The organism is Siphonobacter sp. SORGH_AS_1065, assembly GCF_030818595.1.
Lineage (GTDB): Bacteria > Bacteroidota > Bacteroidia > Cytophagales > Spirosomataceae > Siphonobacter.
Genome location: NZ_JAUTAM010000004.1, coordinates 3,758,845 through 3,874,187 on the forward strand (window position 1 = coordinate 3,758,845; position 115,343 = coordinate 3,874,187).

89 protein-coding genes and 1 tRNA gene (2 of these 90 only partly in view) are annotated in these 115,343 nt (G+C 45.3%); 41 read left to right on the plus strand and 49 right to left on the minus strand.

Translation table 11 applies throughout. The features are described from left to right. From QE390_RS16275 to QE390_RS16300, 6 genes are all read left to right on the plus strand, one after another. Positions 1-1,787, plus strand: the 3' portion of a protein-coding gene (locus QE390_RS16275; RefSeq protein ID WP_106634909.1) for a DNA gyrase/topoisomerase IV subunit A. Its footprint begins 823 nt before the window's first position; only the last 1,787 of its 2,610 coding nucleotides appear in the window; the start codon falls outside the window, past its left edge; the stop codon is at positions 1,785-1,787. A gap of 60 nt (positions 1,788-1,847) precedes the next feature. Then, entirely contained in the window at positions 1,848-2,573 is a 726-nt protein-coding gene (locus tag QE390_RS16280) for a vancomycin high temperature exclusion protein (protein ID WP_307142921.1), read from the plus strand. Between the two features lie 72 nt (positions 2,574-2,645). Beyond that, entirely contained in the window at positions 2,646-3,413 is a 768-nt protein-coding gene (locus QE390_RS16285; RefSeq protein ID WP_307142922.1) for a TatD family hydrolase, read from the plus strand. Between the two features lie 29 nt (positions 3,414-3,442). Further along, positions 3,443-4,510, plus strand: coding sequence for an asparaginase (locus QE390_RS16290; protein ID WP_307142923.1), 1,068 nt, complete (start codon positions 3,443-3,445; stop codon positions 4,508-4,510). 49 nt (positions 4,511-4,559) lie between these two features. Next, positions 4,560-4,647, plus strand: a tRNA-Ser gene (locus QE390_RS16295). Between the two features lie 83 nt (positions 4,648-4,730). Beyond that, entirely contained in the window at positions 4,731-5,276 is a 546-nt protein-coding gene (locus QE390_RS16300) for an alkylphosphonate utilization protein (protein WP_307142924.1), read from the plus strand. A 45-nt stretch (positions 5,277-5,321) separates the two neighbouring features. Here the strand turns inward: QE390_RS16300 and QE390_RS16305 are convergent, their stop codons facing one another. Further along, positions 5,322-5,903 (minus strand): outer membrane beta-barrel protein, encoded by a 582-nt coding sequence (locus QE390_RS16305; protein WP_307142925.1) that lies wholly within the window; start codon positions 5,901-5,903, stop codon positions 5,322-5,324. A 371-nt stretch (positions 5,904-6,274) separates the two neighbouring features. Between QE390_RS16305 and QE390_RS16310 the strand changes: the two genes are divergently transcribed. Together QE390_RS16310 and QE390_RS16315 are read left to right on the plus strand one after the other, a co-directional pair. Then, positions 6,275-7,480, plus strand: a complete 1,206-nt coding sequence (locus QE390_RS16310) for an anhydro-N-acetylmuramic acid kinase (RefSeq protein WP_307142926.1) — start codon at positions 6,275-6,277, stop codon at positions 7,478-7,480. A 249-nt stretch (positions 7,481-7,729) separates the two neighbouring features. Continuing rightward, positions 7,730-8,620: an SMP-30/gluconolactonase/LRE family protein gene (locus tag QE390_RS16315; RefSeq protein WP_307142927.1), complete on the plus strand. Its 891-nt coding sequence runs from the start codon at positions 7,730-7,732 to the stop codon at positions 8,618-8,620. A 58-nt stretch (positions 8,621-8,678) separates the two neighbouring features. Here the strand turns inward: QE390_RS16315 and QE390_RS16320 are convergent, their stop codons facing one another. The 12 genes from QE390_RS16320 to QE390_RS16375 form a co-directional block, all read right to left on the minus strand. Beyond that, on the minus strand, positions 8,679-9,719 hold the full coding sequence (locus tag QE390_RS16320; protein WP_307142928.1) for a hypothetical protein: 1,041 nt from the start codon (positions 9,717-9,719) through the stop codon (positions 8,679-8,681). Further along, positions 9,719-10,843 carry a hypothetical protein gene (locus QE390_RS16325; RefSeq protein WP_307142929.1) on the minus strand — a complete coding sequence of 375 codons (1,125 nt, stop codon included), beginning with the start codon at positions 10,841-10,843 and terminating at the stop codon, positions 9,719-9,721. The genes QE390_RS16320 and QE390_RS16325 overlap by 1 nt, the downstream gene beginning before the upstream one ends. Beyond that, on the minus strand, positions 10,789-12,219 hold the full coding sequence (locus QE390_RS16330) for an MBOAT family protein (RefSeq protein WP_307142930.1): 1,431 nt from the start codon (positions 12,217-12,219) through the stop codon (positions 10,789-10,791). Before QE390_RS16330 ends, QE390_RS16325 begins: the two co-directional genes overlap by 55 nt. 71 nt (positions 12,220-12,290) lie before the next feature. Next, entirely contained in the window at positions 12,291-15,008 is a 2,718-nt protein-coding gene (locus QE390_RS16335) for a hypothetical protein (protein ID WP_307142931.1), read from the minus strand. Between the two features lie 153 nt (positions 15,009-15,161). After that, a complete protein-coding gene (locus QE390_RS16340) occupies positions 15,162-16,553 on the minus strand; it encodes an NAD(P)/FAD-dependent oxidoreductase (RefSeq protein ID WP_307142932.1) in 1,392 nt (463 codons plus the stop codon). A gap of 39 nt (positions 16,554-16,592) precedes the next feature. Continuing rightward, positions 16,593-17,339, minus strand: coding sequence for a glycosyltransferase family 2 protein (locus QE390_RS16345; RefSeq protein ID WP_106634901.1), 747 nt, complete (start codon positions 17,337-17,339; stop codon positions 16,593-16,595). Positions 17,340-17,607: 268 nt separating this feature from the next. Next, complete coding sequence (locus QE390_RS16350; RefSeq protein WP_307142933.1) at positions 17,608-19,251, minus strand: hypothetical protein; 1,644 nt, start codon at positions 19,249-19,251, stop codon at positions 17,608-17,610. A 79-nt stretch (positions 19,252-19,330) separates the two neighbouring features. Beyond that, a complete protein-coding gene (locus QE390_RS16355) occupies positions 19,331-20,227 on the minus strand; it encodes a transketolase family protein (protein WP_106634899.1) in 897 nt (298 codons plus the stop codon). Positions 20,228-20,316: 89 nt separating this feature from the next. Next, positions 20,317-22,302: an NAD-dependent epimerase/dehydratase family protein gene (locus QE390_RS16360; protein ID WP_307142934.1), complete on the minus strand. Its 1,986-nt coding sequence runs from the start codon at positions 22,300-22,302 to the stop codon at positions 20,317-20,319. An 83-nt stretch (positions 22,303-22,385) separates the two neighbouring features. Next, positions 22,386-23,201 carry a 1-deoxy-D-xylulose-5-phosphate synthase N-terminal domain-containing protein gene (locus QE390_RS16365; RefSeq protein WP_307142935.1) on the minus strand — a complete coding sequence of 272 codons (816 nt, stop codon included), beginning with the start codon at positions 23,199-23,201 and terminating at the stop codon, positions 22,386-22,388. 157 nt (positions 23,202-23,358) lie between these two features. Next, on the minus strand, positions 23,359-25,089 hold the full coding sequence (locus QE390_RS16370; RefSeq protein WP_307142936.1) for a glycosyltransferase family 39 protein: 1,731 nt from the start codon (positions 25,087-25,089) through the stop codon (positions 23,359-23,361). Between the two features lie 217 nt (positions 25,090-25,306). After that, positions 25,307-27,364, minus strand: a complete 2,058-nt coding sequence (locus QE390_RS16375; RefSeq protein WP_307142937.1) for an OmpA family protein — start codon at positions 27,362-27,364, stop codon at positions 25,307-25,309. Between the two features lie 306 nt (positions 27,365-27,670). Between QE390_RS16375 and QE390_RS16380 the strand changes: the two genes are divergently transcribed. From QE390_RS16380 to QE390_RS16400, 5 genes are all read left to right on the plus strand, one after another. Next, complete coding sequence (locus tag QE390_RS16380; protein WP_307142938.1) at positions 27,671-29,365, plus strand: M14 family metallopeptidase; 1,695 nt, start codon at positions 27,671-27,673, stop codon at positions 29,363-29,365. Positions 29,366-29,415: 50 nt separating this feature from the next. After that, on the plus strand, positions 29,416-31,215 hold the full coding sequence (locus tag QE390_RS16385) for a M14 family metallopeptidase (RefSeq protein WP_106634893.1): 1,800 nt from the start codon (positions 29,416-29,418) through the stop codon (positions 31,213-31,215). Between the two features lie 386 nt (positions 31,216-31,601). Further along, positions 31,602-32,630, plus strand: a complete 1,029-nt coding sequence (locus tag QE390_RS16390) for a metal-dependent hydrolase (protein WP_307142939.1) — start codon at positions 31,602-31,604, stop codon at positions 32,628-32,630. 2 nt (positions 32,631-32,632) lie between these two features. Continuing rightward, a complete protein-coding gene (cls, locus tag QE390_RS16395) occupies positions 32,633-34,096 on the plus strand; it encodes a cardiolipin synthase (protein WP_307142940.1) in 1,464 nt (487 codons plus the stop codon). A 254-nt stretch (positions 34,097-34,350) separates the two neighbouring features. After that, positions 34,351-34,875: a hypothetical protein gene (locus tag QE390_RS16400; protein ID WP_307142941.1), complete on the plus strand. Its 525-nt coding sequence runs from the start codon at positions 34,351-34,353 to the stop codon at positions 34,873-34,875. Here QE390_RS16400 and QE390_RS16405 read toward each other — a convergent pair. Next, positions 34,872-36,284, minus strand: a complete 1,413-nt coding sequence (locus tag QE390_RS16405; protein ID WP_307142942.1) for an MDR family MFS transporter — start codon at positions 36,282-36,284, stop codon at positions 34,872-34,874. The genes QE390_RS16400 and QE390_RS16405 overlap by 4 nt on opposite strands. A gap of 172 nt (positions 36,285-36,456) precedes the next feature. Here QE390_RS16405 and QE390_RS16410 point away from each other — a divergent pair, with 172 nt between their 5' ends. Together QE390_RS16410 and QE390_RS16415 are read left to right on the plus strand one after the other, a co-directional pair. Beyond that, positions 36,457-36,843: a hypothetical protein gene (locus QE390_RS16410; RefSeq protein WP_307142943.1), complete on the plus strand. Its 387-nt coding sequence runs from the start codon at positions 36,457-36,459 to the stop codon at positions 36,841-36,843. Positions 36,844-37,051: 208 nt separating this feature from the next. Then, the gene (locus QE390_RS16415; protein ID WP_307142944.1) at positions 37,052-39,475 is read left to right on the plus strand and encodes a TonB-dependent receptor; all 2,424 of its coding nucleotides are present in this window, start codon (positions 37,052-37,054) and stop codon (positions 39,473-39,475) included. Positions 39,476-39,570: 95 nt separating this feature from the next. Here QE390_RS16415 and QE390_RS16420 read toward each other — a convergent pair whose 3' ends face one another. Further along, the gene (locus QE390_RS16420) at positions 39,571-40,002 is read right to left on the minus strand and encodes a DoxX family protein (protein ID WP_106634886.1); all 432 of its coding nucleotides are present in this window, start codon (positions 40,000-40,002) and stop codon (positions 39,571-39,573) included. A gap of 539 nt (positions 40,003-40,541) precedes the next feature. After that, positions 40,542-41,192 (minus strand): ribulose-phosphate 3-epimerase, encoded by a 651-nt coding sequence (gene rpe, locus QE390_RS16425; protein ID WP_106634884.1) that lies wholly within the window; start codon positions 41,190-41,192, stop codon positions 40,542-40,544. A gap of 166 nt (positions 41,193-41,358) precedes the next feature. On the opposite strand from rpe, the gene ligA reads away from it, so the two are divergent. The 4 genes from ligA (at position 41,359) to QE390_RS16445 (ending at position 45,133) form a co-directional block, all read left to right on the plus strand. After that, positions 41,359-43,404 carry an NAD-dependent DNA ligase LigA gene (gene ligA / locus QE390_RS16430; protein WP_106634883.1) on the plus strand — a complete coding sequence of 682 codons (2,046 nt, stop codon included), beginning with the start codon at positions 41,359-41,361 and terminating at the stop codon, positions 43,402-43,404. Between the two features lie 103 nt (positions 43,405-43,507). Continuing rightward, positions 43,508-44,389 (plus strand): 4-hydroxy-tetrahydrodipicolinate synthase, encoded by an 882-nt coding sequence (dapA, locus tag QE390_RS16435; RefSeq protein WP_106634882.1) that lies wholly within the window; start codon positions 43,508-43,510, stop codon positions 44,387-44,389. A 35-nt stretch (positions 44,390-44,424) separates the two neighbouring features. Then, positions 44,425-44,727 (plus strand): Dabb family protein, encoded by a 303-nt coding sequence (locus QE390_RS16440; RefSeq protein ID WP_106634881.1) that lies wholly within the window; start codon positions 44,425-44,427, stop codon positions 44,725-44,727. Next, positions 44,708-45,133, plus strand: a complete 426-nt coding sequence (locus QE390_RS16445; RefSeq protein ID WP_307142945.1) for a heavy metal-binding domain-containing protein — start codon at positions 44,708-44,710, stop codon at positions 45,131-45,133. Before QE390_RS16440 ends, QE390_RS16445 begins: the two co-directional genes overlap by 20 nt. 1,046 nt (positions 45,134-46,179) lie before the next feature. Here the strand turns inward: QE390_RS16445 and QE390_RS16450 are convergent. The 4 genes from QE390_RS16450 to QE390_RS16465 form a co-directional block, all read right to left on the minus strand. Next, the gene (locus QE390_RS16450) at positions 46,180-47,268 is read right to left on the minus strand and encodes a S9 family peptidase (RefSeq protein ID WP_307142946.1); all 1,089 of its coding nucleotides are present in this window, start codon (positions 47,266-47,268) and stop codon (positions 46,180-46,182) included. A 138-nt stretch (positions 47,269-47,406) separates the two neighbouring features. Continuing rightward, entirely contained in the window at positions 47,407-49,911 is a 2,505-nt protein-coding gene (locus QE390_RS16455) for a M14 family metallopeptidase (protein WP_307142947.1), read from the minus strand. Between the two features lie 100 nt (positions 49,912-50,011). Next, positions 50,012-50,704: a response regulator transcription factor gene (locus QE390_RS16460; protein ID WP_106634878.1), complete on the minus strand. Its 693-nt coding sequence runs from the start codon at positions 50,702-50,704 to the stop codon at positions 50,012-50,014. After that, positions 50,701-52,197, minus strand: coding sequence for a sensor histidine kinase KdpD (locus QE390_RS16465; RefSeq protein ID WP_307142948.1), 1,497 nt, complete (start codon positions 52,195-52,197; stop codon positions 50,701-50,703). The genes QE390_RS16460 and QE390_RS16465 overlap by 4 nt, the downstream gene beginning before the upstream one ends. Positions 52,198-52,296: 99 nt before the next feature. Between QE390_RS16465 and QE390_RS16470 the strand changes: the two genes are divergently transcribed. Beyond that, the gene (locus QE390_RS16470) at positions 52,297-53,097 is read left to right on the plus strand and encodes a GLPGLI family protein (RefSeq protein WP_307142949.1); all 801 of its coding nucleotides are present in this window, start codon (positions 52,297-52,299) and stop codon (positions 53,095-53,097) included. Between the two features lie 463 nt (positions 53,098-53,560). Here the strand turns inward: QE390_RS16470 and QE390_RS16475 are convergent, their stop codons facing one another. Beyond that, on the minus strand, positions 53,561-56,356 hold the full coding sequence (locus QE390_RS16475; protein ID WP_307142950.1) for an outer membrane beta-barrel family protein: 2,796 nt from the start codon (positions 56,354-56,356) through the stop codon (positions 53,561-53,563). A gap of 194 nt (positions 56,357-56,550) precedes the next feature. On the opposite strand from QE390_RS16475, the gene QE390_RS16480 reads away from it, so the two are divergent. The 5 genes from QE390_RS16480 to rplT all read left to right on the plus strand — a co-directional run bounded on the left by QE390_RS16480 (position 56,551) and on the right by rplT (position 61,772). Further along, the gene (locus QE390_RS16480; protein ID WP_307142951.1) at positions 56,551-57,687 is read left to right on the plus strand and encodes a lipopolysaccharide assembly protein LapB; all 1,137 of its coding nucleotides are present in this window, start codon (positions 56,551-56,553) and stop codon (positions 57,685-57,687) included. A 142-nt stretch (positions 57,688-57,829) separates the two neighbouring features. After that, positions 57,830-59,785 carry a threonine--tRNA ligase gene (thrS, locus tag QE390_RS16485; RefSeq protein ID WP_106634872.1) on the plus strand — a complete coding sequence of 652 codons (1,956 nt, stop codon included), beginning with the start codon at positions 57,830-57,832 and terminating at the stop codon, positions 59,783-59,785. Between the two features lie 157 nt (positions 59,786-59,942). After that, on the plus strand, positions 59,943-60,503 hold the full coding sequence (infC, locus tag QE390_RS16490; protein ID WP_106634871.1) for a translation initiation factor IF-3: 561 nt from the start codon (positions 59,943-59,945) through the stop codon (positions 60,501-60,503). Positions 60,504-61,071: 568 nt separating this feature from the next. Continuing rightward, complete coding sequence (gene rpmI, locus QE390_RS16495; RefSeq protein WP_106634870.1) at positions 61,072-61,266, plus strand: 50S ribosomal protein L35; 195 nt, start codon at positions 61,072-61,074, stop codon at positions 61,264-61,266. 161 nt (positions 61,267-61,427) lie between these two features. Further along, positions 61,428-61,772, plus strand: a complete 345-nt coding sequence (gene rplT / locus QE390_RS16500) for a 50S ribosomal protein L20 (protein WP_307142952.1) — start codon at positions 61,428-61,430, stop codon at positions 61,770-61,772. A 137-nt stretch (positions 61,773-61,909) separates the two neighbouring features. Here the strand turns inward: rplT and QE390_RS16505 are convergent, their stop codons facing one another. Further along, complete coding sequence (locus QE390_RS16505; protein ID WP_307142953.1) at positions 61,910-62,329, minus strand: nuclease A inhibitor family protein; 420 nt, start codon at positions 62,327-62,329, stop codon at positions 61,910-61,912. A gap of 155 nt (positions 62,330-62,484) precedes the next feature. Here QE390_RS16505 and QE390_RS16510 point away from each other — a divergent pair, with 155 nt between their 5' ends. Continuing rightward, on the plus strand, positions 62,485-63,066 hold the full coding sequence (locus QE390_RS16510) for a DUF937 domain-containing protein (RefSeq protein ID WP_307142954.1): 582 nt from the start codon (positions 62,485-62,487) through the stop codon (positions 63,064-63,066). Positions 63,067-63,250: 184 nt separating this feature from the next. Continuing rightward, positions 63,251-65,176, plus strand: coding sequence for a molecular chaperone DnaK (gene dnaK, locus QE390_RS16515; protein WP_106634867.1), 1,926 nt, complete (start codon positions 63,251-63,253; stop codon positions 65,174-65,176). 90 nt (positions 65,177-65,266) lie between these two features. Here dnaK and QE390_RS16520 read toward each other — a convergent pair whose 3' ends face one another. Further along, positions 65,267-66,316, minus strand: a complete 1,050-nt coding sequence (locus QE390_RS16520; protein ID WP_307142955.1) for a tetratricopeptide repeat protein — start codon at positions 66,314-66,316, stop codon at positions 65,267-65,269. Positions 66,317-66,913: 597 nt separating this feature from the next. Between QE390_RS16520 and QE390_RS16525 the strand changes: the two genes are divergently transcribed. After that, positions 66,914-67,216, plus strand: a complete 303-nt coding sequence (locus QE390_RS16525; RefSeq protein WP_307142956.1) for a GNAT family N-acetyltransferase — start codon at positions 66,914-66,916, stop codon at positions 67,214-67,216. Beyond that, positions 67,185-67,379: an N-acetyltransferase family protein gene (locus QE390_RS24775; protein WP_373424563.1), complete on the plus strand. Its 195-nt coding sequence runs from the start codon at positions 67,185-67,187 to the stop codon at positions 67,377-67,379. The genes QE390_RS16525 and QE390_RS24775 overlap by 32 nt, the downstream gene beginning before the upstream one ends. Before the next feature lie 61 nt (positions 67,380-67,440). Here the strand turns inward: QE390_RS24775 and QE390_RS16530 are convergent, their stop codons facing one another. The 4 genes from QE390_RS16530 to QE390_RS16545 all read right to left on the minus strand — a co-directional run bounded on the left by QE390_RS16530 (position 67,441) and on the right by QE390_RS16545 (position 70,115). Then, the gene (locus QE390_RS16530; RefSeq protein ID WP_307142957.1) at positions 67,441-68,052 is read right to left on the minus strand and encodes a fasciclin domain-containing protein; all 612 of its coding nucleotides are present in this window, start codon (positions 68,050-68,052) and stop codon (positions 67,441-67,443) included. Positions 68,053-68,172: 120 nt separating this feature from the next. Next, positions 68,173-68,742, minus strand: coding sequence for a fasciclin domain-containing protein (locus tag QE390_RS16535; protein ID WP_307142958.1), 570 nt, complete (start codon positions 68,740-68,742; stop codon positions 68,173-68,175). Between the two features lie 180 nt (positions 68,743-68,922). Beyond that, positions 68,923-69,486 carry a DUF4494 domain-containing protein gene (locus tag QE390_RS16540; RefSeq protein ID WP_106634863.1) on the minus strand — a complete coding sequence of 188 codons (564 nt, stop codon included), beginning with the start codon at positions 69,484-69,486 and terminating at the stop codon, positions 68,923-68,925. 116 nt (positions 69,487-69,602) lie between these two features. Further along, a complete protein-coding gene (locus QE390_RS16545) occupies positions 69,603-70,115 on the minus strand; it encodes a fasciclin domain-containing protein (RefSeq protein ID WP_106634862.1) in 513 nt (170 codons plus the stop codon). A gap of 120 nt (positions 70,116-70,235) precedes the next feature. Here QE390_RS16545 and QE390_RS16550 point away from each other — a divergent pair, with 120 nt between their 5' ends. Beyond that, positions 70,236-71,141, plus strand: coding sequence for a histone deacetylase (locus tag QE390_RS16550; RefSeq protein WP_307142959.1), 906 nt, complete (start codon positions 70,236-70,238; stop codon positions 71,139-71,141). A 1-nt stretch (position 71,142) separates the two neighbouring features. Here QE390_RS16550 and QE390_RS16555 read toward each other — a convergent pair whose 3' ends face one another. From QE390_RS16555 to QE390_RS16600, 10 genes are all read right to left on the minus strand, one after another. Further along, the gene (locus QE390_RS16555) at positions 71,143-71,403 is read right to left on the minus strand and encodes a hypothetical protein (protein WP_307142960.1); all 261 of its coding nucleotides are present in this window, start codon (positions 71,401-71,403) and stop codon (positions 71,143-71,145) included. 367 nt (positions 71,404-71,770) lie between these two features. Then, positions 71,771-73,147 (minus strand): HAMP domain-containing sensor histidine kinase, encoded by a 1,377-nt coding sequence (locus tag QE390_RS16560; protein ID WP_307142961.1) that lies wholly within the window; start codon positions 73,145-73,147, stop codon positions 71,771-71,773. A gap of 91 nt (positions 73,148-73,238) precedes the next feature. Further along, positions 73,239-73,922, minus strand: coding sequence for a response regulator (locus QE390_RS16565; RefSeq protein ID WP_106635044.1), 684 nt, complete (start codon positions 73,920-73,922; stop codon positions 73,239-73,241). A gap of 66 nt (positions 73,923-73,988) precedes the next feature. After that, positions 73,989-74,873, minus strand: coding sequence for a class I SAM-dependent methyltransferase (locus QE390_RS16570; protein WP_307142962.1), 885 nt, complete (start codon positions 74,871-74,873; stop codon positions 73,989-73,991). Positions 74,874-74,942: 69 nt separating this feature from the next. Next, the gene (locus QE390_RS16575) at positions 74,943-76,508 is read right to left on the minus strand and encodes a hypothetical protein (protein WP_106634857.1); all 1,566 of its coding nucleotides are present in this window, start codon (positions 76,506-76,508) and stop codon (positions 74,943-74,945) included. Next, a complete protein-coding gene (locus QE390_RS16580; protein WP_106634856.1) occupies positions 76,495-76,908 on the minus strand; it encodes an EVE domain-containing protein in 414 nt (137 codons plus the stop codon). Before QE390_RS16580 ends, QE390_RS16575 begins: the two co-directional genes overlap by 14 nt. A 7-nt stretch (positions 76,909-76,915) precedes the next feature. Next, entirely contained in the window at positions 76,916-77,329 is a 414-nt protein-coding gene (locus QE390_RS16585; RefSeq protein WP_307142963.1) for a hypothetical protein, read from the minus strand. Between the two features lie 129 nt (positions 77,330-77,458). Further along, positions 77,459-78,313, minus strand: coding sequence for a 1,4-dihydroxy-2-naphthoyl-CoA synthase (gene menB, locus QE390_RS16590; protein WP_106635043.1), 855 nt, complete (start codon positions 78,311-78,313; stop codon positions 77,459-77,461). A 46-nt stretch (positions 78,314-78,359) separates the two neighbouring features. Continuing rightward, on the minus strand, positions 78,360-78,842 hold the full coding sequence (locus QE390_RS16595) for a DUF2452 domain-containing protein (RefSeq protein WP_307142964.1): 483 nt from the start codon (positions 78,840-78,842) through the stop codon (positions 78,360-78,362). A 171-nt stretch (positions 78,843-79,013) separates the two neighbouring features. Further along, on the minus strand, positions 79,014-79,370 hold the full coding sequence (locus tag QE390_RS16600; protein WP_106635042.1) for a hypothetical protein: 357 nt from the start codon (positions 79,368-79,370) through the stop codon (positions 79,014-79,016). A gap of 200 nt (positions 79,371-79,570) precedes the next feature. Here QE390_RS16600 and QE390_RS16605 point away from each other — a divergent pair, with 200 nt between their 5' ends. The 4 genes from QE390_RS16605 to QE390_RS16620 all read left to right on the plus strand — a co-directional run bounded on the left by QE390_RS16605 (position 79,571) and on the right by QE390_RS16620 (position 84,588). Beyond that, positions 79,571-80,455, plus strand: a complete 885-nt coding sequence (locus QE390_RS16605) for a bifunctional 5,10-methylenetetrahydrofolate dehydrogenase/5,10-methenyltetrahydrofolate cyclohydrolase (RefSeq protein WP_106635041.1) — start codon at positions 79,571-79,573, stop codon at positions 80,453-80,455. Positions 80,456-80,545: 90 nt separating this feature from the next. After that, complete coding sequence (locus QE390_RS16610) at positions 80,546-82,066, plus strand: hypothetical protein (RefSeq protein WP_307142965.1); 1,521 nt, start codon at positions 80,546-80,548, stop codon at positions 82,064-82,066. Positions 82,067-82,145: 79 nt separating this feature from the next. Beyond that, the gene (locus QE390_RS16615; RefSeq protein ID WP_307142966.1) at positions 82,146-83,138 is read left to right on the plus strand and encodes a GDSL-type esterase/lipase family protein; all 993 of its coding nucleotides are present in this window, start codon (positions 82,146-82,148) and stop codon (positions 83,136-83,138) included. Then, positions 83,119-84,588: an MBOAT family protein gene (locus QE390_RS16620; protein WP_307142967.1), complete on the plus strand. Its 1,470-nt coding sequence runs from the start codon at positions 83,119-83,121 to the stop codon at positions 84,586-84,588. The genes QE390_RS16615 and QE390_RS16620 overlap by 20 nt, the downstream gene beginning before the upstream one ends. Positions 84,589-84,669: 81 nt before the next feature. Here QE390_RS16620 and QE390_RS16625 read toward each other — a convergent pair whose 3' ends face one another. Further along, positions 84,670-85,347 carry a hypothetical protein gene (locus QE390_RS16625; RefSeq protein ID WP_307142968.1) on the minus strand — a complete coding sequence of 226 codons (678 nt, stop codon included), beginning with the start codon at positions 85,345-85,347 and terminating at the stop codon, positions 84,670-84,672. 178 nt (positions 85,348-85,525) lie between these two features. Further along, entirely contained in the window at positions 85,526-88,387 is a 2,862-nt protein-coding gene (locus tag QE390_RS16630) for a hypothetical protein (protein ID WP_307142969.1), read from the minus strand. 216 nt (positions 88,388-88,603) lie between these two features. Between QE390_RS16630 and QE390_RS16635 the strand changes: the two genes are divergently transcribed. Further along, a complete protein-coding gene (locus QE390_RS16635; RefSeq protein ID WP_307142970.1) occupies positions 88,604-89,569 on the plus strand; it encodes a helix-turn-helix transcriptional regulator in 966 nt (321 codons plus the stop codon). A 467-nt stretch (positions 89,570-90,036) separates the two neighbouring features. Here the strand turns inward: QE390_RS16635 and QE390_RS16640 are convergent, their stop codons facing one another. The 6 genes from QE390_RS16640 to QE390_RS16665 all read right to left on the minus strand — a co-directional run bounded on the left by QE390_RS16640 (position 90,037) and on the right by QE390_RS16665 (position 98,215). Then, positions 90,037-90,822, minus strand: coding sequence for a hypothetical protein (locus QE390_RS16640; RefSeq protein ID WP_106634847.1), 786 nt, complete (start codon positions 90,820-90,822; stop codon positions 90,037-90,039). Positions 90,823-91,513: 691 nt separating this feature from the next. Next, positions 91,514-92,569 (minus strand): AMP-binding protein, encoded by a 1,056-nt coding sequence (locus tag QE390_RS16645; RefSeq protein ID WP_307142971.1) that lies wholly within the window; start codon positions 92,567-92,569, stop codon positions 91,514-91,516. Next, positions 92,566-93,138 (minus strand): GNAT family N-acetyltransferase, encoded by a 573-nt coding sequence (locus QE390_RS16650; RefSeq protein WP_307142972.1) that lies wholly within the window; start codon positions 93,136-93,138, stop codon positions 92,566-92,568. Before QE390_RS16650 ends, QE390_RS16645 begins: the two co-directional genes overlap by 4 nt. Positions 93,139-93,226: 88 nt before the next feature. Then, positions 93,227-95,542, minus strand: coding sequence for a family 65 glycosyl hydrolase domain-containing protein (locus QE390_RS16655; protein WP_307142973.1), 2,316 nt, complete (start codon positions 95,540-95,542; stop codon positions 93,227-93,229). 83 nt (positions 95,543-95,625) lie between these two features. Next, positions 95,626-96,291 carry a beta-phosphoglucomutase gene (pgmB, locus tag QE390_RS16660; RefSeq protein ID WP_307142974.1) on the minus strand — a complete coding sequence of 222 codons (666 nt, stop codon included), beginning with the start codon at positions 96,289-96,291 and terminating at the stop codon, positions 95,626-95,628. 16 nt (positions 96,292-96,307) lie between these two features. Continuing rightward, complete coding sequence (locus tag QE390_RS16665) at positions 96,308-98,215, minus strand: alpha-amylase family glycosyl hydrolase (protein ID WP_307142975.1); 1,908 nt, start codon at positions 98,213-98,215, stop codon at positions 96,308-96,310. A gap of 310 nt (positions 98,216-98,525) precedes the next feature. On the opposite strand from QE390_RS16665, the gene QE390_RS16670 reads away from it, so the two are divergent. The 4 genes from QE390_RS16670 (at position 98,526) to QE390_RS16685 (ending at position 103,114) form a co-directional block, all read left to right on the plus strand. Beyond that, on the plus strand, positions 98,526-100,250 hold the full coding sequence (locus QE390_RS16670) for an alpha-amylase family protein (RefSeq protein ID WP_307142976.1): 1,725 nt from the start codon (positions 98,526-98,528) through the stop codon (positions 100,248-100,250). 11 nt (positions 100,251-100,261) lie between these two features. Further along, a complete protein-coding gene (locus QE390_RS16675) occupies positions 100,262-101,596 on the plus strand; it encodes an MFS transporter (protein ID WP_307142977.1) in 1,335 nt (444 codons plus the stop codon). A gap of 68 nt (positions 101,597-101,664) precedes the next feature. Further along, positions 101,665-102,483, plus strand: a complete 819-nt coding sequence (locus QE390_RS16680) for an N-acetylmuramoyl-L-alanine amidase-like domain-containing protein (RefSeq protein WP_307142978.1) — start codon at positions 101,665-101,667, stop codon at positions 102,481-102,483. A gap of 46 nt (positions 102,484-102,529) precedes the next feature. After that, complete coding sequence (locus tag QE390_RS16685) at positions 102,530-103,114, plus strand: TetR/AcrR family transcriptional regulator (RefSeq protein ID WP_106634842.1); 585 nt, start codon at positions 102,530-102,532, stop codon at positions 103,112-103,114. A 256-nt stretch (positions 103,115-103,370) separates the two neighbouring features. Here the strand turns inward: QE390_RS16685 and QE390_RS16690 are convergent, their stop codons facing one another. From QE390_RS16690 to topA, 3 genes are all read right to left on the minus strand, one after another. Then, the gene (locus QE390_RS16690; protein WP_307142980.1) at positions 103,371-104,990 is read right to left on the minus strand and encodes a S8 family peptidase; all 1,620 of its coding nucleotides are present in this window, start codon (positions 104,988-104,990) and stop codon (positions 103,371-103,373) included. 101 nt (positions 104,991-105,091) lie between these two features. Beyond that, on the minus strand, positions 105,092-105,775 hold the full coding sequence (locus QE390_RS16695) for an NAD-dependent deacylase (RefSeq protein WP_307142981.1): 684 nt from the start codon (positions 105,773-105,775) through the stop codon (positions 105,092-105,094). A gap of 75 nt (positions 105,776-105,850) precedes the next feature. Continuing rightward, on the minus strand, positions 105,851-108,361 hold the full coding sequence (gene topA / locus QE390_RS16700; RefSeq protein ID WP_307142982.1) for a type I DNA topoisomerase: 2,511 nt from the start codon (positions 108,359-108,361) through the stop codon (positions 105,851-105,853). 285 nt (positions 108,362-108,646) lie between these two features. On the opposite strand from topA, the gene QE390_RS16705 reads away from it, so the two are divergent. Together QE390_RS16705 and QE390_RS16710 are read left to right on the plus strand one after the other, a co-directional pair. After that, positions 108,647-110,914 carry an aconitate hydratase gene (locus QE390_RS16705; protein ID WP_307142983.1) on the plus strand — a complete coding sequence of 756 codons (2,268 nt, stop codon included), beginning with the start codon at positions 108,647-108,649 and terminating at the stop codon, positions 110,912-110,914. Positions 110,915-112,143: 1,229 nt separating this feature from the next. Further along, positions 112,144-112,971, plus strand: coding sequence for a universal stress protein (locus QE390_RS16710; protein WP_307142984.1), 828 nt, complete (start codon positions 112,144-112,146; stop codon positions 112,969-112,971). Between the two features lie 85 nt (positions 112,972-113,056). On the opposite strand, the gene QE390_RS16715 is transcribed toward QE390_RS16710, so the two are convergent. Then, on the minus strand, positions 113,057-115,343 hold the 3' portion of the coding sequence (locus tag QE390_RS16715) for a PIG-L family deacetylase (RefSeq protein WP_307142985.1). The gene runs 197 nt beyond the window's last position; the window shows 2,287 of its 2,484 coding nt (coding positions 198-2,484); its start codon lies beyond the right edge, outside the window; the stop codon is at positions 113,057-113,059.

Below are 115,343 nucleotides of genomic sequence, written 5' to 3' on the forward strand. Positions count from 1 at the left end.
CGAAGAACGTAGAAATTCACGTTCATCTGGCCCCTGGCGTTTCTCCAGACATTACTATTGATGCTCTGTACGCCTTTACCGAATGCGAAGTAAGTATCTCGCCGAATGCCTGCGTCATCACGGCTGATAAACCCATTTTCTCGAATGTAAGCGACATCCTGCGGATTAATACCGAGCAAACGAAGGAATTATTACGTCGGGAGCTGGAGATTCGTCGGCTGGAATTACAGGAAAAAATTCTGTTTTCTTCGCTCGAAAAAATCTTCATCGAAAACCGGATCTACCGTCAGATTGAAGAATGCGAAACGTTCGAAGCCGTCGTTCAGACCGTTGACAAAGGGCTGGACCCCTATAAGAAGGATTTCTACCGTGAAATAACGGAAGAAGATATTCTGCGACTGCTCGAAATTCGGATTAAACGGATTTCTAAATACGATGCTTTCAAGGCCGATGAAGCCATGAAACGGCTGGAAAAAGAACTGGCCGAAGTCATGGAGCACCTGGCTCATATGACGCGTTTCGCGATTGATTACTTCAAAAACTTACTAAAGAAATTTGGTAAAGGCCGCGAACGTAAAACGGAAATCAAGAGCTTTAACACGGTCTCTGTGGCGGTGGTTGCGGCAACGAATGCCAAGTTATACGTAAACCGCGAAGATGGGTTTATCGGTTTCGGCCTCAAGAAAGACGAATACGTATGCGACTGCTCGGATATTGACGACATTATCGTCTTCCGTAGAGACGGCAAGTGTCTGGTTACCAAAATTCAGGACAAAGTCTTCGTTGGGAAGGACATTATGTATTGCGGCGTGTTCCGAAAAGGAGACGATCGCCGGGTGTATAACCTGATGTACAGCGATTCAAAATCGGGGGTGAGTTATGCGAAACGCTTCTGCGTAACGGCTGTTACCCGCGACCGGGAATATGACCTGACGGCAGGTAATCCAAAATCGAAAGTATTGTGGTTTACGGTAAATGATAACGGGGAAGCAGAAACCGTTGAAGTAAAACTAACGGCTTCATCCACGGCCAAGGTAAAGCAATTTGAATGGGATTTCGCGAAATTATCCATCAAAAACCGCGAAGCCTTGGGTAATCAGGTAACCAAGTATCCGATTCGGAAAGTAGAGCTGAAGCGGACGGGTGTTTCTACTTTGGGAGGGGTGGACATCTGGTATGATCCTACGATCAGTCGCCTGAACCGTGATAATCGGGGACAATACCTGGGTAACTTCGAAGCAAAAGATTCAATTCTGGTTATTTATAAAGATGGTAACTATGAGTTAACCAGTTTCGAGTTAACCAACCGTTACGAGCAGGATCAGATTTTGAGTATTTCGAAATTTACTCCAGAAACCGTTATTTCAGCGATTCACTTCGACGGAGGACAAAAGAATTACTTTGTCAAACGTTTCCACATCGAAACAACGACTGTCGATAAGAAATTCTACTTCATCGGTGAAGCGAAAGGCTCTAAACTGCTGGTGGCAAGTGTGGCTGATTTCCCTCGGATCGAATTGAGTACGAAAGAAACCGACAAAGGCCCAATCACGAAAGAAGAGTTGGCCGTGGATGAACTGGTGGAAGTGCGGGGGTGGAAAGCTCTGGGTAATAAACTGACCTCTAATAAAGTGGTGGAAGTGAAAGCCTTAGCTCCTAAAATCGTGGAAAAGCCAGTAGAGCAAGAGACGAAGCCCGTGAAGAGCGTTGCAGAAAATTTGGAGGAAAAGGAGATTGAAAATCAGGAAGATCCTGCCTCGCTCAACCAGCTTGATTTGTTTGGATAAAGAAGTCTTGCGAGATTTAGGTAACGAACCCCTAGGGCCGTAATCACAGAATGGATGGATATGACCGAAAAAACCCTACTTTTTAGTGCTACACGCCAGGTGAGTCACCGGACTAGCCTCTTGGTAAAAATTATCAAGTGGATAGCCAAGGTAGGGTTTGCTGTGTTCATAATTATTCTGCTTTGTAATGTTTGGGTAGTGCTAAGTACGAGTAACCAGAATTATTATTTTCTGAAGCAACTTCCGGCTAATGATGTCGGGTTGGTGCTGGGAACGAGTAAATACAGTGCCAGCGGTCGTCAGAATTTATTTTTCAAATACCGTATGGAAGCAGCCGCCTTATTATACCATGAAGGAAAAGTGAAAGTGCTGATTCTGAGTGGCAATAATGATTCGGAATACTACAATGAACCCCGAGACATGGAAGATGCTCTCGTGGCTTTAGGCGTTCCGGCCAATGTGATCCAGCATGACTTTGCGGGCCGCCGGACGTACGACAGTATTGTTCGCTGCCGGGAAGTTTTCAAGCATAAGCAGGTAACCGTCATTTCACAACCTTTTCATAACGCCAGAGCTTTATTTCTGGCTAATCAACTGGATGTTGAGGCGGTGGCTTTTGCGGCTCAGGATGTACCCAACGGGTATTCGATTAAAACCCTGGTTCGGGAATACCTGGCTCGTCCGAAAGCGGTGATGGATGTTTTTTTCCTGAACCCAACCTTTACGCGACGAAACATTCCCATCGAAAACGAACGCCGGAAGCGGGCTGTGGACGATTCCATCTAATGGAACTTACTTTTCAGAAAACCCGGACGATCCGTCTGGGTTTTCTTAGTTTTGCAGGATTATTCAGGGCTTATGATTATAGAAACTCACGCTCACCTGTACGATGAGCAATACGATACCGATCGCGAAGCTATGATTCAGCGGGCGATCGACAAAGGCGTAGACCAATTCTGGTTACCCAACTGCGATTCGGAAACGATTCCGGGCATGATGGAGCTGGCTAAAAATTATCCCGGAAAATGCCGCCCTATGATAGGTCTGCATCCCACGTATGTGAAGGAGAATGTAGAGCAAGAGCTGGCCATCATGAAAGAGTGGCTTGATAAAGATCCGTCAGCATTTGTAGCCATTGGAGAAATTGGTCTTGATTTTTACTGGGACGTTACCTTTGCTGAGCAACAAAAAGCTGCTTTTTCAACGCAGTTGCAATGGGCTCAGGCCTACAAACTTCCCATTGCCATTCATTGCCGGAATGCCTTTTGGGAGACGGTAGAACTAATTGAAAAACACAACGACCCAAATTTGAGAGGGATCTTTCACTGTTTTTCGGGTGGGGTAGAAGAGGCCAAAAAAGCGATTGAGCTTAACTTTTTGTTAGGCATTGGTGGGGTAGTTACCTTTAAAAACGGAGGGCTTGATAAGGTCATTCCCGAAGTAGAATTAAAACATCTGGTGTTGGAAACGGATGCCCCCTATCTGGCTCCCGTACCATACCGGGGAAAGCGAAATGAATCCAGTTACTTACCGCTGATTGCTCAGAGAATTGCGGATTTAAAAGAGGTTTCGCTGGAAACTGTTACTAAAATCACTACTGAAAATGCCTTACAGTTGCTTCAGTAAGATTAACAAATACCCTAAAGCATACTTCATTGAAACTTATTACTGTTGATACGGCGGCTTCGGCCCATTCCCCGGTTTCAGTTCTGGTCATCTATACCGGCGGAACATTTGGCATGGTCTATGATCGTCGTCTGGAAACGCTTGTTCCCTTCAATTTCGAGCAAATTCTGGATCGCATTCCAGAATTAGCCCGCCTCCGTTTTTCGATTTCTGTCTTGGTGTTGGATGAACTACTGGATTCGTCTAACATGCAGCCGGAGCATTGGTTGCACCTGAGCCAGATTATTGCCGAGCGTTACGATCAGTACGATAGTTTTGTCATTGTTCACGGCACCGATACTATGGCCTATACGGCTTCGGCTCTGAGCTTCCTTTTTGAGAATCTGAATAAACCCGTGATCCTGACCGGAGCTCAGTTGCCTATCGGAGCCGCCCGGACGGATGCCGTCGAGAATTTTATTACCGCTCTCGAAATAGCCGCCGCCCGCGACGAGCATAACCAGCCGATGGTACCGGAAGTTGCCATTTATTTTCACTCGCTGTTGTTACGCGGAAATCGGGCACGTAAGCAGGAAAGTAGCCAGTTTAATGCGTTTCAGTCGGAGAATTATCCCTTGCTGGCCGAAGCCGGGGTTACCATTGATTACAATCGGCCCTACATCCGGCCTTACCAGCCAGAACAACCGTTTCGGGTGCACCAGAAACTGGATTCAAATGTGGTTATTCTGAAAATTTTTCCCGGAATCTCTGCCTCTGTTTTACACAGTATTTTGTCGATTGAAAACCTGAAAGGAGTGGTGCTGGAAACGTACGGTGCCGGAAATGCTCCTACAGCTCCCTGGTTTCTGGAAGCTTTACAAAAAGCAACCGAACGCGGCGTAATCCTGTTGAACGTCTCGCAATGCATGGGTGGAAAGGTAATGCAGGGACGCTATCAGACCAGTAAGTATCTGAACGACATGGGCTTAGTGAGCGGTGCAGACTTGACGTCGGAAGCCGCCGTTACGAAATTGATGTTTTTATTAGGACAATACGGCGACGACATCGAACGCATTAGAAAAGAATTATCTGAATCTTTGCGAGGAGAATTAAGCTAAACGCTTGCTTTTGGGCATTTCAAAGTTGTATCTTGCGGACCCAAAACACAGAGAGGTGTCCGAGTGGTTGAAGGAGCACGCCTGGAAAGTGTGTATACCTCTAAAGGGTATCGAGGGTTCGAATCCCTTCCTCTCTGCAAAAGCCTGATTATCAGCCGATAATCAGGCTTTTTTTGGTTTTCAGTTGTCTTATTAATCCATTCATTTAAAAGGTATCCCCATGTCAATTTGTGCATTATCTGGTTCTTCGGAGCAACTTTCTGTGTATGAAGTACAGCCCGTCCGTTCTTTTCCGAATAAAGTAATCCTTTGCCAAACGTGTCTAGATCAAATTGAGCGTAAAACGGAATTGAAACCCGATTACTGGCATTTTCTGTCGGACGCCATGTGGAGCGAAGAACCCGCCGTGCAGGTATTAGCTTGGCGAATGCTGAATCGGTTAAAGACGGAGACCTGGGCAGCGGATTTGCTGGATATGCTTTACCTGGATGAAGAGTTGCTGGATTGGGCAAAGGCTCTCGGAGAAGAGGACGAACCAATCGCGGCACTGGAGCATAAAGACAGCTTAGGAAATGTATTAAATCACGGCGATTCTGTGGTGTTAACCAAAACGCTGGATGTGAAAGGAAGTTCGATTAACGCCCGTATTGGAACCGTAGTAAAAAATATTCGATTGGTTGAAGATAATCCAGAGCAGATTGAAGGGAAAATCGATGGGCAACTGATTGTTATTCTAACAAAATACCTGAAAAAACAGAATAGTTAATAAAGAAGGACTACTCACCTGAGTAGTCCTTCCTTCCTTTTTTATTTACTCGTGTGTTTTTCCAAAAAATAGATTAAATCCTAACTTCATTGTTGCGTTTTCATCTGAGTAACGGCTAGTATTATCTATTACATTGTTATAAAAATTATAGTTAATAGCTGCATTGAGGGAAAGGTTATTAGCAATGAAATAAGCTAGTCCAATTCCTGGAGACCAGGCTTTCTTACGCTCATTCGTTTTAATTACATTCTGATTATCTAGGTGATAGAGAGTTAGGGCTTTACTGTATTTATAGGTTATTGATAAATAAGGCTTTAGCTTGCCATTACCAAAATACAACTGAGAAAAAGGAGCCACGCCCCATTCCTGCTGTCTGTTTAAGTAATTAGTACTTTTAGCACTAGAAGTGGTGATAGGCATCGAAAGGCCTAAAACTAAATTACGACTTACGAAATAGCCCGCCGAGGGAGCAACATCAACGGAAAAGAATCTAGACTCACGAGAACCTTTTCGATAGGAGAAATCCCCAATTTGCGTGCCTACTATCCACCTTCCTTTTTCAGTTTGAGCGTTAGATTTAGCGTAAAAAGCCAAGAAGATTAATAAAAATAAAGCTAGTTTTTTCATAAGATCAGCATTTAATTTTTAGCAAGTTTAAAACGCTGAAACTACCCTACCTAATTTTTAACTTACCTTAACAGGTTATCGCTCAAATACACTGAGGAAACTTTATTCGATAGGTAATCTAATTTGACTTCATTTTAGTTTTAATGGTCATCTTATACTTTTATTTTGAATAAAGTATGAGATATGTAGAAACTATTGAATCAGTTCTCATTAGATATTCAATCCCATTCATACATGGCTCCAGTAAACTCTAGTCATGTATAAATAACTTCTTGACGAAAAACGACGCTGAAACTAATGTAGATTTGAAAGGGGAAACGATGGGAAGTGTTTAGAGAGTAGTAATCATTCCGATTCCTTAGCAATAAACTATGAATTCAAATATTGAGAAATTATACCAGATCGCTAATAAGCAAACCCGCCGGATCATTGGGTTGATGTCAGGGACTTCGATGGATGGGCTGGATGTAGTGCTTTGCGAGTTCGAGGGGCAAGGGGGAGAAACGCAGGTAAGGGTGTTAAACTTTAAAACGGTTCCTTTCGACGAGTCGATTAAAGACGAAATTCGAAAAGTATTTGCTCGCCGGGAGATTGATTTTCAGCAACTTGCTTTATTAAATCCCTGGATTGGTAACCTTCACGGAAGCATCGTGCTGGATTGCTTGAAGGAATGGAATGTAAATCCCGCAGACATCGATTGCATTGCCAGCCACGGCCAGACGGTCTTTCACGCCCCTAAAATCTTACATGGCCTAGCGAAATTTCCCAATACAACCCTTCAAATTGGTGACGGCGATCACATGGCTGTAACAACGGGCATCATTACCCTGTCCGATTTTCGACAGAAGCACTGTGCTGCGGGTGGTGAAGGAGCTCCGCTAGCCGTGTATGGCGATTACCTGATTTTCTCAAAACCCGGAGAAAATCGCATTCTTCTTAACATGGGCGGCATCGCCAATTTCACTTACTTACCGGCCAACCTGAATGCAGATGAAGTTTTTGCGACGGATACAGGCACGGGTAATACGTTAATTGATGCAGTAACCCGCAAGTATTTTGACTTGCCTTATGACGAAAATGCTGAAATAGCCCAACGTGGCGTGATTAATGAAGCATTAATAGCAGAACTTAAAAACGATCCTTTCTTTCAGAAAACATTCCCAAAAACGACGGGTCCTGAGTTATTTAACCTAGATTACTTGCAAAGAGCACAACAGCGAAGCCAGACGGAAGAGCTGTCTCCCGAAGACGTGCTGGCGACTCTGACTCGCTTTTCGGCTGAAACCATCGCTGAAGCAGTGAAGCAATCGCTGGACTGGCACGAAAGTTCTACCCAATGGGTAATTTATGCAAGTGGGGGTGGGGTGCATAATCCTTTGTTACTGGCTTATATTCAGGAGTTATTACCCAAGTTTAGCCTTAGAAAGACCGACGAATTAGGGATTTTGGGGGATGCCAAGGAAGCTGTTCTGTTTGCTACGCTTGCTAATGAAGCCCTGGCGGGTGGTAAAACTAATTTTGGGCAGCGACAGGGAGTGCCTAGTGTGTCAATGGGAAAAATATCCTTTCCGCATTAATTGAAGTACTTAATAGTTATTAGGGTCCGTGGTTGTTAGTTGATCGATTACGATTCAACCTAATTACAACAAAGAATATAGTATTAGACAATCAATGTTTAGGCGTTTACCAACACCAATGCAATCTTATGAGTAGGGTAACTCGGCGGCAAGGACCAGAACCGTTATCGTTTTGGATTTGTTACCTTAAATCTTAACTAAAACGGCTATAATCTCTTTCATTTGCAGCATTATTAATCATTCAGACCGATGCGACTTAAAACTTCTCTAAACCTTCTGCTAGGAATTGCCTTATCCACTTCAGTTTTTGCTCAGGAAAAAAACTTGATTGCTCCGGGGGCGAGCCTACAAAAAATCTCCAGTCAATTCATTTTTACGGAAGGCCCCGCGGCTGATAAAAACGGTACTATCTATTTTACCGATCAGCCAAACGATAAAATCTGGAAGTATGACACCGATGGAAAGCTGACCTTATGGATGGATAAAACGGGCCGATCGAATGGACTTTATTTTGACAAGAAAGGTAACCTGATTTCCTGTGCAGATGAGAAAAATGAGTTATGGTCCATTTCACCCGACAAAAAAGTAACAGTATTGATGAGCGATGTTGCGGGTAAAAAACTGAATGGCCCTAACGATTTATGGATCGATGCAAAAGGGGGGATATACTTCACAGATCCTTACTATCAACGTAATTACTGGCAACGTCAGAAACCTGAAATTGAAGAGCAGAAAGTATATTATTTGCCCAAAGGAAAAAAACAGCCGACGGTAGTTGACGATCAGTTAGTAAAACCGAATGGAATTATTGGGTCAGCTGATGGCAACTATTTATTTGTGGCCGATATTCAGGCTAATAAAACGTATAAATACCAGATTAATAAAGACGGAAGTCTAAGTAATCGTCAGCTTTTTGTCAATCAGGGTTCCGATGGAATGACGCTGGACGCGGAAGGGAATTTATACATTACCGGAAAAGGCGTTTTCATTTATAACGCTAAAGGCGAGAAAATTCAGCATATTCCCGTACCAGCCGGATGGGTAGGTAATGTTTGTTTTGGAGGGAAAGATCGAAAAATGCTCTTTATTACAGCTTCCGAATCCGTATATACTTTACAAATGATTAATAAAGGAAATTAATAAGGTTTTTAACTAACCAAAAAAGACACGTCTAGGCGTGTCTTTTTTTTGAACAGACTTATGGTATTGATGGAATCCTGCTCTTGGTCAGCTGTTCATTAATGGCTCTTAACCATAGATCACGGCTTTGGCAAGTCCAGTGACTATCCCCCTTTTGGTAACCTTCCGCACCTAAAGGTTTTACCAGAGAATACGCATCAATTATTTTCACTTTAAGACGCGTATCCGACTGAATGCGTTCAATTAAGTGATTATAAGGGCCCATTTCGGGAGTAGTTACTGTGGTTTTATTAGGAATAATACTGAGGTATATTTCATCAAATCCTAATGAACGATACTTGTCAAAACTTTCATTCAAATGAGTAATCAACTTCGTGATTTCTTCTTCTGATACTGAATTAAAATTGGAGTTAATTAAAGTAGAATCCGTATCTAAATTTAAAAAAACATGCTTACGATCGGGAGATAGTGAAGTCATGGCATGCGTCCGATCGAAGAGGTGGAGATTCAACCAGGCTTTAAATTCTTTTAACCGAAGAAATACAGGCCAGTTAAATAATACGTTGTCGTAGCGTTCTTCAGGCACCTTAAGCCGGGAATCATGCGTGCCTTCTAAGAAAGCAACCAAATCATTGGTAGGCATCGATGCAGGGGTATTGGGTATCGAAGACTGTACAATGGAAAGGTTGGTAATTAAAGTAGCTAAATGTTCGCGAAAATGCCGCTCAACGGATTCAATCAATAACACATTGTGTAAGGAAGTATCTAGCCGTATGGTTTTCTGATCATTCCAGTGAGTATAAGAATAACGCTGAGCAATGAAATCTGAACTATCAACCGAACCAGGTTCCATAAAACTGTCCCCAATGGCATACAGTGCAATCGATGCTTTGGGAGCACCGGTGGGATATAGCTTTGGACAAGTTACATGAGCTTGTTTGAACTGAACAAGATTAGTAAAACGATATAAGTCGCCGTATTTGTAATCATCCGGTAAATAACCTGCTAATCCAAGCGTATGATAAAAGGATTTAGATAATCCGATCAGGAATATTGCGACTAAAATAAAGATGAGTATTAATCGAGCTAATTGACGCATTATACTTGATTTTTCGGAGCAGGAGCATGGACACGGATCCAGTTATTAACTTGATTCAACCAGATTAATTTTCCTTTATTATTCCAGTGCCCGTCGCCCTTATGATACAATTCTGGTTTGCCTTTTAACAAACGGTGCATATCAATGTAAGGCATTTGAAGATCCTCGTGTTGCTGAATTCGTTCAATAATTCGATTGTAAGGCAGGCGGTTAGGTTCAAAGATTAGGCTTTTGTTGGGGATAATTGTTAATACGACTTCATCAAAGCCCATTTTTAAATAATGGTTACGAATACTATTCAGCGTAAGCACTACTGAATCAATTTGAGTGTCTCTAACAGGGTAATAGGTTGAAAATAAATTGGTAGTATCTGTTTCGAAGTCATAATACATATTCTTTTTATCTTCTGTCAATACAGCTTTCCCTACCACACGATCAAATAAAGTAGCGTGTAATTCAGCTTTGAATTCTTTCCATTTTAAAGCCCATTTCTGGTTAAAAACCAGGAACTCAATTCGCTGATTAACGGATTCCGCTGATAAAAAATCTAATCCTAAGCTATTAAAAGAAAAGGAGTGATCGTTTGCCGGGCTGACATTTTTAATTTCTGGTTCTGTCGTTTTAATTCCCCGATCTATGTAGATATACTCCGTTTCTGGATTTAATCGTTCGATGATACTCCGCTGGACAATTTCAAATAAAAGTACGTTGTAGTGACTGGTATCTAGTTTTACGGTCAAATAGGAGTCGTCATTGAGCCAACGACGATAGTTTTTTTCCCCCGCCAATAAAGAAGTATCAATTCCCATTCCGGTAAAACTATCGCCTAGAATAGCAACCGTAGTGTTTTTGATTTTGGTGGGTTTTTCATTCAGTGGAACCTGATCATTTTCGTAAAAATTTTCTTCTTTAACTCGAGTTAAATTACTGGTATTGTATAAATCACCGAATCGATATTGATTCGGAATAAATCCTTTTTCTGATAATTTACGTTGCCATTTAGGCGAATAAATGAAAATAGCAAAAATGACCAAAGCCCCTAAAATGCCTAATTTGATTATCGTATTCATTAAAACTGGAAGTAGATAAATTGGTTGGCAGTAAAGACTCCAAATAAATAACAACTAACGACAAGGGCACTGAAAATGGCCCAGAACTTCACGTTACTTCTGGTAGGAATCTGGAAGTAACGGTTTTCTTTCCAAAGCAAGAATCCAATCAGAAGCAAACAGAAAATCATTTCGTTTGCATTGAGCGGCGTTTGGAGTTTGTCATGAACGGATATAGACGCGATTCCTTTGAAGTAGAGCAACGCATCGCGGAGGGTAATGGCCCGGAAGAAAACCCAGGTTAGCGTAATCAATCCGAAGGTAAGAACTATTTGTAACCCCCGATACCATGATGCACTAGGGACGGTAATGCCCTGGCGATCCATAAAACGATCCCGAAGCTGGCCCATGGTTTGATAAAAGCCGTGCAGAACGCCCCAAATGACGAAATTCCAGCTTGCTCCGTGCCAGATTCCACTGACCAGGAACACGATGAAGCGGTTGATATACTGACGAACGGGGGAAACCCGGCTACCGCCTAAAGGAATGTAAATGTAATCGCGGAACCAGGTAGACAGCGAAATGTGCCAACGCCGCCAGAACTCAGCAATGGAAGCCGCTTCGTAGGGGGACTTGAAGTTTTCCATAAGCGTAAAGCCCATTACTTTGGAAGCTCCAATGGCTACATCCGAGTAACCCGAAAAATCACAGTAAATCTGGAAAGAATAGAAACAGGCAGCTACTAACAAACTGGTTCCGTTATGGTCGGTGATATGACCAAAAGCAGGGTCTACGACCATTGCAAGCCGATCGGCAATTACCACTTTTTTGAATAAGCCCCAGGCCATGCGGATGAGGCCTTCTTTCACGTTTTCCCAATCGTAGCGGAAGTATTTGTGGTACTGCCAGAGCACGTTTTGAGGGCGTTCGATGGGCCCTGCTACCAATTGCGGATAAAACATTACATAAAGGGCATAGATCCCGAAATGGCGTTCAGCTTTCTGATTACCCCGGTAGACTTCGATGGTATAACTCATGGCCTGGAAAGTGTGAAAAGAAAGGCCAATGGGTAATAAGATACCGGGAAGAATGTCGGTACCTAGTCGCGGAACATGCGTGTCAGAACCCAATAGGTGTACGACATGCTCAATATTCTCAGAAATGAAGTTGAAATACTTAAAGAAAGCCAGAATACCGACGTTGGCAACCAGACTAAGGGTAAGTAACCATTTTCGCTTGACTGGATTTTTTTGATTTTCAATCCAGATTCCGGCGAGATAATCGATGATAATCGTAGCAAAAAGAATGATGATGTACTCGGGTACAAACACCATGTAAAAGTAACAACTCGCCAGCAGAAGCAGAATCCAGCGTCCATTCCACTTCAGACTGAAATAACTTAACGTAACAATTCCGAAGAAAAGAAGAAATTGAAGAGAATTAAAAATCATTCGACTTTTGGTAAATGGGGCTCAAAATTATCAATATCGGTCTAAACCAGCAGAAAGTGATTCCAAAGGTATTAACGAATCTTCGAGGTTAGGATTTGAACGCCTTTATCACTGGTAGCGTAAATAAAGAGTTTCTGATAGGATTCAGCAAATTCAATGGTAACCTTGTAAAGGCTTGGAATGGGAGCCTGAATCAAAGCTTCGCCCTGTAAATTATAAAGCATAGTTCCACGAGAATCGGTGACTGCAATGATTTTCGTTTCGGCTCCGAAGTCATAATATCGAAGCTGACTTTCTGAGGTAATCGGGAAAATATTAAAAAGGGAGTTGGCCTGTTTATCAAACAAGGTAACATTCTGATTTGTTTGCTGAATAATGAGCCAATCCTTAGCCGACTCTTCTACCAGCATTCGGAATCGCGTTTCTTTCGAAGGTTTGATCAACTGACGGCGATTAACCACCTTTCCTTCCTGGGACATTTTCAAAATTTCACCATTGGCACTAACCAGTTGAAGGGCAAAATCAGCATCGCGATCAGTGGTTTCCACGAAGGCGGGGCCATCGAACGGCTGGTTTAGTTGCACGGGAAAATTAGGCAGACTGAGTCCTTTCGCATTCGACAAAGCAACGCTTCCGTTGGGTTGCAGCAACACGGCATACGAATCGCCCTGGGTGTAGGCCATGCTGATGGGAAGGTTGGCATGGCGAATGTCGGAACGCAAACCCGAAGGCACAAGAGATAAGGTCGCTTTTGTGATCGTATATAAATGTCCGTCTGCATCGAGAGCAGAAAACTGCTTTTTGCGTTCGGGCGTTTGATCAAAAAGAGTTAATTCATAATCAAGCAATTTACTAAATGGCTTGGATGCGTAAAGCTGATAGCCCTTGGAGGTAGGATTCAGGATGTACAAGTGGTTTTCGGTAAATAATACCAGTTGATCCCGCCCTTTACCGAAATAATCCATAAGCTGAACCGGAGCTACCAGTGGCCCCGACAGGCGAAACTTGACTGTAGGCGTGGCTCCAACGGTCACCGGAATCAGGTAATTATCTTTAGTGGTAAGAATTAAGTCTGTCGTTCCGGTGACTGCGTTTCGGTAGACATACGGTTCTCGCTGAAGCGGTCTGCCGAGCGGATTAGGAATTAACTTTTGCAGGAAAACTTTTCTCAGCAAACTAGGATCGGCGGTAACCCGGCCCTTCGTCCAGACAAACTGATGATCCACTTTACCGGGCAAAACCGTCACCTGCCAGGTCAGGAAATTCAAACGTTTGATGGGTTCTTCAAGATTGGTAATGGGTCCTTTCCATTCACTTCTGAGGTTTTTCAGGATTGAAAACCAAGATTTTCCAGCGTTGAAAACCAGACTGAAAGGACGGGGCTGTAAAATGCGAAGCACTTCCTGTCCCTGAGCGGAGTTCATCCACACATTACCGCGTTTGTAATCAGTAATGTAATTCCGCATGGCCTGCATGTTGCTCGCCACAACGGCATAGCCATCAATGACCGTGTAATACGTTTTAGGAAAACCTTGAAAAATAGATCCAAACCAGAGGGAAGGTAACTCCGGTAACAAAATCTGACGTACGGTATAGCCCGAGATGATTTCCTCAAATTTCTTTGCTTTTTCTTCCTGCCGAATACTGCCTGATTCGTAGTGCATCCAATTCTGGAAGGCCCGGGCATTATTCAGTTTCATCAGCAAGATATTGCCTCCTTCGTTCAATTCATCGCTTTCCATTCGGCAGAGAATCAGCTCCCGATTGATGTGGTAATAAACCGAATCCGGACTGATGATGTACTTGTCTTGCCACTCAGACTTTAAATTCGCTTTCGAGGGCTCGTGTTTTTTCTGATAACGCAGAAAACGATTCGCCCAGCCAATGGGGTCGGAGAGGCTAAACTGGTAAAAAGCGGCGGTAGAATTAGGAATAAAGCGTTGACTAATCAGGGCAGCGGCTTGCTGGGAATCAAAGGTTTGCCAATAGGCGTGAGCATCCTTGGTTGCGGTGGTCGTCTCCACCAGCAGGCCTTTCCGAACTTTATTAACCGTAGTTTTATAAGCAGTATTTACGGGAAGTAAGGCCAGTAATGATCCCGCGGCGGATTGCTGACTCATCATGCGTCCGGCAAGAACGCTCAGATTCGCCCAGTTAAGCCAGAATTTAGTCTTAGCCGTGGCGTATTCGGCAGGAGTAGGGGGAGCATTATCCGGTACATCAAGTAATTTACTGATTTTCATCGCCACGTTCTCAACCAATAAGGAGGAGGGACTCAGTATGAGATAGTTATCATACTGCATGAAAGAAAATCGTTTCCGGCTTTTAGAGAGGGTAACGTCGGTAATGCTCTGCTTCGCGGTTTGATGTTTCAGACCTCTGACTTCATTCGAATTTAATCCATTGAGATACGAAAGAAAAGATTGATCTCCCGGCTGGTAAGGTATGTAAATCAGGTAGTTAACCACACTATTTGTCTCGGCGTGGAGCGAATAGGTTATGGTTTTATTATGCAGAAATGAGTGTAGTAAAGAGGTATCAGGAACAGCCTGACGTAGCAATTGAAGAGCATCCTGGGCTTCTTCCAGAATGGGTAAATCAGTTAATTTGATCTGGTAAGAACGCAGCGGTTCCGGCGGATTTTGTAATTCAGTACTCTCAACGGCTAAGAGGTAATTTTCGGGAATATAAGCCCACACCGAACGTTCGTTGGTACTCCAGCGATAGTAGGCCCAGCAGGCCAGGCCAGCCAAACACACAATTCCCAGAAACCAGTAAAGACGCTTCACCTGGTAATAAATTTTTTATCCGATAAATGGGTTGTTTTAAGACGCAACACTTGCGTACCATTCAGTTACCGAAAATACGGAACATCTGATATAAAATTGCCAGTTGGGTTCCCAACTGGCAATTTTATGGTACTTACTTATTTTTTAGCTACGTTATTTTCCCCACATGGCATTAGCCGTATCTGGGAAGAAGAGCGAAAGTTCAGGTACATTCATGGCTACCCGGTTGGCCCATTCTACGCCCTGCATCAGGGAGTGGTCCTGATTAGAAACTTCGTATTTCCAGGCTCCGAAACGACCACGGGAATAAATATCCAGGGGTTCGAGGGCAGGAAGTACCGTTTTTAGAATGCCATCGCGTTCCACGCTTGGTGTTGGGTAACCATATTCAAAGCGAATGTGGAATTTCGAGATGATATCCTCTTCCGATTCAATCAGTTGATCTTCCTTGAGGGCTTTGATCACTTCCGCCATCAGGGTTTCCTGATCGACGGGTTTTTTCGGAGATTCACTTACTTCTACCATCAATGACCATTGCTCCTCAATGTTGGGAACGTTGTTTGGCGAATAATTCGAGAAGACCGTGATTCGGTAGTAAGGACTATTGGATTCAGGAAAATACATCCAGCACTTGGTAGCGAGTTCAGCTTTCGGCTTTCCTTTCAGACCGATCCCAATTACGTTCGTGGAAGAATGTTTCAGTCCCTGAGCTTTTTCAGTAATAGCCGAATCCAGACCTTTTACTTTTTGGGTAAACAAGTCCAGTGGCATCGTGTTCAGCAGCGTTTCGTAACCAATGGTACGACCGTCGGCCAGCGTAATTTGTTTGCTAGCGGCATCGACACTTTCGACGTTGGCGTTCAGGATAATATTCTCCCGACCTACCAGATCACCTACGGCTTCCCAGATACCGCCCGTACCGCCATGTTTGGGGAATTGGAAAGTAGCATTGGGGCCCCAGGAATAATCGTCGTTGTTGAATAAAATATTCTTAGTAATGCGATGAAGATCAACGACCGAAACGCGTTCGCCTACCCAGACAGCGTTCATGTCTTCGGTAGGGTATGCCCAGACTTTGAAGTTGTAAGGGAACATGAAAACTTCACCTAACCCTTTGCCCTGCGTGGCCAGAATCCATTCCCGGAAGTTTGCGGGTTTGCCCTGAAAAGGTTTCTTATAGAGATCAATCAGACCATCCAGACATTTCCACATCGTTTCCTGAGAAAGGTACTTGATGTTATTCTGGAAAGGATAGGGAACGAAACGGTTTTCGATCCATACCCAGCTTTCGCGTTGGTGCGTAAGCCAGCCGTCTGCTCCCAGAGCTTTCAGCATTAACTCGTCAAAATACTTGTAATGCGAAAATTGTACGTGCCCACCAACGTCCCAGGTAAAACCTTGTTCATCGACGAAACTGGTTGCTAATCCACCAATGTGATCTTCTTTTTCAAGGACGATAAAATCAGTGATACCCAGTTCTTTCAGACGATAAGCTGCCCCAAGACCCGTCGGACCAGAACCAATAATGACGTATTTATAATTCATAAGGATTAATGTAAGTGCAATTTCAGAAATGAGGTATTACTAAGCCTTGATCGCTCTGACTTTGGAATTCAATTCCTGACGGAACTGGAATAATTCCTTGAAGCTTTGCCAGCAAACTTTAAGCAGCTTCATTTTCTGAATAGATACCTCGCCAGTGGCCCGTTCTTTATGGGTAATGGGGATATCAAATGTTTTATTACCAGCTTTCCGGGCCATAATGGCGAGGAAAATGTTGGGAGCAAAAGGTAGCGGCGTGGGGAGCTGAGCTAATAATCGTTTCAGTAAACTACCCTTAATCAGACGGAAAGGAATATTACTGTCATTGATGAACGTTCCATATACTGCAAACAAAGAGTATTTGAGAACGCGGGTAACAAAAAGGCGGAAGGTAGCATCATGGCGGACCTGACGGAAACCCATGATAAACTCGGATTCATTCCGTTTTTCCCAAAGCTTGAGGACATCTTCAGCCACGAACTGATCATCGGAATCGGTTTGAAAAACCCATTCTGAATCAATTTCTACTGCTTTGCGATACGCGTGAACAACGGCGTTTCCGTGGCCACCATTCTTCTGATGAACCACCATTAAAAGAGGATACTTGGGTGCTATCTGGTCAAGTTTGGCTCCGGTTGAGTCTTTGGAACCATCATTTACAACGATAAGACGGGTTTCACCGAGGGGCTGGAAATATTTTTCAAGAAATGCTGACCAATTTTTAACGACGGTTTCAATGATTTCCTCCTCGTTATAGGCAGGCATTACAATAGATAGCAGGACAGACATGAAATAACTATTGGTTCTTACTGAAAAGGCAACAATTAAGGTTGATTCAGCAAAGGTAGTGCATTATTTTGATGAAACAGGTTTCCGAATACGAGCTGTTAGACTCTGGGACTAAGCGTTTGTCTTTTACCTTAAGATAATCACTAGACAAATACTTACTTACCAGTTGCATAATCGCTGTAATTGGATAACCTACAGCTGGACCTTTTGTTTTGCTAACTCATATAAGATTGTATCGTTTGATTAAATATAATATTTTGATAATCTACTACCAGTTCTGTTTTAAAGCTGGTGTCTGATCCTGATCCGGGATATGGATCGTTTGTCCCGTTTTATAGAGAGTAGACTTCCTATGGTCATGGGTAACCACTAAAAGCGAATAATCACCGGGTAAATATTGGTTCGGATTATGGTCAATCGTTGTCGATGAATACGGATGAATATAGTTCCGGCTAGCAGGGGCCACTCCGGGACGATCAATAGCTGTAAACATGAACGGAACCAGGTAAGATTTACCAGGTTTGTGGAGCAGGTAATAGGAACGGGTAAAATCTTTCGCTGCTTCGCCAGCTTTCTCCATTTCGAGAACACTAACCTGCTTCGTCTGGGTAATTTTCAGGCCGGGGTAGGCCGTAAGCTGATTCGTGTCGGGTTGGAGTAACGTGTTCAGCGAGGCATCATACCAGGCAGCCGCTGCTTTATTAATAGGTTTACTTTTGACAGGTTCAGCCGGATACGAATAGTTAAACTGATCACTCATCAATTGGTTTCTGAGCCGTAAGCTATCGTCATAAAAATAGGAATAGCTAGTCCAGGCAATGAGGAGGCTGAACAGTAACGTTACTAATCCAATCGTTTTTCGAACGAAGCCATTGGTTTGCAGGATGAGCCAGGTATAAACCAGCAGGCTTATGACTATCGTATAGACTTTATACCGACTGGTGGTAAAGGTATTTTCATCAAAACCCAACCGACCGAATGCGACAATGGCAGTAGTACCCAGAACAAAAGCTAAAGCAGACCCTAGGAAATACTCGACTTTAGTTAAGGATTGTTTTTGAAAAACTTTTAAAGCTAATCGCAGGAGAATGCCACCAGAAAGAACAAATAGTATCAAGCCAGTCCCCAAAACCAGTAAGGTTGATTTTCGGGGATAGAGCGGTTCGGCGATGGACCCCAGAATCAATAAAACAGCCCGGACGTAGGCAACGATTTTATTCGGAACGGGGTGGGTGGGTTGTTCCGTCTTTTCGTAGTGAAGGAAGTAAAGAACCCAGACCAGAACGCCGACCCCCAGCCAGATAAACACTTTCTTCTTAGGTGATTGAAGCCACAACATAATGACACCAAGGGGCCAGATTAATAACCCATTAGTGCTGGTGATACTGGTTAAAATAGCCAATGAAATGCAGATCCCTAAAGGTAGCTGATAGGCTAGGGCGTATAGACAGCAAATGACCCAGGCAATGACGCCAAAGTTTTGCAGGGCGGCCATGCCCCAATACATATTCTCCCACTGGGAGAGATTGAAAATCAGAAAAGGAATGGGTAATACATAAAGTAAGCCTACGGATTGCTTCAATACTTTATACCAGACCAGTACAATGAAGAGCAGAGACAGATTACCCACCCACATCAAGTGCACAAAATTCAGGTGACCCGTAAGAACATAGTCCAGAAGGGAAACGATTCGGTCGTAAACAATGCGGTGTTCATTATGCTGTCTCCAGAACGCGTCAATATACTGGGGAAGTGACTGAGCTTCCTGAAATCGCATGATAAAAGCCCGCAAGCCGTGATCATCCCACTTAGGAATGTTAATGGCCAGTGAATCAAGCAAGTAAAAGTACAGAAGTATAGGTACTAAGCCCATACCAAAGACCAGTAAAGAGATAGATCGATTGTTGGACATGGGGAGAAATTTGAGTTTGGGGTTTAGCGTTATCACTGTAGAAACAACAATAATAACGCTAAACCCCAAACTCAAAACATTAGACAGGTAATGCTTCCAGTATGGATGCTGAATCAAGATGGGATTGCTGCTGATGATAGGATTGATCGCCGTATAATCCGTCGGGATACCCTTCGGCTCGCAGGCTTTTGAATGACTTTAAGGAAACTCCTCTTTCGAGCAATTGCACCGAAAGTTGCTGAGCCAGACCACCAATGCTGACGTGTTCTTCAGTAACAATGACATGTCCTGCGTCAGTCAGTAGCCGGACGATTTCATCCGTTACTTGAAGCGGTAGCGTTAGGGCTGTCAATAGGTTAATCTTACGGTCATCACCGTCTAAAGCTGTCAGGACATTCTGCGTAACTGGGCCTAGTGAAATCACACTGGCTTCTGCATCGGGGTAACTCTTTAGCACTTTGAAAGAGCCAGAAGTCTGCTCCAGCGAAGGTGTATTTTTTCCATAGCCTAAACGTAGGTAAGCCGGACGTCCAGTCTGTACCATGGTTCTTACACAATCACCAACTTCGTCAGCAAAAGCTGGAACGTAGCAGGTTACGTTTTGCAGGGGACTCAGAGCAGCTAAATCTTCGATGGCATGGTGTGAACTTCCCATAATTCCGTAGCCATAACCACCTCCATTACCCACCAGAAAAACGGGCAGATTGTGCAGGCAAACGTCGTTACGGAATTGCTCCAAACAGCGATACACTACGAAGGGAGCGATGGAATAACAAATCACTTTATAGCCTCGTGAAGCCATTCCTGCGGCCATGCCGACCATGTTCTGCTCAGCCACCCCTGCGTTAATAAACCTGGGACCCATGGCTTTCTGAACATTTTCCAGGGCACTATACCCCAAGTCGCCCGTGATGAAAATAAGCTTTTCATCCTCCAAAGCTAACTTCTCAATGGCTTCACTAAATTCCTTTCTCATGACAGGTGGGTTTAGGGTTTTGAGTTTGGTGTTTAGAGTTATTGCTGTAGTTATAACTCTAAACACCAAACTCAAAACTCGCAACTCTCTTATTTTTTCTGCTGAGTAACCAGCGTTTTGATCTCTTCGGAGGTCTGGTATTTTTTGCCGCCTTTTCTGACCATGGTGCGGATAAACTTGGGACGTTTCTTCGTCTCTTCGAAAATCTTACTGATGTATTCGCCGAGGAAGGAAAGGCCCAGCAGGGTCAATCCGCCAAACAAAGTAATCAGAATAATAACTGTCGTTATGCCCTGCGGCGTATCTGGGTCGATGACGTATTTGGCCAGAATCTGGTAGAAAATGCCAAGAACGGACAGACCCGTCAGGATGAAACCAGCGTAACTCATCAACTCCAAAGGAACAAAGCTGAATGAGAAAATTGCTTTGCGGGCCCAGGCAATGTTTTTTCGCCAGTTGTTAGTAGAAACACCAAACATCCGCTCGGGACGAACGTAGGGTACTCCCGTTTGCTTAAAGCCGACCCAGGCTCGTAAGCCCCGAAGGAATTGTTCGGTTTCGGGTAGGGCTACCAGTTCTTTCACCACTTTCCGGTCAATCATGGAGAAATCACCGGCGTCGCGGGGAATGGGGATGTAACTCAGGTTCTGGAAAATACGATAGAAGCCTTTGTAGAAAATGTGCATGTGCGGCTTCATCTCCCGCTGTACTCGCGTGCCATACACTACTTCAAACCCTTCCTGCCATTTTTCGTAAAAGTCAGGAATGATTTCTGGGGGATCCTGTAAGTCCCCATCCATTAATACCACGGCGTCGCCCGTAGAAATTTCCATCCCACTGAGAAAGGCCGATTGACTTCCAAAATTGCGGGAGTGGGTGATCCCAATGACGTTCGGATCTTTCGCACAGAGCTGTTCCAGAACGGCTTCGGTATCATCGGGGGAGCGGTCATTTACAAAGATGATTTCGTAACGAACCTTCATGGAATTGAACGTCTTTACGAGTCGCTCGTACATGTAAGGCATGGCCTGAGCGTCTTTGTAACAGGCAATAATAGCCGAGATAACCGGGTTTAAGTATGGATTTTCGAAGGCCGGAACAATCCGCTCTTCATACTGATGCTTCTGCTGCCAGTCGTAGGTGCGTTGCAGCCCTTCGGCCAATGAAAATTTAGTCCCCCAGTTCAAGTCCCGACGGGCGGCAGTCGGATCACCGTACCATTCGGCCAGATCCCACTTCCGGTTTTGCATGGTTCCGTAGACGGCTTCCTGCTTAATTCCAAATTGTTGCTGAACGGTTCTGACCAAATCAGCAATGGTGGTTTTAACGCCAGAAGCAATGTTATAGGACTTTCCTCCGATCACGCTGTAATCTGCCAGAGCGGCTTTCACGAAGGCAGAAATGCAGTCGTCTACGTACACAAAATCCCGGGAAATTTCAGGCGAGACCAGCGGAGGAAGTTGTCCTTTCCGAACGTTTTCGATCAGTCTTGGAATGAGGCGGTCGGGTTCTTCCCAATCTCCGTAAATGGAATACAGACGAAGGTTAACCGCTTTTTTCTGCTGAACCTGATGATAAAACTGAACGAGGTAGGCCGAAGAAACTTTTGAAACCGCATAGTGGCTATTCGGCTCCACGGGATCCGTTTCGGAGGGGGCTGTGCAGTTAAAGCCATATTCCGAGCTACTTCCGGCGTGGATGTATACCGTTTCGGACGTACAGTTTTCCAGAATATTAACCGTTCCGATTACGTTCGTTTCATAGGTCAGCGTAATGTTCTGTTGCTTGGAATAAGCCCCATACGCTGCGAGATTAAAGACCGTTTTGGGCTTTAACTCGTCAAAAACACCTTTAACGGAAGTCGGAGAAACGATGTCGCAGTGGATGACATTTTCGGCTGGAACGTCCAGTAACTTCAAACGCCAGGCCTTGCGGGCATCATGAGTAAGGGTATATACATCTTTGCGGATGGCAAAGAGTTTTTCAAACAATGCAGCTCCAATAAACCCACTGGCACCAAATACAAAAATGGGTCCACGCAGCTGCAATATATCGTCACGTAATGATTCGGTCATCAGGGCAGGAGTTTAGAGTTTTGGGTTTGGGGTTTTGAGTTATTTCGCATAAACTCCAAACTCCAAACTCGAAACCCAAAACTTTAAACATGTTCTACAGATAGTTGATAAGTCTCGGTAACGTCTTTTTGGGCTTGCTCGTAGAGGTCGGCAGACATGGGCAGGTAGTGCCATTCCATGCGATTTTCCATGTAAGAAATGCCTTTGCCTTTTACCGTATTGGCCACAATGACTTTGGGTTTGCCATTCCGCTGTGAGCGAAGATGTTCAACGGTTTGGATAATCGCTGGAATATCGTGACCATCGATTTCGTGTACTTCAGCTCCAATGGCCTCGTATTTTCGGGGATCGGCTGAATCACCCAGAATGTCCTGCGTCTGTCCGAATCCCTGCAAACGGTTCCGGTCAATCAACACAATGAGCTGATCCAGTTGATTATTCACCGCAAAATGCAGAGCTTCCCAGGTAGTGCCTTCGTTGGTTTCTCCGTCAGACATTAACACAAAGGTCAGTAAATCAGCATCCAGTAATTGATTGGCTTTGGCAATACCGGTGGCAATGGGCAGACCATGCCCTAACGAACCCGTCGCAAAAGGAATGCCGGCGTGTTTGTTGGGAGCCGGGTGAGCGGGAAGCGTAGTATGGTTCTTATAAAACGTTTGTAAAGTATCGTCAGAGATTTCGCCGAGGTAGTTCAGGCAGATATACAGTGCCGCTGCCGCGTGACCCTTCGAAAGAATGAAGGTTTCGGACTCGCGTTTTTGCTTCACTAATGTTCCGATCATCAGGTCGAGGCAACTCATGGAGCAACCAATATGACCAGCATTGGCCATTTTGTAGAGCCCCAGCGTTTTAAGTCGCAACTCTCCGGCTAATTGTTTTAATTCAGTTTCCAACATGGAAAAATAAGGCTGGCAGTTGAAATTGGTTACTGGTAATCGCAATGGTAGGATTCGTAGATTCAAACCTTTTTAAAGGCTGAATGTTCGGAGAATCCAGTTATTTGTCGATGAAATTAATTCTGACGTGGTCACTTCAAAGGAGGCTACTGCACTATTAATAGCGATACTTGGCTCCTTCGAAATCAAAAATCAGCCGTTTTTTTCCGGTTGACTTTTGCCAAAGATACAATTTATCTGGCTCGGCGGGGTCGATTCGCTGCCAATAGGTTGCGTCTTTGGGGAGATAGACATTGATAAGCTGAGCATCCACAACGGATACTTTGATGCCATAAGTGTATTCATCAGCCGCTCCAAAAACATCCTTTACCCCGCTCGGATAAAGAATGGTATCGCCGGGCATGTATAGTTTCTTCAGCAGTTCGGCGGACTTGATATAAGGATTAGGAATCCGGGCTTCCGACCGATAGGTGTACTTGGGAGAACGATCCTGGTAAATTTCTCTCAGCATTTTAGCAATTGCCCCGAACTGAGTCACGCAGGCCACTACGATAATGACCTTCGCCCACAAGGCAAGCTTTGAGCTTTCCCGTAGGGCTATGGCAATCAGAATGATAGCATAAGGGAATGAAAAGCCGCCGTATCGTTGGGTAATGCCAAACGTATGCCCGTTTTTCAGAGTCATGACCACCAGAAAAGCCGTAGGGACGAAGGTTAATAAGGCGAAAAGTACAAGTAACGAACGCTCGGAAGCCGCCTTTCTCCGAGTACCGTAATAGATCAGAACCCCTAACAGGATAAAGCCACTTTGTAGAGCCAGAAATCCCCAGGGCTGAGTTTTGTATAAAAATAATGAAGCGAGGGTGGCGATAATAGCCAGAATCGACCATTTGAACCGCTGAAACCTTTGATATTGCCAGAGTGCAAAGAGTGAAAGCAGCGTGGTAATGCCCCAGATGATAAAATTGGTTTTTCCCGTTAAACGGCTGGCCAGCCCATTGGTAATCCAGAACTGATCGGTCAGCACGGGAGCCAGTTTACTCCAAACATTTTTAGGAGTAGCGAGCATTTCCGGTGATTGCGTATGGGCTACTTTATTATACAGTTCGCCCTGGTATTTCAGCGTGTGCAAGGTGTATTCTCCGCCTTTTCCGGGCGACATCCACCAGACCATGCCTGCAATGGGTAATAACAGGGATAAGCCCAGCCCGATCCAGGTGCGAAGATTCCGAACGTATAACAGCACGTATAAGCCGTGAATAGCGATGACAATAATGGCCAGTAAATGACAGAACCAGACGAGCCACGCCAGTACGCCATACCAGAGGAACTTCGTCCAGTGAACCGGATTCGGGGAACGAACAATATCGAGAAAGACGTCGGTCAGTAATAAGGTAAAGAAAAAGGTCATCGAGTAGTTACGGGCCTGATGACTGTAGGCGATGAAAAAGGGTTCAATGGCCAGTACCAGGGCCACACTCAGAGCCAGCTTATCACTTTTGAGGTGTTTTTGCGTAAATCTAAAACCCAGAGCAACGATCAAAACGCTAAAGATGACCGACAGAAAACGAACGCTGAAATCACTCATCCCAAACAGGGCTACCCAGGCGTGGAACAAGACGTAATAAGCCGGGGAGTTGCCAATGTCACTGCGGTTGATGGCTTCGTAATAATCAGCCATGTGTTTGGGTCGCCAGAAATCCTGGGGCGTGAAATATTTCTGATGAAGTTCGGGCTGATTGGCTCCTTCCAGCGGAACGCCCTGCGAAACGAGCAAGGTCGATTTTTCATCAAAAAATAAACTATAATCTCCTAGTGTATACACCCGAAGCCCAAAGGCCAGGAGCAGAATTCCAGACAGGAAAAGGATAAGTTGGTTTCGTGACATGGCACTAATTCGGACCAAAGAAGGCTGATTGAGTCGCGAAAATGGTCAAAAAGGCTGGGGGATGCAAATCTTAACGGGAATGTATCATGGAAACGGTGCACGGGTAATAGAAGCTTCCTATGGATGGGTATAGCATAAATATAGGATGTGAAAACGATCCACAACCTGAACGTAATTCCCATACTCACGCGGTAACCCTGATGCTTAAAAGGGTAGGTTACTTGGTTAATATCGTAAACTCAACCCGCCGATTTTTTCGCCGGTTTTCTTCACTGTAATTACTAACCAGCGGTCGGCTGGAACCATATCCTTTGCAGACAATTCGATTCGCTGAGATGCCTTTGAAGACCAGATAACTTTTGACATGATCGACCCGTTGCTGAGATAAAACCAGATTGGCATCGAAATCTCCCTGATTGTCAGTGTGCCCTTCCATGAGAATCGTCATCGTAGGATGTTCCTTCATGATTTGAACCAGGCGACGTAACTCGGCAAAAGAAGAAGAGTCAACCTCGGGCTGGCTTTGTTCGAAATAGACGGTATTCATCGTAATTTTTGCTCCTGCTTCGATGGGGATCAGTAACAGGTTTTTACGAAGTTCCCGATACCGTTTTTCCTCTCTCAAATCCAGTTCTTCGGCAATGGGATAAAACCCTTCTTTGGCGGCGTTTAGCCCATAAAGCTTTTTGCTGGGCAGAATGAATTTATACTCGCCCGTGGCCGGGTTATATTCCGTTTGAATACTGTCTTTCTCGCCCTGTAGGACCTGAGCAAAAATTTTGGCGTTTACTGGTTTTCTGGTAACCGAATGGAGCACACTTCCCGAAACGATCACCACCGGTTCGGGTTTGATGGCTTCCGTGGTGCGAATGCGGAAGATATCTTCCTTTCCGTAAGAATTCTCGGTAGAAGATAAATAGGCATAATCTCCCGAAGCAGGGATAGAGAAAAAAACATCATCACTGGGTGTGTTGATCATCGGTCCCAGGTTTTCTGGCTCTGACCAGTTCTGCCAGGTATTATCCAGGCGGCGGGTCACAAAAATGTCGTGCTCACCGTAACCCGGATGTCCCTTACTGGAAAAATAGAGGGTTTTGCCATCCGCTGCTAAAAATGGGGAGCCATCTTCTTCGGGGGTATTAATGATTTTTCCTAGATTTTTGGGGGTAGACCAAAGATTGGGAGCTTTCAGAAAAGAAACGTACAAATCCCGACCTCCGAAAGAGTCGGCCCGGTATACGCTCATCAATAAGATACGTTCATCCGCCGAAAGAGCATATTCAGTAGAGTAACGACCGTGCTGACGAAGAATATCAAAATTCTCGATTTTCATGGGAGTGGGAAACGTCCAGCCCGTTGGTGTTTTACGAGAAGAGGAGATGCCGAGAGACATTTTTCCTGACTTATCGTATTCATTCACTAAGTAAGCGGTACGCAAGTCCGTCGAAATGGCAAAAAGGCAGTTATGATCCTCATTATTCAAAGGAGGTCCCATATTCTGAGCTTTCTGCCAGACTCCGTTAATCTGATGCGAAACCCAGATGTCCTGCTTTTTTCTTTCGATCTCATCATCTCCTTCTTTTACGGGTTTCCCCAGGTTTTCTGGATGATTCCATCGGGTAAAGTAGAGGGTTTTACCATCTGAGGCAATCAGCGGTGTTAATTCATTCACTTTTGAATTAATGGATTCTCCCAGATTCTCCTTACTAATTTTCTGATCCGTATACTTTTTAGAAAGATGGATCGTCGGTTTAAACGGGACGGTGTCCTGTGAAATGCCAATCGCGTCGATTTGCGTGTACCCCGGACGTCTGGTTGTGTTAAGCACAACGGTTAGAGCTGCCACCGGATAACGGGTAAGCGATTCTAACGGAATAGACCAGACTTTACCCTGATGGGATGGAAAAGCGGCGGAGTTAGAATACACCAGTTTTTCGTCTCCTTTCGGATCGCTCAGCCAAACCTGATTAATGCACCCGGCCCCGTAATTCTCAACGATGGTAATCTGACGGACGGGCATTAAGGTGTCAAAAGATACTTTCAGAAATTCTTCGCCAGAATCCGGCTGGGCGGGTTGCCAGGCGGCTTGGCTATCGCCCATGCCCGGCCCGGAGTTGGGTTTTCCCAAAGCTTGTTTAGCCGCGTAGGAAAAGTCTTCGGTCTTCGTTTCCGAGGAAACCTGCACTACTTTGGTGGCCCAATGAATGCGTTGAGCAAAAGCCCCTGCTACACTTCCAAGAACATAAATAAAGATCAGGCCAATGGCTCTTTTCATAAATAATAATAAAGATACTAGGAGGCAAGCAGGAAAGTAACTTGCCTGTTACTGAATTAAAGAAACGGAAAGCCGTCCGATCATCCTTTGTGATTTACTAGTCCAAGATAAGTAAAAGCTTCTTATCTCATGAATTAGTTTTTTAGTCGAAATTTAAAACAAAACTAAAGTTAACTGGAGCCTAAACTTCTATTTTTGTAAGTAACGGACCAAACTACTTTTATTTTTTTCTGCTTGATTCCTCTTTTGCAGAATTTAACGTTTGAGTATCAGCCGGAAAATACTTCAAAAAATCAACTATCCCCTATGAGAAAACGCTTCATCAGCACGCTTGGGCTTGCTCTCTTGCTGGGTGGACGCTTGTGGGCTCAGTCGGTCTATCCCGATCAGGCCGCTTTGACCAAACGTCTCCAGCAAATCAATGCCCAGCATAAAAATCTAACCAGCCTTCAGTCGATTGGTAAAACGTCTACCGGAAAAGACCTTTGGGTTCTGAGTGTCGGGCAGGGCGATGCAAAGAAAAAACCCGCAGTGGTAATCATTGCTAACGTAGAAGGCTGGCATCTGGCCGGAACGGAACTAAGCCTGCAAACCGCCGAAAAATTATTAGCCCAGGCTTCAACGGATAGTGTATCGAAGCTGTTAGCCAGCAAGACGTTCTACTTCATTCCTAGTCTAAACCCAGACGCAGCGTCTCAGTTTTTCGCTAAATTAAAATACGAACGCAGCGGTAATGCCCGAACAACAGATGACGATCGGGATGGCCGGATAAACGAAGACGGCCCGGACGATCTTAACGGCGATGGCCTCATTACCCAGATTCGCATCGAAGATCCCGAAGGTAACTACCGGGTGGCAAAAGGCGACAGTCGCGTTCTGGTGAAAGCGGACCCCTCGAAAGGTGAACTCGGACGTTACCTGGTGTACACGGAAGGTATTGATAATGACAAGGATGGGGAATTCAACGAAGACGGCGAAGGCGGGATTCAACTGAACAAAAACTTTACCTTCGAATACGAACCCTTCAAGCCCGGAGCGGGTGATTACCCCATTTCTGAAAACGAAAATCGGGCCTTAGTAGACTGGCTTTATGAGAATAAAAACGTCTACGCGATTATTACGTTCGGAATGTCGAATAACCTGACTGAACCGAACAAGTTTGATGCGATGAAAGCCAATCAGCGGATTATTAAAGGTTGGCAAGCCAAAGACGTGGCGATTAATGAGTATGTCAGCAAATTATACACAGGAGCAGGCCTGACCGATGCTCCGACACTTTCTCCCAGCAAAGGTGACGTATCCACCTGGGCTTATTGCCATTTCGGTAAATTCAGTTTCTCGACGCCCGGTTGGTGGATGCCTAAAGACACCACAAAAGCGGCGGCTCGCCCCGCAGGAGCAACGCCTGCTCCGCGTCCCGGTGCAATGCCCGGTCGTGGCATGACATCCGTAGGGGGAGGTTCAGAAGACGAGGTAAATGTGCTGAAATGGGCGGCCACGAATAACATTCCGGCTTTTGTGGAGTGGACAGAAATCAAACACCCCGATTTCCCCAACCAGAAAGTAGAAGTAGGAGGCATGATGCCTTTTGTGAAATGGAATCCTCCGGTAGCCTTATTGACACCAGCCGCCGACAAACACGCCAGCTTCCTGCTAGCCTTCGCCAAGGCCATGCCTGAGATTGAAATCGTGCATGTGAAAACGGAAAATCTGTCAGGAGGTCTGAACCGAATCACGGTTGATGTGCATAATAAAGGGTTATTACCTACGCATTCAGAGATCGGTAATCGCGTGAAATACGAAGACCGTTTGAAGGTAATTGCAACTCCGTCTAAAAACCAGAAAATCATTTCGGGTCGTACGCATCAATTGGTTCGTACCGCTATTGCCGGTAATGGTGTTGAGCAAATGACCTGGCTGGTTTCCGGTACTGGTACCTTCGAAATTGAGGCATCTGCGGGCCCTACGGGTTCGGCGAAAGTGAATGTTACCCTGAAATAATGACTCTGTCGTCTTCAGCCTGAACTGATGACGCTCAACATATTCATCGCATGAAAAAATTAGTAACGCTGGCCTTACTGCTCTCTGGAGCTTCAGTAATGGCCCAGCAGAAAGACCCGGTGGGGATTCGGGCCATTGGCACCCCACCCAACCCGAAGGTACAGGTTTCCTGGAACCGCTATTACGACTACAAAGGTTTGCTGGACATTATGCAGCGAATCGTGAAAGCTTACCCTAACCTGGCTAAGCTCGAAACCATCGGTAAGTCCCAGCAGGGCCGGGACCTGTACGTGCTTACCATTACGGATATGAAATCAGGGAAGCCTGATACGCAAAAACCGGCTTTCTGGACGGATGGGAACATTCACTCCAACGAGTTGCAGGGTTCGGAAATGGCTTTGTATGCCGCCTGGTATCTAACGGAAAACCATGCTTCCAATGCTTTTATTAAAGAACTTTTGCGGGACAAAGCCTTTTACTTCGCTCCAACGATTAACCCCGATGCCCGCGAGGACTTTATTTACAATGCCAATACCGCCAACACGCCACGCTCGGGCATGTTACCCATTGATGACGACGGCGATGGTTTGGTAGATGAAGATAACTTCGACGATCTGGACGGAGATGGTGAAATCACGATGATGCGTCGGAAGTCGCCTTATGGTCGCCTGAAAACGAATCCTGAAGACCCCCGGATGCTGATTCCCGTGAAACCCGGCGAGCAGGGAGAATACGAAATGCTGGGTTACGAAGGGCTGGATAATGACGGCGATGGTCAGATCAACGAAGATCGTCCGGGAAGTTATGACCCGAACCGTGACTGGGCCTGGAACTGGCAGCCCGATTATATTCAGGGTGGAGCGTACAAATACCCTTTCAGTCTTCCCGAACCTCGGGCCATTATGGAATGGGTCATGAAACATCCCAATATTGCGGGTGCCCAGAGTTATCACAATTTCAGCGGGATGTTCTTACGCGGCCCCGGTGCGGCGGAGGACGATATTCATTACGACCGCGAGGACGTGCAGGTATACGATTACCTCGGACAAACGGGCGAAAAAATGATTCCGTCCTATAAATACGGAGCGATTCACAAAATCCTTTATACGGTTTACGGCGGCGAAATCGATTGGTTTGCTTTGGGTCGGGGCATTTTTATGTTCTCAAACGAGCTGTGGACGTCTTACCTGTATTTCAACAAAAAAGGAGAGTCGAACGAACTCAGAAATGCTCCCAATACCGAGCCTTATGATTTTGATCGTCTGTTACTGCACGGGGATGCGTTTGTCGAATGGAAACCTTTCAAACATCCGCAATACGGTGATATCGAAATTGGTGGATTCAAGAAAAACTACATCCGAAATCACCCCGGTTTTATTCTGGAAACCGACGGCCACCGGAATGCGGCTTTCACGATTTTCCACGCGAACCAGATGCCAAAAATTGAGGTGAAGGAAGTGGAAAAGCAGGATTTGGGTAACGGATTAACGCAAATCACGGCAACCATTACCAATAGCCGCGTCATCCCTACGCACTCATCTTTTGACGTAAAAAACAAAATCAACCTGCCGGACTACGTAACACTGAAAGGAGCACAGGTGGTGAGTGGCTTGCAGATGAGTAACCCCGACGGTGGCGGTATGGGTTATGGTGGTCCATCTCCTGCTTTTGAGAGTTACAGAGAGCAGAAACTAAATCCCGATAAACTCGAAGTAGCGAATATTCCTGGTTTGGGTTATGTACGTCTACGTTGGATTGTAAAGGGTAATCCCAGTAACTGGAATATCGAAGTAAACAGCCAGAAAGGTGGGGTAGTAACTGCCAGCGGCAATTTCGAGAAGAAAAAATAGCCCAAACGCGATGCCATCGCGTTTGGCCGGGGAACGAAATGGTGCCCCCAAATGACAGACGGCAGGTTTTCCTGCCGTCTGTTTTGTTACTATGCTTTTTCGGATTGACAATCATCCGCCGTGGTTGGTGTCCTCACCAACCACTTTAATGGCTGGAGAAGATATCAGCCAGGGTGGGAACGTAGGGGTGTTAAAATCGCCCCTTACTCAGGAGTATCCGCCGTGGTTGGTGTCCTCACCAACCACTGTTAATGGCTGGTGAAGACACCAGCCAGGGGGGAACGTAAGCATAACAAAAACAGCCTCTTAACCAGACGCAAGAAATTCTTTGGTAGAACCACCGTTCCTGTTCAGGAGTTAATACAAAAACCTTTCAACTGCTCGAATTGGATACGCTCACTCACATCACCATCGGGGCCTGCGTCGGAGAAGCATTCCTTGCCAAACGCATCGGCAAGAAAGCTTTACTCATCGGTGCCGTTGCTCAGAATCTCCCCGATATCGACGCACTGGATGCTCTATTCCTGTCGCCCGCCCAAAATCTATTGGTACATCGGGGGATTACTCATTCCCTGGTACTCGCCTTTTTGGCTCCTTTGGGTTTTTCATGGGTATTAAGAAAGAAATTCCCGCAGGTAAACTTTCTTCATTTTTATTTATTCTTTCTGATTCAGTTGTTACTCCATGATTTCCTGGACGTTTGTAACTCGTACGGCACGGGCATCTTCGAACCCTTTAGTCATCAGCGGATTACTTTCAATTTACTGTACGTAATCGACCCTTTATTTACCTTACCGCTGGTTCTTTCCTGCCTCGCGTTGCTTTATCTGAAAAACCAGCATTCCGCCCGAAAAACCTGGGTTAGTCTGGGGCTGATCTCCTGCTTCTTGTACCTCTCCGTTACCCTTTTTCATAAACGAAAAATCAACCACTCGATTGAAGAATCCTTGCGTACTCAATCCATTACCAGTACGGATTATTTCACTACGCCGACGCCGTTCAATAGTTTGTTATGGTATGCGGTAGCGGCAGTGCCGGGTGGGTACCAGATCGGGTATCGCTCGGTTTTTGACCACGGATGGACCCCATTTCATTTCGTGCCGCAGCGGGAAGAGTTATTGAGGAATATTCAAAAAGAAAAAGAAGTGCAGGATCTGAAATATTTTGCCCGGGGCTTTTATACCATCAGCGATCAGGACCATGCGTTGCAGTTTAATGTACTTCGCTTCGGACAGGTATTAGGCTGGGAAAATCCTGACGCAGCCTTTGCTTTCCACTTCTATTTAAATGCGGACTACGATAATCGCTTGGTGATGCAGCGGGGGCGTTTTTCGGGCTGGAACCGGGGAAGTATTCAACGAATGATACAGCGAATCGGTGGTCAGCAGGTTGAGGCTCCTAAAACTTTAGAGTAATCATGCATTTTTTAGAAGAAATCGACTGGCTATTAATCTGGGAAGTCGTCTATGGGTTTATTGTTTTTCTAGTATGCGTTCGCATCATTTATGATACCCGAGCCAGTACTAAAACGCTGGCTTATCTGTTGTTAACGGTTTTTCTTCCCGTTGCCGGAATCTTCATCTATTTGTCCTTCGGAATCAATTATCGAAAACGAAGTTTGTATTCCAAGAAATTGATTGACAACGATCAATTACTCAAACAGCTCCATACGCAGGTTACCCAGATTACTGAAAATAACCTGAAGGCCGACGCTCCGGCCGTTCAGCAAAATCGCGAGTTAGCGTATCTACTGCTGAATGATAACCTGAGTCCACTAACGTCTCGAAATCAGGTGAAGTTATTGCTAAATGGTGAAGAGGCGTTTCCCGAGATTATCAAGGCATTAAAGAATGCCAAACATCATATCCACATTGAATATTACATCTACGAAAACGACGCCATTGGGAATGAAATCAAGGATATTCTGATTCAAAAAGCTCAAGAAGGCGTTCAGGTGCGGTTTATTTACGATGATTTTGGCAGCAGATCCATTCGCCGTTCCATTGCTCCCGAGCTTCGGAAGGCTGGGGTAGAGGCGTATCCCTTTTACGAAGTTATTTTCATTGCTTTGGCCAACCGACTGAATTACCGCAATCACCGCAAGATTATTGTCATTGATGGATGTACCTCTTTCACGGGTGGAATCAACATTTCCGACCGTTATCGAAATCCCAATAATAACGATTTGTACTGGCGGGACACGCACATCCGCATCGACGGGCCAGGTTCGTATTACCTTCAGTACATTTTCATGTGCGACTGGAATTTTTGTGCCCAAGATACGCTGGAACCGAGCCGGCACTATTACTGCGAACCCGATGCTTTTCCAGCGGACGCTCTGGTTCAGATTGCGGCCAGCGGGCCTGATTCGGTGCAGCCTACGATTTTATTCGCTCTATTACAGGTGATTAATCTTTCTCGAAAAGAGATTCTCATTACCACTCCCTATTTTATTCCCGGTGATAGTTTACAGGATGCCCTGATTGTAGCGGCCCTGAGTGGGATTAAGGTTAAACTGCTCGTGCCCGGAATTTCGGACTCCTGGATTGTAAACACGGCGGCGAGTTCATATTATGATGATCTGTTGCGGGTAGGCGTGGAGATTTATCGGTATCAAAAGGGTTTCATTCATGCTAAAACCATTGTGTCCGATGGGCATCTTTCCGCTGTAGGAACGGCCAATATGGATCACCGAAGTTTTGAGTTAAATTTTGAGGTAAATGCCTTTATCTACGATGCAGATTTCTCCGAAAAACTTCGAAAAGCCTTCTATGAAGACCTTCAGCACGCCGAACGCATCGATCCTCAACAATGGATTAATCGTCCCAAATGGAAACGAATGCTAGAAAAACTGACCCGCATGATCTCGCCTTTATTGTAAGGCGACCCGCATTCAACTAAGCTAGCAAACCTTCTTTCTGAAATTTTAGAAAAAGCGATAGGTAAATCGATTAGTATGTACTAAAGATTATTAAAACGTTTTAGTAACGTTAATTTTAATTTTTATATGAATTAAAACCTGGACAATTGGATGGAAAAAGCAACCAAGAACCGAAAACTGCCAACGGAAAAACTGAGAAAATTCAATCTTTTTGGAAAACGATACGTATATGTATTTTTAAACCACAGCTTGTTATGAAATACATCATTTGTAGCCTGCTACTGGCATTAGGTGGATGGCATGAAGAGCCACCGAAAGGATGGACCAGTACGCAAAATGGCACGAACACCGATATGAGGCCGAAAAACCTGCCTGCGAAACGGCTTTTCGTATATACGCTTTTTCCCGTTCAGGAGACGAAACACAGGTCTTTAACGGATTGGTTGAAGATAGAATCCCGAAAGGATGCGATCCAGTATGGGTTTTTAACGCAAAATTTTACGCCCGAAACGGTCGACCAAATCGAAACCTTAACCGGAAAAGTAGAACAAAACGGCAAGCAAAAGATCTTGATGTACATGGCTTTTGCGGCTAATAATCAATACTATCTGGCTCGAATTGTGACCGAACCCGACCAGAAAATGTATTCGCCTTATTTGTCTCAAGTGGCGGCCCACTTTCTCAGGCTGGCGAATTCAGAAGGCGTAAACGTTCCGGCTTTACCGCAAGATCAGGCTAAAGACACGCAGGAGTTGAAAGAGGTGTTGCAAAACTATTAAACGATGGCATCGGGCGTTTGCTCAGGAATGCGGGCTTTTGTGCGGGGTAACTTTCGAGCGACCAGCACACCAATCATGACCAGTACACCCGAAATCATAAATACATATTGAATGGCATAATGTTCGGCCAGCATGTCAGAAGCGTGCTGGCCGACGTAGTATTGGTAGATGAGTTGCTGTAATAAGGCACTAACCGCAATGCCAATAGAGCCGCTTAACTGCTGAACCAGCGTATATACCGAAGAGGCCGGGGTTACCTGATTGGGTAATACGGCATTCATGGCAGTAGCCGTAAGCGGGGAAACCAGCAAGCCTAATCCAATGCCCCTCACCGTCATGGCGGCTATGACGAAGGGTACACTCGGCGTGTTGATCTGCGAAAATAGGAACATGGAAATGCCAACCAGAGCCAGGCCCGCCATCACAAAACGTCTGGGACCGTATTTATCTGATAGCTTTCCGGCGAGTGGCGTGAAAATGGCCATCATTGCCGAGTTAGGCAGGATCATTAATCCCGAATCCAGTTCTGAAAACTTAAGATACCCCTGCAATAAAAAAGGTAACAGGAAAAGACCACTAAAGAGAGCGATGGATCGGAGCGTAGTAATGAAAATGCAAACTACGTAAAGCGGACGTTCAAAAATACTCAGATCAAATAAGGCTTCGGGGCGTTTGTAACTGCGTTTGATGAAAATAATAAAGGCCGCCAGGGAAACGACGAGAGGAATCAAGACCTGAAGTGAGCCAAGCCCCTTGCTTGATAATAAAGCGATACCGTACTGAAAAAGGACGATGAAAGCAGTAAAATAGATAAAACCCACACGGTCAAAGTGGATGTTTTTATTACTCGAACGATCCAGGAATTTCAGGGATCGGGCGGCGATGCCGATGGCTAGCAAGCCGATGGGCAGGTTAATGTAAAAGATGGACGGCCAGCCAAAGGCTTCTGTTAAAATTCCTCCCAGGGTTGGACCAATAGCGGGGCCGGTTATGCCTCCCAACGACCACCAACCCATGACTTTTCCTCGTTCGTTCGCCGGAAAAACGGTAGTCAGAATAGCCATAGCAGTAGGAGACAAAGCTCCGCCGCCAAAAGCCTGCAAGGCACGGGCGGCAATGAGTTGTTCCAGATTTCCGGCTAAGGCACACCCAAGCGACCCCAGAATAAAAACGCTGAGACTTCCGATATACAATTTATAAAAGCCAAGTCTGAGACGCAGCCAGTTGGTCAGCGGCATGAAGATGCAAAAGCCCAGCATATAAATGGTAATGACCCATTCGATGGCATCGACTTTCACACCAAATTCGCGGCTCATGGTGGGTAAGGATACGTTAACAATACTACTGTCGATCCCGGCCATGAGCGTGCCAAGCATTAAGGGAATGAGTACGGAAGCGGGACTTTTCATCAAATAAAACAAGCTAACAATTACCTAAGACCCCGAAACAAGTCCTCTGTATAAGTCATTTGGTCTGCAAATTGTTATTTCTGGAAGCCATTTAAGGGGACGAAAAGGGCAGGAAATGAAACAATGTCAAAACCTTTGTTATTTTTGTAGTAAACCGATTTGAACCTTCCTCGTGACGCTGTCATCCAAACCTTCCTGGCGGAGCTTATACCGGCAACCAGCAGCTAGATCTTTTCTAGTGCTGTTTACGGTGATGTTCGTCAATGGGGTAGTGTTTCGGCACGGGCACCGGCTGGCGGATGGGCGGATTATCTCTCACGCTCACCCCTTCAAATCCCAGAATAAAGGGCCCATTCAGCCTAACTCCCATACCTCACTGGAGTTACTTCTGCTGGATGCGGTGTCAAACCCCGTTCTGGAGTTAATGGATTTTGAATCCATTGATTTTCAGCTAGTCGTATTAGCTGAAGTCTCCATTTTAGTAATCGCTTACCAGGGCATTCGCCTGCGGCGACCCTTCCTGTATTACTCCCATCGCGGGCCTCCGGCTCTGAGTTAATTTTTCGGGTAAAGAAGTACGTTTTCGTGGCTGCGGAGAATAGCTCCGCAGAGCTCGTCTGTACTTGTTATTCGACTCATTTCTGCTGTCTTTCTTTTTTCTCTTCATACCCTAAACGGGCTTTCTGCCTGCGTAGGCGGTGGTTTATTCATGTACCGTCTGCTCAGCGTAAGTTCGTGTGTGGTCCATTTTTTCCCGCATAAACTTCATGAAAAATTTATTTTTACTTTTCTGCTTCCTGATTTCGGGAAGCTTGCTGGCTCAAAATTCACTTTCCGGAAAAATTATTCACAAAGAAGACAACGAAACCGTTGTCGGAGCCACCATTTACATTCCCGATCTCCGCATTGGAGCAAGTTCAGATGTAAACGGGGCGTATCGGATTTCTAACTTACCCAAAGGCACGTTCACGGTTCAGGTAAGTTATGTTTCGCACCGTACGGTTATCGAAAAAGTGACGATTGACGGAGCCACCACGAAAGATTTTACGATGGAAAATGCGGCACAGTCGCTCGAAGAAGTGATTGTGTCAGGCTCGTCTACAAAAACGGTGATCAAGGAAAGCCCCATTCCGATTGCGGCGATTACTCAGCTTCGTTTGTTACAACAATCATCTACCAACCTGATCGATGCGGTGGCTAAGCTGCCGGGGATGTCGCAGGTATCAACGGGAGCGGGCTTGAGCAAGCCCATTATTCGCGGGTTAGGTTTTAACCGGGTGATTACCATGCACGACGGCGTTCGTCAGGAGGATAACCAGTGGGGCGAAGAGCACAGCATTCAGATTGATGAGTATTCGATTGATCGGTACGAAATCATTCGCGGAGCGGGTTCGCTCATGTACGGCTCGGATGGCTTGGGGGGCGTGATGTCCGTGTTATCGCCTCGCCCCGTGGAAGAGGGCAAAATGGTAGGTCGTGTGTTGAGTAACTACCAGACCAACAATAATCTCTACGGGATCTCTGCTCAATTGGCCGGTAATAAAAACGGGTTCGTCTGGCTGGCTCAGGCTTCCACTAAGTCCACCAAAAATTACCGCAATGCCTACGATGGCCGGGTGTTTGCCTCCAATTTCACGGAGCCCATTAACTTCAATGGTTATTTTGGTTTAAATAAGAAGTGGGGGTATTCCCGCATTCACTTCCTGCGGACGTATCAGAAGTATAACATCATCAACGGAACGCGTGACGCATCGGGCCGATTTACAACGGCGAGTCTGGACAATAGCGGAGAAGTAGTAGATCGCCCCGTAACGGATGCGGAATTGAACAGCCGGGATTTTATTCCGTATAACTCGCAGCGACTGATTAATGAGAAAGTTTCCTGGAATAACCTGCTGAATTTCTCGAATGGTTCGTCGTTGTCAGGAGTATTCAGCGTAGCCCGTAACCGCCGGAGTGAATATGGCGACGTAACCCGTCCCTGGGAGTCACAACTGGATTTGTATCTCTATACGAATTATTACGACGTTCGTTACAACTTTGCCGCCAAGAATAACTGGGAGGTGAACGTGGGTACGAATGGGATGTTCCAGCGACTGGATAACCAGGGCTTTCAGGTGCTGTATCCAAACTACAATCTCTTCGATAACGGGGTTTTCATGTTTGCCAAGAAGAGTTATGAGCGGCTGAAAATATCGGGGGGTGTTCGTTATGACATTCGTTTGCTGGATATTGGCAAGTTATACATTGACCCCGATGGTAATTTTCAGGTAACACCTCAGGGCTCAGGTAGCGAACGTTTCGCTGGTTTTGACAAAAATTACCAGAATGTTTCGGCGAGTATCGGAGGGGTGTATAACCTGACGGACAAGCTAGCGGTTCGGATTAATGGCTCTCGTGGTTTCCGGGCACCCACCGTTCCTGAGTTATCCTCGAACGGCATTCACGCCGGAACCTTCCGTTATGAAATTGGGAAACTGGATGCGGTGCCTGAAGTAGCGTATCAGGGTGATTTGGGCTTAACCTACGAAGACAAAAACTGGTACGTAGATCTGAGCGTTTTCCAGAATTCGATTAAAAACTATACGTATTCCGAACGAGTGCAGGGAGCTAATGGGCAGGATACATGGTATAACGGAAATGTGCCTATTTATCGTTATGCTCAGGGAAATGCCCGTTTACGTGGAGTAGAGGGAACGGTAACGTTCAACCCACAGGCCGCTCGCTGGTTTAGCATCACCCAAAGTTATTCAGCCGTATTTGGGGACAATTTATCCGCTCAGGAAACGGCTGCCCGATACTTGCCCTTCATGCCCGCTCCCCGCTGGATTTCCCAAGTGAAGTTAACCAAAGATCGATATAAGGATTTTCTGCGTAATCTTTATCTAACGGTTGACCTGGAAGTAACGCAGAAGCAGAATCGTTTCCTGGAAGCGTATGGCACTGAAACGGCTACGCCGGGTTACCAGTTAGTGAACATTGGGCTAGGAACGGATCTGGTCAGCAAGAACAAGCGGACGCTGGCTTCCTTCTATTTTTCGGCTAATAACGTATTTGACGTAGCGTATCAGTCGCACCAGAGTCGTTTGAAGTACCTGGATGTAAACCAGCGGACGGGTCGGGTTGGCGTCTTTAATATGGGGCGTAACCTGAGCTTCAAACTGGTAATACCTTTTGAAGTTAAACTTTAAGTTGAATCATTATCCAAAAGAAAACCCGAACGGAATTTTCGTTCGGGTTTTCTTTTACCACCATACTCAACAAAGGTTGAAGGCACTGAAAAAGATCAATGTACGTGAGACTTCATCCATTGATCGACGGAAAATCTTCCCGAGCCAACGATTAAAAATAAAATCAGCAGAGCTAGGGTCAGGATTGACAGCCACAACTCCGAATTGATGTAAGAGAAACCCCGGGAAATATTAACAAAAAACACAGCAACTACTAGAATTGGAATCTGAAAGGCAACGGCAATACGGGTAATGCAACCGAAAGCAATCAATAAACCTCCGAACAAATGAGCAAAGGCCACGTAATGAATTCCGGCCATGGACCAAATGAAATTCGACTGCGTTAAAAGCGGCCCAATGCCATTGGTATCCATTAAGAAGGAAATACCCCGGGTAAAAAGAAAGATACCCAAAGCGACTCGCAAGGCGTCGAGCCAGACGGGGTGATGTGTATCGCCCCAATGTTCTATACGTTCAATCGTACTCATAACTTTCTTGGTTTGATTAGATGAAAGTTAAGAATAATATTGGATAATAAAAAGTTTTTTATGGATTATTTTATAGGATATTTATGATATAGGGTAAGTAACAGCTAGGAACACGATTGCCTGCGTAGCCCTTGGTTAAAATGGGAAAATATAACGGCTCTCTGCCGTCGCTTGGCTCTGGCGATTTTTGTTTAGAAAGCGTTTTCAATGAGTATCCGCTGGTTCGCATCCTATTGGCCAGCGGCCTATAGTTAGGTGAGGAGCCGAACAACTGCGAGAGCTACCACACGACCAAACAGGTTCGCAAAGTAGGGAAGGTCCTTCGTTTTACTCTGGATGACAGCGGGAAGAAGATAGGCAGAGGAGTAGGAGATTCGTCCGCGACGGCTCAGGATGCATCGGAGGAAGGAAGTTACTTTTTACTGTCGCTTGCTTAAACTGGTCCGAGATTGGGTCAAAAAAAGCTGCCAGCTTTTCCGCTGGCAGCGATGTACGTAACGCTGTTGTCTTTGGGGTGGTTACAGGAGGGAATACGACAATTATTTCTTCAGTTCAGCAATTGTCTGCTCTGGGTTTTCAGAAGAGAAAACAAAATTCCCGGCTACTAATACATTGACTCCGTGTTCCAGTAATTTTTTCGCGTTGGAGGCATTTACGCCGCCATCTACTTCAATTAACAGGTCTTTATTCAGCGTCTCCCGCATTTCACTCAGCTGGTTGAGCTTTTGAAAGGTGCGGTTAATGAATTTTTGTCCCCCAAAACCGGGATTAACAGACATGATTAATACCATATCCAAATCTTCCAGCACATTTTCCAGTAACTCTACTGGCGTATGAGGATTGAGGGCCACTCCGGCCTTACACCCCGTATCTTTAATTTGCTGGATGGTTCGGTGTAAGTGCGTGCAGGCTTCGTAATGAACCGTGATGACATCGGCTCCCGCTTTCTGGAAGGTCTCGATGTAACGCTCGGGTTGCGTGATCATCAAATGCACGTCAATGGGTTTCTGAGCGTACTTCTTAACGGCTTCGAGGACGGGAATACCGAAGGAAATATTCGGTACAAAGACACCATCCATTACATCAAAATGAATCCAGTCGGCTTCCGAACGGTTCAGCATTTCGATTTCCCGCTGCAAGTTCGCGAAGTCAGAGGCAAGGACTGAAGGAGCAATTAAAGGCGTTTTCATAGCACAAAGGTAAATTTTTCCGTCAGAAAAGTACCTTTGTAAAAAATCAGTTCTCGGCGGGTGATTTTGGAGGGAATCTATGTGAAGTTTCTTCTTTCGCCTGAATGATTTTCGGTGAGGCCACTACTTCACCATTCAAATTTCGAGACCTGTAAACCAGTAAAGAATGAATCCCCAGCAACGCATTGACGAGCTGACACAACGGCTACACTACCTCAATCAACGATATTATCAGGACGCCATCTCGGAAGTTTCTGATTATGATTTCGACCAGCTACTCCAGGAACTCACGCAACTGGAGTTACAATACCCCGAGTTCAAGCACAAAGGTTCGCCCACGCAACACGTAGGCGGGACGGTTTCGAAAGAATTCAAGACCGTTCAGCACCGCTACCCAATGCTTTCACTTTCAAACACGTATAACGAAGAGGAAGTACTGGAATGGGAAGAACGGATTCGGAAAATCATTCCTGATGAACCCGTTGAATTTATCTGTGAACAGAAATTCGACGGAATTTCGCTGTCGATCCGTTACGAGAATGGACTTCTGACCGCCGGGGTAACCCGAGGCGATGGAACCCGGGGGGACGATATTACCAACAATGTCAAGACACTGCGGACTTTACCTCATCATATCGAAGCCGAAGATGTACCACCCATTTTTGAAGTACGGGGCGAAGGCTATATGCCTCTGATTTCGTTTAATAAGCTGAATCAGGAACGCGTGGATATTGGTGAAGAAGCCCTGATGAATCCAAGGAATGCCGCCGCCGGAACGTTTAAATTGCAGGATTCAGGTGAGGTGGCCCGCCGTCGACTGGATTGCTATCTATATTCCTTTCTGGCTGATACCGAGATTTTTAATACCCACGAAGAAAGCCTGTTGGCCTTGCAGCGGTGGGGGTTTAATGTTTCACCGACCTGGCGGAAATGTTCGAGCATCCAGGAAGTCATGGCCTACATTCACGAATGGGAAACCAAACGTTTTGATCTGCCCCTGAATACCGACGGGATTGTGGTGAAGGTAAACTCGTTTGCCCAGCAACGCGAATTGGGTTATACGTCGAAATCACCACGTTGGGCTATTGCTTATAAGTTCAAGGCCGAATCGGTGGAAACGACGCTTCGTTCCATCAGTTATCAGGTTGGACGGACGGGTGCAGTTACGCCAGTCGCTAACCTGACGCCCGTGTTGCTGGCCGGAACCGTTGTGAAACGAGCCAGTCTGCACAATGCCAACGAAATCGAGCGGTTAGGCTTACGTCTAGGCGATCACGTGTTTGTCGAAAAAGGTGGGGAGATTATTCCGAAAATTACCGGAGTAAACCTGGAGAAGCGTCCCGAAGCTTCCGAAGTAATTCATTATCCCACGACCTGTCCCGTTTGTGGCACGCCACTGATTCAGCGTGAGGGCGAAGTCGCTCGCTTATGCCCTAATGAAAAAGGTTGTCCGCCGCAGATTCGGGCTCGACTGGAACACTTCATTCAGCGAAAAGCCATGAATATGGATAGTCTGGGGGAAGGGAAAATAGAATTATTATACGAAAAAGGACTGGTACGAACGGTTGCCGATTTTTATACGTTATCTTACGAAACACTTTTTGGTTTAGAAAAGGTAATCACCGATCCTGAAACGGGAAAGAGTAAAAAGATTGGTTTTCGGGAAAAAACAACGCAATCCATCCTGAATGCGATTGAGGCCTCGAAATCCGTTCCTTTTGAACGGGTGCTTTTTGCCATTGGTATTCGCTACGTCGGAGAAACGGGTGCTCAGAAACTGGCTCGTTATTTCAAAACCATCGAAGCCATTGAAAATGCCACGGCTGAAGCACTGGCCGCCGTTCCCGAAATCGGAGGAAGGATTGCCCAGAGTGTGGTAGAGTTTTTCCAGGATGCCGACAACCGGGCGTTGGTGGATCAACTAAAGGCTGCCGGCTTGCAGATGACGGTAGGTCAGGAAGCCATTGTTGAGCAATTAAGTGATAAACTTTTAGGAAAAACGTTTCTCTACACCGGAACTTTCCAGAACTTTGAACGGGAAGATCTCGAACGATTAATAGAAGCCCACGCCGGGAAAGTATTGAGCGGGGTTTCGGGTAAATTGAATTACCTGATTGTCGGCGAAAAACCCGGAGCTTCGAAGGTCGATAAAGCTAAGAAGTTGAATGTACAGTTAATTACGATAGAAGAATTTTTAGATTTACTAGTTTAGCGGAGTATAGTTGTTCGTGACTGGTTGTTCGTTGTTGGCATATTTTAAAACTAACAACAAATAACTAGCCACGATCAACGATCTTCCAGCGGCAACACTTTTTATGAACAAATTTCACGGCGTTGGAGTCGCCTTAGTTACTCCCTTTAATGAAGACGGCTCCATCGACTGGGCGGGTCTTGAACGAATGATCCAGCACGTGACTGACGGAGGGGTAGATTACCTCGTGATTCAGGGCACGACGGGCGAATCAGCGACGACGACGGACGCTGAAAAAGCCGAAATTTTACAGTTTGTAAAGGAACACAACTCAGGTAAGCTTCCTATCGTTTATGGGGTGGGTGGTAACGTAACAGCCAAGGTGGTTGATCAGATCCAGAAGATTGATTTCTCGGGAGTTGATGCCATTCTGTCGGTTTGTCCGTATTATAACAAGCCCGGTAAACAGGGAGTTATTGCTCATTATAAGGCTGTGGCGGATGCCTCTCCGGTACCTGTCATCATGTATAACATCCCGGGCCGGACGGGTATTAACATGACCAGTGCAACAGTAGTAGAGCTGGCTCAACACCCCAATATTATCGGCATGAAAGAAGCTTCCTGCATCATCGAACAATGCATGGAAATCTATCGTGATATGCCCGAAGGCTTCCTGCTGATCTCCGGTGATGACGTACAGGCTGTTCCCATTATCAGCATTGGTGGCGTAGGAGTAATGTCGGTGATTGCCAATGCATTCCCTAAAGAATTCGGCAACGTCATTCACTCGGCATTGGCCGGAGATTTTGCTACTGCTCGTAAAGGATTAGGTTCATTTTTGGATATCGATCCTTTATTATACGAAGAAGGCAACCCGGTAGGGGTTAAAGGCATCTTGGAGTCATTGGGTATTATTTCCTCCGACGTTCGTCTGCCTTTGATGAAGACATCCGAAGATTTAAAGGAGCGTCAAATGAAGGTTCTTCAGAGAGATCTTTTGAAATAATATTCTGGTAACTAAATCTTTAAAGAAATCTAGTAATGTTTGTACACGTAGTTAATTTCTGGTTGAAAGAAGGCCTCTCGGCGGAAGATCGTGCGAAGTTTGAAGAGGGGGTTTCTTCATTGAAAAATGTGGAAGGGATTGAAGTGTTTAATGTAGGAAAGCCTGCGGCAACGGATCGCCCCGTGATTGATCGTTCGTATGATTATTGCCTGCTAACCGTTTTCAAAGACGAAGCCGCTCACGATGTGTATCAGGTTGCACCCATTCACCTGAAGTTTGTTGAAACTTGCAAACAATACTGGGATCGTGTACTGATTTATGATTCAGAAAGCATTTAATCGTCCGTTGAGAAAACGTAGCTTACAGGCTCTGGGAATGATTCTGATTTCCTGGAGTGTCGTAAGTTGCTTTAGCCCCTCCGTTCCCATCAGAAGAAATCCGAAGTACGATCTGGATGTTTTCTGGGAGAACGATAAAAAGCCCGATCGTCCTTTTCAGGTAATTGATCAGGTGAGCATTCAGGAAGAAATGTTACTGACGGAAGAGCAGCGAAAAACCCGTGGCCCTATGGTAGGTCGGGGGAATGACGCCCGCCAGAAAAACCGGCTGACTGAAATGTTAGTAAAGAAAGCCGAAGCTATGGGTGCCAATGCCGTTATGGACGTAAAGTACAAGTATTACACCACGGCCACTTCGAATGGGTACATCATGGAAGGTACGGCGGTGCTATACCGAGGCGACTAATACTTGTCGGCTGGATGCCCTAAAAAAGCTGGCGTCTGACTAAAAAAAGCTAATCAAGCCTATCGATGCCGGCTTTTTTGCTGGCATTACTACTATAGTAAATGGATAAAAGATCACAGACAGGACGGCTCATAACCGTCCTGTTCGTATTTAGAAGAAGGAGAGACAGGTTTATACCATTGAGGATAATAGCTACAGTTGGATAACAGCAAGCAAAGCAAACAGCTACGTATAAAACAGCTAACTGAATCTGCCGATGCCAGCTTTTCCGCTGGCATCATTGACTTTAGTAAACTGCGAAGAATATAGAAACGGGAGGTTTATCAGCCGTTCTATTTTATAAAAGAAAGCACAACAGTGTAGCTAATACCTTACGAGGCGGATGCCAGCAAAAAAAGCTGGCATCGGCAGGTCCTAGTTAAACGGAGGGAGATAGATAAAGAGGGTGGTTATCAGTCGTCCTGTTTATTAAGAAAAGCACGAGAGCACTATATAGGTAGATAAAAAAAGCCAACATTTAATTATAAAACAGCTAGCTGGACTTGCCGATGCCAGCTTTTCTGCTGGCATCATTGACTATAATACACTGAGGAGAATAAAGAAAGTAAAGTGGTTATTAACCATCCTGTTTTAAAAAGGAAAATACAACAACGTGGTTTATACCTTACGAGGTGGATGCCAGCGGAAAAGCTGGCATCGGCAGGGCCAAGTTAAGGGAGGGAGATAGATAAACAAGGGGATCATCAGTCGTCCTCTTTATTAAGGATGGTACGATAGCATGATAGTGGGAGCCAACATCGCCAGCGAAAGAAGCCAACATCTAATTATAAAACAGCTAGCTTGACTTGCCGATGCCAGCTTTTCCGCTGGCATCATTGGCTATAATACACCGAGGAGAATAAAGAAAGTAAAGTGGTTAATACCTTACTGTAGGTGGATGCCAGCGGAAAAGCTGGTATCGGCAGGGTCGATTAAATGGAGGAAGAGATACAAACAGGACGGGCATTACTTGCCCAAGTTGACATTATAGAGTTTCAAAACATTAATTAAGGATAAATTCCGTGTAACCAGTGATAAACCGTTTCCAAAAATGCAGGATCAATGTCGCCTTTGATGGTAGCGTATTCCTGCGGTAATCCTGTTTTTGCGGCCAGCATCAGGTGGTTTAATCCTTCCAGTTTTACGATTTTATAATTTTTATTACCCGCCTTTTTCAACGATTTTTCGATTCCCCGAAGGTTTAAATCTGCATTAACCTGTACGTCTTTGGTGCCATTGACTGCCAGGGTAGGAACCGTTAATTGCTCTAAGTAAACAGAGGGATCGAAATTGATGAATTGTTGGAACCATTTCCCATGCGAAGTCTGATACACCTGACGAATGTAGGGGGCTTCTTTATCCTTCGCTGGAATCATGAAATTAAATAACTGCTTCTCTGATAATTTTTCTCGTAGAAGATCCAGTTTGGCACTGATTAACTGAGATTGCTGGGTACTATCCAGACCTTTTCCGAAACCAGAGAAAACGTCTTCGTAATAGTCATTCACGTATGTTTCAATCGCTGTCGAATCCAGCTTCATTCCCCGGAATAAATCGCGGTTTTGCTGCTTCATTAACTCCATGTGTTTCACCCCGGGAGCGGCCATTAATACCACAAACGCAATGTCTTTTCGCTGGGTTGCTACGGCAGGAGCTACGCTGCCGCCTTCACTGTGGCCCAATAAACCAATCCTTTTAGGATTAATTTCTGTTCTGGTTTTCAGGAAATCTACGCCAGCCGAGGCATCTTTAATGAAGTTATCAATCGTTGCATTCGCGAAAACTTTATTCATTTTTCCACCCCCGCGATCATCGTAACGCAATACAGCAAATCCGCGATCTCCCAAATACTCGGCAATGGCTTTGAAAGGTTTATGGCCTAAAATAGTCTCATTGCGATCCTGTGGGCCGGAGCCGGTGATTAGTAACACTACGGGAAATTTTTTACCGATCGTAGGAATAGTTAACGTACCGTGTAGTTGAACAGAATCCGTTTTATTCCAGAAACTTACGTCCTCTTCGTGATACTTACTGGTTTCCTGACCGGAACTAATTCCTGAAATGCATAATAAACTCAAAAGAAGAAATAATTTCATTCGATTAGGTTGATTTAGGCGAATAGAACTATTGATAATGAGTTTAAGATACGTTTGTAACTTTATAAAACATAGGGCTTATCCATAAAAAAAGCTCGACTCCAGGAGCCGAGCTTTTTTAGAAATTAGTATTCGTGACTAATTAACCATAAATACAGCGTTAGCAAATACCAGTTTACCCTGATACCAGAAACCACGGAATAGAGGGTTATTTACCAGATACACTACCTGCCCGCGACCCATATCCTGCGTACCGAACATTAAGGTGTTTTCCAGTCGTTTCTTAGCTTCGTTACCTACAAAACCCGCCACGGCTGGACCTTTTTTCAGGTAACCTACATTCCAGCCATCTTTCAGGAATTCGTATTCGGTGGTAGATAAAACCAGACCGTGGTAATACGAAGGTAACCCGTAAGCGAGTGGATGCGTAGGATCAATCGTAAATTTGTAAATCGCACCGGGCGTATCCGTTGAAACTGATTCGCGTTCGCGGTTACCAAATTGTTTCAGATTATCTTCTGCCGATTCTTTCCCTTCTTTCTTGCTTTCTTTTTTCGTAATGCTAAAACCATCTTTACCCGCCAGGGCCGAAACCGCCCCTTCGAGAGCAATCAGCTTACCGCCCGCCTGAATCCAGGTACGAACTTTAGTAACAGCCGCTTCATTCAATACGCGACCGTAGTTACCGTTTGCCAGAATCAGTACATCGAAATCAGCCAGATTCACACCCATGAAATCGTTGGTGCCAATCATTGTGGCGGGGTAATGCAGTTGTTGATCGAAGTAGTGCCAAACCTCGCCCACGGCGTAAGGAGAGGTTCCTTCGCCCGTCAGGATAGCCACTTTGGGTGCTTTTAGCTGAGAAACGTAGTTAGAGCCAAAGTCAGGGCCGTTGGTTACGTAACCCGTCGCTACCGGGATCAGGCTGATTTTCTGGTGTTCTGCTTCTTCTTTGATGATCGAATCAAAGGCATCTCCCAGCTTTGTATTTTCGCCACGTGTAATAATGACCGTGCCGATTCCGTATTTCTGACCGTCTACTTCAAAAGGCTTCGTAGCCACCCGAGCCCGGACTTTCTTACGGAACAAATGAGCTAATACGTGAGCATCTTCGTGCGAACTCCAGCGTAATAAATAAGCGTAGGGTTTAGCAACGTCAGCCGTTGGTTTATCCGTTGCCGCCGGCTTGGTCGTTGTAAAAGCCAGCTTGTCTTTCGTTGCGAACGCCTTCAGACCATAGGCGTAAGGCAAAGCCCAGGAAGTAATATCGTAGGTAACAGAATCTTCCAGCGAAGTTTTAGGCTCCATCAGGATTTTCAGGAATGTGGAGCGAGGCTGAGAGGTGCTGATGATGATATCTCCGGCTTCCACACCCGCATTCGCTGATTTATCATCCACAAAAGAATAAGCACCAGACAGGTTTAGCGATTTCTCGGCGTACCCGTACTGAAAGCCCATTTTCGTCAGGTAGTTCGTAAAAGCTTTTACTTTACCTTCGTCGCCTTTCGTCTTGATTACGTAGCTCTTATACGTACCCGTGGGGTTATTTTTAGCGTTTGTAAAGAACTTAATGAACTCAGAAGAAGCTTTGTCCGCATTGGCTGAAAGGGCTTCCATGGTGGCTTTACTCGCCGCAACGTGGTGACTAATCCGCTCTTTCAGGGTCAGGGTATCGCCGTCGGCTTTGATGATGGCTAAACCTGCCCGGCCATTACCTGCCTGCTCGAAGGTCATACCGATGGCACCGTTGAAGGTAGGGTAGGTATCGCCGTAGCTGGGGTAGAATAAATCGAAGTTTTCACGCGTGAAGTACAACCAGCCATTCTTATCAAAGGTCTTACGATTATAGTCACCGATGATAGTCTGGAACTCCCGTTGCCAGCTCGTTACGTCCTGATGAACGGGTTTGGCGGGAGGCGTAAAGAAATAAGGTGAGTTAATGCCCTGCTCATGAAAATCCGCAAAAACGTGCGGCATCCACTGCTGATACAGGTTGTTACGAGCCTGACTTTCTTTCTGCACCATCCAGGCCCAGTCGCGGTTCAGGTCGAACATATAGTGGTTCATACGTCCACCGGGCCAGGGCTCGGTGTGTTCCCAGGCATTGGCATAGGCGTTAGCCATGCTGCCTAAACGCTGGTTGTACCCATTCACGTAGCGGTCATAGCCATCGGGGTTCACACAAGGGTCAATCACAACGATTGTGTTTTTTAGCACCTCTTTACTATCCCCTTTCAGCAGATTATACGCTACGATCATAGCGGCCTCGGAAGACACGTTTTCGTTACCGTGAATGTTATAACTCATCCAGGAGATGGGAACCGACTTGCCCGAAGCAGAGCCTTCCATCAACCCAATCGATTTTAAGTGATTGGTACGGATGGTTTCCAGTTGGGGAAAGTTTTCTTCCGAAGCCAGCACGGCTACCATCAAAGGACGGTTTTCGTAACTGGTGCCGTAATTCTGGAGCTTAATTTGTTTAGGAAACTGCTGAGCGAGATACTCGAAGTAAGCTAAAACGCGGTAATGGGGGGTACAACGGGTGGTACCGGGTTCGTAACCTAAAAATTCTTTGGGAGAAAGCTGTGCAAAACTTTGTAACGCAAAGAAGGTTAAAAGTAAGGAAAGGGAAATCTTCTTCATGCCGATGAATAAATTGTTCGGAAAATTCAAAATTAAAAGAATTTTCTTCCCTAATTGTCGAATCCTTCCAAAAGATCATTGGCAAAGCGACTAAATTGAATTAATCCGTGATGAAGTGGTAACCAACGCCCTTGATTGTCACCAGTTGAAGCTGTTGATCTTCCCGTAAATATTCCCGCAAACGGGTAATGTACACGTCAAGGTTTCTTGAATTAAAGAAAGAGTCATCGCCCCAAACCCGCATCAGAATTTCTTTGCGGGCAATGGTTTGGTGACGATTTTCGGAGAGAATTTTCAGTAATTCATTTTCGCGATGAGATAACTTTCGAATGTGCTCATGTAAACGAAGCTCGAATTTCTGCGGCCAGAATTCATAGTTTCCAAGCGGAATCGCCTGAGTACTTTTAGGGGTCGAAAAAGGGGAGTTGAGCTTCATCCGCAGAAGGTTATCAATCCGAACGATCAGTTCTTCCATGCTAAAGGGCTTGCGGAGGTAATCATTTCCACCCACCCCAAAGCCCTGAACGACATCTTCCACCTGCGTTTTAGCGGTTAGAAAAAGAATGGGTAAGTGGGGGTGACGCTGCCGAATTTCCCGGGCAACGGAAAATCCGTCCAGGTTGGGTAACATCACATCCAGTACACAGAGGTCGGGAAGGAACTGTTCAAGTTCAGGAAGTACGGCCAATCCATCGGTTACCATGTTGACTTCCAGCTCACGACTTTCCAGACTTTCCTTGACAATTCGGCCCAGAAAAGGCTCGTCTTCTACGTATAATATTTTAGTTTTCATCGCTTAAAATACAGAACAAAAGTACTACCCTGACCTGGTTCGCTGTGAAGAGTAACCGTCCCGCCGTGAGCTCCCATCACCTGATGGACGTAATTCAGGCCCAAACCGTGTCCTTTCACATTATGAATATTTCCGGTAGGTACGCGGAAAAATTTCTCAAAAACCTGTTGCTGATACTGAGGGGGAATACCAATGCCTTCGTCCTGAATCCGTACTACTAATTGCTCGCCCTGATCTTCCAGATGAAGGGTAACCCTAGGTTGATTATTGCTGTATTTCAGGGCATTGTCGATCAGATTATAAATCACATTGGTCAGGTGAATGCGGTCGGCAGTAACCCTAAAGTTAGAGCCAGATGGATGAAAATCGACTTGTGCCTGGTGTTTCTCAAACTGAAATTTTAGTGAATGCAGAATTTCTTCGATCAGACTGGAAAGATTAATCTCCTCAAATTGATAGATCTGCTGTTTCTGATCGAATAAAGCGGTTCGGAGCACATGATCAACCAGTAAATTCAGTCGGTTGAGTTCCATTTGAGAAATGGCTAAATACTCTTTGGTGCGATGAGGGTCTTTCAAAGCATCAAAACTACTCAGAGCTTCAATGGCGACGCTAACCGTCGAAATCGGCGTTTTTAATTCGTGACTAACATTACTAATAAAGTCGTTCTTTAGTTGGGTTAATTGTTGCTGTTGTTCTAAACTTTTAAAAACCAGCAAAAAGGCCCCGGATGTTAACCCTAATAGAAAAACTGAAAACAGGATTTGTGGGAGTAATCGCTTGAAAATTACTCCCTGGTAATCCGTTAGATAAGCTACATAAAAATCTCTGGGGGGCAAACCTGCCTGATAGGAGGCCGTATGCAAGGAATCCAGTGAACGATGAGCCGGTGCCTGGAGACGTACAATACGGGTGCCTACGTTGATCTTGGAAGAATCCAGCTCCCGCCGAAATTGCTGCTGGAGATCACGGATCTTGATGGAATCCCGAATCGAGTCTTGGCTGGCTCTGCCCATTAACGATGGTAATATGCGGGAAAACAAATGGGAACGCATCGGACGATGCAATTCGCCAGTTTCTTCATCAGGTTGATAATCAGGCGGGAAAGGTCTACGGAAACGAGGCTCGCGTGAAGCAATGAACACCCGACCCCTGCTACCCAGACTAATAATTGTATCCGGTCCTTTGGAGTCCTCCCGCGGGAAAAAATGAATCCGTAATTTTTTATGAGCAGTCTTTTCTCGCATGGATTCTTCCAGCGGACGAATGAGTCGCTTCATGACCAGAGAGTCCTGGAGCATATTAACCGAACGAAAAAAAGGCTGACTGGTTTCCGCCGCTAGCAGTCGTTTTTGTTCGTTGTAACTACGACTCAACCACCAGCCAAGAAAGGTAGTTAATACGAGCAGACAGCTAGTAATCAACGTAATAAGCGTACTATTGGAAGGGAGTGACTTTAAATTCCACATGGATTCAAAGATAGAAGCTTTCAAACGGTAAAACCGATTTATTAACGTTGATTAACCTTATTGTAAGAATCGTTAACGAGCCCGTAGCCTAGCTTTGTCAGGTACATTAAATCCCCTTTGATTATGAAGAAAACCGCTTGGGTTGTCCTGAGTCTGATCAGTTTATCGACCTACGCCCAGAAAACGGAGGGCGTTCTGACCTATACTCAAAAAACTGATTTGAAAAGCCGGTTCCAGAATATGGACCCGGCCATGCAGGCTCGTATGCCGGAGAATATTACCCGGCAATATCAGTTAGCGTTTACGCCTCAGGAAGCTTTATATGAACCCGCCGCCGTAATCGAAGAAGGGAATGGTTTTGGAGGGGGTGGCCCCATGGGCGGTCCGATGCGGTTCGGAGGTAGCTCCAGCATAGTGTATACGCAGATAGCCGAAAAGAAGAGAACCGAAGCTCGGGATATTTTTGGTGAAAAGTACCGCGTGCTGGACACCCTCGTGAACCAACGGTGGAAGTTGGGTAAGGAAACCAGAACAATCAAAGGTTTTGTCTGTCAGAAAGCCTCTTTTACGGACACTATGCGGGTTCAACGAATCATGATGGGGCCGGGAGGCCCTCCGGCTGGAGAAAATCAGCAACCCATGCTTCGAACCGTCGTGGCCTGGTACGCCCCCGAAATTCCGGTTTCAATTGGTCCGGAAAAATACAGTGGCTTACCCGGATTGATTCTGGAAGTAGACGTGAATAATGGTGAAAGCCTGTATACCGTTAGCGAAATGGAGTGGCGGAAACCAAAGTCTTCTGAGTTAAAAGCTCCGAAAGGAGGAAAGGTGGTTACCGAAAAAGAAGTGCGGGAAATTATGATGAAGCGAATGGAAGAAATGCGGAAAAACGGGGGTGGTATGCGAATGCGTCCGGGTAACTAACTCTCTTAGCTTTGGTAACCTAACAAAGAAGGGGTTGAAAGCATGATGATTTTCAACCCCTTCTTTGTTTTTTCTATGGTTGGTGTCTCCACCAACCATGGCTAAGAGGATTGTATATTCCATGGCTGGTGTCTTCACCAGCCATTAAAGACGTTAGAACTAATTAAAACGAATCATCTGTGGCCCGCTGCGGCAGTTATTGCCTCCCATGTCCGCCTTATTTCTCTATGGTTGGTGGAGACACCAACCATGGCTAAGAGGATTGTATATTCCATGGCTGGTGTCTTCACCAGCCATTAAAGACGTTAGAACTAATTAAAACGAATCGTCTGTGGCCCGCCGCGGCAGTTATTGCCTCCCATGTCCGCCTTATTTCTCTATGGTTGGTGGAGACACCAACCATGGCTAAGAGGATTGTATATTCCATGGCTGGTGTCTTCACCAGCCATTAAAGACGTTAGAACTAATTAAAACGAATCATCTGTGGCCCATTGCGACGGTTATTACCTCCCATGCCTGCCTTATTTCTCAGGGAATAGGTAAAGGTAAGGAGGAAGTAACGAGCCAGCGAGGTAACCCGCTCTTCCTGATAGTAATTCACCTGAGCCGAGCGGTTAATTACTACGTTTCGATTGAGTAAATCGATAGCACTCAGCTTAATTTCACCCACATTATTTTTGAGTATATACTTGGTAATCGAGGCATTCCAGATCGGGATTTTCTGGTTATAGTTATTGCCCGTCAAGACCTGATAGTTTACGGAACTGCCAATCGACCAGGTTTGCGTTAGATTCCAGTTCGCATCCAGGGTGTAGCGTTGTGTCAGGTAATTCTGATTCATGGCTGATTGCAGCGAGTATTGCGTTTGGTTCAGCGATAAATTAGCCCCGGCATTCACATCAAATTTGGTATCATTGCGGTAATCCAATCGTGTTCCGAGCGTAGTGGCCACCGTATTTGTACGATTTTCTGCATTATTAATGATGCTGATTCCCCGATTATAAGTTACGCCCAGATTCGCATTTACCCGCATGCCCTTGATTCGCTGAATGGGGGAGCCAAAGCCAATGAATGTATTTCCCTGAATGGCGTTGGGTACGTTAACCGATTGGGTGGTGGTCACTAACTGCTCGTTTACTGACTGCGAACTGGAAATTTTGTTAGTCGTATACGTCAGGAAGGCATTACCAAAAAAGTTACGGAACCGAGTTGTATTGAAAGAGAAGTAATTCAGCGAAAACGAATGGTTATACTCGGGTCGCAGGTTAGGGTTACCAATGGTAATATTCAGCGGGTCCGTGTTATTAATAATGGGTTGTAATTGCGTCAGGCTGGGCTGATTAACGCTGGTTTCGTAGTTGAAATTCAGGTTTCGACTATTGGCCAGATCATAACGTATCCGAAGGTTAGGCAGAAGGTTACCAAACGAATGGTTCAGACTCGTTTCCGTTCTCGGAAATCTACCGACCAGCGTAGCCTCCTGTACATTCAATCCCGTCGAAATATTAATTTGATTGCCCACATATCGGTAACTCAAACCGCCACGATGGTAATAATATTGATTATCATACGTATTACTCAACTGATTATTAAGCGTTGAACGTTCGCCCTTGATATCGTATACTTCACGATTGGTGTTATTCAAATTTTTCTGGTAAGAATAATTCGCTTCCAGAAAGCTTCGTTTGCTCAGGGGTTCGGTATAAAAAGTGGTTAGTCCGTAATTGATTTTACCATTTTTCTGCGAATCGTTCTGAAGCGTCGTATCAGCAGTGTTCGTATCGAAATATTGATTCAGAGCATTAATAACACCGCTCCGCTGATCATTATTTAATCCGAAAATGAGGTTGGCCGTCAGGGTGCGACCCTTTTTAGCAAATCGGTGGCGAAGGGCAAAATTGGAATTTAAGGAATAGGCATCGCCAGCATATTGATTGATCCGGTTCCCTTCGTTTCGCAGGTTACCCCCCGTGCCATAGGTTTGAGTAAGACTGGAGGTCTGGAAATTACTGTTGGTGAGGGAAGCCGTATTCGTCCAGCGAATGGTATTCACTGAATCCAGTTGGTGTTCAAGATTAAAGCTGAGCCGATGATTCAGATTTTTGTTCGTGGTGTTGCTGTTTTGCAGACTTTTATAGTTACCACTTTCCAGGTAATTTTCCTTATCTAAATCTTTATCAACGGTACTATTGGTGTTATTAATGAGATAGTTACCGTCAATTTTTGTTTTCTTACTTAGTTGCTGATAGAAATTCAATCCCCCAGAACCAGAATTCACGAAACCCGACGACGTTTGTCCGCCCATATTGACAGGAACGCCATTAATCGAACCGCTGCCCACCTGAACGCTCGTCGTTCGGGTCCCACCGCCTGACATTCCACCACCACCGGAGCTATTGATCGATGAAAAGTTGAAGTAATCATTCATCGTAAAACCCTGCTGGTTGATGTTATTCAACGTACCCACCAGCGAAAATTGCTGATCTTTTGCAAAGCGGTTCAGGTTCAGACGACCGGCGTATCGATGTTGAGAACCATACCCTGCCGAGCCCGTACCAAAAATCCCCTTCTTGAAATCTTCCTTCAACTCCAGGTTAATCGTTTTTTCCCGCGTGCCATCATCCACCCCCGAAAAACGCGATTGTTCTGATTTGCGGTCGAATAACTGAACGGCCTTGATGGCTTCGGCTGCCAGGTTTTTAGTAGCCATTTTGGGGTCCGTTCCGAAGAATTCCTTCCCATCCACCAGAATTCGCTGGACTTCTTTCCCATGAGCCTTGACGGTTCCATCGCTTTCTACCTCAACGCCCGGCAATCGTTTCAGTAACTCTTCAACCGTTGCGTTGGGGCGGGTCTTAAAACTGTCGGCGTTGAACTCTACGGTATCGTGACGCATCGTTACCGGAGCCTTTTCGCCTTTCACAATGACCTCATTCAAATCTTTGCCTTTGGCTTTTAGTCGAATCGTACCCAGATCGGGTTTGTTGACCAGGGCTTCATACTCCGAAAAACTCAGGTGAGTTATGCGAAGAATATAAGCGTGAAGTGGTAACTTTTTAAAGGAAAATTCACCGTTGGTACCACTAGTGGAAAATTCAATCAGGGTTGAATCTTTCGTGTCCAGCAGCATTACGGAAGCATTAGGGATGGCAATGCCCGAAGAGTCGGCAAGTTTGCCTTTCAGATTCCAGGGCGTTTGAGCAGCAGCCCAGCCCGAGATCATCGTCAGTAAGAAGAGGAGTAGGTATCGGTTTTTCATGGGGAAAATCATTTCTTTGGACGAAAGTACCCGACCCTAGAAAAGGAAAGGGTTAACGAACCTTTCTTTAAAGTTAAATAAGGTTAATGAGAAGATAGAGGGGGAGCAATGAATACTTTCACTCAAAACTCTAAACGCAAAACGTCAAACTTTCCCCGAAACCGACTAATTTTGCGGCGTTTTAAGTTGTAGAAATGATTCATTTCGGGAAAGTTGTAGGGTTTCTGGTCGTTCTGAGTTGGGTATTGATGGGCTGTTCTTCGGAAGAACAGGAGGGCGTGCGTATTCCACCTTTACCGAATATGAACGAAGGATTCTCAACGCCTAAAGCCCTGGAATTCCTGAGTCGGGCCATTCAGCAGTATCCTGATCTGGCGGAAAATTATCAGAAAAGAGCTGAGATTTACCTGCAACGGTCGGAGTTGGACGCCGCTCTGGAAGATATTAATACGGCTATTAACCTGAAACGAAATACGGGTCGGTATTACGTGACCAAAGCCCGGATTCTACGTGAAAAAAAGCAGATTAACGAGGCTTTACAGGCCGCTCAGCGAGCCGAAATTCTCAACGAACGGAATCCTGATGTCTATGTTTTGCTGGCCGACTTATACCAGCGGGTCAATCAGCTAGGGAAATCCAGACAATACCTGGCCCGCACTTTGCAGATTAATCCTTATTACGGAGAGGCGTATTTCTACCGGGGGATGATTGCGGCCAAGCTTGGAGACACGACGGCAGCTTTGGTATTATTCATGCGAACCCGAACGCTGGTTCCCGGATTTTTGGGAGCGTATCAGCAGCTTTCTTCCATTTATTACCAGCAAAAGGACTATCCGAAAGCCTTATGGTTCGCCCGGGAAGGGCTGAATTATTACCCCAAAGATGCGGACTTGCACTACCGGCGAGGATTGGCTTTTACGCATACCGCTCAGGTAGACAGTGCCTATGCGGAATTTAACAAAACCTTAAAGGTAGAACCTGAGCATCCGGGAGCGAATATGTACGCAGCATCTATTTTATTTGGCGTGCAAAAGGTGGTCCCAGCTCTCAAGCATTTGCGAATTGTTGAGAAAACAAGCCCAAATTACCCCGGATTGAACTTTCTCATGGCTCAGTGCCTTGAATATACAGGGGACGATGACAAAGCCATGGATTATTACCTGGAGGAAGCCAGAGAAAATCCAGCCAATCGCAAAGCCGTAGGAGGGTATTGGCGAACCCGGCGGAGACAATTGACGAATTACCCGTATTTACGTCAGGAAGAAAGATACCGCCCCGGACTAGCCGTCCCCGACAAAACCAACGGCACCGCCGAAGGCGATACCATATAGTTTAGTTGTTAGGAGTTTTGGGTTTCGAGTTGTTGAAAAAGAGTAATCATAATTAACTCAAAACCCCAAACGCTAAACTAACAAAGCACTCACGGACTTTGTATCTCCGTGATTTTTTAATCGTTCTATTTACTAAATACAAATGGAAAACCAAATCCAAATTACCCTGCCGGACGGAAGCATCCGTACGTTTCCGAAGGGTGTCTCCGGCATGGACATCGCCCGTAGCATCAGCGAAGGCCTTGCCCGTAATGTATTAGCCGCCGTTGTAGACGGTCAGGTGTGGGACTCTAGTCGCCCTATCGACTCCGATGCCCACGTGAAATTGCTGACCTGGAATGACACGGAAGGCAAATCAACCTTCTGGCATTCGTCCGCTCACTTGCTGGCCGAAGCCCTGGAAGCTTTATATCCTGGTGTGAAATTCGGTATTGGCCCCGCCATCGAAACCGGATTTTATTACGATGTAGACCTCGGCGATCACAAATTCTCGCAGGAAGACTTCAAGAAAGTAGAAGACAAAATGCTGGAGCTGGCCCGTACGAAAGAGGTATTCACCCGTACGTCCATTTCGAAAGCGGATGCCATTGCTTACTTCGAAGAAAAAGGAGATGAGTACAAACTGGATCTGCTGAAAGATCTGGAAGATGGAAAAATCACGTTTTACAACCAGGGAAATTTCACGGACTTATGTCGTGGCCCTCACATTCCAGATACAGGATTCATCAAAGCTGCGAAAATTCTGAACGTAGCGGGTGCGTACTGGAGAGGCAACGAAAACAATAAAATGCTGACCCGTATTTACGCGGTGACCTTCCCTAAACAGAAAGAACTCGAAGAGTATCTGCACGTGTTGGAAGAAGCCAAGAAACGGGATCACCGCAAGCTGGGGAAAGAACTCGAACTCTTCACCTTCTCCGAGCGGGTAGGACAGGGTTTACCTCTGTGGTTACCCAAAGGTGCGGCTCTGCGGGAGCGTCTGGAAAACTTCCTGCGTCGGGCTCAGGTTCGGGCGGGTTATTTACCCGTGGTTACTCCTCACATTGGCTCGAAGCAATTATACGTAACTTCCGGTCACTATGAAAAATATGGCAAGGATTCATTCCAGCCGATTCATACGCCAGATGAAGACGAAGAGTTCCTGCTCAAGCCCATGAACTGTCCTCACCACTGTGAGATTTATCGTTCGAAACCACGCAGTTACCGGGATTTACCGGTTCGTTTTGCGGAATTCGGAACGGTATATCGGTACGAGCAGTCGGGTGAGTTACACGGTCTGACTCGCGTGCGGGGCTTTACGCAGGATGATGCTCACATTTTCTGCCGTCCCGATCAGGTAGAAGAGGAGTTCATGAAAGTAATCGATCTGGTTCAGTATGTATTCAAAGCCTTAGGTTTCAGTGAGTACAGTGCTCAGGTTTCCCTGCGTGATCAGGAAGATCGGGCGAAGTACATCGGAACCGACGAAAACTGGGATCGTGCGGAACAGGCTATTATTCGCTCCGCTGAAGCCAAAGGGTTAAATACGGTTATTGAATACGGAGAAGCGGCATTCTACGGTCCCAAACTGGACTTCATGGTAAAAGATGCCCTGGGACGGAAGTGGCAGTTAGGTACTATTCAGGTAGACTATAACCTTCCCGAGCGTTTTGATCTGGAATATACCGGTTCAGATAATAAGAAATACCGCCCCGTTATGATTCACCGGGCACCTTTTGGCTCGCTCGAACGTTTCGTTGCTATCCTGATTGAAAGTACGGCAGGTAACTTCCCGCTGTGGCTTTCTCCCGATCAGCTGGCCGTATTACCGATCTCGGAAAAATATACCGACTACGCCAATGAAATTTTCCTGCTGTTACAGGAAGAAGACCTGCGTGGGTATGTAGATCACCGGGATGAAAAAATCGGTAAGAAAATTCGCGATGCTGAAGTTTCTAAAACGCCGTTTATGCTCATCGTTGGGGAGAAGGAACAGGCTGAAGGAACGGTTTCTATCCGTAAAAAAGGCGAAGGTGACTTAGGCAGTATGCCAATCGGTCAGTTTATTGCCCTTGCTAAGGAGGAAATCAATAAAAATTTGCTTAAATTTCAGAAATAGCTGATCTTAGGCACATAATTTTTGAAGCCGTTAAATAAGGAAGCTTATTTAACGGCTTCTTCTCAGTTTTCAGTCAGGATAAAGAGGTTTCGGTAAGATCTGTATCCCACTGAAAACTCGCTAACTGAAAAACTCAAAAAACACCAAATTAAGAAGTATGGCATTACGCCCTGGCGGTATGAACCGCAGACCTCCTGTAAGGAAAGAAGAACCCTACCGCATTAATCAATTGATTCGCGGAGTACAACAAGTACGATTGGTTGGAGAAAACGTAGACCAGGGTATTGTGGATATCCGTCAGGCCCTCGAAATGGCTCAACAACAAGAGCTGGATCTGGTTGAAATTTCTCCCAATGCTGAACCTCCGGTTTGTCGGATCGTTGACTATTCTAAGTTCAAGTACGAGCAGAAGAAAAAGCAAAAGGAACTTAAGTCCAAGCAAATTAAAGTTGTTATCAAGGAAATTCGTTTCAGTCCTACAACGGATGACCACGATTACGATTTTAAATTGAAACACGCGATCAACTTCCTGAAAGAAGGTTCGAAAGTAAAAGCTTACGTACAATTCTCAGGACGTGAAATCGTGTTCAAAGATCAGGGTTTCAACCTGCTGAAAAGATTTATGTCAGATCTGGAAGAGCACGGAAAACTGGAATCAGAAGCTCGCTTGGAAGGTCGCCGGATGAACATCATCATTGCACCCAAAGTGAAAAAATAAGCTTTATCTAATAGATCAAAACCCTCCGCAGTTTTCTGTGGAGGGTTTTTAGTTATAGGTATTTATCTTTTGTAGAGACGCGATTGATCGCGTTTGGGTGAGAGGCGGTTTTGATTACTACAATTCAGAATGTTCCCTCCCTGGCTGGTGCCTTCACTAGCCATTACTAAGAGCCAAATGGTTGGTGAGGACACCAACCAGGGCGGATATTATAGGTATTTATCTTTTGTAGAGACGCGATTGATCGCGTCTGGGTAAGAGGCAGTTTTAATTACTACAGTTTAGAATATTCCCGCCCTGGCTGGTGTCTTCACCAGCCATTACTAAGAGCCAAGTGGTTGGTGAGGACACCAACCAGGGAAAATAAGCATTTTATTTTTGGCAAAGGCTCATGCCTTTTTCAAAGGGGCATGCGGTAAAAAGAATTTCAATTGCCTCTACAAAAGAATAAATTACAGTTTCCCTAAAATTGAATCCGCCTTCCTATTAAAATCTTATCATTTTTCCTTACCTTTGCGGTTCATTTCACAAATAGTACCTTTTTTATAACGTTAACAGGTTCAGTTTTATGCCTAAGCAAAAATCAAACTCGGGCTCCAAAAAGCGTTTTAAGCTGACTGGAACCGGACAAATCAAGCGGAAGCATGCCTTCCACAGCCACATTTTAACGAAAAAGTCTAACAAGCGTAAGGCTAACCTCGTTAAAACCACGCTGGTGCATGAGTCAGATCACGCTCGCGTAATCGCTCTGCTCGCTAAGTAATTCATTCTTCGGACTGATTACAGGTTTTCCTTGTTTAACCCGACTAATGGCCTTCAAGAGAAATGAGTTTAGCGTTTAGCGTTGTTTGTTTAGAGTTTAACTCAAAACCCTCAACCCCAAACTCAAAACCCTTTCCGCCAACGTCAAAAAACTAACACATTATGCCACGTAGTGTCAATCACGTAGCGTCTCGGGCACGTCGCAAAAAAGTGCTCAAATTGGCCAAAGGTTATTATGGCCGTCGTAAAAACGTTTGGACGGTAGCTAAAAATGCCGTTGAACGTGGTTTAAATTATGCTTACCGTGACCGTAAGCAGAAAAAACGGAATTTCCGTGCTTTATGGATTGCTCGTATCAACGCCGGTGTTCGTCAACACGGTCTGAGCTACTCTCAATTCATTGGCAAACTGCATAACTCAGGTATCGAACTGAATCGTAAAGTACTTGCCGACTTAGCCATGAACCATCCTGATGCGTTCAAAGCTGTAGTTGATCATGTGAAATGATTTGTAGACTAAGCTATTAGTATCTACCTATAAAAAGACCTCCGAAAACTCGGAGGTCTTTTTCATTTATAACCGTCAGATTGACATTCTTTTCGGTTACAGAACTCATCATAACTGACGAAAAGACATTCGGAACCTTACTCCGTTTCAGTGGCTTCGGTCTTCAGAGCTACCCATTGCTGATCGATCGTTTCACCCACGATGTATACTTTGATTTCTACTTCGCCTACCCGATACACCTGGGTGTGCGTCAGTTGAGTAGTAACGTATTCTTTCAGTTTCTGATACCGTTCGAGCGTAGCGGTTTCTTCTTCTCCAAACCAGTCGTAACTTTTTAGTAAAGGTTTAAAGAAAGTATCCAGCCGCTGGGTTTGGATGGGCGTTCCTTCTTCCAACTCTAAAAGCCTGATAAAATCCTCTTTTTCAGGGGATGCTTCGCCCGTCCAACTTAAAGGAGTAACCTCAAAGGGAGCGTCTGATTCACTTGTATACAATAAGCCCTCTACCTCTTTTTTTAAATCTTCAATTAACTGATTAGATGCCAGTCGGGTTGTCATAAAACGTCGAAGGTTATGTTTGGGAATGAGTTATCGGTATTGTTTTTTGGTAAATTTCTGATTAGTTATGCAGAAGTCAAATTTATTTTTCTAAATCAAAAAGCCCCTCACTCTTGTTATTCGTTTAATCAACGTATGACTAAAATTCAGAAATTATGTTAGACCAATTGTTAGATATTATCAAAAATAACTCACAGGAAGCAGTAGTGAATAATCCTGCCGTTCCAAATCAGGATAATGAAGCGGTGCAAAGCACGCTTTTAACTTCTATTGTACAAGGTTTTCAGGGCGAGGCGGCCAAAGGAAATATTGGTGGAATCATGGAATTGTTATCTGGACAACAGGACGTTAATCAAAGTCCCGTTGTGTCTGGAATTTCCCAGAATGCCATAGGAAGTCTGATGGATAAATTTGGAATCAGTGGCAGTACTGCTCAAAGCATTGTTAGCTCAGTATTACCACTCGTACTCAGCACCTTTATTAGTAAATTAAATAACTCAGGAGATAAATCCTTAGATATGAGTTCAGTATTAGGCTCGCTATTAGCGGGCTCAGGAGCTAATACGGGAGGTTTCGATTTTAGCAAAGTAGCCGGGGCCTTAGCCGATGGCAAGTTAGATATGAACGACCTGAAAAATATCGGAGGAAGTTTGTTCGGAGGTAACAATACAGCAAAGAAAGAGGAAAATGAAGGAGGCCTCGGCGGATTACTGGGCGGGCTTTTCGGCGGCAAATAATTCGTATCGCATTCATTAACGATAGATAAGTATTGAGAAAGTCCGTGGAATTTATTTCTGCGGACTTTTCCTTTTTTACTGTCAATCTGTCATAAAAGCCATAAAAAACATTTCCGGGCACGGGGATTTAGATAATAGAGGCATATCTACCGATAACCGAGAAAATTAAAACAATATATTAATCATGGGAAAAATCATTGGCATTGACTTAGGTACAACGAACTCCTGCGTTGCAGTAATGGAAGGCAACGAGCCCGTTGTAATTCCAAACAGCGAAGGTCGTCGGACTACTCCTTCGGTCGTAGCCTTTATGGATAATGGTAATGGCGAACGTAAAGTAGGAGATCCTGCCAAACGTCAGGCTATTACGAACCCAACGAATACGATTCAGTCAATCAAGCGTTTTATGGGTAAGAGTTTCTCTGAAGTACAAAATGAAATGAAAACCATTTCGTACAAAGTAGAACAAGGCCCTAACAATACTCCACGCGTTCGCATTGGCGATCGTTTATATACGCCACAGGAAATTTCAGCTCAGATTCTAACGAAAATGAAGCAGACGGCTGAAGATTACCTGGGACAAACCGTTACTGAAGCCGTTATTACGGTACCTGCTTACTTCAACGATGCAGAACGTCAGGCTACGAAAGAAGCGGGACAAATTGCAGGTCTGGATGTGAAGCGTATCATTAACGAGCCTACGGCTGCTGCTCTGGCCTTTGGTCTGGACAAAAAACATGACATGAAAATTGCCGTGTTTGACTTAGGTGGTGGTACGTTTGATATTTCGATTCTTGAATTGGGTGATGGCGTTTTCGAAGTAAAATCAACCGATGGTGATACGCACCTGGGCGGTGATGACTTCGATCAGGTAATCATCGATTGGTTAGCGAATGAGTTCAAAGCTGACGAAGGCGTTGATTTACGTCAGGATCCTATGGCTCTTCAGCGTTTGAAAGAAGCCGCTGAAAAAGCTAAAGTTGAACTTTCTTCTTCAAGCCAAACCGAAATTAACCTTCCTTACATCTTCCCCGTGAACGGCATGCCTAAGCACTTGGTGCGTACGCTGACCCGGGCGAAATTCGAACAATTGGCTGACAGCCTGTTCGTACGGATGATGGAACCAGTTCGGAAGGCTATGAAGAACGCCAACATCAGCACTTCACAAATTGATGAAGTAATTCTGGTAGGTGGTTCGACGCGTATTCCTAAAGTACAGGAAGAAGTAGAAAAATTCTTTGGTAAGAAGCCTTCAAGAAACGTTAACCCTGATGAAGCGGTTGCCATTGGTGCAGCAGTACAAGGTGGGGTATTAACGGGTGAAGTGAAAGACGTTCTTCTGTTAGACGTTATTCCTTTATCATTAGGTATTGAAACGATGGGTGGTGTCTTCACGAAACTGATCGACGCCAACACTACGATTCCTACCAAGAAATCAGAAACGTTCTCTACGGCATCCGATAACCAACCTTCGGTTGAAATCCACGTATTGCAAGGTGAGCGTCCAATGGCGGGTCAAAACCGTACACTGGGTCGTTTCCACCTGAGTGATATTCCACCCGCACCTCGTGGTATTCCTCAAATCGAAGTAACCTTTGACGTAGATGCTAACGGTATCCTGAACGTATCGGCGAAAGATAAAGCAACGGGTAAAGAGCAGAAGATTCGTATCGAAGCTTCCAGCGGTCTGAGCGATGCTGAAATCCAACGCATGCGTGATGAAGCCAAAGCAAATGAAGCTTCGGATAAAGCAGAACGCGAGAAAATTGAAAAACTGAATGCAGCCGATTCATTGATTTTCCAAACGGAACGTCAGTTGAAAGAATACGGTGAGAAGCTTTCGGAAGGTAATAAATCAGCCATTGAAACGGCTTTAACGGGCTTACGTACTGCTCACCAAAGCCAGGATGTTGCTGCCATTGATGCCGCTACCGAGCAATTAAACAACGCTTGGTCTGCTGCTTCTACTGAAATGTACAATGCGGCAAATGCCGGCGGTGCAGAAGGTCAACCTACGGGTTACCCCGGAGGCGAAGCCGGTAACGGTCAGGCTGATGGTTCTGCCAATGACAAAGACGTTCAGGATGTAAACTTCGAAGAAGTGAAGTAAGGCAAGCTGAATTGAATTAATAAAAAACCGATGTTCGAGAGAGCATCGGTTTTTTTATTGACTAGTTTTAATAATGCAGGGGATAGTTTGTCACTTTTCATTTTTTTCTGCTTTAGTAATTAATTCTTCAATCATATAAGTATCTGTGTCAAATTCTTTAGCGTTTTTAAATAAGTTAAGTGCCTTTGTGTAATCACCTTTATCGAGGTGATGAATACCTAAACTGCGAAAAGCATAAGAATCCTTCTCGTTAAGTTCTAAAGCATAATTTATGTCTTCAAGTCCTTCCATCTCATTTCCAGACTTAATTTTTGCAAGCCCTCTGTTCGAATAAGAATAGGAAAATGATGGCTCCATTTCAATTGCTCTATTAAACACTAAAATGGATTCTTCAAATTTTTCAAGCACGATTAATGTAAAGCCTTTGTTGACTAAAGAGTATTCGTGGTTAGGGTCTAACTCTAAAGCTTTATCGTAATACTTGATTGCTTCATAATGTTGGCCAAGTTTTGAATACGAAAAGCCTACGTTAATAAAATCATCTGAGCACATGTTGCCTTGTGCAGCAAGTTCTTTATATAGCTCTATTACCTGGGAATAATCTTTGACCTGCAAAAAAGAACTAATAGCTGATTTGTAAATATTTTCGTTATTTAAACCGCTCTTCAATAATTGATTAAAAATATTTGCTGCTTCTAAAAAATTTTCTTTATAGTATAATTCTATAGCATATTCATATTTTTTTGCTAGTTTTTTATAGAAAAATAGTTGCTTTAATTGATAACCATCATTATATATTAATTTGCCATTATATAATTTTATAAGCTTTTTTCTTGGGCTAAGATTTGAAAATAAATCAGTTACAGAGGAGAAAAGAAAAGCTACTATAATTATTTTAATTGAATCATGAAGGTCAAATAAAAAAGTAAAATAACAAGCAATAGTAGCAATGAAGAATGACGTTAAAGGTCCTGTTAGTGTATAAATAATTTGTTTTTTTATTGAAATATCTTTTGCAGAGGGAACACAAAGTCCAGCCTGCCACGAAAAGGGATTATATTTAAACCAAACGTCTAGAAGTCCGATAGAGAAACGAACGCTATTTTGCGGGTCTCCATAGGAGCCTAAATAAATAGACACGTACTGTTTGGTCATAACAATTGCAGGAATAGCATGCCCAAGTTCGTGAAACAGGATTGTAAAAGGTCTTGTGATAAGAAATAACAGTGGAAGTATTACAAAAATAAGCGGGAAATATTGCATTGTCTAGTAATGATACGTTTAGGGCTGTTTTATTTATTTAATTTTTAGTAGTTCAAGCGTTATCGCTAACTAATTCTATTGCATAGATGACACCATTTGTTTAAAGCTATAAATAGTCAGAATTACTTTTCCTCATAATAGGGAGGACGAAGAGGATCGATGAGGCGGATAAATATACAGATTCAGTAATAGATAACTACTTCATTTGAGTTATTTTTAATAATATACTATAAAAGAGACTTTCTATTGGCTTTGTTTGATGACTCACAGAAGCTTTAACGTAAGCCTGATTTTTACAGCCCTTACCATGAGAAATCTAAAAAAATGTGTTTTATAACTTAATTAAATTGGTATGGCCTGTCTTAGCATTGTCTCAGGATTAGATGTTGGGTAACTTAGATTTGTAAAACCGATATTTAAGAGAATGTCAATTTTTATTAATTAGTTTTAAAACCACTCTGTCGCATCATTACTATGAAAGTTGAAAACTGTACACTTGAGGATTATTTTAGTATTGTGGAGGATATCGTTGAGTTCTGGGGAAGCAATCGGACGTTAAAATATCATCATCCTATTTACATTCATGAATTTGGACAAACAGCTTTCGTCATTAGGGATGAGGGAAAGCCCATCGCCTACCTTTTCGGGTTTATTTCTGATCAATCCGCTGGGTATGTCCATTTGATAGGTATTCGGGAGAGTTATCAGAAAAAAGGGTTTAGGAAGTTTACTCTATCAGCATTTTATAGCGTACTTAAAGGCAAAAGGATACCATAAACTGAAGGCGATCACTACGCCACAAAACGAAAAATCCATTGCTTTTCATCATCACAAAATGGGAATGGAAATGATAGGAGAACTGGGTAAATATACGGTTCCGGTAGTAACGGACTACGCCGGGAAAGGGGAAGATCGGGTCGTGTTTATAAAAGATATTTAGGTATAAAAAAAGGCTTTCGATGATCCATCGAAAGCCTTTTGATGCATGAAAATGTACCGGATTATTTAGGCATTAACACGGCGGAAACAACATGGACAATTCCATTTTTTTGCTCCTGGTCGGGTAATACTACGACAGCCTGATGGCCTTGTTCATCCGAAATAACAAACTGATTATCTTTCTTAGAAACGGTCAGATTTTGAGCAGTCATGGTTCTTAAAACAGTTCTGCCGTTACCTTTATTAATAGCATCCTGCAAATTAGCGGATGTCCATTTACCGGTTACTACGTGGTGAAATAGCGTCTTACGCAGGGCATTGGTATTATCTGCTGATAAAAACTTAGCAGCATCAGGAACAGCTTCAAAAGCGGTGTTTGTAGGAGCAAAAACCGTAAATGGGCCAGCCGTTGAAAGCGTATTTTTTACGTTCGTCTGAGCAAGTGCTTTGGTGAAGTCGCTCAAATCAGGTGAAGTAATTGCATTATCTGAAATGCTTTTCTGAGCAGTCATGACTACCGCTAATTTCTTTGGTTCACCCTGCGTAACAGAATCAGCCTTTTGAAAATTAGGCGTAGCTTTTACATTTCGTGCGGCTTTCGCAAAAGCTCCCGTCTGAGCCTGAGCTACTGAAACCGAAGCAAGTAGAACCGCTGAAAGAATGATTTTTTTCATGACAAATTGATTTGGCGATAAAGAAATTGGGTTGATTTTTGATTGTAATTAAAAATATATACGCAAAAGTAAGCGGCAAAGTCGAGCTAATTAAGTTAAGTAATGTTAAAGAAGAGCCTATTATTTAGGCTCCAGCAAAGCATTAATACTGTGCACCACGCCATTGCTTCGTTTTAAATTAGCATCAATGATGGAAGCTCGGTTGCCATTTGCATCCGTAATAATCCAGAGGGTATCCTGTTTCGTAACGGTTAATAATTGAGCGGTCATTGTCTTTAGTTCCACACGTTTAATACCCTTGTCATCCATCATTTGCTGGAAATTCTGCGTATACCACATTCCGGGAACAATGTGATAAGCCAGAATTTTTCTAAGCTTAGGCACTTCCTGGGGTTGCGTTAAGGCGGGCATTTCATCCGATTTGTAAAAAGCGGAGTCCGTAGGAGCAAAGAAAGTAAATGGACCCGCTCCTTTTAATGTATTGGCAAATCCTGACTCTTTTAACGCTTTTGCCAGAATGGTATGCGTATTAGATTGATTGGTCTGATCGCTGATGTTCGTTCGTCCACCCGAGGCTACCGCCGGCGTGTCCGTTGATGCTGGAGTAGTAGAAGGGGTAGATTTGCTGGGGCTTTGGGTAGGAGCACAGCTGTAGAGGAATAAGGCTAGAATTCCAATCTTTTTCATCATGTTGAGGGGTAAATAGGTAAATGCTTGAGATTTAGAACGAACTAAACTATTAAAAGTTTAAACTTCGTACCCGTCGGCAACTAAATTTACGGCTCATCCATGAAAAAACCTGTTCACCTCTACGCATTACAGACATAATGGTTTGATGAACAGGCTTTTAATGAACTACTGAACGCGTGCTTATTCCGCACTAGGCTCTGCCTTTTCGAAAGCAGTAATGGATTCTTCGGCAGCTTCTTCCGTTTTTGGAGCTTTGGGTTCACTCTCAAAAGCGGAAACCGCCTCCTGCAAAGGTCTGAACTGGTCCATTCGCTGGTTATCGGCCTCGTAAGGAACAACTTCCAGAATTGGCGTTAACGAAACATCCGTAATTTCATAATCATCCACGCGACCCAGAGCTTCTTCTACGCGATCATACGCCTGTTTAATTGAATCGGCATTGACCAGAAAAGTAGCGGATGATTTTTTCTCTTTCTTCGCTTTTTCGTCAAAAGTAGTAATCACAATTTTGGCCTTAAACCACTTTAACTCAGGTCCATCTACATGAAAAACTTCCTGAACTTTCATTGGAGAAAGACTCGATACCCGAAAATCAGGAGCATTGTCACCTAACAAATCGTATAAACGAGCTTCTGCATCTGTAAATGAAACAGCATCCAGTAAATAGGCTTCTGTTACCGTTTGAAACTTCCCTGCATCAATCTCCTTCGTGAATCGAATCTTACCTAAAAACCACGTAGCCATGTAAAAATATTAAACTGTTGGATAATAACGGGAGGCAAGTTACTAGATAGCAGACACAGAAAAAGGCCCGGCGAAAGAAAAAATCTCACCGGGTCTTTGGTTATAGCATGCATCAATTATTTAGCCATTCCAGCGGTATCAATGATGTGGATGATGCCATTTTCCGAGTTCTGATCGGGCATGGTTACCCGGGAGGTGTTACCCGCTTCATCGGTCAATAAGATTGCATTGTCTGATAGCGAGGCCACAACCGTTCCCCCGGAAAGAGTCTTGAACTCTGCCTTACCTTTCCCTTGCTCAATCGCTTCTTTGATTGATTTAGAGGTGTATTTTCCCGTCAGAATATGATTAGAGAGCAGTTTGGTAAGCTTCTCTTTGTTTTCAGTTTTCATCAGATCCTCCGAAGAATTCATTTTTTCAAAAGCTTTATCCGTAGGAGCGAAGAGCGTAAATGGGCCGTTACTTTTGATAGTCTGAGACAAGCCACTGACATTCAATGCATTGGTGAACATGGAATAATCACTTGTGCTGCTCAGGTTGCTCACCAAATCCTTTCGCGAATCGTCTACAGAAGATTGAGCGAAAGAAACAGTGGCACTAAAGAGGAAAAGAACTACCAGCTTTTTCATGATTTCGAAGATTGGTTGATGATTACTTGTTAAAAAATGAGACCAGCCTGGCCAATGAACAATTCAGAAGGCTGCACGTTTGACTAGAAAACTCTGAGGATTTTATTTACGCGTTTTGGTATGCTAAAGATTGCCTATGCCCCGGAATACTGTTACCCTTTACCCGAAGGACACCGCTTTCCGATGGAAAAATATGAGTTAATCCCTCAACAGTTATTGCGGGAAGGAACCGTAGCCGAGGACTCGTTTTTTGTTCCTCAACCCATTGAGGAACAATGGATTTTGACTACCCACACGGAGCAGTACTGGCATGATCTGCGGACGCTTCAGTTATCAGATAAGATGGTGCGGCGAATTGGTTTTCCTTTGACGGAACAACTGGTTCAGCGGGAGATTATTATTGCTCAAGGTACCATCGACTGCTGTCATTATGCCCGGAAATATGGCGTAGCTATGAACGTAGCTGGTGGTACGCATCACGCTTATGCGGATAAGGGAGAGGGATTCTGCTTATTGAATGATGTAGGAATTGCCGCGAACTATTTATTGAAAACCGAACTAAGTAAGAAGATTCTGGTCATTGATCTGGACGTTCATCAGGGTAATGGGACGGCCTGTATTTTTGAAAAGGAACCCCGAGTGTTTACTTTTTCGATGCATGGAAAAGATAACTATCCATTGCACAAAGAAAAGTCAGACTTAGACATAGAACTGGCAACGCATACGCAGGACGAGACATATCTAGCTTTGTTGGCAGCACATTTACCTGCATTAATTGAAGAGCAAAAACCAGATTTTCTGTTTTTTATTTCCGGCGTAGACGTACTGGGTACGGACAAATTAGGTAAACTAAGTCTGACAAAAGAAGGCTGTAAAAAACGTGATGAAATGGTGTTTCATTATGCCAGGCAATCCCAGTTACCAATAGTTGTAGTGATGGGAGGAGGATATTCCAAACGTCTGGCGGCTATTGTAGAAGCTCACTGCAATACGTTTCGATTAGCCGAAACAATGTATTTTCAGTAAGTTACCGCAGTTGTTGAATTTCTTTAGTGATCTCTAATTCTTCCGTTAATTTATTGATTTTTCGCTCAGCTTCATGACGGGCAGCTAGGGTAGAGTCACTGCTGATAATGGCATTGTTTAATCGTACTTGCATCGATTTTTGAGTAGTCCATTGCAGTACATTTCCAGCTACAGAAATAACTAGTAAACTAACAATAATCCAGGGAAATGTACGTTTGGCCGGGCGTGGGCGATACCGTAATCCGTTTAAATAGAAAGGCATATACAAAAACGTAAATGATCTGACAAATAACAAACAGGATACTGGCGGAGGAGTGGGGCAGGAGAAATTAAATCACTTGATTTAAGAATATGTATTTCGATTTTTTACTTAAGAATAATCGAAATACATCTTAAGTAAATGGACTCGCTAGTGTGAATTATTAGCAGGATAAACTAAGTAAATTGTCCTATCATTAATCATACTCCTCAAGGGTTTAAAAAGACTACGCTGGGGCCGACGTTATGGACCCCAGCGTGTCTGCATTTCCCCCATTACAAACCATCTAACCGGATGAGAAAACTGGTTTGCTTTGCAATAGCAAATGAACGGGTGAATACTTAATGTAAGGTGAAGCAATCCTTAAAATCTACTGAAAATTTGATTTTTCCTGCGGTAATGAGACTACAAATTGAACATTTCCGTTCTGAGAGTCTACCTCAATCGTTCCATTGTGAAGTTTGATGATTCGATCGACGAGCGACAACCCGATGCCATATCCCGAAGTTCGTACGGATTTCTGGCTTCGGTAAAAGGGCTGAAAGATCAGGCCAATTTCTTCTTCAGCGATATTGGACCGATTATTGAAGATCAATTTCAATTCGCTTTCAGAAGGTTGAACTGCCACATTAACAATATGATCTACCGAGAATTTACAGCCATTTTCCATTAAATTAATAACGGCTACTTTTAGCAAATACGCGTTGCCATTTAAGGTCAAAATGGTTTCATCTTCAATATCAGCCGGAAATTCTACTTTAATGGTGTAGGTTTCGTGCGTGGTCCGTAATAAATCACGGGCATCCCAGACGATTTCATCCATCCGAACCGGAGCCGTCAGAAAGGGTTGATTCTGATCGGAAACTTTAGCTAATTCCAATAAGGTGTTTGAAAGCTGGCTTAAATCACGACTATCCGCAAGTACGGATGCAATGGTATTGCGGTACTCCTCCGAAGAACGTTCCCGAAGGAGGGTTACTTCAAGCTGGGAAATAATCTTGGTAAGTGGATTTTTTAATTCGTGTGAAACGTTCGAAATGAACATATTCTGTAAGCGGAAAGCCTGTTCAACCCGATCTAAAAGAGCATTGAAAGTAAAGGTTAATCGCCCGATTTCATCTTTTTCATTCTGGGTATTAACCCGCTTACTTAAATTCTGCGGATAAATTCGCTGTACTTCATTAATAACCGTCGAAATAGGTACTAAAGCCCTCCCTGCAAAAAACCAGCCTACAACAGCAACCAGTAAGATAGAAGAGATGTAAGCGTACACTAAAATGCGGAGTAAAGCCCGCATGCTAATCTGATCGGCTACGTCAACGGCTCCGGCTACGCTGACCATGCGTTCACCTTCGTTGGTGTAATACAACCCGTAAATTTTATATTCCCCTTTTTCAATTTTTAACTCTTTATTTAATCGAATCTGGTTCAGTATATTCCGATCTAAATTGAAGTTAATCGTGTCATTGGAAAGGTGATAGATATTGTTTCTGTAGGTATATAGAATGACGTTTTCTTTGTATAATAAGTCCCGATTAGACTGATCAATGAGCTTTAATGTTTCAGAATTTACTTCATTCTGATTAACCAATAATTCAACGGTACTTAACGCCTTCTGGCGAAGCCGGTAATAAAATTGTTCTTCTAAATTGTATTTTCTGAAATAATAAATGGCCGTAAACGCTAACAAGACAATCACTGAAACCAGCAATGTAAATTGAATGGTTAGGCGAGTACGAATCTGCATAAGTGGATACTGAATGAAGCGATCAGGAATGGGTAATCAGGAGCGTTTTTCTTAGGGAAAGTGCCAGAACACTTTCCCTAAGAACGGTTAATTAATCTTCTACTTTTAATACATAACCCATGCCGTATTGCGTGTGAATGAGGCGAGTCGTGAAATCTTTATCTACCTTTTTACGTAAAAGATTAATGTATACTTCAATGACATTCGTACCGGTATCGAAGTTAACGTCCCAGACTTTTTCAGCGATTTCAGCCTTCGAAAGCACCTTTCCCTGATTGCGAAGCATAAATTCCAGCAGAGCAAATTCACGGGCGGTGAGTTCAATCTTTTTCTCTCCACGGGTAACCGTCTTTGAATCCAGATTCATTTCCAGATCGGTGTATCGGAGAATGTTGGAAGCAATAGGCATTGAGCCATTCCAGCGACGGGCCAATACGCGAATACGGGCCAGTAACTCGGCGAACTCGAAAGGTTTCGTCAGATAATCATCCGCTCCAGCATCAAAACCCATCAGTTTTTCGTCGATGCCGCCCAGAGCAGTTAGTAATAAGATGGGCGTTTCAACACCTTCGCTACGAAGTTCCCGCGTGAGTTCTACGCCGTTCAGGCCGGGCATGATGATGTCTGAAACTATTAAATCATACGGATTTTTTTTCGCCAGATGTTTACCAATCAGGCCGTCGTAAGCAATGTCTACTTCAAATCCGTTTTCTTCCAAACCCTGCCGTACGGACTGAACCGTTTTGGGTTCATCTTCAATGATTAATAGCTTCATCATTTGATATATTTTAAGCAGCCGAACGGATCGATCCTGCTACGCTAAATCAACTAAAAAATAGGCTTATTCAACGGTTGAGAACCGATAAAATATACCCAAAGGTAATTTCTTGTTGAAGGAATCAGGGAGGTATAACTCGCCAAATTCGGGGTTACTGGTTGGGCCAAAAATACGGAGAATCAGACTTTCTGCGATCAAAGCCGAGAAACTTAACGAATACAGATTGATCAAAAAGAAGTGATGCTCGGGCTCTAATAATTCTTTACAAAGCTTGAGCAGTTCATTAATCTGTTCTTCCAAAACCCACTTCTCGCCATCGGGTCCGCGACCGTAAGCGGGGGGATCAAGAATAATTCCGTGGTATTTATTACCCCGGCGAACTTCACGCTTCACAAACTTCATGGCATCTTCCACCACCCAGCGAATATTAGTTAACTCGCTGAGTTCCATGTTTTCCCGAGACCAGCTAATGACTTGCTTTACGGAATCCACGTGAGTAACATCAGCACCCGCCGCTTTGGCTGCCAGCGAAGCAACGCCAGTATACGCAAATAGATTCAAAACTTTAGGATTCGGAACGCCTAACGCTTTGGTTTTCTGGTAAATAAACTCCCAGTTAGCCGCCTGTTCTGGAAATAAGCCGACGTGTTTAAAGGAAGATAACGCCAGCTTATAAGTTAGTTTCTGGTTCGTTAACTGGTACGTTCCGGTCCAGCGTTCGGGCATGCCTTTCTTGGTCAGCCATTCCCCTTTTTCCGTATTCCCCTTTTCCCGTTTGAAATAGGCCTGAGCTTTTTGTTCCCATTCCGCATCCGAAAGGGTTTTGTCCCAGATGGCCTGCGGTTCTGGTCGTGCCAGCGTGTAGGCACCAAAGCGTTCGAGTTTCTCAAAATTGCCGCAATCAATCAGCTCGTAATCCGGCCAGGGGGTAGGGGTAAGTAATTTCATGGTTCAATATAAAAGCTAAAAAAGGACAGATGATTCGCCATCACCTGTCCTTTTTTTCAAAAACTTAAATTAGTAAGCTACTTTATTCAGGTAAAATACATTCCGGCGACCTTCGGCATCGTTCGTGATGCGTTGAAAACCCCAGGCCAGGAAATAGTTATCGTACCAATAATCAACGTTTTCGGTAGAATTCCGACGCACCCGATCTCCCGAATTGCCCGTAGCAAGGGCCTGAGCGGTTCCGTCTTCAACCACCATATTATTTTTAATCGATTTCGAACGCAGGCTGCCATTGTCACTGTACACCAGTGTTACCTGATTGTTCTGAACATTGGCTTTCACCTTTTCTTTCAGAGACATGGTTTTCACTTTGTCAATTTCAAAGCTGTTATCCCAGATCAGAGTCGCTTTTTCAGGATCAATTCCAGCGACTACAGCGTGGGTATATTGCCAGCCGTCAAACATCTGAGCACCATTGTTGTAGAAGCCGCGATTACCAAAATAGAAAGGATTCAGGCTGTACATACCCCAACCCCAACCCGGATAAAATCCACCCATGGGGCTACCCCAGGGACTACCGTAGCCCCAGGCATTGCTGTTGTTACGGAACGTAGCCTGAAAAGCTTCCGCTACCAGAATGAGCTGACCGTCTTTCTGAATCAGATCATGAAGTAATAACTGCGTGTTCAGCTTCAAATCACTGCCTTTTTCTTTTTTCCGTTGAACCTGACGCTCGCGACGTTCCTGATCGCGGGGGCTCAGGTACGAGAAGAAATTCTTGAAGTCGGTGAAGCTATAGTATTTTAAGGGCAGAATTTCCTTGTCCGTTACTTTGCACAGATAAATGCCCTGTACCATGTGACCTTTCGTTTGGGACTGCATGCTACGGTACCCATACGTTCCGATCATCAGTTGGGTGCCATCCGGTAGAGGGCTGAGCCGACCGTCAAGTAGGGCGTAATCTTCGTCGGGAGTTACCACGATTTCAGAAAGCTGTTTTCCTTCATCATCAAATGATTTAACGACGATGGAAAACTCCCGGTTTTTCTGCTGCACGGCGTAGGTGACGTTCACGCGATTCGTTACGGAATCGACTTCAATAGCCTGTACCTCAGCTTTTCCTTTGAAAGAAGCATTCAGCAGACGATTCTGACGGGTTTGGAGGTTTGTGTAGGACAAAATGGGCTGTTCGCGAACCACGCCAGCGATGTAAATGCCATCGTGGAAGGCCTTGAACTGCGAGATTTCCATTTTATCCACCGAGTGAATTTCAAATTTTTCGGTGAAACCGGGGCCTACATAAACCTTGATGATTTCGTAGACATTACTCTTGTTCCGGCTAAAAAGCAGGTAAATGTTCTTACCGTCGTACGAATACGTCACGTATTCCAGTCCATCGGTAATGGTTCCATCCACCGACCAGCTTCGCTCCAGATTGGTATCAAAACGGTCAATGTGGTAGGAATTTCGTCCGGTTTGGGTTAATAACATGACACCTTCCTGACCCACGGGGATCGTGAAGATGTTAGCGTTTGAGCTTGGAATGGGAATTTCCAAACGCTTTTGCTGTGCAAATACATTCAAACTACCCAGTAGCAACAGGGTAATGACAAAGAGGGGGTTACGAATGTTCATGGCCTAATCCAATGATGATATCAAATTCTTCGGGCCGGACGGGGGAAACCGAAAGCCGAGACTGGCGAATCAGGGCAATGTTTTGCAGACGTTCATCGGCTTTAATCGTTTCAAGCGTAACTGATTTGGGTAGTTTTTCTACGGGTTCCAGATCAACCACCACCCAGCGTTCATCGTCGGTAGTAGGGTCGGGGTAAGCGTCCCGAACTACCTTTGCAATGCCTACGATCTCTTTACCTTCGTTAGAATGATAAAATAAAACCAAATCTCCGACCGCCATCGCTTTCAGGTTATTACGAGCCTGAAAGTTTCTCACACCGTCCCAGGTGCCTCGCTTTTCTTTAACGAAATCATCCCAGGAATATTTAAAAGGTTCGGATTTGACGAGCCAAAAATTCATCGGTTTTTTATAACTGTTTTAAAATGAGGGCATCATTAGCCAGAATTAGTACCTCATACCGCAAAACGGTAGGGATCTTCTGACCCGTTTCGGTGTAATTGATGGTGATTTCCTTGACGGAATTTCCATTCATAACCACCGTATAACTTCCTTTATAGGTCGTTAATTTAGCATTAGTAATGACTGAAACCTGCACATCGCTTTCCGTAAATGTAAATGTTTGACGAAGATTCGAGTTGGGGTAGCCATAACTGGCGTTGCGATAAACGATCCGCTCATTGGCTACGTCTTCCTCCGTCGAATGCTTCCAGGTCTGATAGAGGTAACTTAGCTCATCGGTGTCCTGTGGGGTATCTTTAGTACAGCTTGAAAACAGACCGACAAGAGCCACAAATATGACGAGTGATTTGATGTAATTCATAACTAATACAGGAATGGTTGGCTTATGTATACGAGGTTTCAGGAGCAGCGGTTTTCAATAATTTCTGAAAAGACTGCTCCTGAAACAAAAATTCTGTCCCAAGCAAAAGCCCGGGACAGAACAAGTGACTTAGGGGAACTGAGGGAATTTACGGAAATCAGGCTTCCGTTTTTCCAGAAAGGAACGTTGTCCTTCTTTGGCCTCGTCGCTGAGGTAATACAGTAAGGTTGCATTTCCGGCCAGCTCCTGAATACCCGCTTGCCCATCCAGATCAGCATTGAAGGAGGACTTCAGCATGCGAAGAGCTATGGGACTGTTCGCCAGGATTTTACGGCACCAGCTTACCGTGGTTTCTTCCAGTTCTTCCAGAGGAACTACTTTATTCACCAGGCCCATCGACAGAGCATCCTGTGCGTCGTACTGATCGCAGAGATACCAGATTTCACGAGCTTTTTTCTGACCTACTACCCGGGCTAGATAACTGGCTCCAAAGCCTCCGTCGAAGCTACCCACCTTAGGGCCCGTCTGACCGAAACGAGCATTTTCGGCCGCGATGCTTAAATCGCAGATGACGTGTAAAACGTGACCGCCCCCAATGGACCAGCCCGCTACCATAGCGATTACGGGTTTAGGAATCGAGCGAATCTGACGTTGCAGATCCAGCACGTTCAGGCGAGGAACGGCATCTTCGCCTACGTACCCCCCGTGTCCGCGAACGGACTGATCGCCGCCGGAGCAGAAGGCCCGTCCGCCTTCACCCGTCAGAATGATAACCCCTACGCGGGTATCCTGACGAGCCAGTTCCATGGCTTCGATCATTTCAGATACCGTCAGAGGCGTAAATGCATTGTGCACTTCAGGACGGTTAATGGAAATCATCGCGATCCCTTCATAATAGAGGTAACGGATTTCACGGTATTCTTTAATCGGTTCCCAGGGTAATTTCCAGGAAAGGATAGGGGCAGTTTTTGGATTAACACTCATTACTTTCGGATTTTCAGTTTTCAACGATCCGTCATCCGGCAGACCGTTATAGTTTGATTCGATCTTCTTCGCCTTCTTCATTGTAGAAGAGCACATCCCAGGTATGGTCATACAACATGGTTACCTGAGCTACGAAGCGATTGTATTTAAACGAGCGGCCCCATTCGTGCGGGGCCACCAGAGAAAGCAGATCACTGCCGTCGGCCTTTTCGTAGAGATACATCGTCTGACCGATAAAAGGTTCAAAATTAACCGTTGCGGTGTATACCCGTTCGGATACTTCCACTCTTCGCTGGATTTCTTTCGCCTGTTCGAGTAAGGTCTTCATCTGGCCCGCGAGCTGATCGTATTGCTTACCCGTTTGCTGACGCATGGCGGTCAGAGCTTTGGCTTTGATTTTTCCCTCATCTTCAGGGCGTACTACCGCACTGCCTGCATTGTGAGCGTAGGGAAGGAGGCCGGGATTTTCAGCCACCTGATCTGGTCTTATGGGGTTTTCGAACGCCCCTGCTTCCGTGTTTTCCGGCATGGTACCGAGGTTTTTTTGTATGAAAAACGCCCAAAAATAGGGATTGTTTAGCAGGAAACCGGAAAGAAAAGCAAGGAATCAATGAAGTAAAGGTTGAGTAATGCGGGATGAGTAAAGAATACGGATAAAAATAAAATCAAACGAAAGGGGGATAAAATAACTGATTCCCGGTTATGAAGAAGAGGAGCGTTTGTTTCGGGAGGTATGCCGAGTTCTGGCAATGCCGTTCTGTAGCTGTCGGTTGTGATCGTAAAATTCCAGAGCCCGCTGCATATTTCGGCGATTCACAGCCACCAAGTACGGTTGTTTGCCGGGTAACTGAACCAGTTTGGCATCCAGTTTATAAATGGTTCCTTCGGGAAAACGATTGAGTAAACGAGCGGGGCAACTTACCGCAAGATCGCCCGGAACCCTTTGACTACAAATGGTTTTCAGTCTGGGACGATTCCGACGGGTATCAAACACCACCTGAGCGAAGAGGTCAAGAAAATAACGTTGTTCGTCGCTGGGGAGTAAAGAGAGTTGCATGAAGTAAAGGGGGGTAATACAAGCACGAAATTAATGGATAACTAGCCAGAAATCAAGCCTTTGCCTACAGTATGTCATGAGAAGCGGAAAGTTATCCCCTGAATTTTCCAGTGGGAATATTGGAAAGACAGGTCAACCAGACCTTAGGAATACGTATCTTTGAAGCTGATTTTTGTTTTATCATTTTAGAGCAAGAGAGTATGCAATTAATTGACGGCAAGGCCGTTGCTGCCCGTTATAAGGATCAGATCGCCGCAGAAGTACAACAACTGAAGGCCAGCAATGGTAAAACGCCTCACCTGGTGGCTATTTTGGTTGGTACGAATGGAGCTTCGGAAACCTATGTAGCCCATAAAGTAAAAGCCTGTGCAGAGCTGGGCTTTGAATCCACGCTGTTTCGTTTTGACGAAACCGTAACGGAAGCAGAACTACTGGACAAAGTCCGGGAAATCAATGAAAACCCAGACATGGACGGCCTGATCGTTCAGTTGCCCTTACCTGCCCATATCAACCCTGACCGTGTGATGGAAACCATTCATCCCGCGAAGGACGTGGACGGCTTTCACCCAATCAACATTGGTCGCATGGCGAAAGGGCTGCCTGCCTACATTTCTGCCACGCCTCAGGGCTGCCTGATGTTGCTGGAGCATTACGGCATTGAAACCGCAGGTAAGCACTGCGTGGTAGTGGGCCGTAGTCAGATTGTGGGCTTACCCATGAGCATCCTGATGCAACGGAATTCCTATCCCGGTAACTGTACGGTAACCATTACGCACTCCAAAACTAAAAATCTGGCTGAAATCTGCCGTCAGGCGGATATTCTGGTAGGAGCTTTGGGCCGCCCGGAATTTATTACGGCAGACATGGTCAAAGAAGGAGCTGTGGTATTGGACGTAGGACTGGAACGCGTAGCTGATGCAACCAAAAAATCGGGTTTCTCGCTGAAAGGTGACGTGAAATTTGACGAAGTGGCTCCTAAGGCCAGCTTCATTACGCCCGTTCCCGGTGGCGTTGGACAAATGACCATTATTTCCTTGATGCAGAATACACTTTTGGCTGCTAAAGGCGAAATTTATAAAAAGTAATACGTTATCAATGGCCGGGTTACCCTTTCGGGAGTAATCCGGCCATTAGTCTATTTCCAACCGACATAGTATCAATTTCTGATTTAGAGAATGGCCTCCAATTCTGTTCGGCAGGTGCCTTTACTGACACTGTTGCTGGTGGCTTGTTTAGTAGGTTTTTCATTTATTCCCGAACAATTCTGGAGTGAATACGAGCTAAAGCCCATTCGATTATTTTCTTCTATTGAGAAAAACTCGAAGCCAGTTTTACCCGAAAACCCTGCTTTAATTGCTGATGTGAGCGAAGAAAAAGAACCAGATTCGGTAACCGTTGCCCCCAAGGTCATTACCAAAGATTCTGGTCTGGTTGCTTCAGTGCCTTGTCCGAAAGGGCAAACCTGCATTGAAGATTATGATTCAACGGGGCAGGGCCTGAAGCAAATCATGAAAGCACTTGCGGAAGAAGCCCAGCACAAACCCGTTCGGATTGCTTTTTTCGGTGATTCTTTCATTGAAGGAGATATGCTTTGCGGCGATTTCCGCGATACCTTACAGGCTTTGTTCGGCGGGAAAGGGGTGGGTTACGTGCCTGTTACGTCGCCCGTAGCTAATTTCCGCGTGACCATTCGTCACCAGTTTAAAAATTTTAAAACGTATTCCGTTCAGGAAAAAACGCCCGGAGGGCCTCCCCTGGGAGTTTCGGGTTACAGCTTTGTACCGGAAGGCAATAACGTAGTAAATTTTAAAACGGCGGCTCCTTACGGTCCCAGCCATTTTGAGAGGGTAAGATTGTTCTACCGGGCTAATCAGAACAGCCGGGTTACCTACACGCTTGGTAAAAATGCTGAGCAATCGGACTCACTGGCGGGGCAGGGGTATTTAACCGAACACGATTTACATACTTCGGGCGATCAGATTCGTATGTCGTTCGGGGGAAGTCTGGCTCTGTACGGGCTGAGTTTTGAATCCGATCATGGCGTTTACGTGGATAATTTCAGCATGCGGGGTAACTCCGGTTGGGGATTGTTAGGCGTTTCCGAATCCATGTATCAGCAGTTTAATAAGCTTCAGCATTACAAGCTGGTGATTTTGCAGTATGGCTTAAATGTGATTCAGCCCAATACGACGCAACTCGGATGGTACGTTCCTAAAATGATGGCTGCCATTGAACGCATTAAACGGGGATTTCCTGAGGCCAGCATTCTCATCATTGGGGTTTCTGACCGGAGCATGAAGCAAGAGGATAATTATGTTTCCTTCCCCAGTATTCCGTATTTGATCGCTGCTCAACGGAAAATGTCCCAAAAAACCGGGGTTACCTTCTGGAATCTGTGGGAAGCGATGGGGGGCGAAGGTTCCATGGTGAAATACGTCAATGCCGGGCTGGCCAACAAAGATTACACCCACATGAAATATGCCGGTGGCCGCAAAATTGCCCGCCTCCTAACCAGAGCATTTTTATTTGAAAAGAAAAAATATGATCAGAATCGCACTGCTGGGACTACTCCTGGGGCTTTACACAAACGTCCAGGCACAGAAAACGCTAGTCACAGCGACGCTAGCCTTACCGTACGAAACACAGCAACCAAACGCGATCTCTCAGGTCGAAAGCCTGAATCCGTTTTTCGATAAACTGGCTGAACTTAAAACCAGACAGACCGGAGTTATTAATATCCTGCACATTGGCGATTCGCATTTGCAGGCTGATCTTATGACTCATATCGTTCGCAAGCGATTTCAATATGAGTTTGGGAATGCAGGCCGGGGCTTTATTGTGCCCTTTCACGTAGCCCGAACCAACGAACCCTATACGTATAAAACCAATAGCGATGTCATCTGGGAGTCGCGTCGGTGTGTAATGCCAAACGATCTGATTCCCAACGGAATTGGAGGCGTGACGGTTCGAAACACTGTAGCTGGAAAACGGATCAACGTAGAAATTCGCTCGGATTCTGCTCTGGGGTATCAGTTTGATCGGCTGAAATTGTTTTGCTTAAGGGATAGTAACAGTTATGATTATAATATTCTGGATGCGAGCGGAGCCATCATGGCTTCGGCTGAATACGCGGATAGTGTCGCCGGACAACAGCCTTACCAGATTGATCTGCACGAACTGAACGATTCGTTTACCCTTGAGTCTGTTCAGAGTCGTCCCGGACAAACCCATGCTACCATCTTTGGCTTTAGTCTGGAAAACGGTCAACCCGGCGTTTTGTATCATACCGTGGGTGTAAACGGAGCTCAGTATTCGCATTACAACGAATCGCAATATTTTGCTGAACAAACCAGGGGGTTAGCTCCTCACTTGGTGATTGTTTCTCTGGGAACTAATGAATCCCACAGCAGTAAACTGACCATGCCGGAGTTGACGATGCAGATTGATTCAATGGTGCAGGCCATTCAGCGAAATAATCCCGAAGCCATCGTTTTATTAACTACGCCGGCAGACTCCTACAAAAGACGCACACAGCCCAATGCCAAAATGGGCGAGGTACGGCAGACCATCCTCGACTACGCCAATCAGCACCACCTGCCTTGCTGGGACCTGTATGGCATTACGGGAGCGGCCTCTTTCTGGCGAAAGAATCATCTCATTGGCAGCGACGGCGTTCACTACACCCGCAAAGGCTACGAGTTTCAGGGGAATTTGTTATACCAGGCTTTGATGAATGCCTTCAATGAATATGTTACAGATCGACTTTAATAAGTTAGCCGATTTATTCCAGTACCATGCCAATGCACCAATGTTGTTCAACAGCGGTTTATTCCTGTGGTTATTTCTGGGTTTTTCCTGCCTTTACGTAATTCTTCGGCCTCATCATCGGGCTAAAGTTATTTTTGTTACGCTCTTTTCGCTGTACTTCTATTATAAGTCTTCGGGCTGGTATTTTCTGTTGCTAGTGCTGGCTACAGTCGTTGATTACGTGCTGGGATGGTTCATTTACGATGCCGAACAGCGATTTTACAAAAGAGTATGGATGATTATAAACCTAGTGCTCAATCTGGGCTTACTGGCGTATTTTAAGTACACCAATTTCTTTTACGAAGCCTGGACGCAATGGACGCACGAACCCTTTAATCCGCTACCGATTTTTCTTCCGGTGGGTGTTTCGTTCTATACGTTTCAGTCGCTGAGTTATACCATTGATATTTACCGGGGCGAAATCAAACCCGTGAAGAGTATTCTGGATTACGCCTTTTTTGTGTCCTTTTTCCCGCAATTGGTGGCAGGTCCCATCGTTCGGGCCAAGGATTTCATTCCGCAGTTATATCGTCCGGTTGTCGTGACTCCCGAGCAGTTCGGACGGGCCATTTTCCTGATTGGTAGTGGGATGTTCAAAAAAGTAATCATTTCCGATTACATCAGTATCAATTTCGTTGACCGTATTTTCGATAACCCCACGCTCTATTCAGGACTCGAAAACCTGTTTGGCGTGTATGGGTATGCCTTACAGATTTATTGTGATTTCTCGGGGTATTCAGACATGGCGATTGGAATTGCTTTGTTACTGGGTTTTCAGTATCCTATCAATTTTGATTCCCCTTACCAATCCCGAAACGTAACTGAATTCTGGCGTCGCTGGCATATTTCGCTTTCCAGTTGGTTACGCGACTACCTCTACATTTCATTGGGAGGGAATCGGAAAGGTACGTTTCGCACCTATTTCAATCTATTTATGACGATGGTGCTGGGTGGATTATGGCACGGAGCAGCCTGGCGATTTATTCTCTGGGGAATGCTTCACGGCGGAGCTCTGGTGGTGCATCGCTTCTTTCGCTCGTATTTTTCAGTGGGAAATTTTCCGCTGCCCCGGTTGCTGGCTCAGGTGTTAACCTTTCATTTTGTCTGTTTCTGCTGGATATTTTTCCGGGCCGACTCCATGGAAATTGCCCGTGAGGTACTCACCCAGATTGCCACGCAATTCAAACCTGAAATCTTCACAGAATTTGTGCTGGGCTACCAGAATGTATTACTGGTCATGGTTTTAGGGTACTTCCTGCATTTCATTCCACGTTCGGTGGAGTTACAGGCAGAAGGCTTGGTTACCCGCTTACCGCTGGTTGGAAAACTGGCCTGGTTATTGGGAGTGATTATCTTGATGACTCAGGTACAATCCGCCGAAGTCCAGCCTTTTATCTATTTTCAGTTTTAAAGAGTACCATTGCATAAAGCAGCAAGAGAGGCTCATAGTAACGGGCCTCTCTTGCTGCTTTATGCAATGATAAGTGATGGATTAATATCTGGTACGGCTGATAATAATCGAAGAAATACGATCATTCCAGCCAATATTTCTCAGACGATCTGAGCTGCTGGTTAAGGTATAGGAAGGACCAGAGAAGCTGTCATTTTCAAAAACCTGAATGCTATACCCCTCTGGAATCTGAATGGAAGAAGCCTGACGATTTAACTGACCTAGAGCCGACGAACGGTGACGACCTACGTTCAGGGTAGCAGAGCCCCCACGGTAGTTATCATCCATGTATAAAACGACAGCACCATTGCGGTCATTGGAACCGGGACGTCTGGAGTTATCGGGGCGGCCTGGACGACCCGGGCGGCCACCATTATCGTAATCAGGGCGATCGTTGGTATAATCCCGGCTAATGCGAAGCGAACGGATCTGGTTACCCGACTGAGCAACGTTACCCATCAGTTTTACGGACTCACCCCGGAAGTTAGGCTGTGAGAAAGCTTCTACGACATACCCCTGAGGAACCTGAATGGAATTGATGGTCCAGTCAATGGTTCGGTAAGTACCTATGCCTTGTCGAATGACATCGCCTTTATAGTTGGAACGGGAATAAAACTGAACCGTCTGATTGTTGGCATTACCGTTTCGGTTGGGACGAAACTGGGCGAATGATAGGGTAGTGCTCCACAACAGAGCAAAGGCTAAAAGGGATGATTTCATGGCTGAAAAGTGAATGGCTTAACAAAATTTGAGGGAGGCAATGTATGGCATCAAAGCTGACATTAGCAATACCCACCTTTCTTTTCAGCGACAAAATCGACGTTCCAGGCGTTAAAAAATGTGAAAGGGCTGGCCTGATACCCCATAGAGACACCATTAATCGAGAACAAGCGTAGCATTAAAAGCCAATATCCACTACTAAAAGCTGAGCAGAATATCTCCTTTCCTGCGTGATAACTTGCCGGAATCCTAGTTCCAGCGGCTGCCGGAAACGGAGCAGATTAAAATCAAAAATGATGTCCAAACCCGCAGATCCGTAATAACGATCCCGCAGACCATTATTCCGCACCGGAATCAACGCATGGCCGCCATCCACAAAGGCATTGAGTTTCACTCGCTGAATGTATAACAAGGGCCCGATGGCCAGATCGGGGTAAAGTAGGGGTAATTGATATTGAATCGATCCGGTCGTCAGGCGTTGAGCGTTTTCGTAAGCATAACCTCTTGGGAAAAATAGCGGGCTACTGAAAACATAGGTATCCGAAGATCCCTGAAACTGAATACCCCCAAAGACGCGGAGCGAATGGTGTTTGGCAAAACCCGGAAAGTACAACCGCGTTTGTAAAGCTAGTAGGTTACCCTGCAAAGTACCGCCAAAGGGCGTATTGCGGGCGTAGGCTAAAAAGGTTTGTCCCCAGCGAGGTTGAACATCGCGTTTGGATTGCCGTAACAAGCGGTTATACGCGAAAGATACCGTCGTTGCAGCCAGGTTATTAGAGCCCGGTTCGTTCCGGTTTCGAACCCAAAGGTCATACCCTTTTGTTTGAATGAAATTGCCATAAACGGCCATTGATAGCCCTTCCCGATACTTGGAATGCGTGAAGGTAAGGGGTAAACGAAGGCCCACATTCAGGCCGTTCTGACGCCAGCGATCCACACCCGTGCTGTCGAGCGGAGCTTGCCGGTCTAAGGCATATCGGGTGGCTCGGGAGCCGCTGCTCACACTCACATCCAGCACGGGGTACCAGCCGTAATAACTGAAGTTGCCATACCATTGGCCCTGCCTTTCGGCTGCGTTGTAAGTGTAGCCAGCAGAGGTAAAAGCGGTTGAAATCAGATTCTGGGATTCAATACCCACATTCAAGTCCGTAATGCTGGAACTAAACGTAGGTCCCCAATGATAAATATTGAATAGATTGGCTTTGGAATAAGAGCGAGTAGGGTATTCCTGACCAGGGACTTTTGAGAGTATAGAGGCATTGTTTTCCTGCTGAACCAAAGGCCCAAAAGAGCGATCAGGAGCGGCCGGGATTTCCTGTATTTCCGGCCAGTGGGAAGGATCAAAAGGCATGGTACTGATCCGAAATCCTTTTTCACCAAAATCCTGAAAAGCCAGCGTTTTTCGATCAGGAGAAAGGGCCGCGTGGTAAGCCCCAAATGATCTACGGGTGACCTGATACGTCTTTTTAGTGGTAAGATGATAGGCGTAAATCTGGTCAATGCCCGTATACGGAGCGTTGTAAATCAACCAGTTCTGGTGAAGTAAAGGTTGAGCAATGTTCTGAATAAGGGGTGTAAAGACTTCCTGGGTACTGCCGTTGGCAAGCGTTACTATCTCGAACGTCTTTTTACGGCCCATTTGCTTGGTAACCACTACCTGCTGTCCGTCGGTTGAAAAACGGGGCTGTTGATAAAATGCCTGATCTGGATTGGGGAATACCTGCAAAACTTGTCCAGTGGAAGCATCAAGTAATACCAGTTGACTTTTGCCCTGCGTATCCACTTCAACGGTAATAATGCGAGAATCGTCGGGCGAAATGCTCGGGGCGAAGTAACGGCTAAGGGAGCTTAATTTATTCAGTTTTCCCGTTTGCGTGTGCAGGGTTTTTAGTACGGTATAATCCCGCATTCCCCACCGGGGATCAAAATGCTGTTCCGCCCAAACGAGCGTATGGGTACCGAAAGAAAGGGTAGCAGAATTATTGAGGTAACCCGTTTCAAAAAGCGTTTCTTCCTTTAATGTATCCAGTCTAACAAACGCTGGAATATTTGCTAAACCTGATTTCAGAGCGATCAAGCGGCCATCGGGTAAATACTGGGGAAATTGATAATCTGTATACACGTTCGGAAGGGCCGATTGGTAATCCACAGGGGTTAAGTTCCTGGGTTGTTGTTCCGACCATTGCTTTTTAAAGTCCTCATTGGCCAATCCATACAATCCCTCTACGCCAACTTTTGTCGTTTTTCGTAATTTATCCGAGAATGAAAAAGGGTAGAAGGGGAAACGGTAATACTTGTTCAACGCCTGGTCCCAAACCTCCGGGCCGAAAGTTCGGCGGGTATAATTGGTCAGTTGATACCCCAGCACATACCAGTCCGGCACATTATCCTTATACGATCCCGCGACGGCTTTAAAGTAAGAGAAAGGTTTAGGCCGACTTAATAACTGCGTCCGTTGCAGCAGGTTGAATTCAGGAATTCGACCGCGACCTCCCGCCGTTAGAGCGGTCTCCGTACAAACGGCATCCCCTTCACTGAACCAGTCTGGAACGCCCAGGTTGATAAAAGAAGTGGCATTATAGCCAAAGGCGTAAAACAAAGCTTTACTAAGGCCCGTCATGGCCTTCTCATACTGCACCACATGCCGAAATTCATGGACGGCCAGTAAATCCAGCCAGCGGTTATTCCCCAGAAAATTAGCGTCCTGAGGTGGTGTGATGTAAAACTCTGTATGTCGGGGCATGAGGGTTACAAACCCATTGGAAACAGTAGTTTGGGTTTGTAATACTAAAGAAATAGGTCGGGGTCTTCGTCCCAGGGTTTTCGCGACAGGATCATAAACCGTTTCGAGGGTATTCGCTAAATGATTACTCAGGGAATCATAGCCCTTTGGGTAGATTAACCGGAAGTGAGGCGTGCGTTTTTGTGACCATTGCAGCGAAGACTGATTTTGGGAAGTATTGCCAAGTTGAGCCCAGGATGGGATTGCTAAAAAGCTGATCGTTAGTAGGATAACTAATAATCGTAAACAAGTCGACATACCTAAGGTGGGGTATTAACTGAACGCGTCAGGGATTTGCAATAAATAAGTGTGGAAAGCTACTCACAAACTGCGAAAGTAACACCTTTGAGAATTGTAGAATATAGTGGTAAGTCGAGTAAAAATGGGCAAGAAAATCGAATACCTCAATTAATGCTTGCCTGATTTTCAATTTTAAATAGTTTTGCTAAAAATTTTGTCAAAACGCGAGGAGGTATGAGCATCATTAGTGAAAATATTCGATATTTACGGAATCGTAACGATCTGACTCAGGAGCAGTTAGCTCGTCGGTTGGGTACCAAACGACCCAATATTGGAGCCTATGAAGAAGCTCGGGCCAATCCGCCGCGTGAGACGCTAATCAAGCTTTCCCAGTTATTTGGGGTTACGCTGGATCAATTACTAACGGCTGATTTACGCCGCATCCGGGACACGCCCAGTTTGAACCTGGGGACTTCGGCTCCGCCCCCTCCGGTTTACCGGGCAGAGCCTTCGAGGCCCCCTCAGCCTATTCAGAAAGTGGTTGATACCTACTTTCGGCAAAAATCTCAGGTTAATCTGGTTGCTCAGCGGGTGACACTGCGAAAATTAAATCGTCTGGATTATCCGGCTGCGACTCTACCTGTTGAAAAGCCAAAGTCCTTCGATACGCCAAATCAAACGCCCACCCTAACACCTTCGGTCAATGCACCGAGTACCAATGTGAGTCAGGATTCAGGTATTCGGTTGGTTAAGAAGGAGCAGACAAGTGAGTATCTTACTAAATCAAGACAGGGCGAATACATTCAGCAATTGCCGCCCTTCCAGGGCCCGCGAACGCAATCGGGCGTTATCCGGGCTTTTGAGGTAGGTGAAGACTTTTCCATTCCCGGCTCAATCATCATTGCTGAGCAGGTAAATGACTGGTATAAACTGGAAGACTCTAAGCATTACGTCATTGTGGCCCGTCCGCAGGGTATTATGTATCGACGGGTGTATAATCAGTTGAAGATCAAAAGTACGCTGTTATTAAGTTCCGATAACCCAGCCATTCAAACGCTGGAAGTGTCTTCTAAAGATATTATTGAAGTCTGGGCAGTAAAGGGATTTTACAGCACCCAGCTACCCGAGCCGCCCTTGTCGCTGGACCGAATGAAAGCTTTGGTTGAAGAACTGAAAATGGAACTGGATCGGGTGAAGTAAATGGAAGGTTTCGCTTCACTTTGGATGACCCAGGGTATACAATAAGTACCTCTACCTGTCCCCTCTCAAACCTGGAGAGAGAACTTCTGTAGGAATGGGTTAGTAAAGTTTGTTTATGACCTAATACGTTCGCAAAGGTCAGTAAGGTCCTTCGCTCTGCTCTGGATGACAGGGTGAAAGGGAGTACATACACTCCCGGTCTGTCATCTCGACCGTATGGAGAAAACTTCTGTGAGAATGTGACGAGCGTAGAGCAAGGCTAATGAACTCTCCATTAGAAACTATACCCCATCATCATAAGGTTCTTCGCTTCGCTCTGAATGACAGCCTGTGAAAATAAAAAGGAGAGTAAAGTAATCCCGCTTGTGCTTTTGAAAGTAATAAGAAATGAGAGGCCTATAAAGACACTCGGAAGAGCATGACCCTGAAAAACAAAAGCCGGATTCTAAGTCCGGCTTTTGTCTTTGTTAAGAAAGTCCTGAAATTTCGTCCAGTGACTTTTCAATATCGTTTAAAAAGCGATTATTACCACTGGGGTTAACCAATGAAGTTCCGAATTCATACCAGAGGCCATCGCCCACATTAATGTAATTGCCGGGGCGTTCCGGGGTTTTTTGCGTGGCTTTTTCTGCGAGAAATTCGCCCGCGTAAATGAGCTTTAAAACCGGATTTAACGTATCCCAACGAACCTCATTAGACTTTTCGGTATTATCAATCTGAAGATTCATCTTTACCGTTCGCTTCGAGAAAAAGACATTCATTTCAACCTGAATGGATTTGTCTTTTAGCTTTTTCAGGTAAATCAGTTTAAGTGGAGCTTCGAGTTTAGCGGTTTCATAAATCGCCTGAATTAACTCCTGCGACAAATACTCCCAGGCTTCCCGGTTTTTAGGCTTCCCCAGCACCGGCTCCTGATCTTTATATTCCAGACTAAGCCAGAACTGATTTTCTGCTTCGTTGGCTAGGCGATTACTTTTATAGAACTCTGTTTTTGCTCCAAGCGAGCGAATTTCATTGGTCCAGACGGGCAGAAGGGTGCCTTCCCAGGCGAAATCGTCGCTTCCGGTAAATCCTTCTCCCCAGATTTCATCTTCTGTCAAATCTTCCCGATCGATATACTCAATCTGAAAGTTGACTTGCAATTCATCAGCCCGATTGATAGTCGCCCGGATGGAGTATTTGTGGGAATAAGGAGCCGGAATGAGTTCGGCTGTCTGGTAATTAATCTCGATGGATCGTAAAGGAGTTTCCATAAACGCATTTCTAAAGGGGAAAAATAATGAATAGTTTTCAGTTTATACCCTTTATGGTGTGCTTTTAGCTAATAAGAGCCGAATCAAATACAAGTAGTTGATCGTTTCTAATGGATAGCTGGTTAATTGATAGTCAACGTTTTAGGGTCGAACGATCTATTATTAAATCATTATAAGAACTTACTTGCTTTTCATGGACACTTAGCAAAGCAAGTATAAGGTTTCTCCCTTCGTTTGAGAGGGTAAACTAAAGGATTGTTAATATAGAGGGCTGCCAGCTTTTTTGCTGGCAGCGGTAATGGCGTCCGTTGTTAGTCGCCTTTGCCACGCTTAGCGTCGCAGACGCTTTTCTCAGTCGCGAACGAACAGTGGCTGAACAATTACGATCTCATCTCCTCTGTCATCCAGAGCAAAGGAACTTGCTTACGTTTCCTTCTACTCTCCATCAGGAAATTTATCCTAAATAAGGTCTCTCGCTTCCTTTGAGAGGACAGGTGGATACTAGTAAAAAGAAAAGCCGGACTAGCGTGGATGCACAGGCCTGCCACAATACCCCATCTGTCATTCAGGGTGAAGCGAAGAACCTTACTGGAATGACAGGTGACTTCATTACTGGCAAATGCGTTTGTCAGGGCCGTTAGTCTTAGTAACGCTAAACATCGCTTCGTCCGAGATGATGGAAACGAAGGCTTTAAACACTCCGGTTCAGTTGAGCGACGCTGGTTTTTTTATCAATTTTATTGCTGGGCGTATGCATAAACTGAGAAATAAAATGAATGCTGCGAGGATTTTTATAAGTAGGCAAGACGCTTTTCAGGTGTTCTAAAAAACTATTGATCTGATCAGAAACCTGGGTTTCGCCTTCAATGACTAACGCTAACTGCTGGCCTAGTGTCTCATTGGGAAATCCCCAGGTAAAATACCGCTTACCTGTAAAGTGTTCGTGCATGATCGGTTCCAGCAAACGATCTACTTCTTCCAGTTGAATCTTGACGCCCCCAGAGTTAATAATATTATCGGCTCGGCCCAGAATTCGGAAACGGCTTTCTCCCAGCATCTCCGCCACGTCGTTCGTTTGGATGCGTTCGTGATTGGATGCGGCTGCGGTAATGTGCAGACAGCCCCGCTCGTCCAGCCCTAATTCCACGCCGGGGAGAGCCTGAAAATAATCCGTTTTTTCTGGTCCGTTTAATCGTTGAACCGCAATGTGCGAAACCGTCTCGGTCATGCCATAGGTCGCATATACGGGTGAGGATAACGCGTTCAGTTTTTCCTGTAAGCTTGATGATACGGCGGCTCCACCCAAAATAATCGCTTTCATTTTCTGCAAAGCGGGCAAATGCTGTTCGGGATTTTCGAGCAGCTTCTGTAGCTGAAGCGGAACGAGTGCCACGAAATCAATGCCGTTCAGATACGGCGATAACGCAGACGTAGGCTCGATTACCTCCAATTCCAGACCAATCTCGAGGGCACGAACCAACATCATCATTCCGGCGATGTACTCCACATTTAGGCAACACAAAGCCCGGTCGCCTTTTTGAAGCTGAAACGTATCGGCGGTCAGTTGGGCCGACGCTTGCATCTGGCTTCGCGTTAATTCGATGGCTTTGGGAATACCCGTCGAACCGGACGTATGAATGGTAAACGTGGATTGTCCGGCAAGCCATTGTTCACAAAAACCAATGACTTTTTCTTCGTATGACGTGTGAGGAACGGGCAGCGGCTGATCCCGATGAATGACTATCATTCCTGATTCGTAGTTTTGAGAAATGCAGAGCGGAATAACGTCCAGTTAATTTGACTAATGAATTTTCCATTGAAAAAACGATTCTCCCGGAAATAACCTTCCTGCTGAAATCCGTATTGCGTAAGCACTGCGGCGGAGGCTATGTTTTCAGGATCAGTAATGGCCTCAATCGTGTGTAGATGCATCGTTTCAAATCCGTATCGAATTACTTGGTTTAATGCTTCCCGAATGATGCCTTTTCGATGGAAATTGCCGTGAAGCATATAGCCCACTTCAGCCCTGAAATGCTCAGGATACAGATTCACGAATCCGATGAATCCAAGCAGAGCCGGGTCCTCCCGAAGAGAAATTCCCCAAATGATGGATTTCTGCTCTTGTGTACGCTGATTCATTTGTTCAATCAGAACAAGAGCATCGTTGCTCGATTGAGCAAGGGGCCGTGGAATGTATTTCATCAACTCAGGATTAGACCGGAGCGAAAACATATCTTCCGTATCGGCAGGCGTGAGCTGTCGTAAGACTAATCGGTCAGTGGTTAATACGGGGAAAGGATCGAATGAGTAGGGCATAGGATTAAAAAGAAGAACGACTCAAAGATACCTCTGAGCCGTTCCTTATGACGTTAATAGGAGTGAATTTACTGGGAAAAAGAACCAATTAAGCCTTTTCAACTGCCGCAATAGCCCGTTCTTCGCCATTGACCCAGACGTTTAGAGCGTCGCCTTCACGGTTTTCAACGGTAACTCCTCCATCGGCACTTACCTTAATATCCAGTAAGTTATCCCGGAAGCGAATGTTGAAGGAATATCCCTGCCATTGCTGCGGACACGTGGGCGACAAATGCAACTGCCCGTCTTTGATCCGTAGACCACCAAAACCTTTCACAATACTCATCCAGGTTCCGGCCATAGAGGTAATGTGCAGCCCGTCTTCGGTATCGTTATTGTAATCGTCCAGATCGAGACGGCTGGTGCGGAGATACATCTCGTACGCTTTCTCGGGTCTGTTTAAACCCGAAGCCAGAATGCCGTGAACGCAGGGGGATAACGATGATTCGTGAACGGTGCGGGGTTCGTAATAATCGTAATTCCGGCGAATCACCTCTTCTGAAAATTCTTCCTCGAAAAAGTAAAGCCCCTGTAAGACATCCGCCTGCTTAATGAAAGGCGAACGCAAAATCCGGTCCCAGGACCATTTCTGGTTCAGCGGTCGATCTTCTGGACGTAAATCACTGACGAGAATGTTTTCCTTGTCCAGGTAATTGTCCTGCTGGAGGAAAATACCCAACTCTTCCGAGGCTGGGTAATGCATTTGATCGATAATTTGCTGGAAACGAGCGAACTCTGTTTCTTCGGCGAGGTGAAGTTGCTGAACCAGGGCTTGGTAACGTTCGCCATCGGTTGACTTCAACTCTTCCGCTACCTCCAGCACATACCGAAGACACCAGCAAGCGATGTAGTTCGTGTACCAGTTGTTATTAACGTTGTTTTCGTATTCATTTGGTCCCGTAACACCCAGCATGACAAACTTCTGCCGCTCTTCCGACCAGGTAATGCGTTGCGACCAGAAACGGGCAATGCCCAGTAGGACTTCAAAGCCATACTCGCCCAGATAAGCCCGATCACCCGTGTAACGCACGTAATCGTGGATAGCGTAGGCGATGGCTCCGTTCCGGTGAATTTCCTCGAACGTAATTTCCCATTCGTTATGGCACTCTTCCCCATTCATGGTAACCATCGGGTAAAGAGCAGCTCCGTCCTTAAATCCAAGTTTCTCGGCATTCTCAATTGCTTTGCCCAGTTGCTTCCAACGGTAAATCAACAAGTTACGAGCTACTTTGGGCTCAGCCGTAGAAAGATAAAAAGGAATGCAATAGGCTTCGGTATCCCAATAGGTTACTCCGCCGTATTTTTCGCCAGTAAAGCCTTTCGGACCGATGTTTAAACGGTCGTCTTCGCCCGTATACGTCTGACTTAACTGGAAGAGATTGAAACGGATGGCCTGCTGGGCTGCTACATCGCCTTCAATCACAATATCCATGTGCTGCCATTTCTGATCCCAGGCCTGAATTTGCTCTTTCAGCAAAGCTTCATACCCTTTATCAGACATTTTCTGCAGGTAATTCTTGGCTACGGATAATAACTCTTCGCGACTATGATTCTGGTCGCTGATGTTACAAGCGTATTTTACCAGGGCAATTTCTTCGCCAGCAATCACGTCTAACTGAATGCGGCTACTCACGTAACGATCCTGCTTGACGGGTAATGCCTTGAAATGGAAAGGAGCTCCGTCGCGGTATAGATCAAATTTCTGACCCGTAACGACTTCAAACTGAGGAACGTTATAAGGGTTAGGAATCGTGGTTAAATGCAGATACCCTTCCGCAAAACCCGTTTCGCGATGAATTTCCTGCCAGAATTTCTGATCATAATTCGAATCCCGGTTGGCAATTGTACCGTCGATGTAAGGAATGATCGTAAGTTTTCCATCGAAGTTAAGCGGCTTGATGCAGTAGCGAATAACGGCCCCCTCGTCATACGTAAGCGAGCAGAAGCGTTTTGCCGTAACCCCAACCTGTTTGCCGGAAGGTAACATGGCCACAAAAGAACGACTGAGCCAGCCTTCTTTCATGTTCAGGGTTCGCTGAAAATGATGCACCTGGCAGTTCGCCAAATCCAGCTTTTCGTCTTCCAGTTCAATCTGAACGCCGAGCCAGTTGGCGGCATTGATTACCTTGGCGAAGTAATTAGGGTACCCGTTTTTCCACCAGCCTACGCGAGTTTTATCGGGAAAATAAACGCCGGCAACGTAGTTACCCTGGAGCGTTTTTCCCGAGTATCCTTCTTCGAAATTACCCCGTTGGCCCATTCGCCCATTGCCAAGCGACATGATGGATTCGGTGATTTCATTGTATTCGGGATGAAAGCCCTCTTCAATGATGCACCATTCGTCGTGTGTTAGATAATTTTTCATCCGAGTTTTTTCATAAATCAGCCTTAAGCGACTGATTTTGTATGTTTAATGGTCATAAAGTCAATCTAGCAAGAGAGGCGAGCTTATTGCCAGCCTAATAGTTCATCGCTGAGTTTGGATAAACTAGTTTCCGTAAAGGACGAAATCACAATATCGGCTTCGGTAAGTACCTCCGCTGAACCCACCCCCACGGCTTTCATGCCTCCGCGATGGGCCGCTTCAATGCCCGCTACTGCGTCTTCAAAGACGACACAGTCGGCAGGAGGCAGGTTGAAAGCTTTGGCTCCCAGCAAGAACACTTCGGGATCAGGCTTGCTTTTGGTGATGTGCGTACCGTCGATAATGACGTCGAAGGAGTCAATCATACCGATTTGTTCCAGAATGAGTCGGGCGTTTTTACTGGCCGAACCCAAACCAATGCCAATGTCGGCCTTGCGAAGTGATTCCAGAAAGTCTTTCACTCCGGGTAATATTTCGTCGGGAGTCATTTGATGAATGTATTCGAGATACCATTCATTCTTTTGAGTCGCCCATTTATTTTTTTCTTCGTCCGATAAGGTAACGCCGCCCCAACCCAAAATTAATTCCAGCGATTCCATGCGGGAAACGCCTTTGAGTTGTTCGTTTTGATGTTCAGTAAAATCAAAACCCAGTTCATTGGCCATGCGTCTCCAGGCTTTGTAATGGTAAATGGCCGTATCGACAATCACTCCGTCCAGATCAAAAAGGCAAGCTTTCAAAGTAGTCAAAATTTTGGTTTTCAGATTAGTGTAATTCCAGCACCAGCGAAGACCAGGGTGATAATTGTATTTGTTTGAATGAAGGAAGCGAGGCTCCTGTCATTACATTTCTAGCAGAGGTTACCCCGTTTAGCAGTTCGCTGAAACGATCCGTTTGAACGGTTCTGGCATCTTTGGTAGGGTTCAGTAAAACCATTACTTTCCCTTGAGAATCGTGCCTAAAATAAGCATAGATTCCGTCCTGTGGCAAAAAGTGAGTCAATTTTCCGGTTTGCAGGGCTGTGGATTGCTGCCGGTAACGGGCAAGGGTTCGAACGAAGGAATACGCTTCATTCTCAGTTGACGTTCGACCTTCAGCCGTGAATTTACTCGAGGGGTCATTGGGAAAGCCCCCCGGAAAATCCTTACGAACTTCCGCGTCAGATGGATTTTTGAAATTCTTCATAAGAATCTCGGTGCCGTAGTAAAGTTGTGGGATGCCTCGCGTGGTGAGCAAAAAAGTTATGCCCATTTTATACTTGTTCAAATCTTCCCCAATCACCGAAAAATACCGATCTAAATCGTGGTTATCCAGAAAGATAAGGTTACGAAAAGCGTCGTCATAGAGGATATCCTGCCCCAGAATCTCGTACCAACGGTTATTCGACTGATTGAGGGATTCATTGGTGGCAAAATACAACTGAAAATCAATGGCTCCGGGCAGATTACTCTTCCAGGGAACGTTCAGTTTATTTTTTGCAAAATAAGCCTGATTGGGCACATTATTCACCCAGCTTTCTCCACAGATGTACAAATTGGGATGCTCGTCCAGCAGACGCTGGTTGAGCGTATTCATGAATTCCAGGTTATTGTAGAAATAGGTATCCACCCGCCAGGCGTCAATGCCAAAATATTCAACCGTCCACAACGCATGCTGAATCAGAAAATTAGCAACGAATGGATTTTTATGATTCCAGTCGGGCAGGAAGGAGGTAAACCAGCCATCCTGACTGATTTTTCGATCCTGTTCAGAGGCATAGGGATCAACAACGGGCTGATCTTTGTACGTCGTATTCTGATACTGGGGCCATTGATTAAGCCAGTCTTTAGCGGGTAAATCCCGAACAATCCAGTGCCGATTCCCAACGTGATTATACACCGCATCCTGCATGATTTTCAAGCCTTTGGCATGAGCGGACTGAATTAGTTTCAGGTAAGCTTCATTCCCGCCCAGGCGTTTGTCCACGTTATAATGATCGGTAAATGCATAGCCGTGGTACGCGGAACGCTTCGTGCCGCCTTCATCCGTTAACGCCTGATCGTTTTCAATAACGGGATTGAGCCAAAGCGTGGTTACGCCTAAGTCCCTGAAGTAATCGAGGTGTTTGGTAATGCCCTGTAAATCCCCGCCGTGCCTCAGAAAAGGACTAGTGCGGTCGGATTGCGTATCTGCCATATCCGAAAAACGATCATTCGTCGGATCGCCGTTTGCGAAGCGGTCGGGGAGCAGAAGATAGACAAAGTCTTGGGAACTTACCGTCTGCGGTTTCGCGGTTCGGGCTTTCAGTTCGTAAGGAATGGTAATGGTTATTTCCCGACCGCCATTGATTACCGTTGCGTTTTGTCTTTTTTCGGTAAGGGGAAAAATTTTAGTGCATTGTAACTGAACCGTGCCGGGTTTGGCAGCGGCAGCAATGGTCAAATCAACCAGTATATAATTGGGATTATCAACGGTTTGTACCCGCTCGACAAAGACACCGGGATAATTAACCTTTACCTTCGTTCCTTTCAGATTAGGACCGTGCATCAGCAATTGTAACTGCTGATTTTTCATCCCCACAAACCAGTTAGTAGGGTTAATATGATCTACTTTAAGTCCCTGAGCTTCTGCAAAATAAGCCAGGCAGAAGAGAAGGCAGGTCAGTACGATCCATCGATGGGCAAGTCGGTGCATGTAAGATAGTGCTAAGCTTGGGGGTAAATGTAAGGTATACGTAAGGTAATTCTTTAGTGAATAAATATTAATTTAATTAGATATAATATATTTTTAAGGCGAAAATCAGTGTTAAAGATTGATATTTTCAAGAATGCTACCGAAATATAAGTCTAAAGCCGCATTTAATTACAGGATTTTAAAACACAGTAGATTCTGCATTGTTAATGAATTTTACGATACTTAACGAATCAATCGGAAAAACACGGACTGTTCAGAAGTTTGCGTTAGTTTTTCCTGCCAGTACCCTTTAAACTTCCCTGACAACCACATGTCTAGCACCTCACCCAATCATAAGTTACTTATTTACCAATTGACCATTCGTTTATTCGGTAATAAAAATAAGCAGGTAAAGCCCTGGGGCTCCCTGAAGGAAAACGGCACCGGAACCTTTAGTGACGTAAACGAAACGGCTTTAAAAAGCCTCAAGAAATTTGGCATTACCCACGTCTGGACTATGGGCGTTATTGAACACGCTACCATGGAGGATTTCTCAGAGCTGGGCATTCCGAAAGATCATCCAGCGGTTATCAAGGGTCGGGCTGGTTCGCCTTATGCCATTAAAGATTATTACGACGTAAACCCTTTTTTAGCTGAGAACCCAACCCATCGCATGGCCGAATTTGAGGCAATGGTCGAACGGGTTCATAAGCAGAAGCTGAAATTAATCATTGATTTCGTGCCCAATCACGTTGCTCGTCAGTATCATTCTGACGTGAAACCTACGGGCGTTCTGGATTTGGGCGAAGGCGATTTATCGGGCGTAGCTTTTTCTCCCGAAAACAATTTTTATTACCTGCCCGGCGAGGAATTTATCATTCCCGAAGGCGTACACGTACCCGTCGAATCAGTACAGCCTTACCATGAGTACCCCGCCAAAGCGACGGGTGATGACGTATTTTCTTCCCGTCCGAACATTAATCACTGGTATGAAACCACGAAGCTGAATTATGGCGTGGATTACCTGAAAAACCGGGCTACGCATTTTGATCCTATTCCCAACACCTGGTTCAAGATGCGGGATATTCTGCTGTTTTGGGCCAGCAAGGGCGTCGATGGCTTCCGTTGCGATATGGCCGAAATGGTTCCGGTGGAGTTCTGGGGCTGGTGTATTCCGCAAGTGAAGGCCAAATATACCGTTGATTTCATCGCCGAAATCTATAATCCGGCTCAGTATCATAACTACATCTTCAACGGAAAATTTGATTACCTCTACGACAAAGTAGGACTTTACGATACCTTGAGAGCGTTGATGGAAGGCCGGGGAAATGTGGCGGATATTACCAGAATCTGGCAACAGGAATCGGGGGATATCGATCAGCACATGTTACGGTTTCTGGAAAACCACGACGAACAACGTATTGCCAGTGAGTTTTTTGCTCGAAACCCCAACTACGCGATTCCGGCCTGGGTGGTAAGTGCTACGATGGGACGGGGGCCACTGATGTTGTTCTTCGGCCAGGAGGTAGGCGAGCCCGCGGCGGACGCGGAGGGCTTTCAGACGAAAGACGGCAGAACGACGATTTTTGACTGGTGGGCCGTTCCTCAATGGCAAAAGTTGATGAACGAAGGCAAGTTTGATGGAGGTCAGTTAAACGCCGAGGAAAAGCAGTTGTATGATTTCTACGCGGCCGTTAATAAGCTCTGTCAAAAATCGGAAGCCGTTCAGACGGGTCATTTTTATGATTTACAATACGTCAATAACTGGGGGCAATCGCCGGGTTATGATGACGTGCATATGTACAGTTACCTCCGTTACACGGAAAATCAGATTCTCTTGTTCGTAACCAACTTCCATCGGGAAGAATCCCGGACGGCGGAAGTTCGCATTCCCCAACACTTCTGGATATTAGTCGGGCTGAACCCGGAAGGGAATTATCAATACAAAGACCTACTGCTGGCGAAAAAAGTAAAGGGATCATTCCGGGCTACGGAAAGCATTTCAATACAAATTCCGGCCAATGGTGTGTTCGTTTTCGAAATTACCCCCCAATAAAAACCTGTGGTATGACCCATACTTCCGTTGTGAACCGACCCCGATTATCGTTCTGGCAAATCTGGAACATGAGCTTTGGATTTATGGGCATACAGTTTGGCCTGGGGTTGCAGAATGCCAATACCAGCCGTATTTTTTCCACGCTGGGAGCGAATGCCGATGAAATTCCCATCCTCTGGATTGCGGCACCAATCACGGGAATGCTCGTGCAACCCGTGATTGGTTACCTGAGTGATCGTACCTGGCATACGACCTGGGGCCGTCGGCGACCTTTTTTCTTTCTGGGTTCGGTATTGGCTTCGCTTGCTCTGATTCTGATGCCCAATTCCTCGGAGTTGTGGATGGCAGGAACCGTGCTATGGCTCATGGACGCCTCCATTAATATTTCTATGGAACCCTTTCGGGCCTTTGTGGGCGACTTGTTACCTTCCGAACAACGCACGGCGGGGTTTGCCATGCAAAGCTTTTTTATTGGGGTTGGAGCCGTCATAGCCTCGGCTTTACCAGCCATTCTCTCGGCCTTTGGTGTCAGTAATACCGCCGATGTTGGCAAAATCCCGGATGCCGTGCGATGGTCTTACTACATCGGGGCGGCGGTCTTTTTTGTCTGCGTTTTATATACGGTATTAACTTCCAGAGAATATCCGCCGGAAGATTTGGAAGCCTTTCGTCGGGAACACGCCCGCGTTCGATTATCCGACGTTTTTAGAGAAGCGTATTCGGGTTTATTTGAAATGCCGAAGGTGATGAAACAACTGGCAGCCGTGCAGTTTTTTACCTGGTTCGGCCTGTTCTGCATGTGGATTTTCATGACGAACGCGGTTACTCAGCACCTATACGGAACAACCGATACCCAATCCAAACTCTATAATGAAGGGGCTGATTTTGTGGGTATTGCAATGGCCATGTATAACGGTGTTGCGGCTTTATTTGCCTTATTCTTACCCTACATGGCGAGTAAGCTGGGCCGAAAAGTCACGCACCTGCTGTGTTTGTCGGCAGGAGGCTTAGGCTTGATTTCGATTTACTTTATAGAAGACCCTAATCTGGTTCTGCTGTCTATGACGGGCGTTGGCATTGCCTGGACGAGTATTCTCTCCATTCCTTACGCGATGCTGGCGGGAAGCTTACCCGCCGATCGGATGGGGTTCTTTATGGGAGTCTTCAATTTTTTCATTGTATTACCACAGGTGGTCGCCAGTTTAGGTTTAGCCGCTCTGGCCCGTTTTCTGGGTTTACAACCCATTCAGGTAATCGTTATGGGCGGCGTTTTACTGATGATAGCGGGTTTGTTATCGCTGAGAATTAGCGATGAAGAAAATCTGAAACCAAAACTTCCGTCGTAAGTTCTTTAAGAACGGAACTTTCAGAAAGCTTTCTGGCTTCTTGAACCTGCTTACATCTAAATCATCACATGATTACATTCTGGAAAACTGCTGTCCTGGGCTTACTGGTGCTGACGTTGAATTCTTTTTCGAAAGATGAAGAACTTATTACCCAGAAACTCCATATTCCTAAAGGAGTAACGGCAGGAGAAACCGCTGGCCGCATCGCTCTGAGTTTTCAGAATACTCCTTACGTAGCTCGAACGCTGGAACAGCCGGGAGAGGAGAAGCTGGTTATCAATCTTCATGAACTGGATTGCACTACTTTCGTAGAAAACGTGCTGGCTTTCACGCGTTCGGTTCAAACGGATAGTCTAACTACAGAACAGTTCCAGAAAAACCTGGCCCACTATCGGTATTACCAGGGGCAGGTGAATGGGTACGGAAGTCGGTTACACTATTTTTCTTCGTTTCTACAACAACTCCAAACCTACGGTGAAGCGAAGTTGATGGCCGAAGAATGGGGCGGAGAAGCGTATCATAAACCCATTCATTTCATGACCCAGCATCGCAATTTGTACGTGCAGTTGGCGGATGAAAAGGCATTTAAACTCGTAGAAAAAATTGAAAATGAGTTAAATGCAGTGAACAACTATTATATTCCGAAAAATAAGATCGCTGTCCTTGAGTCCAAAATGCAGACGGGTGATGTCATTGGCATTACTACGGCTAAAGCTGGACTGGATGTGTCTCACGAAGGTTTTGCTTACCGGAGAAATGGACGCATTCATTTATTACATGCTTCGACGGATCAAAAGAAAGTGGTTGTTTCTTCGGAACCACTGGCGGATTATCTCGCTCGCCATCGAGACCAGACGGGTATTATTGTAGCCCGATTAAATTACTGATTGACAGAACCTCATCCTCCGGGTAGACCTATACACTCAAGCTTACATGATGAATAAACAGTCAGGAAGACCGCAGGACAAGCGAACGGCGATTCTGGAAGCCACGCTGGATCTGATTTCTAAAAACGGATTTCATGCCACGCCCATGAGTATGGTGGCAAAACACGCCAATGTAGCCGCCGGAACGATTTACCATTATTTTGAGAGTAAAGAACAGCTCATCGACGAACTTTTTGCGATGTACCGGGAGAAAATTGCTCTGGTCATTGCGGAGTCGGATGATGCTCAGAAGCCGTATAAAGATCGTTTCCGAGGCGTTTTTCTAGGCTTGTATGAATATTACGTCACTAATCCCGATCAATTTTTATTCATTGAGCATTACGCCAATTCTCCCATCATGACTAAAGATTCCAAGGAGGATGTATTCAACTTTTATACACCCCTTTGGGAGTTTTTAAGAAGAGGAATCCATACGGGCCAACTCAAAGATATCTCTTCAAAACTGATGGCCTGGATGGTGTACGGTAACATAACCGCCGTAGTGAAAATGAAACTCTCTGGCGATTTATCGGTGAACATCATGCTTCTTAATACGGCGGTGAACACGGTTTGGGATGGGTTGAAGAAGTAATTTGTTTTTAGTTGTTAGTTAGGGGTTGTTGGGAAGGTTAAGAGTATTAAGCTAGGAACAAGATGGAATCTCGCACCAGCGTTATCCTTAAGAAACATCATTTGCCAGTAATGAAGTCACCAGTCAGTCCAGTAAGGTTCTTCGCTTCGCTCTGAATGACAGGTGAGCCCACAACTACTATATATTAACACGCATAAAAGACTGCGGGCCTCACCAATTAGTGAGGCCCGCAGTCTTTTATGCTAACACAATAAGATTACTTGATCTTACCTGCTTTTTCCCATTCCAAAGCCAGTTTGACTGCGTTATAGGCATTTACTTCGCCACCAGAGTTAGACAAATCTCCGAAAGGTACCTGACCTTCACCGCCGGGTAAGTTTACCTGTTGAGTAGGAAATTTAGTCGCTGATTCCACCAATAATTGCTTTAACTGAGCCGCCGAAATTTTAGGGAAATAAGATTTCACTAAAGCTGCCACGCCTGCTGCTACGGGAGAGGCCATCGAGGTACCGTCCAGTTCTTCGTATTTTGAACCGGGGACTGTCGAGTAAATCGCAACACCGGGAGAGAAGAGGTCCACGCCTTTTTTGCCGTAGTTCGAGAAGCTGGCTACCTTATTAGCTTCGTGGCTGATGGCACCTACTTCCAGCCAGTTCGCTGGTTCACCGCCTGCTTTCAGCTTACGGTTGGGGTAGTTGGGCTCTACGTCTGTATTCAGCGATTCGTTACCTGCTGCGTGAACTAACAGAACATTCTTCGATTCTGCATACTTAACCGCCTCATCAACGGCCTCTTTTTGAGGAGAATACGCTTTTCCGAAAGACATATTGATAATCTGAGCACCGTTGTCTACGGCGTAGCGAATGGCATTAGCTACGTCTTTGTCACGTTCGTCTCCATCAGGAACCGCCCGCACGACCATGATTTTTACGTTATCAGCTACCCCTTTCATACCCAGGTTATTGGAACGGTCGGCTCCAATGATACCCGCTACGTGCGTACCGTGGCGAGCGTCAGGTCCGATTACGTCGTTATTACCGTAGTTATGATCTTTGGTATCTTCGGGGTTATCGCCAATGATCGTCTGCCGTTCGTTGAAATCGGGGTTTAACTGAACCTCGGCTTCTGTTTTGTAATGGTCATACGCTTCCTGAAGATCTTTTTCGCTATAACCCATCTGATAGCCGCGTTCATAAGCCGCAATGGCTTTCTTCACTGCACTGTCTACCGTTGATTTATCGATCTTGGCAATGTCATCAGCCGTAAAGTTATCCTTCTTCAAATAGCCTTTCAGAACGTTACTCGCATCTTTGTAAGTCTTCAGCAGGTTGTCGATCATCGGAAGCATCATCCGTGATTCCTGAGCTTTTTCGTTATAGGCAATTTTTAATTCCTGATAATACGTAAAAGCCTCCTTCTGGTCAGCCGGAATGTCGGCTTCGGTTTTATCGCCAAATAGCTTTTTATACTTTCCGTATTCCCGGGTTAATTCCAGACTTTCCTTATCAATGTTTTGTCCGTTTTTATTACCCAAAAAGCTCCAGCCATTTACATCATCCACGTAGCCGTTATGATCGTCATCTTTTCCGTTCCCCGCAACTTCCTTGGGATTGGTCCAGATTTTAGACTTTAAGTCTTCATGATTGACATCAATACCCGAGTCAATAACTCCGACAATCACGGGGCTAGACTTCCGTTTTTTCAGTAACTCATAGGCTTTCTCCGTACTAACTCCACGAACTTTATCCGCGTCATAATCTAAATTAAACCAGTTGGCGGGAGCTTTCAGTTGTACGGGTTCCGTAACGGGGGCCTGAGATTGAGCCGTTGCCAGGTGAGCAGCCAGAATGGCTACCGGAATGAACCATTTACGCATATGTATTCGTGTTGATAAAATGTTCGATCAATAGAACCCCATTCAGATCCAGAAAAATCCAGGGGATACTTCCTAAATAGTGTTAAAAGTAAAAGGTTAAGCTATTGGATTAATTGGCTTCTAAGCATCTGCATTCCTAAGCTTGCGGTTTCCTGAATGTAAGTAACGTTTTTTCGGCGAGAAACTTTTGGTGATTGCGGATCAATTACGAAAACAGGTACACTTGAGAAAACATAATCCACTAAACCAGCCGCCGGGTACACTTGCAGAGAGGTTCCTACGACCACAAATACATCCGCTTCTTCGCACATGGGAATCGCTTCCATCATCGCTGGAACCTCCTCCCCAAACCAGACAATGTGCGGACGTAACTGACTGCCTGCTTCGCACAAATCTCCCGTCTTCAGTTCCCAACCATCCAGCTCATAAATTAACTCAGGATTGTGGGTGGACCGAACTTTGAAAAGCTCTCCGTGCAGATGCAACACCTTTTTACTACCCGCTCGTTCATGCAGGTTATCAACGTTTTGGGTAATGATTTGTACGTCAAAATGTTCCTGTAGATCCGCCAGAATCCGGTGGGCTTCGTTGGGCTCTGCCGTGAGGGCCTGTTTTCTTCGCTGGTTATAAAAATCCAGTACAAGTTCAGGATTTCGAAGCCAGGCCTCTGGTGTGGCGACGTCTTCAATCCGGTAATTTTCCCAAAGTCCGTCCGAATCCCGGAAGGTTTTGATACCGCTTTCCGCTGAAATTCCGGCACCACTTAAAACGACCAGCTTCTTCATAGGATCAGAGCTTATTGCTTATAACCACTGCTGCCAGCACATAGGAGCTGGCAGCAGGAATGGTAAATCATAAAGTTACTTCTTAGCCGTAGACACCTTCTTACGCGTAGTAGGCTTTTTCTCGGCTGCCGGAGCGGCGGTTTCGCCACCCAATTCCAGGCATTGCTCAAGGGTTAACGTAGCCGGGTCAGTACCTTTTGGAATTTTAACGTTCCGTTTTCCAATCTGAATGTAAGGGCCATACTGACCATTCAGTACCTTCACCGTTGCGTTTTCAGGGAATTCCTTAATAACCTTATTCGCTTCCGCCGTTCGCTTATTCTGGATAATTGTAATGGCTTCTTCCAGCGTTACGGTCTCCAAACTGATGCCACGGGTGAGTGAATAGAATTTACCACTGTGCTTTACGTAAGGACCAAAACGACCTTTGCCTTTGGTAACGGGCTGACCCTCAAATTCACCAATGGCATCGGAAGCTTCCGCCGCCCGGCGTTCCTGAATGACTGCGATGGCTCGTTCTTCGTCAATGGTATAAGGATCATCGCCTTCGCTGAGGTTATAGTACTTCTCATCAAATTTGATGTAAGGACCAAGTTTCCCAATGTTAACAAGTAGCTCTTTCCCTTCCAATTCACCCACTACGCGAGGTAACTTGAATAACTCGATGGCTTCTTCCAGGGTAATACTTTCGAGTAACTTATCCTTGGGAAGAGGAGCGTATTGAGGTTTCTGATCTTCTTTGGAATCGCCCAACTGAGCAAAAGGACCGTATTTACCCAGCCGAACTGAGACGGTTTTTCCAGATTTAGGGTCAACGCCTAACTCACGGGCCGATTTTACGGAACTGCGTTCAGCACTTGAACTTTGCTCAATGGTTTGATGGAAAGATTTATAGAAGTTGTCAATCATGCTTTGCCACTGAATCTGGCCGTCGGCAATCTTGTCAAATTCTTCTTCAACCTCTGCCGTGAATTTAAAGTCAACGACATTATCGAAATTATCCACCAGAAAGTCATTCACAATCATACCGATGGTCGTTGGGAATAACTTGGCTTTTTCCGTGCCGTAATTTTCTTTATTGGTCTTGACGGTAATCTTCTGGTCTTTTAGCGTCAGCTCCTGAAAATTACGCTCCTTACCGGGACGATCTTCCTTAACGACGTATTCGCGTTTGATAATCGTGGAAATGGTCGGAGCGTAGGTAGAAGGACGACCAATGCCGCGTTCCTCCAGTTCCTTCACCAAACTTGCTTCCGTGAACCGAGCCGGTGGCCGCGTAAAGCGTTCGGTGGCTTTCAGCGTATCCAGATTCAGCATTTGACCGATGGTTAAAGGAGGAAGCATTCCTTTGCTTTCTTCATCCTCATCATCCTTCGACTCTAGATAAACCTTTAGGAAACCGTCAAATTTAATGACCTCGCCCTGAGCGACTAATTCTTCTGAAGTAGTAGAAATGCCAATAGTTGCAGTGGTACGCTCTAGTTGGGCATCGGCCATTTGTGAGGCGATTCCCCGTTTCCAGATTAATTCATAAAGACGTTGTTCCTGACGGGTTTCGCCAGCAGATGGAACTGAAAAATCAGTCGGACGGATGGCTTCGTGAGCTTCCTGGGCCGAGTCGTTTTTGGTTTTGTAGCGTCGCTGTTGCGAGTATTTTTCACCAAATTGATCGGTAATAGAGGTTTTGGATTTCGCCAGAGCTTCCTCACTCAGGTTGGTCGAATCCGTACGCATATAACTGATTTTCCCTGCTTCGTACAGTTTCTGGGCGATCTGCATGGTTGAGGCCACCGAATAACCCAGCTTGCGGCTGGCTTCCTGCTGAAGAGTAGAAGTCGTAAACGGAGGAGCCGGCGATTTTTTAGCCGGTTTGGTTTCCATATTCCGAATGGTGAACGTAGCTCCGTTACATTTTTCGAGAAATGCCCGGGCCTGATCTTCCGTTTCGAAATTCTTGGGTAACTCCGCGTTCAGTACTTTTCCGCCTTCGAGTAAAAATTGGGCGGTTACTTTGAAGCTGGACTTGGTTTGGAACTGATCGATGCTACGCTCACGCTCAACAACGAGGCGAACCGCCACCGATTGTACACGACCGGCTGAAAGGCCACGCTTTACTTTTTCCCAGAGAACCGGCGATAACTCAAAACCAATCAGACGGTCTAGCACCCGGCGAGCCTGTTGGGCATTCACCAGATCAATATTGATCATTCTGGGACTTTGAATCGCTTTTTGTATGGCAGTTTTAGTAATTTCCCGAAACACAATTCGCTTCGTAGTGTCGGGTAATCCTAAGGTTTCTTTCAGGTGCCAGGAAATGGCTTCTCCTTCGCGGTCATCGTCAGTTGCCAGCCAAACTTCTTGCGAAGATTTTGCCAGTTGACGCAGTTCGTTGACCACTTTTATTTTTTCGGGAGAGACTTCGTACGTCGGTAAAAAGCCATTTTTGATGTCAATTGCAAGGCCTTTATCAGGTAAATCGCGGACGTGTCCAAAGCTCGATTTTACCTGAAAATCAGCCCCCAAGTAACCCTCAATGGTCTTTGCCTTCGCCGGAGACTCTACGATGACGAGGTTCTTCTTAGCCATATGTTTCGGTTATAGGTGTATGGGAAGCGTGTGCCAAAGTAAAGGACAAAATTTTAAACAGATGCAATTAGATCTTAAGGAATAATAAACTTATTGTCCGTTATAATAGTTGAAAATATATAAAACTCATGCCAGTGAACGAGTTTTTAATAGCAAGAAAATCGTGAAAAGTATAATATTTGACCACGATTTTTAAGCTATTAGCCAAGAATCAGCCCCGCTTGGCCCGTATTTTTGGGGCTGAAACTGTTCCTTAATTTATTTTAACGCTTACTATATAAAACGATGGCTTTTGATATTGAAATGATTAAGGCCGTGTACGCCCGGATGCCAGAACGAGTGGCCGCCGCTCGGCAAGTACTAGGTCGTCCGCTAACTCTTTCAGAGAAAATTTTATATACCCACTTGTGGGAAAATCCTCTGGAAAGAGAATATCTGCGTGGCAAAGACTACGTTGATTTCGCTCCTGACCGCGTAGCTATGCAGGATGCGACGGCTCAGATGGCTTTATTGCAGTTTATGCAAGCCGGACGTCCTCAGGTTGCGGTTCCTTCAACGGTGCATTGTGACCACCTGATTCAGGCAAAAGTAGGAGCAAAAGAAGACCTTTCAAATGCAGTGCAACAATCGAAGGAAGTATTTGATTTCCTTTCTTCGGTATCAAATAAATATGGAGTAGGTTTCTGGAAACCCGGAGCTGGTATTATTCACCAGGTAGTTTTGGAAAACTACGCATTCCCGGGTGGTATGATGATCGGGACGGATTCTCACACTCCAAATGCTGGTGGTCTGGGTATGGTTGCGATTGGGGTAGGTGGTGCAGATGCCTGTGACGTAATGGCAGGTTTGGCCTGGGAATTGAAACAACCTAAATTGATTGGGGTAAAACTGACAGGTAAGCTGAGTGGCTGGGCCTCTGCTAAGGACGTGATCCTCTGGGTAGCGGGTCAGTTAACAGTAAAAGGGGGTACGGGTGCCATCGTTGAATACTTCGGTGAAGGGGCAGAAAGCCTTTCCGCTACGGGTAAAGCAACGATTTGTAACATGGGTGCTGAAATCGGAGCAACGACTTCCATCTTCGCTTATGACCCTAAAATGTCGGAATACCTGAGAGGTACCAGCCGGGCGGACGTAGCTGAACTGGCTGACGACGTGGCTGAATACCTCCGTTCGGATGATGAAGTATACGCTGATCCTGCAAAATACTATGATCAGCTACTGGAACTGAATCTGGATACGCTGGAACCACACATCAACGGTCCATTCACGCCGGATTTAGCTTGGCCCCTTTCTAAATTTGCTCAGGCAGTGAAAGAAAACAACTGGCCTGCTGAATTAGAAGTAGGTTTGATCGGTTCCTGTACCAACTCGTCTTACGAAGACATCAGCCGTGCGGCTAGCGTGGCTCAACAGGCAGTTGACAAGAAGCTGAAGGCAAAAGCTGAATATACGATTACTCCCGGTTCAGAACTAGTTCGTTTTACCATCGAACGGGACGGCTTCATCAGCATTTTTGACACGATGGGTGCTGTAGTAATGGCCAATGCCTGCGGACCTTGTATCGGTCAGTGGGCTCGTCACACGCAGGACCCTACCAGAAAAAATTCGATCATTACGTCGTTTAATCGGAACTTCAAATCACGTAATGATGGTAACCCCAACACGCACGCTTTCGTAGCCTCTCCAGAGATCGTAACGGCCTTCGCCATCGCAGGTGACCTTACGTTTAATCCCATGACGGATACGTTAGTAAACGAGGAAGGCCAGGCAGTGAAATTCGATGAACCGCAGGGACTACAATTACCTCCCCGTGGTTTTGCGGTAGAAGACGCAGGTTACCAGGCTCCGGCTGAAGATGGATCTACGGTTCAGGTTATTGTTTCTCCTACTTCAGATCGTCTGCAATTACTGGAGCCTTTCACGCCTTGGGAAGGAACGGACATTACGGGCCTGAAGCTGTTAATCAAAGCTAAAGGGAAATGTACAACGGATCATATCTCCATGGCGGGTCCCTGGTTGAAATTCCGTGGTCACCTGGATAATATTTCCAACAACCTCTTGATTGGTGCTACCAACTTCTTCAACGATAAGGCGAACGAAGTGAAGAGCCAGCTCACGGGCGAAGTAGGAACGGTTCCCGGTGTTCAGCGTGGGTACAAAGCAGCCGGTATTGGATCGATCGTGGTAGGAGATGAGAACTACGGTGAAGGTTCTTCCCGCGAGCACGCGGCCATGGAGCCTCGTCACTTAGGCGTTCGTGCGATTCTGGTGAAATCTTTCGCCCGTATCCATGAAACTAACCTGAAGAAACAAGGCATGTTAGCCCTGACTTTCGCAGATCCTGCCGATTATGATAAAATCCTTGAAGACGACACCATCGACATCGTAGGATTGACGGAATTTGCTCCCGACAAGCAATTAACAATCGTGCTGAATCACGCCGATGGTTCTACGGAGACATTCCCAGTGAATCACACTTATAACGCGGCTCAAATCGAGTGGTTTAAGGCTGGTGGGGCTCTGAATATCATCCGTCGTGGCGTAGGAGCTTAATTGTACTTGACGTATGAATAGTAAAAAGACCCCGGCCAAGGCCGGGGTCTTTTCATGGTAACCCTGTGAATTTGCTGGCAGCAATACTTTGATATCTGCTTACTTTCTTGGTCCTAAGGTGGTTGCTACCAGCATAAAAGCTGGTAGCGGTAGGCGGGTTAGTGATGCTAGATACTCTGGCTGATCCGCTGCCAGCATTGTATGTGTCCCTATTGTATTCCTTATGTTTAACTATTAGGAAGGGAAACATTTTAGAAATCATTCTACCTTTATTACGAATAGAATAATTTAAATAATACTCACTCAACTGTATATTTCGGTGTAAATAATCGGGTGGGCCGCGTTTGTGCGACTATGTACGATGAAAACAAAAATTGATTTTAAATGCTGTCAGAAAAGCTTCACCTAGTAGTGGATATAGCGTAAACACCAGAAGCGTGTTAGCAGAGGTAGTTGTTAGATTCGTTACTTGAACTATAGCTGGAAATGTAGTGGGATTTGCGGGTGGAGTAATATCTGGTATTGTCTCTAAGTTATTAACTAGTTGCTTTAGATAAATTACACGTGTATGAATCGGCAAACAATAATTACTAGAATCATTACCGGATCCGTACTGTTTTCCATGGCAATGATGTTCCTAACTCCATCCGGTAATTGGAACCCATTATCTATAGGATTTTGGTGTTCTATTCTAGGAGGTGTTATCTGGGGAACAAGTATGTTTTTTTTCTTTAGAAAATATCACAGTTCCTCTTTTAGAGAAAAGCAGTAGTAATTTTAGCAAAATACAATTTAAACGTCTGCTAGGCTTAATAGATTACATAAGGGTATCACTATTAATGAAGTGCCCCCCAAAAGTTGGACAAAAACTTTTGGGGGGCACTTCATATTCTGATCGTCATGTATTAGGGAATGGCCCTAAATGCTAGATGTTTTAAGTTCTACGGGCCAAAGACGATAATGCAGCATCACTTTTAAATCTACTTACTTTCTTGGTCCTGAGGTGGTTGCTACCAGCAGAAAAGCTGGTAGCGGAAGGGGAGTTAGTGGGGTTAAGTACGCTGCTGACTGATTTGCTGCCAGTGCCAGCGGTAAGGCTTTGGTAGGTGTATAATCTACAAAAAACATCAACTAAAAAATGACATTTATTACCTGCCGAAGGTAGTAAATCGCATTCGCATAATCAGGCTGATCTTGTTGTTTTGAAGTAGATATAAACGCCTGATGAAATGAAAACGATATTGGTTCCTACTGATTTTAGTCCCCTTTCCCTGAAAGCCCTTGATCGGGCTGTTGAACTGGCTATTCCCGCTCAGGCTTCCATTTTATTGTTGGGAGTTGTGAAATACCCCGAACCTATATTAATGGACGCTCATGCTGAAGGAAGCTGGGATCAGGACATGGATGATGCCTTTGAGGAACGCGTAGAATCTATCGAAAACCGAATGCGTTGCTTGTTAGACCAGCCCAAGTATCATCAGGTTCCCATATCAGCCATTGTGAACCGGCAAATGAGCACTATCGGTGAAACCATTGCTTCCAGTAAAGCCGATTTGATTGTAATGGCCTCGGAAGGAGCTACGGGCTGGAAGGAGAAAACCACAGGTTCCAATGCCGAGCGGGTAGTAAGGTATGCCAAATGCCCGGTTTTGATTATCAAGAATGCTGAACCGATTGCCTATCAGAAAGTACTGTTTCCAACGGATTTTACGAATACCAAAGCCTTGCATGCTTTCTTTGCCTTTGCAGATGTTCGAAAAGCCCATCCACACTTCCTGACGGTAAATACGGGTTACCTGGATCGTAGTTTTGATGACCTCGAAGAAGACATGACCGAGCTGGCCGTTGATTTGAAATTGGAATCGTATTCCTACGCGATTATTGACGCCGTAAGTGAAGAAGCCGGAATTATCCGTTATGCCGAAGAAATCAATGCCGATTTAATCGCTTTGTACACGCATGGCCGCACGGGACTGAGTCACTGGTTTCATGGCAGCATTGCCGAAAAGGTGGTTAACCATTCCGAAGTGCCCGTATTAACACTGGTGCAGCAGTAGTTCAATGGCTCGTGTATAATCAAAAAAGACGTGACTGTTCGGTCACGTCTTTTTCATTAACGGGGATCTGATCTATCTACAAGGATTACTTCCCTAAAGAAATCAGGTTAGCAAACAATCGGTACGCCCCGGGAACACCGGCGGGTAACTGCCGGAAAAAAGCATAACCTGTAAAAACATACCAGCCTTTGCCATACTGTGTGGCCAGCATCCCACCGTTCAGAGGCTGTTCATTGGGATCGTTACTACTGAAAATGGTTTGATACTCTGGAGCCCACTGATCGGCGAAGTACAAGCCACGTTCCTGAACCCAGCCTTTAAAGTCGGCATCAGTTATTTTATTAGGTGTATTGACAATCGGATGGTTGGGTTGAAGCAAACGCATCTCCGCTTCTTCTACCGTTACCCGATCTCTGGATAAATGGAAAGAATAGGGGCCCATGCCTTTTTCCAGGGGCTGAATGCCTGAGTTAACCTGATACTGAACGATCATGGTACCGCCATTCTTTACGTATTCCATCAAACGCGGCTGGTAATAGTTCATGCGAGGGTTCACGTTGTAGGCCCGAACCCCCACCACAATGGCGTCGTATGCTGCTAATGATCCGGTTAATTCTTTTTCACCTAGGAGGGTTACGGAACAGCCCATCTGACGTAAAGCTGCCGGAATTTCATCACCTGCTCCGGGAATATACCCAATGGTTTTAGCCTTATTCTGAATGGCTAACCGCACCAGTTTGGTTTCGGCGGCGGGAAAAACCGCCAGCGGAGGAATGTGCTCATAGCCAATTTCGTAAAGCCCCCGCGAAGAAACTTCATCCTTTGTTTTCACGACCACTTTTACGCTAGCGTCTGAAGCTTCTTTCGGAGGAATTAGCTGGAAGGTAACCGTCTGTTCCTGAAACTTGGTAGTAAAATCAACGGGAATCTGAGTCGGTTCAGACCTCCATCCTTTCGGTAACTCCAGACTAACCTGACCCGATACATTCGCCTTGGAAGCCTTCAGCATCACACTATAACTTTTGGGCTGACCGTCCGGGAAAACCAGCACTTTATCAGAAGGGGTTGCCGTAATGACCGGACGAACCTCAAAGGGACGGTATAACTCACCGCGAACGGCGTCGGTGTATTTGTAGGTAACAGGAACCTGAAGCGTCAGGGGAAGACCATTAATGTCCACCGAAAACTCCGTCTGGAAATCAGCAGGTTTTTCGGGTAAGCCATTGATGGCTAATTCATCCACCCGATACATACCTTTGCTCATTTTGGGCTGTAGTAGCCAATACGGCTGTGTAATGGGCTGATTGAGAGGAATGGTAAAGCTATTACTGAAGCGTTGTAACTCATTATCAGGCAGCGAAAGATGAAGCGTTGTATCTTTCTGAAAACCTTTGAAACGCACCGATTTTAAAGTGACGGGTATGTCTGAGCGTTTGATAATCGTTGTGGTGAGGGTAATGCCTTCTCCTCCGGCTACAGCAAATTTCGAAGGATTACTTTCGTAGTAAAGTCCGGCACAAGCCACGATGAGCTGTGATAACTCTTTCTTCTTTTGCTCTTTCCAGTAGGCATCATCTAGCTTATTAACCAATTGATAGACCTGAACCAGCAGGGGGACAATAGCCGAAGGCTGTTCGGGCTTGAATTCCTGCATTGCCTGGGTAATAACGCGTTGCACAGCTTCGCCGCCCTTCACGCGTTTCCAGCTTGTCTCCACCCCTTCAAACAGATCTTTCGTTGCTTTATCTCCGTTTTTATGAACGAGGTACTCAATTTTCAGTCCACGCGATTTGGCAACGCCGAATCCCTGGGATTTATGTTGGGAACGACTTTCTGCCGCCAGTTCGGGATAAGAGATACCCAGCAATGGATTATACCCACCAATTTCAACCGAAATCCAACTACCTTCGCTGGGTCGCTGGGCCGGGTTTATACCGAACGCAAACGTATTCCATAGGATCCGTTTCGGCTGCCAGGGCTTTACAAACTTGAGTTGTTCGGGGAATTGGGTAGGATCACCTGCCATTTTGAAGGCTTCCTCGGCCAGATAAGCCGAAGCCGAGTGATTCCCATGGCCTGCTCTCGGATCGGGGGGGAAGCGGCAGATCATGACATCGGGACGGAAGTTACGAATTCGCCAGACGATGTCGGCCAGCACGGTATTCTTTCCCCAGACGTCCAATGTTTCTTCGGTATTCTTGGAAAAACCAAAGTCGTTGGCCCGACTGAAGTATTGCTCAGGACCATCAATAGCACGGGCTCCCAATAACTCATACGTACGAATCAAACCCATTAAGTCGGCCTGTTCGCTGCCAATCAGGTTTTGGCCCCCATCGCCGCGAGTGAGCGACAGGTAACCCGTTCGGGCCAGC

Bases quoted from the DNA above. Each gene is read 5' to 3' on its own strand.
- QE390_RS16300 (WP_307142924.1), top strand. From the start codon at position 4,731: ATGTCAATTTGTGCATTATCTGGTTCTTCGGAGCAACTTTCTGTGTAT.
- QE390_RS16645 (WP_307142971.1), bottom strand. From the start codon at position 92,569: ATGATAGTCATTCATCGGGATCAGCCGCTGCCCGTTCCTCACACGTCA.
- QE390_RS16460 (WP_106634878.1), bottom strand. From the start codon at position 50,704: ATGAAAACTAAAATATTATACGTAGAAGACGAGCCTTTTCTGGGCCGA.
- QE390_RS16600 (WP_106635042.1), bottom strand. From the start codon at position 79,370: ATGCAACTCTCTTTACTCCCCAGCGACGAACAACGTTATTTTCTTGAC.
- QE390_RS16480 (WP_307142951.1), top strand. From the start codon at position 56,551: ATGATTCATTTCGGGAAAGTTGTAGGGTTTCTGGTCGTTCTGAGTTGG.
- infC (WP_106634871.1), top strand. From the start codon at position 59,943: ATGGCATTACGCCCTGGCGGTATGAACCGCAGACCTCCTGTAAGGAAA.
- QE390_RS16505 (WP_307142953.1), bottom strand. From the start codon at position 62,329: ATGACAACCCGACTGGCATCTAATCAGTTAATTGAAGATTTAAAAAAA.
- QE390_RS16305 (WP_307142925.1), bottom strand. From the start codon at position 5,903: ATGAAAAAACTAGCTTTATTTTTATTAATCTTCTTGGCTTTTTACGCT.
- QE390_RS16375 (WP_307142937.1), bottom strand. From the start codon at position 27,364: ATGAAAAGAGCCATTGGCCTGATCTTTATTTATGTTCTTGGAAGTGTA.
- QE390_RS16285 (WP_307142922.1), top strand. From the start codon at position 2,646: ATGATTATAGAAACTCACGCTCACCTGTACGATGAGCAATACGATACC.
- QE390_RS16340 (WP_307142932.1), bottom strand. From the start codon at position 16,553: ATGAATTATAAATACGTCATTATTGGTTCTGGTCCGACGGGTCTTGGG.
- QE390_RS16385 (WP_106634893.1), top strand. From the start codon at position 29,416: ATGAAAAAATTAGTAACGCTGGCCTTACTGCTCTCTGGAGCTTCAGTA.
- QE390_RS16535 (WP_307142958.1), bottom strand. From the start codon at position 68,742: ATGATGAAAAAGATTGGAATTCTAGCCTTATTCCTCTACAGCTGTGCT.
- QE390_RS16400 (WP_307142941.1), top strand. From the start codon at position 34,351: ATGAAATACATCATTTGTAGCCTGCTACTGGCATTAGGTGGATGGCAT.
- QE390_RS16405 (WP_307142942.1), bottom strand. From the start codon at position 36,284: ATGAAAAGTCCCGCTTCCGTACTCATTCCCTTAATGCTTGGCACGCTC.
- rpmI (WP_106634870.1), top strand. From the start codon at position 61,072: ATGCCTAAGCAAAAATCAAACTCGGGCTCCAAAAAGCGTTTTAAGCTG.
- QE390_RS16565 (WP_106635044.1), bottom strand. From the start codon at position 73,922: ATGAAGCTATTAATCATTGAAGATGAACCCAAAACGGTTCAGTCCGTA.
- QE390_RS16315 (WP_307142927.1), top strand. From the start codon at position 7,730: ATGCGACTTAAAACTTCTCTAAACCTTCTGCTAGGAATTGCCTTATCC.
- QE390_RS16555 (WP_307142960.1), bottom strand. From the start codon at position 71,403: ATGCCTTTCTATTTAAACGGATTACGGTATCGCCCACGCCCGGCCAAA.
- QE390_RS16560 (WP_307142961.1), bottom strand. From the start codon at position 73,147: ATGCAGATTCGTACTCGCCTAACCATTCAATTTACATTGCTGGTTTCA.
- QE390_RS16570 (WP_307142962.1), bottom strand. From the start codon at position 74,873: ATGAAATTACTTACCCCTACCCCCTGGCCGGATTACGAGCTGATTGAT.
- QE390_RS16665 (WP_307142975.1), bottom strand. From the start codon at position 98,215: ATGCACCGACTTGCCCATCGATGGATCGTACTGACCTGCCTTCTCTTC.
- QE390_RS16605 (WP_106635041.1), top strand. From the start codon at position 79,571: ATGCAATTAATTGACGGCAAGGCCGTTGCTGCCCGTTATAAGGATCAG.
- QE390_RS16540 (WP_106634863.1), bottom strand. From the start codon at position 69,486: ATGGCTACGTGGTTTTTAGGTAAGATTCGATTCACGAAGGAGATTGAT.
- QE390_RS16320 (WP_307142928.1), bottom strand. From the start codon at position 9,719: ATGCGTCAATTAGCTCGATTAATACTCATCTTTATTTTAGTCGCAATA.
- QE390_RS16575 (WP_106634857.1), bottom strand. From the start codon at position 76,508: ATGAACATTCGTAACCCCCTCTTTGTCATTACCCTGTTGCTACTGGGT.
- QE390_RS16695 (WP_307142981.1), bottom strand. From the start codon at position 105,775: ATGAAGAAGCTGGTCGTTTTAAGTGGTGCCGGAATTTCAGCGGAAAGC.
- QE390_RS16680 (WP_307142978.1), top strand. From the start codon at position 101,665: ATGATTACATTCTGGAAAACTGCTGTCCTGGGCTTACTGGTGCTGACG.
- QE390_RS16640 (WP_106634847.1), bottom strand. From the start codon at position 90,822: ATGGAAACTCCTTTACGATCCATCGAGATTAATTACCAGACAGCCGAA.
- QE390_RS16530 (WP_307142957.1), bottom strand. From the start codon at position 68,052: ATGAAAAAAATCATTCTTTCAGCGGTTCTACTTGCTTCGGTTTCAGTA.
- QE390_RS16450 (WP_307142946.1), bottom strand. From the start codon at position 47,268: ATGAAATTATTTCTTCTTTTGAGTTTATTATGCATTTCAGGAATTAGT.
- QE390_RS16360 (WP_307142934.1), bottom strand. From the start codon at position 22,302: ATGACCGAATCATTACGTGACGATATATTGCAGCTGCGTGGACCCATT.
- QE390_RS16345 (WP_106634901.1), bottom strand. From the start codon at position 17,339: ATGTCTGTCCTGCTATCTATTGTAATGCCTGCCTATAACGAGGAGGAA.
- QE390_RS16595 (WP_307142964.1), bottom strand. From the start codon at position 78,842: ATGCCGGAAAACACGGAAGCAGGGGCGTTCGAAAACCCCATAAGACCA.
- QE390_RS16705 (WP_307142983.1), top strand. From the start codon at position 108,647: ATGGCTTTTGATATTGAAATGATTAAGGCCGTGTACGCCCGGATGCCA.
- QE390_RS16675 (WP_307142977.1), top strand. From the start codon at position 100,262: ATGACCCATACTTCCGTTGTGAACCGACCCCGATTATCGTTCTGGCAA.
- QE390_RS16380 (WP_307142938.1), top strand. From the start codon at position 27,671: ATGAGAAAACGCTTCATCAGCACGCTTGGGCTTGCTCTCTTGCTGGGT.
- rpe (WP_106634884.1), bottom strand. From the start codon at position 41,192: ATGAAAACGCCTTTAATTGCTCCTTCAGTCCTTGCCTCTGACTTCGCG.
- QE390_RS16445 (WP_307142945.1), top strand. From the start codon at position 44,708: ATGATTCAGAAAGCATTTAATCGTCCGTTGAGAAAACGTAGCTTACAG.
- QE390_RS16610 (WP_307142965.1), top strand. From the start codon at position 80,546: ATGGCCTCCAATTCTGTTCGGCAGGTGCCTTTACTGACACTGTTGCTG.
- QE390_RS16415 (WP_307142944.1), top strand. From the start codon at position 37,052: ATGAAAAATTTATTTTTACTTTTCTGCTTCCTGATTTCGGGAAGCTTG.
- QE390_RS16670 (WP_307142976.1), top strand. From the start codon at position 98,526: ATGTCTAGCACCTCACCCAATCATAAGTTACTTATTTACCAATTGACC.
- rplT (WP_307142952.1), top strand. From the start codon at position 61,428: ATGCCACGTAGTGTCAATCACGTAGCGTCTCGGGCACGTCGCAAAAAA.
- QE390_RS16620 (WP_307142967.1), top strand. From the start codon at position 83,119: ATGTTACAGATCGACTTTAATAAGTTAGCCGATTTATTCCAGTACCAT.
- QE390_RS16420 (WP_106634886.1), bottom strand. From the start codon at position 40,002: ATGAGTACGATTGAACGTATAGAACATTGGGGCGATACACATCACCCC.
- menB (WP_106635043.1), bottom strand. From the start codon at position 78,313: ATGAGTGTTAATCCAAAAACTGCCCCTATCCTTTCCTGGAAATTACCC.
- ligA (WP_106634883.1), top strand. From the start codon at position 41,359: ATGAATCCCCAGCAACGCATTGACGAGCTGACACAACGGCTACACTAC.
- QE390_RS16685 (WP_106634842.1), top strand. From the start codon at position 102,530: ATGATGAATAAACAGTCAGGAAGACCGCAGGACAAGCGAACGGCGATT.
- QE390_RS16330 (WP_307142930.1), bottom strand. From the start codon at position 12,219: ATGATTTTTAATTCTCTTCAATTTCTTCTTTTCTTCGGAATTGTTACG.
- thrS (WP_106634872.1), top strand. From the start codon at position 57,830: ATGGAAAACCAAATCCAAATTACCCTGCCGGACGGAAGCATCCGTACG.
- QE390_RS16310 (WP_307142926.1), top strand. From the start codon at position 6,275: ATGAATTCAAATATTGAGAAATTATACCAGATCGCTAATAAGCAAACC.
- QE390_RS16280 (WP_307142921.1), top strand. From the start codon at position 1,848: ATGACCGAAAAAACCCTACTTTTTAGTGCTACACGCCAGGTGAGTCAC.
- QE390_RS16690 (WP_307142980.1), bottom strand. From the start codon at position 104,990: ATGCGTAAATGGTTCATTCCGGTAGCCATTCTGGCTGCTCACCTGGCA.
- QE390_RS16440 (WP_106634881.1), top strand. From the start codon at position 44,425: ATGTTTGTACACGTAGTTAATTTCTGGTTGAAAGAAGGCCTCTCGGCG.
- dapA (WP_106634882.1), top strand. From the start codon at position 43,508: ATGAACAAATTTCACGGCGTTGGAGTCGCCTTAGTTACTCCCTTTAAT.
- QE390_RS16470 (WP_307142949.1), top strand. From the start codon at position 52,297: ATGAAGAAAACCGCTTGGGTTGTCCTGAGTCTGATCAGTTTATCGACC.
- QE390_RS16370 (WP_307142936.1), bottom strand. From the start codon at position 25,089: ATGTCACGAAACCAACTTATCCTTTTCCTGTCTGGAATTCTGCTCCTG.
- QE390_RS16625 (WP_307142968.1), bottom strand. From the start codon at position 85,347: ATGAAATCATCCCTTTTAGCCTTTGCTCTGTTGTGGAGCACTACCCTA.
- QE390_RS16365 (WP_307142935.1), bottom strand. From the start codon at position 23,201: ATGTTGGAAACTGAATTAAAACAATTAGCCGGAGAGTTGCGACTTAAA.
- QE390_RS16475 (WP_307142950.1), bottom strand. From the start codon at position 56,356: ATGAAAAACCGATACCTACTCCTCTTCTTACTGACGATGATCTCGGGC.
- QE390_RS16655 (WP_307142973.1), bottom strand. From the start codon at position 95,542: ATGAAAAATTATCTAACACACGACGAATGGTGCATCATTGAAGAGGGC.
- QE390_RS16615 (WP_307142966.1), top strand. From the start codon at position 82,146: ATGACTCATATCGTTCGCAAGCGATTTCAATATGAGTTTGGGAATGCA.
- dnaK (WP_106634867.1), top strand. From the start codon at position 63,251: ATGGGAAAAATCATTGGCATTGACTTAGGTACAACGAACTCCTGCGTT.
- QE390_RS16525 (WP_307142956.1), top strand. From the start codon at position 66,914: ATGAAAGTTGAAAACTGTACACTTGAGGATTATTTTAGTATTGTGGAG.
- QE390_RS16650 (WP_307142972.1), bottom strand. From the start codon at position 93,138: ATGCCCTACTCATTCGATCCTTTCCCCGTATTAACCACTGACCGATTA.
- topA (WP_307142982.1), bottom strand. From the start codon at position 108,361: ATGGCTAAGAAGAACCTCGTCATCGTAGAGTCTCCGGCGAAGGCAAAG.
- QE390_RS16585 (WP_307142963.1), bottom strand. From the start codon at position 77,329: ATGAATTACATCAAATCACTCGTCATATTTGTGGCTCTTGTCGGTCTG.
- QE390_RS16580 (WP_106634856.1), bottom strand. From the start codon at position 76,908: ATGAATTTTTGGCTCGTCAAATCCGAACCTTTTAAATATTCCTGGGAT.
- QE390_RS16630 (WP_307142969.1), bottom strand. From the start codon at position 88,387: ATGTCGACTTGTTTACGATTATTAGTTATCCTACTAACGATCAGCTTT.
- QE390_RS16350 (WP_307142933.1), bottom strand. From the start codon at position 19,251: ATGTCCAACAATCGATCTATCTCTTTACTGGTCTTTGGTATGGGCTTA.
- cls (WP_307142940.1), top strand. From the start codon at position 32,633: ATGCATTTTTTAGAAGAAATCGACTGGCTATTAATCTGGGAAGTCGTC.
- QE390_RS16355 (WP_106634899.1), bottom strand. From the start codon at position 20,227: ATGAGAAAGGAATTTAGTGAAGCCATTGAGAAGTTAGCTTTGGAGGAT.
- QE390_RS16550 (WP_307142959.1), top strand. From the start codon at position 70,236: ATGCTAAAGATTGCCTATGCCCCGGAATACTGTTACCCTTTACCCGAA.
- QE390_RS16635 (WP_307142970.1), top strand. From the start codon at position 88,604: ATGAGCATCATTAGTGAAAATATTCGATATTTACGGAATCGTAACGAT.
- QE390_RS16455 (WP_307142947.1), bottom strand. From the start codon at position 49,911: ATGAAGAAGATTTCCCTTTCCTTACTTTTAACCTTCTTTGCGTTACAA.
- QE390_RS16510 (WP_307142954.1), top strand. From the start codon at position 62,485: ATGTTAGACCAATTGTTAGATATTATCAAAAATAACTCACAGGAAGCA.
- QE390_RS16710 (WP_307142984.1), top strand. From the start codon at position 112,144: ATGAAAACGATATTGGTTCCTACTGATTTTAGTCCCCTTTCCCTGAAA.
- QE390_RS16545 (WP_106634862.1), bottom strand. From the start codon at position 70,115: ATGAAAAAGCTGGTAGTTCTTTTCCTCTTTAGTGCCACTGTTTCTTTC.